The sequence below is a fragment of the Megasphaera sueciensis genome (assembly GCF_050219315.1).
Lineage (GTDB): Bacteria > Bacillota > Negativicutes > Veillonellales > Megasphaeraceae > Megasphaera_A > Megasphaera_A sueciensis.
The window spans coordinates 2191514-2305861 of the sequence record NZ_CP116939.1 but is presented as its reverse complement, the minus strand read 5'-3'; the positions used below and the strand labels follow the sequence as shown (position 1 = coordinate 2305861).

Annotated in this window: 131 protein-coding genes, 2 tRNA genes, 3 pseudogenes and 1 other annotated feature (2 of these 137 only partly in view); of the genes and pseudogenes, 36 read left to right on the top strand and 100 right to left on the bottom strand. The window is 40.0% G+C overall.

The window, feature by feature from the left end; translation table 11 throughout:
• The 4 genes from gltB to NXG62_RS11100 all read left to right on the top strand — a co-directional run.
• Positions 1-516: the end of a glutamate synthase large subunit gene (gltB, locus tag NXG62_RS11115; protein ID WP_427112478.1), read on the top strand. The gene continues 4053 nt to the left of window position 1, outside the view; the window shows 516 of its 4569 coding nt (coding positions 4054-4569); its start codon lies off the left edge, out of view; it ends in the stop codon at positions 514-516.
• Between the two features lie 103 nt (positions 517-619).
• A complete protein-coding gene (locus NXG62_RS11110) occupies positions 620-1507 on the top strand; it encodes a radical SAM protein (RefSeq protein WP_427112477.1) in 888 nt (295 codons plus the stop codon).
• Positions 1508-1678: 171 nt separating this feature from the next.
• Complete coding sequence (locus NXG62_RS11105; RefSeq protein ID WP_427112476.1) at positions 1679-2233, top strand: hypothetical protein; 555 nt, start codon at positions 1679-1681, stop codon at positions 2231-2233.
• Positions 2234-3312: 1079 nt separating this feature from the next.
• Positions 3313-3540, top strand: a binding site (T-box leader).
• A gap of 105 nt (positions 3541-3645) precedes the next feature.
• Positions 3646-4956: an MFS transporter gene (locus NXG62_RS11100; protein ID WP_427112474.1), complete on the top strand. Its 1311-nt coding sequence runs from the start codon at positions 3646-3648 to the stop codon at positions 4954-4956.
• Between the two features lie 633 nt (positions 4957-5589).
• Here NXG62_RS11100 and NXG62_RS11095 read toward each other — a convergent pair.
• The gene (locus tag NXG62_RS11095; RefSeq protein WP_427112473.1) at positions 5590-5811 is read right to left on the bottom strand and encodes a hypothetical protein; all 222 of its coding nucleotides are present in this window, start codon (positions 5809-5811) and stop codon (positions 5590-5592) included.
• An 876-nt stretch (positions 5812-6687) separates the two neighbouring features.
• On the opposite strand from NXG62_RS11095, the gene NXG62_RS11090 reads away from it, so the two are divergent.
• The 7 genes from NXG62_RS11090 (at position 6688) to NXG62_RS11060 (ending at position 14167) form a co-directional block, all read left to right on the top strand.
• On the top strand, positions 6688-6876 hold the full coding sequence (locus tag NXG62_RS11090) for a hypothetical protein (RefSeq protein WP_427112472.1): 189 nt from the start codon (positions 6688-6690) through the stop codon (positions 6874-6876).
• A gap of 389 nt (positions 6877-7265) precedes the next feature.
• The gene (locus tag NXG62_RS11085; RefSeq protein WP_427112471.1) at positions 7266-8900 is read left to right on the top strand and encodes a tryptophanase; all 1635 of its coding nucleotides are present in this window, start codon (positions 7266-7268) and stop codon (positions 8898-8900) included.
• Positions 8901-9040: 140 nt separating this feature from the next.
• Positions 9041-10429 (top strand): amino acid permease, encoded by a 1389-nt coding sequence (locus NXG62_RS11080; RefSeq protein ID WP_427112470.1) that lies wholly within the window; start codon positions 9041-9043, stop codon positions 10427-10429.
• Positions 10430-10454: 25 nt separating this feature from the next.
• The gene (locus tag NXG62_RS11075; protein WP_427112469.1) at positions 10455-11513 is read left to right on the top strand and encodes a hypothetical protein; all 1059 of its coding nucleotides are present in this window, start codon (positions 10455-10457) and stop codon (positions 11511-11513) included.
• Between the two features lie 157 nt (positions 11514-11670).
• A complete protein-coding gene (locus tag NXG62_RS11070) occupies positions 11671-12585 on the top strand; it encodes a LysR family transcriptional regulator (RefSeq protein ID WP_427112468.1) in 915 nt (304 codons plus the stop codon).
• A 44-nt stretch (positions 12586-12629) separates the two neighbouring features.
• Positions 12630-12770 carry a hypothetical protein gene (locus NXG62_RS11065; protein ID WP_427112467.1) on the top strand — a complete coding sequence of 47 codons (141 nt, stop codon included), beginning with the start codon at positions 12630-12632 and terminating at the stop codon, positions 12768-12770.
• A 158-nt stretch (positions 12771-12928) separates the two neighbouring features.
• Complete coding sequence (locus NXG62_RS11060; RefSeq protein WP_427112192.1) at positions 12929-14167, top strand: IS256 family transposase; 1239 nt, start codon at positions 12929-12931, stop codon at positions 14165-14167.
• 298 nt (positions 14168-14465) lie between these two features.
• Here NXG62_RS11060 and NXG62_RS11055 read toward each other — a convergent pair.
• Positions 14466-14594: pseudogene (locus tag NXG62_RS11055) on the bottom strand (hypothetical protein); the annotation flags it as partial.
• A 150-nt stretch (positions 14595-14744) separates the two neighbouring features.
• On the opposite strand from NXG62_RS11055, the pseudogene NXG62_RS11050 reads away from it, so the two are divergent.
• Positions 14745-14987: pseudogene (locus NXG62_RS11050) on the top strand (integrase core domain-containing protein); the annotation flags it as partial.
• Between the two features lie 31 nt (positions 14988-15018).
• Here the strand turns inward: NXG62_RS11050 and NXG62_RS11045 are convergent.
• The 68 genes and pseudogenes from NXG62_RS11045 to NXG62_RS10710 form a co-directional block, all read right to left on the bottom strand.
• Positions 15019-15204, bottom strand: a pseudogene (locus NXG62_RS11045) (transposase); the annotation flags it as partial.
• Positions 15205-15385: 181 nt separating this feature from the next.
• Entirely contained in the window at positions 15386-16762 is a 1377-nt protein-coding gene (locus tag NXG62_RS11040; RefSeq protein ID WP_427112466.1) for a tripartite tricarboxylate transporter permease, read from the bottom strand.
• Positions 16762-17205, bottom strand: a complete 444-nt coding sequence (locus NXG62_RS11035) for a hypothetical protein (RefSeq protein ID WP_427112465.1) — start codon at positions 17203-17205, stop codon at positions 16762-16764. Before NXG62_RS11035 ends, NXG62_RS11040 begins: the two co-directional genes overlap by 1 nt.
• Positions 17206-17219: 14 nt before the next feature.
• A complete protein-coding gene (locus NXG62_RS11030) occupies positions 17220-18506 on the bottom strand; it encodes a hydroxymethylglutaryl-CoA reductase, degradative (protein ID WP_427112464.1) in 1287 nt (428 codons plus the stop codon).
• A 33-nt stretch (positions 18507-18539) separates the two neighbouring features.
• Positions 18540-18857 carry an AtuA-related protein gene (locus NXG62_RS11025; protein ID WP_218118688.1) on the bottom strand — a complete coding sequence of 106 codons (318 nt, stop codon included), beginning with the start codon at positions 18855-18857 and terminating at the stop codon, positions 18540-18542.
• Between the two features lie 4 nt (positions 18858-18861).
• Positions 18862-20220 carry an acyclic terpene utilization AtuA family protein gene (locus NXG62_RS11020; RefSeq protein WP_427112463.1) on the bottom strand — a complete coding sequence of 453 codons (1359 nt, stop codon included), beginning with the start codon at positions 20218-20220 and terminating at the stop codon, positions 18862-18864.
• Positions 20221-20653: 433 nt separating this feature from the next.
• On the bottom strand, positions 20654-21181 hold the full coding sequence (locus NXG62_RS11015) for a hypothetical protein (protein ID WP_427112462.1): 528 nt from the start codon (positions 21179-21181) through the stop codon (positions 20654-20656).
• Between the two features lie 16 nt (positions 21182-21197).
• On the bottom strand, positions 21198-21557 hold the full coding sequence (locus NXG62_RS11010) for a hypothetical protein (protein ID WP_427112461.1): 360 nt from the start codon (positions 21555-21557) through the stop codon (positions 21198-21200).
• Positions 21558-21562: 5 nt separating this feature from the next.
• A complete protein-coding gene (locus NXG62_RS11005) occupies positions 21563-22144 on the bottom strand; it encodes a GH25 family lysozyme (protein ID WP_427112460.1) in 582 nt (193 codons plus the stop codon).
• A complete protein-coding gene (locus NXG62_RS11000; protein WP_427112459.1) occupies positions 22128-22400 on the bottom strand; it encodes a hypothetical protein in 273 nt (90 codons plus the stop codon). Before NXG62_RS11000 ends, NXG62_RS11005 begins: the two co-directional genes overlap by 17 nt.
• Positions 22401-22414: 14 nt before the next feature.
• Positions 22415-22723: a hypothetical protein gene (locus NXG62_RS10995; protein WP_427112458.1), complete on the bottom strand. Its 309-nt coding sequence runs from the start codon at positions 22721-22723 to the stop codon at positions 22415-22417.
• Positions 22724-22735: 12 nt separating this feature from the next.
• The gene (locus tag NXG62_RS10990) at positions 22736-23401 is read right to left on the bottom strand and encodes a hypothetical protein (protein WP_427112457.1); all 666 of its coding nucleotides are present in this window, start codon (positions 23399-23401) and stop codon (positions 22736-22738) included.
• A gap of 2 nt (positions 23402-23403) precedes the next feature.
• The gene (locus NXG62_RS10985) at positions 23404-24456 is read right to left on the bottom strand and encodes a hypothetical protein (RefSeq protein ID WP_427112455.1); all 1053 of its coding nucleotides are present in this window, start codon (positions 24454-24456) and stop codon (positions 23404-23406) included.
• Positions 24449-24709 (bottom strand): hypothetical protein, encoded by a 261-nt coding sequence (locus tag NXG62_RS10980; protein ID WP_427112454.1) that lies wholly within the window; start codon positions 24707-24709, stop codon positions 24449-24451. Before NXG62_RS10980 ends, NXG62_RS10985 begins: the two co-directional genes overlap by 8 nt.
• Positions 24709-25035 carry a hypothetical protein gene (locus NXG62_RS10975; RefSeq protein WP_427112453.1) on the bottom strand — a complete coding sequence of 109 codons (327 nt, stop codon included), beginning with the start codon at positions 25033-25035 and terminating at the stop codon, positions 24709-24711. Before NXG62_RS10975 ends, NXG62_RS10980 begins: the two co-directional genes overlap by 1 nt.
• Positions 25028-25537, bottom strand: coding sequence for a hypothetical protein (locus NXG62_RS10970; protein ID WP_427112452.1), 510 nt, complete (start codon positions 25535-25537; stop codon positions 25028-25030). Before NXG62_RS10970 ends, NXG62_RS10975 begins: the two co-directional genes overlap by 8 nt.
• Positions 25534-26385 (bottom strand): hypothetical protein, encoded by an 852-nt coding sequence (locus NXG62_RS10965; RefSeq protein WP_427112451.1) that lies wholly within the window; start codon positions 26383-26385, stop codon positions 25534-25536. Before NXG62_RS10965 ends, NXG62_RS10970 begins: the two co-directional genes overlap by 4 nt.
• Positions 26382-26711 (bottom strand): hypothetical protein, encoded by a 330-nt coding sequence (locus tag NXG62_RS10960; RefSeq protein ID WP_427112450.1) that lies wholly within the window; start codon positions 26709-26711, stop codon positions 26382-26384. Before NXG62_RS10960 ends, NXG62_RS10965 begins: the two co-directional genes overlap by 4 nt.
• Before the next feature lie 12 nt (positions 26712-26723).
• Complete coding sequence (locus NXG62_RS10955) at positions 26724-27653, bottom strand: phage baseplate protein (protein ID WP_427112449.1); 930 nt, start codon at positions 27651-27653, stop codon at positions 26724-26726.
• Positions 27654-27669: 16 nt separating this feature from the next.
• A complete protein-coding gene (locus tag NXG62_RS10950; RefSeq protein ID WP_427112448.1) occupies positions 27670-28317 on the bottom strand; it encodes a DUF2612 domain-containing protein in 648 nt (215 codons plus the stop codon).
• The gene (locus NXG62_RS10945; RefSeq protein ID WP_427112447.1) at positions 28314-29486 is read right to left on the bottom strand and encodes a baseplate J/gp47 family protein; all 1173 of its coding nucleotides are present in this window, start codon (positions 29484-29486) and stop codon (positions 28314-28316) included. The genes NXG62_RS10950 and NXG62_RS10945 overlap by 4 nt, the downstream gene beginning before the upstream one ends.
• A 12-nt stretch (positions 29487-29498) precedes the next feature.
• Complete coding sequence (locus NXG62_RS10940) at positions 29499-29849, bottom strand: hypothetical protein (protein ID WP_427112446.1); 351 nt, start codon at positions 29847-29849, stop codon at positions 29499-29501.
• Entirely contained in the window at positions 29846-30442 is a 597-nt protein-coding gene (locus NXG62_RS10935; RefSeq protein ID WP_427112445.1) for a Gp138 family membrane-puncturing spike protein, read from the bottom strand. The genes NXG62_RS10940 and NXG62_RS10935 overlap by 4 nt, the downstream gene beginning before the upstream one ends.
• A 6-nt stretch (positions 30443-30448) precedes the next feature.
• A complete protein-coding gene (locus NXG62_RS10930) occupies positions 30449-31552 on the bottom strand; it encodes a baseplate hub protein (RefSeq protein ID WP_427112444.1) in 1104 nt (367 codons plus the stop codon).
• On the bottom strand, positions 31552-31887 hold the full coding sequence (locus NXG62_RS10925; RefSeq protein ID WP_427112443.1) for a phage baseplate plug family protein: 336 nt from the start codon (positions 31885-31887) through the stop codon (positions 31552-31554). The genes NXG62_RS10930 and NXG62_RS10925 overlap by 1 nt, the downstream gene beginning before the upstream one ends.
• Positions 31888-31900: 13 nt before the next feature.
• Complete coding sequence (locus NXG62_RS10920; protein WP_427112442.1) at positions 31901-32707, bottom strand: phage baseplate protein; 807 nt, start codon at positions 32705-32707, stop codon at positions 31901-31903.
• 13 nt (positions 32708-32720) lie between these two features.
• Positions 32721-35741 carry a transglycosylase SLT domain-containing protein gene (locus NXG62_RS10915; protein WP_427112441.1) on the bottom strand — a complete coding sequence of 1007 codons (3021 nt, stop codon included), beginning with the start codon at positions 35739-35741 and terminating at the stop codon, positions 32721-32723.
• Complete coding sequence (locus tag NXG62_RS10910; protein WP_427112440.1) at positions 35738-35875, bottom strand: DUF6889 family protein; 138 nt, start codon at positions 35873-35875, stop codon at positions 35738-35740. The genes NXG62_RS10915 and NXG62_RS10910 overlap by 4 nt, the downstream gene beginning before the upstream one ends.
• A gap of 8 nt (positions 35876-35883) precedes the next feature.
• Complete coding sequence (locus NXG62_RS10905; protein ID WP_427112439.1) at positions 35884-36351, bottom strand: phage tail assembly chaperone; 468 nt, start codon at positions 36349-36351, stop codon at positions 35884-35886.
• Between the two features lie 16 nt (positions 36352-36367).
• On the bottom strand, positions 36368-36805 hold the full coding sequence (locus tag NXG62_RS10900) for a phage protein (RefSeq protein ID WP_427112438.1): 438 nt from the start codon (positions 36803-36805) through the stop codon (positions 36368-36370).
• 15 nt (positions 36806-36820) lie between these two features.
• On the bottom strand, positions 36821-38266 hold the full coding sequence (locus tag NXG62_RS10895) for a DUF3383 family protein (RefSeq protein ID WP_427112437.1): 1446 nt from the start codon (positions 38264-38266) through the stop codon (positions 36821-36823).
• A complete protein-coding gene (locus NXG62_RS10890; RefSeq protein WP_427112436.1) occupies positions 38266-38799 on the bottom strand; it encodes a phage neck terminator protein in 534 nt (177 codons plus the stop codon). The genes NXG62_RS10895 and NXG62_RS10890 overlap by 1 nt, the downstream gene beginning before the upstream one ends.
• Positions 38796-39155 (bottom strand): hypothetical protein, encoded by a 360-nt coding sequence (locus tag NXG62_RS10885; protein ID WP_427112435.1) that lies wholly within the window; start codon positions 39153-39155, stop codon positions 38796-38798. Before NXG62_RS10885 ends, NXG62_RS10890 begins: the two co-directional genes overlap by 4 nt.
• A gap of 2 nt (positions 39156-39157) precedes the next feature.
• Positions 39158-39739 (bottom strand): hypothetical protein, encoded by a 582-nt coding sequence (locus NXG62_RS10880; protein ID WP_427112434.1) that lies wholly within the window; start codon positions 39737-39739, stop codon positions 39158-39160.
• Positions 39740-40210 carry a DUF4054 domain-containing protein gene (locus NXG62_RS10875; protein ID WP_427112433.1) on the bottom strand — a complete coding sequence of 157 codons (471 nt, stop codon included), beginning with the start codon at positions 40208-40210 and terminating at the stop codon, positions 39740-39742.
• A gap of 2 nt (positions 40211-40212) precedes the next feature.
• A complete protein-coding gene (locus NXG62_RS10870; protein WP_427112432.1) occupies positions 40213-40548 on the bottom strand; it encodes a hypothetical protein in 336 nt (111 codons plus the stop codon).
• Positions 40549-40556: 8 nt separating this feature from the next.
• Positions 40557-41573, bottom strand: a complete 1017-nt coding sequence (locus NXG62_RS10865) for a DUF2184 domain-containing protein (protein WP_427112431.1) — start codon at positions 41571-41573, stop codon at positions 40557-40559.
• Between the two features lie 17 nt (positions 41574-41590).
• The gene (locus NXG62_RS10860; RefSeq protein WP_427112430.1) at positions 41591-42109 is read right to left on the bottom strand and encodes a structural cement protein Gp24; all 519 of its coding nucleotides are present in this window, start codon (positions 42107-42109) and stop codon (positions 41591-41593) included.
• 1 nt (position 42110) lies between these two features.
• On the bottom strand, positions 42111-43319 hold the full coding sequence (locus NXG62_RS10855; RefSeq protein ID WP_427112429.1) for a DUF2213 domain-containing protein: 1209 nt from the start codon (positions 43317-43319) through the stop codon (positions 42111-42113).
• A gap of 1 nt (position 43320) precedes the next feature.
• A complete protein-coding gene (locus NXG62_RS10850) occupies positions 43321-44163 on the bottom strand; it encodes a minor capsid protein (RefSeq protein ID WP_427112428.1) in 843 nt (280 codons plus the stop codon).
• On the bottom strand, positions 44120-45544 hold the full coding sequence (locus NXG62_RS10845) for a DUF1073 domain-containing protein (RefSeq protein WP_427112427.1): 1425 nt from the start codon (positions 45542-45544) through the stop codon (positions 44120-44122). Before NXG62_RS10845 ends, NXG62_RS10850 begins: the two co-directional genes overlap by 44 nt.
• Complete coding sequence (locus NXG62_RS10840; protein ID WP_427112426.1) at positions 45541-46806, bottom strand: PBSX family phage terminase large subunit; 1266 nt, start codon at positions 46804-46806, stop codon at positions 45541-45543. The genes NXG62_RS10845 and NXG62_RS10840 overlap by 4 nt, the downstream gene beginning before the upstream one ends.
• The gene (locus NXG62_RS10835) at positions 46787-47587 is read right to left on the bottom strand and encodes a terminase small subunit (RefSeq protein WP_427112425.1); all 801 of its coding nucleotides are present in this window, start codon (positions 47585-47587) and stop codon (positions 46787-46789) included. The genes NXG62_RS10840 and NXG62_RS10835 overlap by 20 nt, the downstream gene beginning before the upstream one ends.
• A gap of 281 nt (positions 47588-47868) precedes the next feature.
• Positions 47869-47944: transfer RNA gene (locus NXG62_RS10830), tRNA-Asn, on the bottom strand.
• A gap of 495 nt (positions 47945-48439) precedes the next feature.
• Positions 48440-48700 (bottom strand): hypothetical protein, encoded by a 261-nt coding sequence (locus NXG62_RS10825; RefSeq protein WP_427112424.1) that lies wholly within the window; start codon positions 48698-48700, stop codon positions 48440-48442.
• Positions 48697-48945: a Lar family restriction alleviation protein gene (locus tag NXG62_RS10820; protein WP_427112423.1), complete on the bottom strand. Its 249-nt coding sequence runs from the start codon at positions 48943-48945 to the stop codon at positions 48697-48699. The genes NXG62_RS10825 and NXG62_RS10820 overlap by 4 nt, the downstream gene beginning before the upstream one ends.
• 58 nt (positions 48946-49003) lie before the next feature.
• On the bottom strand, positions 49004-49330 hold the full coding sequence (locus NXG62_RS10815; protein WP_427112422.1) for a hypothetical protein: 327 nt from the start codon (positions 49328-49330) through the stop codon (positions 49004-49006).
• 11 nt (positions 49331-49341) lie between these two features.
• A complete protein-coding gene (locus NXG62_RS10810) occupies positions 49342-49839 on the bottom strand; it encodes an RNA polymerase subunit sigma-70 (RefSeq protein ID WP_427112421.1) in 498 nt (165 codons plus the stop codon).
• 206 nt (positions 49840-50045) lie between these two features.
• Positions 50046-51092, bottom strand: a complete 1047-nt coding sequence (locus NXG62_RS10805; RefSeq protein WP_427112420.1) for a DNA-methyltransferase — start codon at positions 51090-51092, stop codon at positions 50046-50048.
• A 1-nt stretch (position 51093) separates the two neighbouring features.
• A complete protein-coding gene (locus NXG62_RS10800; protein WP_427112419.1) occupies positions 51094-51879 on the bottom strand; it encodes a hypothetical protein in 786 nt (261 codons plus the stop codon).
• A complete protein-coding gene (locus NXG62_RS10795) occupies positions 51854-52393 on the bottom strand; it encodes a DNA cytosine methyltransferase (RefSeq protein WP_427112418.1) in 540 nt (179 codons plus the stop codon). Before NXG62_RS10795 ends, NXG62_RS10800 begins: the two co-directional genes overlap by 26 nt.
• Before the next feature lie 8 nt (positions 52394-52401).
• On the bottom strand, positions 52402-52878 hold the full coding sequence (locus NXG62_RS10790) for a RusA family crossover junction endodeoxyribonuclease (RefSeq protein WP_427112417.1): 477 nt from the start codon (positions 52876-52878) through the stop codon (positions 52402-52404).
• A complete protein-coding gene (locus NXG62_RS10785) occupies positions 52875-53252 on the bottom strand; it encodes a hypothetical protein (protein ID WP_427112416.1) in 378 nt (125 codons plus the stop codon). The genes NXG62_RS10790 and NXG62_RS10785 overlap by 4 nt, the downstream gene beginning before the upstream one ends.
• A 2-nt stretch (positions 53253-53254) precedes the next feature.
• Positions 53255-53830 carry a hypothetical protein gene (locus NXG62_RS10780; RefSeq protein WP_427112415.1) on the bottom strand — a complete coding sequence of 192 codons (576 nt, stop codon included), beginning with the start codon at positions 53828-53830 and terminating at the stop codon, positions 53255-53257.
• Positions 53781-54701 (bottom strand): Lin1244/Lin1753 domain-containing protein, encoded by a 921-nt coding sequence (locus NXG62_RS10775; RefSeq protein ID WP_427112414.1) that lies wholly within the window; start codon positions 54699-54701, stop codon positions 53781-53783. Before NXG62_RS10775 ends, NXG62_RS10780 begins: the two co-directional genes overlap by 50 nt.
• Before the next feature lie 12 nt (positions 54702-54713).
• Positions 54714-55301, bottom strand: coding sequence for a hypothetical protein (locus NXG62_RS10770; RefSeq protein ID WP_427112413.1), 588 nt, complete (start codon positions 55299-55301; stop codon positions 54714-54716).
• 16 nt (positions 55302-55317) lie between these two features.
• Positions 55318-56004, bottom strand: coding sequence for an MBL fold metallo-hydrolase (locus NXG62_RS10765; protein WP_427112412.1), 687 nt, complete (start codon positions 56002-56004; stop codon positions 55318-55320).
• Positions 56005-57144 carry a recombinase RecT gene (locus NXG62_RS10760; RefSeq protein ID WP_427112411.1) on the bottom strand — a complete coding sequence of 380 codons (1140 nt, stop codon included), beginning with the start codon at positions 57142-57144 and terminating at the stop codon, positions 56005-56007.
• A gap of 12 nt (positions 57145-57156) precedes the next feature.
• The gene (locus NXG62_RS10755) at positions 57157-57369 is read right to left on the bottom strand and encodes a hypothetical protein (protein WP_427112410.1); all 213 of its coding nucleotides are present in this window, start codon (positions 57367-57369) and stop codon (positions 57157-57159) included.
• The gene (locus tag NXG62_RS10750; RefSeq protein ID WP_427112409.1) at positions 57370-57633 is read right to left on the bottom strand and encodes a hypothetical protein; all 264 of its coding nucleotides are present in this window, start codon (positions 57631-57633) and stop codon (positions 57370-57372) included.
• A gap of 9 nt (positions 57634-57642) precedes the next feature.
• Positions 57643-59595, bottom strand: coding sequence for an AAA family ATPase (locus tag NXG62_RS10745; protein ID WP_427112408.1), 1953 nt, complete (start codon positions 59593-59595; stop codon positions 57643-57645).
• 277 nt (positions 59596-59872) lie between these two features.
• Entirely contained in the window at positions 59873-60058 is a 186-nt protein-coding gene (locus NXG62_RS10740; RefSeq protein ID WP_427112407.1) for a hypothetical protein, read from the bottom strand.
• Between the two features lie 14 nt (positions 60059-60072).
• Complete coding sequence (locus NXG62_RS10735) at positions 60073-60696, bottom strand: hypothetical protein (RefSeq protein WP_427112405.1); 624 nt, start codon at positions 60694-60696, stop codon at positions 60073-60075.
• Complete coding sequence (locus NXG62_RS10730; RefSeq protein WP_427112403.1) at positions 60693-60854, bottom strand: hypothetical protein; 162 nt, start codon at positions 60852-60854, stop codon at positions 60693-60695. The genes NXG62_RS10735 and NXG62_RS10730 overlap by 4 nt, the downstream gene beginning before the upstream one ends.
• A 4-nt stretch (positions 60855-60858) precedes the next feature.
• Positions 60859-61134, bottom strand: a complete 276-nt coding sequence (locus tag NXG62_RS10725) for a hypothetical protein (RefSeq protein ID WP_427112402.1) — start codon at positions 61132-61134, stop codon at positions 60859-60861.
• Positions 61134-61589 (bottom strand): YopX family protein, encoded by a 456-nt coding sequence (locus tag NXG62_RS10720; protein WP_427112401.1) that lies wholly within the window; start codon positions 61587-61589, stop codon positions 61134-61136. Before NXG62_RS10720 ends, NXG62_RS10725 begins: the two co-directional genes overlap by 1 nt.
• A 1-nt stretch (position 61590) precedes the next feature.
• Positions 61591-61878, bottom strand: coding sequence for a hypothetical protein (locus NXG62_RS10715; RefSeq protein WP_427112400.1), 288 nt, complete (start codon positions 61876-61878; stop codon positions 61591-61593).
• Positions 61879-62046: 168 nt separating this feature from the next.
• Complete coding sequence (locus NXG62_RS10710; RefSeq protein WP_427112399.1) at positions 62047-62373, bottom strand: hypothetical protein; 327 nt, start codon at positions 62371-62373, stop codon at positions 62047-62049.
• 48 nt (positions 62374-62421) lie between these two features.
• Between NXG62_RS10710 and NXG62_RS10705 the strand changes: the two genes are divergently transcribed.
• A complete protein-coding gene (locus tag NXG62_RS10705) occupies positions 62422-62739 on the top strand; it encodes a hypothetical protein (RefSeq protein ID WP_427112398.1) in 318 nt (105 codons plus the stop codon).
• Here NXG62_RS10705 and NXG62_RS10700 read toward each other — a convergent pair.
• Together NXG62_RS10700 and NXG62_RS10695 are read right to left on the bottom strand one after the other, a co-directional pair.
• Positions 62728-62871, bottom strand: coding sequence for a hypothetical protein (locus tag NXG62_RS10700; protein WP_427112396.1), 144 nt, complete (start codon positions 62869-62871; stop codon positions 62728-62730). The genes NXG62_RS10705 and NXG62_RS10700 overlap by 12 nt on opposite strands.
• Before the next feature lie 9 nt (positions 62872-62880).
• Positions 62881-63096 (bottom strand): hypothetical protein, encoded by a 216-nt coding sequence (locus NXG62_RS10695; RefSeq protein WP_427112395.1) that lies wholly within the window; start codon positions 63094-63096, stop codon positions 62881-62883.
• A gap of 157 nt (positions 63097-63253) precedes the next feature.
• Between NXG62_RS10695 and NXG62_RS10690 the strand changes: the two genes are divergently transcribed.
• From NXG62_RS10690 to NXG62_RS10680, 3 genes are read left to right on the top strand one after another with little or no spacing between them, the layout of a single operon-like run.
• Positions 63254-63616 carry a helix-turn-helix domain-containing protein gene (locus tag NXG62_RS10690; RefSeq protein ID WP_427112394.1) on the top strand — a complete coding sequence of 121 codons (363 nt, stop codon included), beginning with the start codon at positions 63254-63256 and terminating at the stop codon, positions 63614-63616.
• A gap of 31 nt (positions 63617-63647) precedes the next feature.
• Positions 63648-64010: an NINE protein gene (locus tag NXG62_RS10685; protein WP_427112392.1), complete on the top strand. Its 363-nt coding sequence runs from the start codon at positions 63648-63650 to the stop codon at positions 64008-64010.
• A gap of 11 nt (positions 64011-64021) precedes the next feature.
• Positions 64022-65113, top strand: coding sequence for a tyrosine-type recombinase/integrase (locus NXG62_RS10680; protein WP_427112391.1), 1092 nt, complete (start codon positions 64022-64024; stop codon positions 65111-65113).
• 54 nt (positions 65114-65167) lie between these two features.
• On the opposite strand, the gene NXG62_RS10675 is transcribed toward NXG62_RS10680, so the two are convergent.
• The 4 genes from NXG62_RS10675 to NXG62_RS10660 are packed head-to-tail and all read right to left on the bottom strand — an operon-like array spanning position 65168 to position 72278.
• Positions 65168-66601 carry a sigma-54 interaction domain-containing protein gene (locus NXG62_RS10675; RefSeq protein WP_427112390.1) on the bottom strand — a complete coding sequence of 478 codons (1434 nt, stop codon included), beginning with the start codon at positions 66599-66601 and terminating at the stop codon, positions 65168-65170.
• Positions 66602-66622: 21 nt separating this feature from the next.
• Positions 66623-69613, bottom strand: a complete 2991-nt coding sequence (locus tag NXG62_RS10670) for an AAA family ATPase (RefSeq protein ID WP_427112389.1) — start codon at positions 69611-69613, stop codon at positions 66623-66625.
• Between the two features lie 5 nt (positions 69614-69618).
• Entirely contained in the window at positions 69619-70884 is a 1266-nt protein-coding gene (locus tag NXG62_RS10665) for a metallophosphoesterase family protein (RefSeq protein WP_427112388.1), read from the bottom strand.
• Complete coding sequence (locus NXG62_RS10660) at positions 70884-72278, bottom strand: PLP-dependent aminotransferase family protein (RefSeq protein ID WP_427112387.1); 1395 nt, start codon at positions 72276-72278, stop codon at positions 70884-70886. Before NXG62_RS10660 ends, NXG62_RS10665 begins: the two co-directional genes overlap by 1 nt.
• Before the next feature lie 209 nt (positions 72279-72487).
• Between NXG62_RS10660 and bioB the strand changes: the two genes are divergently transcribed.
• Complete coding sequence (gene bioB / locus NXG62_RS10655; RefSeq protein WP_427112386.1) at positions 72488-73468, top strand: biotin synthase BioB; 981 nt, start codon at positions 72488-72490, stop codon at positions 73466-73468.
• Here bioB and NXG62_RS10650 read toward each other — a convergent pair.
• Entirely contained in the window at positions 73463-74731 is a 1269-nt protein-coding gene (locus NXG62_RS10650) for a hexokinase (protein ID WP_427112385.1), read from the bottom strand. The two genes, bioB and NXG62_RS10650, sit on opposite strands and share 6 nt — an antisense overlap.
• Positions 74732-74932: 201 nt before the next feature.
• Between NXG62_RS10650 and thiS the strand changes: the two genes are divergently transcribed.
• The 7 genes from thiS to NXG62_RS10615 all read left to right on the top strand — a co-directional run bounded on the left by thiS (position 74933) and on the right by NXG62_RS10615 (position 80111).
• Complete coding sequence (gene thiS / locus NXG62_RS10645) at positions 74933-75127, top strand: sulfur carrier protein ThiS (protein WP_322351593.1); 195 nt, start codon at positions 74933-74935, stop codon at positions 75125-75127.
• 51 nt (positions 75128-75178) lie between these two features.
• Complete coding sequence (locus NXG62_RS10640) at positions 75179-75949, top strand: thiazole synthase (RefSeq protein ID WP_427112384.1); 771 nt, start codon at positions 75179-75181, stop codon at positions 75947-75949.
• An 11-nt stretch (positions 75950-75960) separates the two neighbouring features.
• Positions 75961-77121 (top strand): 2-iminoacetate synthase ThiH, encoded by a 1161-nt coding sequence (gene thiH, locus NXG62_RS10635; protein WP_427112383.1) that lies wholly within the window; start codon positions 75961-75963, stop codon positions 77119-77121.
• A gap of 12 nt (positions 77122-77133) precedes the next feature.
• On the top strand, positions 77134-77952 hold the full coding sequence (gene thiF / locus NXG62_RS10630) for a sulfur carrier protein ThiS adenylyltransferase ThiF (RefSeq protein WP_427112382.1): 819 nt from the start codon (positions 77134-77136) through the stop codon (positions 77950-77952).
• 78 nt (positions 77953-78030) lie between these two features.
• Positions 78031-78624: a thiamine phosphate synthase gene (locus NXG62_RS10625; protein WP_322351632.1), complete on the top strand. Its 594-nt coding sequence runs from the start codon at positions 78031-78033 to the stop codon at positions 78622-78624.
• Between the two features lie 35 nt (positions 78625-78659).
• Positions 78660-79184, top strand: coding sequence for a cysteine hydrolase family protein (locus NXG62_RS10620; RefSeq protein WP_427112381.1), 525 nt, complete (start codon positions 78660-78662; stop codon positions 79182-79184).
• A gap of 291 nt (positions 79185-79475) precedes the next feature.
• Positions 79476-80111: an outer membrane beta-barrel protein gene (locus tag NXG62_RS10615; protein WP_322351633.1), complete on the top strand. Its 636-nt coding sequence runs from the start codon at positions 79476-79478 to the stop codon at positions 80109-80111.
• A 145-nt stretch (positions 80112-80256) separates the two neighbouring features.
• Here the strand turns inward: NXG62_RS10615 and NXG62_RS10610 are convergent, their stop codons facing one another.
• Entirely contained in the window at positions 80257-80454 is a 198-nt protein-coding gene (locus NXG62_RS10610; protein WP_427112380.1) for a winged helix-turn-helix transcriptional regulator, read from the bottom strand.
• Between the two features lie 1044 nt (positions 80455-81498).
• Positions 81499-81575: transfer RNA gene (locus tag NXG62_RS10605), tRNA-Val, on the bottom strand.
• A 174-nt stretch (positions 81576-81749) separates the two neighbouring features.
• Between NXG62_RS10605 and NXG62_RS10600 the strand changes: the two genes are divergently transcribed.
• Genes NXG62_RS10600 through NXG62_RS10590 form a run of 3 tightly spaced genes read left to right on the top strand, consistent with a single transcriptional unit; the run spans position 81750 to position 83349 of the window.
• A complete protein-coding gene (locus tag NXG62_RS10600; protein WP_427112379.1) occupies positions 81750-82100 on the top strand; it encodes a DUF134 domain-containing protein in 351 nt (116 codons plus the stop codon).
• Between the two features lie 16 nt (positions 82101-82116).
• Positions 82117-82947: a P-loop NTPase gene (locus tag NXG62_RS10595; protein ID WP_427112378.1), complete on the top strand. Its 831-nt coding sequence runs from the start codon at positions 82117-82119 to the stop codon at positions 82945-82947.
• Positions 82948-82965: 18 nt separating this feature from the next.
• Positions 82966-83349, top strand: a complete 384-nt coding sequence (locus tag NXG62_RS10590) for a NifB/NifX family molybdenum-iron cluster-binding protein (protein WP_427112377.1) — start codon at positions 82966-82968, stop codon at positions 83347-83349.
• A gap of 54 nt (positions 83350-83403) precedes the next feature.
• On the opposite strand, the gene NXG62_RS10585 is transcribed toward NXG62_RS10590, so the two are convergent.
• From NXG62_RS10585 to NXG62_RS10570, 4 genes are all read right to left on the bottom strand, one after another.
• A complete protein-coding gene (locus tag NXG62_RS10585; protein ID WP_427112376.1) occupies positions 83404-84639 on the bottom strand; it encodes an HD-GYP domain-containing protein in 1236 nt (411 codons plus the stop codon).
• Between the two features lie 62 nt (positions 84640-84701).
• A complete protein-coding gene (locus NXG62_RS10580; protein WP_427112375.1) occupies positions 84702-85472 on the bottom strand; it encodes a hypothetical protein in 771 nt (256 codons plus the stop codon).
• A gap of 44 nt (positions 85473-85516) precedes the next feature.
• Positions 85517-86650 carry a glycoside hydrolase family 3 protein gene (locus NXG62_RS10575; RefSeq protein ID WP_427112374.1) on the bottom strand — a complete coding sequence of 378 codons (1134 nt, stop codon included), beginning with the start codon at positions 86648-86650 and terminating at the stop codon, positions 85517-85519.
• A gap of 111 nt (positions 86651-86761) precedes the next feature.
• Positions 86762-87718, bottom strand: coding sequence for an NAD(P)-dependent oxidoreductase (locus NXG62_RS10570; protein WP_427112373.1), 957 nt, complete (start codon positions 87716-87718; stop codon positions 86762-86764).
• A gap of 397 nt (positions 87719-88115) precedes the next feature.
• On the opposite strand from NXG62_RS10570, the gene NXG62_RS10565 reads away from it, so the two are divergent.
• The gene (locus NXG62_RS10565) at positions 88116-88769 is read left to right on the top strand and encodes a Crp/Fnr family transcriptional regulator (RefSeq protein WP_427112372.1); all 654 of its coding nucleotides are present in this window, start codon (positions 88116-88118) and stop codon (positions 88767-88769) included.
• Between the two features lie 132 nt (positions 88770-88901).
• Here the strand turns inward: NXG62_RS10565 and nagA are convergent, their stop codons facing one another.
• The gene (gene nagA, locus NXG62_RS10560; protein ID WP_427112371.1) at positions 88902-90047 is read right to left on the bottom strand and encodes an N-acetylglucosamine-6-phosphate deacetylase; all 1146 of its coding nucleotides are present in this window, start codon (positions 90045-90047) and stop codon (positions 88902-88904) included.
• A gap of 169 nt (positions 90048-90216) precedes the next feature.
• On the opposite strand from nagA, the gene murQ reads away from it, so the two are divergent.
• Genes murQ through NXG62_RS10545 form a run of 3 tightly spaced genes read left to right on the top strand, consistent with a single transcriptional unit; the run spans position 90217 to position 93595 of the window.
• Positions 90217-91134, top strand: a complete 918-nt coding sequence (gene murQ, locus NXG62_RS10555) for an N-acetylmuramic acid 6-phosphate etherase (RefSeq protein ID WP_322351571.1) — start codon at positions 90217-90219, stop codon at positions 91132-91134.
• Positions 91127-92506 (top strand): PTS transporter subunit EIIC, encoded by a 1380-nt coding sequence (locus NXG62_RS10550; protein WP_427112370.1) that lies wholly within the window; start codon positions 91127-91129, stop codon positions 92504-92506. The genes murQ and NXG62_RS10550 overlap by 8 nt, the downstream gene beginning before the upstream one ends.
• Before the next feature lie 9 nt (positions 92507-92515).
• Positions 92516-93595, top strand: coding sequence for a DUF871 domain-containing protein (locus tag NXG62_RS10545; RefSeq protein WP_427112369.1), 1080 nt, complete (start codon positions 92516-92518; stop codon positions 93593-93595).
• Between the two features lie 50 nt (positions 93596-93645).
• Here the strand turns inward: NXG62_RS10545 and NXG62_RS10540 are convergent, their stop codons facing one another.
• The 5 genes from NXG62_RS10540 to NXG62_RS10520 all read right to left on the bottom strand — a co-directional run bounded on the left by NXG62_RS10540 (position 93646) and on the right by NXG62_RS10520 (position 98379).
• Positions 93646-94770, bottom strand: a complete 1125-nt coding sequence (locus NXG62_RS10540; protein ID WP_427112368.1) for an ABC transporter permease — start codon at positions 94768-94770, stop codon at positions 93646-93648.
• Positions 94767-95672, bottom strand: coding sequence for an ABC transporter ATP-binding protein (locus NXG62_RS10535; protein ID WP_427112367.1), 906 nt, complete (start codon positions 95670-95672; stop codon positions 94767-94769). The genes NXG62_RS10540 and NXG62_RS10535 overlap by 4 nt, the downstream gene beginning before the upstream one ends.
• 18 nt (positions 95673-95690) lie before the next feature.
• On the bottom strand, positions 95691-96674 hold the full coding sequence (locus tag NXG62_RS10530) for an HlyD family secretion protein (RefSeq protein ID WP_427112366.1): 984 nt from the start codon (positions 96672-96674) through the stop codon (positions 95691-95693).
• Positions 96655-97269: a TetR/AcrR family transcriptional regulator gene (locus NXG62_RS10525; protein ID WP_427112365.1), complete on the bottom strand. Its 615-nt coding sequence runs from the start codon at positions 97267-97269 to the stop codon at positions 96655-96657. Before NXG62_RS10525 ends, NXG62_RS10530 begins: the two co-directional genes overlap by 20 nt.
• A gap of 150 nt (positions 97270-97419) precedes the next feature.
• Entirely contained in the window at positions 97420-98379 is a 960-nt protein-coding gene (locus NXG62_RS10520) for an L-lactate dehydrogenase (protein ID WP_427112364.1), read from the bottom strand.
• Positions 98380-98752: 373 nt separating this feature from the next.
• On the opposite strand from NXG62_RS10520, the gene NXG62_RS10515 reads away from it, so the two are divergent.
• Complete coding sequence (locus NXG62_RS10515; protein ID WP_427112363.1) at positions 98753-100084, top strand: MFS transporter; 1332 nt, start codon at positions 98753-98755, stop codon at positions 100082-100084.
• A gap of 144 nt (positions 100085-100228) precedes the next feature.
• On the opposite strand, the gene NXG62_RS10510 is transcribed toward NXG62_RS10515, so the two are convergent.
• The 10 genes from NXG62_RS10510 to NXG62_RS10465 form a co-directional block, all read right to left on the bottom strand.
• The gene (locus tag NXG62_RS10510) at positions 100229-101194 is read right to left on the bottom strand and encodes an ATP-dependent 6-phosphofructokinase (RefSeq protein WP_427112362.1); all 966 of its coding nucleotides are present in this window, start codon (positions 101192-101194) and stop codon (positions 100229-100231) included.
• 20 nt (positions 101195-101214) lie between these two features.
• The gene (gene fba / locus NXG62_RS10505; protein ID WP_427112361.1) at positions 101215-102147 is read right to left on the bottom strand and encodes a class II fructose-1,6-bisphosphate aldolase; all 933 of its coding nucleotides are present in this window, start codon (positions 102145-102147) and stop codon (positions 101215-101217) included.
• Between the two features lie 42 nt (positions 102148-102189).
• A complete protein-coding gene (locus NXG62_RS10500; RefSeq protein ID WP_427112360.1) occupies positions 102190-103218 on the bottom strand; it encodes a zinc-dependent alcohol dehydrogenase in 1029 nt (342 codons plus the stop codon).
• Positions 103219-103335: 117 nt separating this feature from the next.
• Positions 103336-104094 (bottom strand): SDR family NAD(P)-dependent oxidoreductase, encoded by a 759-nt coding sequence (locus NXG62_RS10495; RefSeq protein WP_427112359.1) that lies wholly within the window; start codon positions 104092-104094, stop codon positions 103336-103338.
• Positions 104095-104168: 74 nt separating this feature from the next.
• Entirely contained in the window at positions 104169-105506 is a 1338-nt protein-coding gene (locus NXG62_RS10490; RefSeq protein ID WP_427112358.1) for an MFS transporter, read from the bottom strand.
• Positions 105507-105534: 28 nt separating this feature from the next.
• Positions 105535-106467, bottom strand: a complete 933-nt coding sequence (locus tag NXG62_RS10485; protein ID WP_427112357.1) for a transketolase family protein — start codon at positions 106465-106467, stop codon at positions 105535-105537.
• Positions 106467-107300 carry a transketolase gene (locus NXG62_RS10480; protein ID WP_427112356.1) on the bottom strand — a complete coding sequence of 278 codons (834 nt, stop codon included), beginning with the start codon at positions 107298-107300 and terminating at the stop codon, positions 106467-106469. Before NXG62_RS10480 ends, NXG62_RS10485 begins: the two co-directional genes overlap by 1 nt.
• 229 nt (positions 107301-107529) lie before the next feature.
• Positions 107530-108255 (bottom strand): FadR/GntR family transcriptional regulator, encoded by a 726-nt coding sequence (locus tag NXG62_RS10475; RefSeq protein WP_427112355.1) that lies wholly within the window; start codon positions 108253-108255, stop codon positions 107530-107532.
• Between the two features lie 103 nt (positions 108256-108358).
• Positions 108359-108862 (bottom strand): flavin reductase family protein, encoded by a 504-nt coding sequence (locus NXG62_RS10470; RefSeq protein ID WP_427112354.1) that lies wholly within the window; start codon positions 108860-108862, stop codon positions 108359-108361.
• Positions 108863-109076: 214 nt separating this feature from the next.
• Positions 109077-109835, bottom strand: a complete 759-nt coding sequence (locus NXG62_RS10465; RefSeq protein ID WP_427112353.1) for a sulfite exporter TauE/SafE family protein — start codon at positions 109833-109835, stop codon at positions 109077-109079.
• A gap of 310 nt (positions 109836-110145) precedes the next feature.
• On the opposite strand from NXG62_RS10465, the gene NXG62_RS10460 reads away from it, so the two are divergent.
• The 3 genes from NXG62_RS10460 to NXG62_RS10450 all read left to right on the top strand — a co-directional run bounded on the left by NXG62_RS10460 (position 110146) and on the right by NXG62_RS10450 (position 113173).
• On the top strand, positions 110146-111012 hold the full coding sequence (locus NXG62_RS10460; protein ID WP_427112352.1) for a LysR family transcriptional regulator: 867 nt from the start codon (positions 110146-110148) through the stop codon (positions 111010-111012).
• Positions 111013-111115: 103 nt separating this feature from the next.
• Complete coding sequence (locus NXG62_RS10455; RefSeq protein WP_427112351.1) at positions 111116-111985, top strand: NYN domain-containing protein; 870 nt, start codon at positions 111116-111118, stop codon at positions 111983-111985.
• Positions 111986-112093: 108 nt separating this feature from the next.
• Positions 112094-113173 (top strand): hypothetical protein, encoded by a 1080-nt coding sequence (locus tag NXG62_RS10450; RefSeq protein WP_427112350.1) that lies wholly within the window; start codon positions 112094-112096, stop codon positions 113171-113173.
• Positions 113174-113227: 54 nt separating this feature from the next.
• Here the strand turns inward: NXG62_RS10450 and NXG62_RS10445 are convergent, their stop codons facing one another.
• On the bottom strand, positions 113228-114202 hold the full coding sequence (locus tag NXG62_RS10445; RefSeq protein ID WP_427112349.1) for a DUF2156 domain-containing protein: 975 nt from the start codon (positions 114200-114202) through the stop codon (positions 113228-113230).
• 121 nt (positions 114203-114323) lie between these two features.
• On the opposite strand from NXG62_RS10445, the gene NXG62_RS10440 reads away from it, so the two are divergent.
• A protein-coding gene (locus NXG62_RS10440) for a winged helix-turn-helix transcriptional regulator (protein ID WP_427112348.1) crosses the window boundary here: on the top strand, positions 114324-114348 show its 5' end (the start). The gene runs 314 nt beyond the window's last position; the window shows 25 of its 339 coding nt (coding positions 1-25); the start codon lies at positions 114324-114326; its stop codon lies beyond the right edge, outside the window.

Below are 114348 nucleotides of genomic sequence, written 5' to 3'. Positions count from 1 at the left end.
AATATCATCATCGGCAATGTAGCTTTCTATGGTGCAACAAATGGAGAGGCATACATCAACGGTATTGCCGGAGAACGGTTCTGCGTCCGCAATAGTGGCATTTCTGCTGTTGTCGAAGGTATTGGAAATCACGGCTGTGAATACATGACAGGAGGCTGCGTACTTATTCTCGGCAAAACCGGTCAAAATTTTGCGGCAGGAATGTCCGGCGGCATTGCTTATGTCCTGGACTTGGAACCATCCCTATGTAACCACGACTTAGTACTGCTCAAAGATTTAACCGATGAAACAGAGCAGCATCTGGTTCACCATATGCTGGAAAACCATGTAACTTATACAGGAAGTGATCTTGGCGGACGCCTCTTAGATAATTGGACAGAAACAGTAGGACGTATCACAAAAGTCATTCCCGCAGCCTATGAAGAAATATTAGGACTTATTGTCCAAGCCGAAGCGGATGGTCATACCTCAGAAGAAGCCCAGATGATTGCCTTTACTCAAAAACATGCAAGATAAATATTTCACAACAGACCCGCTGAAAAATATATTTTGTTCAGCGGGTCTGCTTTGTAGTTATGATATAATAGAATCATATCATAAAATTAGAAAGGATGATTGTATGCTTATCGATGACGCAGAGGGCTTGGTATTTCGTCCTCCCAGTGAAGCTAAAAGCTTTATTTTAAGAGTAACTATCGGTTGTTCTCATAATACATGCACTTTTTGCCCTATGTATAAAAACTCCCGTTTCCGTATACGAACAATGCAGGAAATTGATGAAGTTATTACAAGGGGAGCCGCTGCCTACCCTTGTATACGCCGGCTTTTTCTTGCCGATGGAGATGCCCTCATTCTGCCAACTGATCAATTATTGCAAATTATTAAAAAATGTTACACTGCTTTTCCTTCACTTACACGCATTGGCGCCTATGCCACGCCGTCTGACCTGGATCGCAAAACCCCACTGGAGTTGCAGCGTCTGCATGAAGCAGGGCTACACATTCTGTATATGGGCATAGAGAGCGGTGATGACGAAGTGTTGCAGCAAGTATGTAAAGGAACAACTGCCGCAATAACAATTCGTGCCGGCCGAAAGGCTATGGATGCAGGTATGAAACTTTCCACCATGATTCTATTGGGCCTTGGCGGACAAGCCTGGACAGAGCAGCATGCTCTCCATACAGCAAACGTAGTGTCTGCTATAAACCCCACTATGCTCAGCGCTTTATCACTGATTATCCCACCACAAGTTTCTTTATATCAGGAAGTAATACGCGGTACTTTTACTCCTTTGACCGAACACGGATTTCTTCAAGAATTATATACTATCCTAGCTAACACCCACATGAAAAATCCTTGCATTTTCAGAAGCAATCATGTTTCTAACCTGTATCCCGTAGGCGGCACATTGCCAATGGATAAAGAAAAAATGCTGCTTCAAATAAAACCACTACTCACTCAAGCCGATGATACTATTCCACTGCTAAATGATACCGGAAATTTTTAATTAGGTATTATTTATAACAACTATATTATGGGATTCCCCCGAAAATGCATGAAGCAGTAAAATAATTCATAATTTACCGCTGTTTTATAATTAATATTTATGCAGATATACGAAACATTTTTCCAATCAATAGAAGATGCTATATGTAAATTTTATCTGAAGGTGAAAATCATGAAAAAACTTATACTTTGCATTCTGTGCCTCTTCCTATGGACCGGTTCTGCATTGGCTCAGGAGAGCAGTCCTCCCATGTTTGATTCTATGCGTACTGTTATACTTGTCCAAACGTCACCTCAAGAAGATGTTTCCCGATACATGATCCTACGCCTCAAAGAACTCTTCCGGCTGCCTTATTACGAACAGTTGGAAACGAATGTGATCTTACCGCCTGAAAATATCTCCACCACAAGTTTGCGCCAGCTGACCCAAAAATACAATGCCGACCTCCTTTTGGTTCCCATAGTGAAACATTGGTCCTGGCAACAATATTATCTGTTTGCACAAGATGAAATGATTGCGGAATATAATTATCATTTAGCAATATACGCTTACGATCGCCAAAAAGATACGCTCACCATATATAGTACCAGAAACTTTAGCCGTGATGAAGCATCTGTCCTTAACCAACCTCCGACAATCCTCCGCAATGCCATGGACCAGCTGCTTAAAGAACTTCCTTACAAGCGTATCCCCACGGATATAAAACACGCGGCAACCGCTTTGTAATACCCGCATGAGTCGGTATATATGCCAGTCAGCAGCATAATAGTAGAATGAGGCTGATACCCCGGATACTATCAATCGGAGCATCAGCCTCATTATTATATGATTAACTAATTGCTGTACTGGGAAGGAAGCAACAGTTAATGATATACAATTAAGAAATATTGAAGCTTATTATAATTTTTTTAATAAAACTTGTCAAGAAACTTTTTAAAGTTAAACGTGTAACTTAACTTAATATTTTCTCATACTGATCATATATACAAAAATAAAAACATCCACTTTTGCGTATGTCACTTATATGAACTACCCCCAAACACCTTTCCGCAACTCTCCTGCAGCACAAGGAAACGAAATTCCAATTGTCTTAAAATTTACTGTAACTGCAAAAATATTCAACAAAAACGTACCGGACAATCATCCGCCGCTTAAATTATCTAAATACAAAAATACGCTTTATCTCTCTAGTAAGAGACAAAGCATACGCACTCTGCGACCACTCTTGTTGCCGAAAATCCAGCCATCTTATTGACATCATCCCAAAATACAACTTTGTTTAATGCCTGCCAGGATAACGACTGTCACTCGGCCATATCTACTAACCTTGGTATTCAGCTGGCAGCTTCCGGGAGATTTCCACGGCATGTTCCATTTTATCTCACACCATGTAACAAGTTCTCTGTAATTTTCACATTTCCCTTACCTTTCCCAATCCACGCTGTATAGCATTAGTGATAATTATACCATGACTTTTTCATCTGTCAAGAACCGCATATATTATTTTTATTTGAGAATATTTATTATTTTATTATTTTATCTAAAAAGAAAATATTACGTTTATCGTTTTACCCAAAAATAATACTACCTGCAATAAAATTTATTTTTTTATTTTTTGAAAAAGTAAAAATATCTGATAAATACGCGGTTCATCATAAAACGTTAAACGTTTTTCGTTTAACGTTTAAGTTAAAATAAAATTAAAATTTTATAATATTTCTCTTGACAAAAGCTTTATATCCGTGGATAATGTACTCAATATTTTCCAACAAATTCGCATATATTCTCATTTCAAATATGCGCTATAGTTAGCCATGAAAGAGTAAAAAATAATTTTTTCTTCCTTACCAGAGAGCCGATATCTGCTGAAATTCGGCAGGAATAAAATTATTTGACTTCGCTCCGGAGCTTTTGCACCGACTTGTTATTCTAGAAAAACATGAGGTGTAAACGTGATTCAGCGTTAATGAAAGCCGATACGGCATCGAGTATAATGTCAGGGTGGTACCGCGAATAGTTATTTCGCCCCTGTTGTCTTCTCTCATCAGGAAGACAACAGGGGCATTCTTATACTTTACGGACCATTGCGGAAAGTATCGTTATTATTGTTCTGTAAGTATATCAAGGGGGATTTTATCATGGAAAACATCATGGAAAATATCACGTCAAAAACATCGACGATGACAAACTTCCGCTGGAAAATAGCATTTCTTATTTTTCTGATCAGTTTTGTCGCTTATATGGACCGCGTTAATTTATCTGTTGCCACTCCTGTTATTATGCAGGAATTTGGCTTTACAAAAATTAATATGGGATTTATCCAAACATGTTTCTTTGCCGGATATGCACTTATGCAGGTCCCGGGAGGCATACTTGCCGAAAAACTCGGGTTTCGCCGCACAGGTGCGTTGGCAATTTTATGGTGGTCTGTTTTTACCGTGCTAACAGCACTTTCCAAAGGTAAATTCAGTTTCGCAGTTATCCGTTTCATGTTTGGAATTGGCGAGGGTCCGGTATTTCCGTCACTGGGTTCAGCAACCTTCAAGTGGTTTAATTCCAAAGAAAAAGGTTCCGCTAGTTCTTCTATTTTATTAGGTACATTCTTTGGTCCTGTTGTTGGTCCGGCTGTAACGGTTACTCTCATGGCAGCCTTCGGCTGGCATATTGTCTTTGTCCTTTTTGGCTTAGTAGGAGCTCTTCTTGCTTGGATTTGGTTTCATTTTGCAAAAGACAATCCTGCCGACAGTCCTTTTGTTAACAAGGAAGAAGCAATTTATATCAATGACGGCTGCCTTTCTAATACAGATAACAAAAAAACAATGGCTCCATGGGGAAAATTTCTACGGTCTTCTCAATTTTGGGCTGTAGGCCTCCAATTTTGTGTCATCGATTATATTATGTATGTATTTTTGGCCTGGCTTCCTTTATATCTCACAGAAACACAAGGTTTCTCTTTAGCAAAAATGGGGATTTGGGCATCTTTTCCTTGGATTGCATTAATGGCTGTTGTTTTTCTGGCCGGTTATATTTCCGACAAGTTTGCAAAAAGCGCAAACAGCAGCCGTCAATATACCATGCGTACTATTACTGCTATTATCGGTGTAGTAATTTGCTCATTCGGTCTATATATCGCATCTCATACGGCAAATCCTATCATGAATATTATTTGGATGTCTGTTTCTCTCGGATCCTTAGGTTTAACTTTTAGTGCCGGTTGGTCTACTGTTATATCCCTTGGCGGCAAATATACAGGTTCGGTTTCAGGCTGGATGAACTTTTGGGGTAATATAGGCGGTGTTCTAGCACCCATCGTTACGGCGTTTTTAGTTACCAACTATGGATGGAACCAAGCATTTGCTGCAACTTCTTTATTTGGAATTATAGCTATTGTAGCTTGGATTTTTGTCAAACCAGGAAATCCGCTAGTCAGTGAAGACGTTGCTGAATAAGCACAGTGTTCTCTACGGCATTCTTCATCACAAAACATCCGACGCTGTATTTTAAATACTGTCGATACAGCGTCTCTGCTTAAGATGATCTTGTCTTGTTCAAAATAAATACGGTGATGGTCAGATTACTTTTGAATGTGTTTCCGATCATTCCCCTGCCCCATATTATCCTGTCGGACAATATGATATTTGTCGCAGATAATAGCCGTATGGAGGAATATCTGATGTACTACGGAACGAAATAAGGTGGAGACCATCCATGACCACATAATTCACTTTTTTGCACATCGCATAAGGACAGGTAGCAGCGTATGGGATCAGTTTCTGTGTATCGCGTTGAGTAAAAATATCGAATACTTTCTTTTAGGCAGGATCTGCGACAGAGATCCTGTCTGCCCCTATATGTTTCCTTCGAATTCATCCAGCGATAGGATAAGTAGGAAATATGGTCGAACTAGCGAATGACGGTGGTAACAGAAAGATGAAATCGGTTTGTGATGTCAGTAAAACTTTCTTTGCGAGGGCACATTCTTGGATGATAGCTAATTGTTGATACTGACGATAACGTTAGCAGGGGTGAACCAACCGTGTAAGGGCATAGAAAGAATGTCCGCATACCGGGTATAGATAACGTCATTTACGAAGAAATGCATAGATAGGAGCATCATAGAACCAATGATAACAAGATTTCCTTCTGGCGGTAATTCTTAATTTGGTCTGTGTGGGAATGGCAACGGGGACAGATACATCTTTGACGAGAGAACGCAACGTAAAAGCTTTGTTTCCAAGGCATTCATCGTATTTAATGCAATCCTCTTCTAATTTAAACACTTTTTCTATATAATAATGGGACATAATTCATTATCCTTTCTATTCCTGGTCTAACCAGTTCTTTTAACTACAAAGGGGCTGTAACAAAATGAAGAAAAAAACTTCATTCTGTTACAGCCCCTTTTACTGGAGCCACTTATTGGATTTAAACCAACGCCCTTTCATTACGAAAACTCAAGACAATTGGCTTACCCATGCCATCTATATTGACTTATAAAAACGATTGTACCAAATAATTGCCATAAATATATTAAAAAATGGTACCATCGGAAGCTCTTATCATTGTATTTTATATAGCGAATTGTCAAGTAAAGTGCTACAGTTCGTGTAAAAAGACTTCAATAGCAAATTTCTAGCCTAAATATTTTCATGGCCTTAAATTAATCAGAAATAAATTGTGTATGACTTCCTTTTCGTCTACTAGAAAAAGATGGGTCTTCCTGGGGTAAAATTGTCTGAGTAATCCATTGGAATTTTCATTGCTTCCCCGCTACCAAAAGCAATACGGTCTGTAAAATACATGTCAATTCCTAAATTGTTCAACTATGCCCCTTTTCATTAGACTTTTTGTCTAATGAAAGGGGCATCTTTACTGAAAGAGCGGTTACATTTCACAGAACCAACCTTACAGGACGAGATACGCAAAGTACTAGTACCGATAGGAACCGCTGCAGGTATTACTGAATACGGCGGAATCACAAGGGGAAACGCCAGGGGATATCGTGCATGTACAGAAACTACGGTAGTATGTGGCGCGGAACTGGATTTCGTTCGCACCGCTGAAATTACAAACGATCCCTGTGTCTGCAAGTGGCATCGGTTCCTGTGAGAGTAACCATCGGATATACAGTTACCGGATGAAGAAACAAGGGAATTACGGCCATACGAAATCAGACGTTTATGGGATGGGCAAGAGGTTTTACTGCTCCGGTGAGCCGGACCTTCCGTGGAACGATGAGACGAGTCATGCGGAAGATTCTCTTTCAGACGCATGTAGGGGTTCATCACGGACGCATTCGCAATACTGGCCCGTCCAGCAGTGCTATAGGAAAGTTAGCTAAAAGTTTCTCAACGCCTGCATTTTTGTAAAAAAGCGAAATCGATGAGACTAGCTATTATCTAGGTCAATACTTACCGAGAACTTCTTGACACATACCAGTATGGTACTTAACTTGACAATTCGTCGTTTTAACCTTTTCTTTTTATTATAGGGTTTAAGATTAACTAAAAAGGACAAAACATTATTCACTTTTTCAGTTCATTGTTTTCAAAAAAGCAAATATAATATGCAAAAAAGTTATAACTATATCATAATTTTTTTCACTTAGCCGACATTATGTCAAGGTGATATAATTGAATCGTAAACAAACATGTTGATATCAAAAGGCAAAGAAAACTGCTTATAACGCTGTCCGCTAGTCGTATGTGGATGACCGGGGTGTTATATAATAAATTATTTTTTAATGGAGGTAATAACTATGAAATATCCGCTCAAAACAAAAACCCCGAAGTCGATGTGTTATGTCAAACGTAACCTTCCTAATGTAACGATGGAACAGCGTGAGCGCGCATTAAAGTCCACCCATTACAACGAATTTGCATTTCCTGCAGGTATGTTGACCGTTGATATGTTGTCTGACTCCGGCACAACATCCATGACCGACTTACAATGGAGTGCTATGTTCCTTGGCGATGAATCTTATGGCCGCAACAAAGGCTATTATGTCCTGCTCGATGCAATGCGTGATGTTTTCGAACGAGGCGATAATCAAAAACGAATTGTCGATCTAATACGAACCGGCTGTGAAAATGTTGAAAAAATGATGGACGAAATGTACCTTTGCGAATATGAAGGCACCCTTTTCAACGGAGGTGCTGCCCAAATGGAACGTCCGAATACCTTTCTCGTTCCACAAGGCCGTTGCGCTGAATCCTTACTTTTCAGCGTTATCAGTAAAATTTTAAATAAACGTTATCCAGGTAAAAATTTTACGATTCCTTCCAATGGTCATTTTGACACCACGGAAGGCAATATCAAACAAATGGGGTCTACACCACGGAACTGCTTTGACAGAGACCTCTTATGGGAAGTACCTGATGACGGTAAATATACAAAGAACCCCTTTAAAGGCAACATGGATACGGAAAAACTCCAGAAGCTGATTGAAGACATCGGTCCGGAAAATGTTCCCATGGTGTATACAACCATTACAAACAACACCGTATGCGGGCAACCGGTTTCCATGGATAACCTCCGCACTTCCAGTTCCATTGCTCACAAATACAAAATTCCATTCATGCTTGATGCAGCACGCTGGGCTGAAAACTGTTATTTTATTAAGATGAATGAAACAGGCTATGCCGATAAATCCATCTTTGAAATCGCAAAGGAAATGTTCTCCTATTGCGATGGCTTTACAGCAAGCTTAAAAAAAGATGGTCACGCGAACATGGGTGGCGTACTCGCTTTCCGTGATAAAGGCTACTTCTGGAAAAAATTCAGTGACTTTGATGAAAGTGGTAACATCAAAACTGATATTGGTATTCTCCTTAAGGTAAAACAGATTTCCTCGTATGGCAATGATTCGTATGGCGGTATGAGCGGCCGTGATATTATGGCCTTGACAACAGGGTTATATGAAGCTGGTCGTTTCGATTATCTAAGTGAACGTGTGTCCCAGTGCGAATACTTAGCACAGGGCTTCTACAAAGCCGGTCTTCCTGTTGTTCTTCCCGCCGGCGGCCATGGTGTTTATCTGAATATGGATAAGTTCTTCGACTACAAGCGCGGCCATGAAACTTTCGCCGGTGAAGGCTTCAGCCTGGAATTGATCCGTCGTTATGGCATCCGCGTTTCTGAATTAGGTGATTACAGCATGGAATACGATCTGAAAACACCGGAACAGCAAAAAGAAATGATCAACGTTGTACGCTTTGCGATTAACCGTGACCAACTGAACCAGGAACATTTGGACTATGTCATCGAAGCGGTAAGCGAACTCTACAAGGATCGCGAAACCATCCCAAACATGCGTATCACTATGGGCCATACTCTGCCGATGCGTCACTTTCATGCTTTTCTTGAACCGTATAAAAACGTTAATAAAAAATAATATAAATACTGCGTATTAAAACATCCAAAGGGAACTAGGGGAAAAAAGTATTTTTTACTATATTTCCTGTAGTTCCCTATTTTTAGGATGAATAGCTGTTATTATCCCATTAATAAAATCATATGAAAAAAGGTGAAAATATGGAAGAGCATAATTTGAAACGAGGATTAAAAGATCGTCATATTCAGATGATTGCATTAGGCTGTGCTATCGGTACAGGATTATTTTATGGTTCCGCCAGTACGATCCAGTTGGCAGGTCCGGCTGTTATCTTTTCTTATATAATTGGTGGTATTTTTATTTATTTAGTAGTTCGTGCATTAGGTGAAATGTCGGTGTATAATCCCGTCGCAGGATCATTCAGCACATATGCCTATGATTATTGGGGTGAATTCCCCGGATTTTTATCAGGATGGAATTACTGGTTTAACTATATTGCGATTTCCATGGCTGAAATATCTGTCGTAGGGATTTATGTAAATTTTTGGCTTCCAGATTTACCGGTGTGGATTCCCGGGCTTATCCTGTTTTTATTAGTCAATGCAATTAACTTATCCAATGTTAAGGCCTTTGGTGAAATAGAATTTTGGGGAGCATTGGTTAAGGTCATGGCAATTATAGCAATGATTGTTTTTGGTATGGTTATTATCTTTACCGGCATTGGCGTTGGCGGCCAACCGATTGGTCTTGGCAACTTGTTTAATTATGGCGGCTTCTTCCCTAATGGAATTTACGGTGTCATACTTTCCTTTGTTGTTGTCACATTTGCTTTTGGGGGAACTGAACTTATCGGTATTACTGCAGGCGAAGCAGAAAATCCATCGAAAACGATACCTAAGGCAATCAACCTCATTATTGGACGAATTCTTATCTTTTATGTCGGTTCTATGTTTGTATTGGTTACTTTATACCCCTGGAATCAAGTAGGGATGGCCGGCAGTCCATTTGTTGAAATTTTTATGAAACTTGGGATTGCCAGTGCTGCGTCAGTACTGAACGTAATTGTACTTACGGCTGTTTTCTCAACATATAACAGTTGTTTGTATAGTAATGCCAGAATGCTTTACGCGTTGGCATTACAAGGAAACGCTCCCTCATTTTTGAAGAAAGTTTCCAAACAGGGCGTCCCATATGCCGGCGTATTATGTTCTTCTCTTATTGTGGGCATAGTCGTAATCATGAATATGTTAATTCCACAAAAATTATTTATTTACATAATGTCTGTAGCTACTATTGCTGCATTAATCAACTGGGTCATGATTCTCATTACGCAGATAAAATTCAGGAAAAAAATAGGTACAGAAAAAGTTGCAGCACTAGGTTATAAGATGCTGTTTTATCCCTATGCCAATTATATTGCAATTGCCTATTTTCTGATGATCGCCGTTGCTATGTGCACCATGCCGGATTATCGGATAGCCATTATGATCGCACCTATTTGGCTGCTTATGATTTTTATAGGCTATCACATTAAGAAAAAGAACAGTACTTTGATAGAAAATGCTGTAGCAAATGATAACAAAAACTAGACCTGATGAATAGGAGCGATATTTCATGAAGAAAAAGCTATTGATAGCACTGGTTACTAATTTGATGGTTTTTAGTATGGGAAGTGTATTGGCGGAAACAACAACGACAAATAATGATCCCATAACTTTTGACGGTAATATTACGTTCCATTACCGCGACCAGCATGATGGAAATTATGTTAACGGCCGGCCCTCCCAGACAAGAACCGCTTTTAAATCCACGTTACAATTGAACACAAATATTCGCATTACCAGTAATTTATCTGCATATGCAAGATTCAGTTATCAGCATATAAACAAAGAAGATGCCGCGTTTGCCAGAGACTATTTTGACAAATCCATTTCCGACTTAAATGATGCTGCCATTGATTCGTTTGGTTTGAAATATACCAATAAAAACTACAATGTAGTCCTTGGATCACAGGCACTGACATTGGGTGGTAGACTTTTATATGATAACGGGTTCATGGGCAGGTATATTTTACCATATGCGGTTAATGTTACAAAAAAAATGGGTTCAGGCAATATCACTGCGATTGCAGCGCAGACTAATTATCAATCAGGTAAAAATAATGATAAATTCTTCGTCTTGCAAGGCAACTATCATCTCAATCCTAAAACCGATTTGGGAACAATGGTAGCTCATGTTAATTATGGCGGTACCACAAAAGCCGATTTCAATATTCCAGATAGCAGTGTAACCTTCTTCAGCGTATATGGTTCAAAAAAATTGACTAACACATTGAATCTTTCCGCTGAATATTTGATTGGCAGCACATCTTCAGACAATCAAGCCTTCCAAACTAATCTCGGCTATCAAGTAGATAAGAAAAATAGACTAATGGCGGGTTATTATTACGTAGAAGATCAAGCTAACATTTTTGATGACAACGGTGGAGACATGACGGGAGCCGCCAATAATAATACCAAAGGACTGGTGTTTGCATGGATTCATAAATTTGACGATAAAACAAGCCTTACAATCGGAGACTTAAACTATAAGAAAATTAACTCGAATAGTTTTAGCCAATGTGTATCAGATGATCGTAACAGATTCTTCACTAACCTTTCTATTCACTTCTAGCATCTCATTAATAAAAGCATAAACTCCTATATATGATTTTATGGTATAAATAAGTACGAAATCATATGTGGGAGTTTTGTAATTTAAAACAATGCCACTATAAGAAATCATAACATCGGCTATAATTGACTTGTGGGGAAGAAAAGGCAGGCATATCATGGAATTACAAAATCTGAAATACTTTGTAACGATCGCATCAGAAGGCAGTTTTAACAGAGCGGCCGGAGTACTGTTTTTATCACAGCCAAGTCTAAGCAAGGCCATTGCTAATTTGGAGAAAGAATTAAAGGTCCAGTTGTTTGAACGCAATCGCAAAGGTGTTGTATTAACCGAAAACGGCAAAAAATTATATGAATATGCCACTACCGTTATGGCACAACTGGAATTAATAGAAGGTTTGTCAACACAAGAAGTGCCCAAAACTCTCAGAATTGCAGCCTACCCATTGCCAGCTGTTTCAACTGTGGTTGCTAAATTTTATAATGAACATATTGAGGATCATATTGCCTTAAATTACTATGTGGGCAGATTGGGAAAAGTATTAGAATATGTTAAAGAAGGAAAAAGTGATATTGGAATCATTGCCGTTAATGCAATGCAAAACAATAAATTAAAAAATATATTGCGAAATTCCAACCTTGAATCAATTCATTTGGGAACGGATACTTGTTATGTTGTTGTAGGGCCTAAAAGTCCACTATATAACAAAAAAATAGTCAATATGCGCGAATTAATTAAATTCCCTGTAGTTCGTTTCCGAGATGATTATTTTTCAAATTTAACTTATTTCTTAGAAATTGATGGGATAAAATTAATCAAAATAAAATACGAAGCATTTGTTGATGACAATTTAGATATCCAGAATTTTCTTTTGCAAACAAATGCATTTTGTTTCCAATTAGGAATCAACGCAAGTTATTATACAGAAAAGAATCTCCATGTAATCCCTATTTATAACATTGATTTAAAAATCAATGTGGCCTGGATTAAACAAAGGAAAGTTAAGTTATCCAGTGAAGCAGAGGCATTCATAAAAGCATTAGAGCAGTTATATCCTCCGCATGCTCACTGATGGCCATTTTATCTATCAGTAACAAATTATTCTGAGGTAATGGCATGAATTTCACAGTCCGGAAAGCACTGCAGATGCATAATATAAAAGAAGTCAAGCTGATTGGCAAGACCGGCGACATCGACAGGAGCATCAGCTGTGTCGATATATCGGACACCAGATTCCTACGAATGGTTACGGCCTAATGAATTTCCAATCACACAACTGGCATATAAAGTTTTTCTGTAAACAAGGGTTAATAAGGTCTTCTACGGTAAAATAAAATCATAGGGGGACAATCCCAAATTTTGTGTAAACCTTCGTGTGGTGTAAAATAAAATTACATCATACGGAGGTTTTTATTATGGTAAAAAGAAAACGCAGTCTAGAAGAAAGGGAACGTCGTGCCAAAATTCGTGAATTGTTGCAAATGAGCAACATCACCAGCATGGATGATATCCAAAATTTATTCAAAGATACGATTGCTGAATTTATGGAAAACGGATTGGATGCTGAACTGGATGATGAATTAGGGTACAGCAAATATGACTACAAGAACAAGGATACAAGCAACAGTCGCAATGGGCATAGTCCTAAGACACTGCGTACCAGTTTCGGGAATGTGGACATTGCGGTTCCTCGAGACCGCAACGGAGATTTTGATCCGGTGATCCTGAAAAAGAATCAAACCAGTATCAGCCACGACGTAGAAGAAAAGATTATATCGATGTATGCTAAGGGCATGACGACTCGTGATATGGAAACACCTATTCAGAATATTTATGGATTAGAGGTATCGGATACCACCATCAGCCGTATTACGGATAAAATACTTCCCGTTGCCAAAGAATGGCAACAACGGCCATTGGAACCGCTGTATGCCGTTGTATTTTTGGATGCGATTCATTACCCTGTCCGCAGTGAAGGACAAATCATCAAGAAAGCAGTGTATATTGCCATTGGCATCAATCTAGAAGGCCGAAAAGAGGTACTTGGCATGTGGGTGGGTGAAAATGAGAGTGCCAAATTCTGGGCGACCATTCTCAATGGCATCAAACATCGTGGGGTAGACGATATTTTGATTGCGTGTACCGACAACCTGACGGGATTTTCCCAAGCCATCGAAGCCGTTTATCCACAAACAGAAATCCAGAATTGTATTATCCATCAAATTCGGAATTCGACAAAATATGTATCGTACAAAGACATCAAAGCGTTGATGCACGATTTAAAAGCCATTTATGCCGCAGTGGATGAACCGGCAGCGTTAGAAGCGCTGGAGCATTTTTCCGAAACTTGGGATGCTAAATATCCATCCATTACGTTATCTTGGAGGTCAAACTGGGCAAATTTAAGTCCTTATTTTAAGTATCCAGAAGAATTACGCCGACTGATTTATACTACCAATGCCATCGAAGGATTTAACCGGCAGCTGCGAAAAGTAACAAAAGCAAAGTCTGTATTCCCAACAGATGACAGTTTGCTCAAAAGGCTGTATTTAGCCATGATGGATATTACTAAAAAATGGACAGGCCGACGGCCTGATTGGAGCAAGATTCATGCACAACTCGCGGTGTATTTTGCAGATCGGATGCCGAATTGATTGACAGGGGCATGCCCTTGTTGTTATATTGAAAACGAGCCAACGATATAACCGCTGACTCGTACGTTCTTATTATTTTGCACCACTATATGGAGTTTACACAGAATTTGGCGCGCTCTCATCATAGGAGACCTATAGGCTCTATGTCAAATGTTGGGGTGGCTCAATCGTAACACATGTACGAGAGGAACATTCAATGGGATATTCCTCTTTTCGCTGTGTGGCAGACCATGAACAATATGCGGTTTCGAAAACGATGGAAATTACGAATGCCCAAGCAAACCCGTTTTAATACTTTTATCTTGTTGTGTCCTTCCATGAATCTATGAGAGTAGCAAAACCAGATGGCATTAATAATGCCGTCAAACCAATCCGCGAACGAGTGCAGCAGGGACTTGAATTCTGCTAATCCAACATTCTGCACCATGTCCAGCTAAGACTGTAGGAACTGCTTCGCAAACAGTTTCGTGGGCATCATTAATACTTTATAGAAACATTCTATAATTGTAACGTGAGTGGCTAATAGGATATAATCATTTTATTAAAGAAAGAGGAAAATATTATGCCACAAAGCTACGAAGCAGGAATCACGAAGAGCAGGTTCAAAGCCGGCTATCCTTATGATAATGTTCACATGGAAAGATATTATAACACGCTTAAAAACGAATTGATTTACCTATATTATTATCATGATGATAAGAAACTGATTTCTGCGATAGAAGAGTTCGCCTATGTAACCTATAATCATATCCGTCCGCATTCTTATAACGTATATAAGACACCGTTTGAGGCACGGTATACAGCGGTAAAACAAATTTGATTTTATTAGCCACAAATGTTACAAAAAAAGCTTGACCACTACATTTTAAGGCATACACTTTACGCAGGTTGTCGGACTGTGCCAGTATTTTCTGTACCCCAACGAGTTCGTCGTCTGTCAGGTTACATCCGGGCTTGGTCAATATCTTTTTGTTGCGCTTGAAATAGAGATGGCGATAATCCCATTGATGCTGAATCCGTTTCCGTACGTTTCCCATGGTCCAGACTACCGGGCACTATGATACTTGTCGCAAATGATTACGGCTATTCATTCCTTATTTCTCCTTCAAAATATTTTATATCAAACTAAGTCTTTTATATTTATCAAAACTTATTACTTTAAAAGGGACTATAACAAAATTCCGAAAATGGTCATATTGTTACAATCCCTTAAATAAATCAATGGATACCTAACAATGTTGCCATAAGCCAAGGTGAAGCATAATATACCATATACTGTACCCCAGTATGTACTCCAAAATATCGATTTAAAATGCCTCCAAAAACAGCGATTGTAACAGCAATTGCAATTCCAACAGGTCCTGCTTCAAAATAAGAAATTACCACAATCAGTCCCGAAAACATACTGATAATTGCTTCTTGACTAACATTTCTAAGTACCCATGCACTAGCTTTACGTGCATAATTCATAGAAAAAGGATATGCTACAAGAAATGCTACAAAAAGGCCTATATAACCATAAATCAAATAATCCATTGGAGATAAAAAATTATGTAAATTGTGTACTACCGGCTGTGCCGTAAATACTGGTGGCGCATTAAATAATGGTGCTGCCGGCCCTAATCCAACAGGGCTTAAAGGAATACCAAAAGCCAAAAGAGGAATAACGGTTTCTGCAATATAGGTGGCTTCTGTTGTTCCATTCATAACCGCTAAAGTAGTTGTCATACGTTGATATAAACTTTTAATGCGTGCACCTACAAATTCTCCCATCATAACAGTCATACCTACTGGGCTAAATGTGAAAGTCAATGCCGATACGCCTGCAGTCAAAGCATTATACATAATCTGGTGCTTTGATAATATTTTAATTGGATTAGGAAAATAACCTTTCCACATTTTTAATTCTGGGGCTAACCAAAATTCTCTCGTTTTTTCTCTTATTAAACGATTTCTTGATATTGGTGACAATAATGTAATTAAATCCGCAAACATAGGTCCAATTGCAATACCTAAAAACATGCTGATAAAAACCCCATGTCCAATACTAGCAATTGCCATTTTATTTAACCCTTGTACAAAAAAAGCAAAAGGAATTAAAGTGAAAAGGCTTGCCCATTTTCCTCCAGATGTAAATGCTATAATAATAGCGGCTAAAGTAAATACCACTGGTGCCCATTCTTTTACAATATCCGCAAATGGTGCCAAAAGAGAAGCAAAACCCACACTAATTGGCAAAGCTATAAAAGCTGCAATAATTCCACCAGAAATCATTTTACGTAAAGCCATATGTGGTACACCTAATTTTCGCAGTACTGAAGCATCTTCCATCATAGGAACAGCCATTGTATCTCCTGGAACACCCATTAATGCAGTTGGAATAGCATGAATCATATGTTTAGAAATTGCAGCTGCCATAAACCATGAAAAAACTGCAACCGGTGGTGTTCCTAATAATACAATTAGCAAAGTAAGTGGTGCAATCGTAGATGTTTCATCTGTTCCAGATATTAATCCTATTCCTGCAAAAATAATCCCACCAGCCAAAGCCAAACCTACCGCCCACGCCAAGTCATGAATAAAGATTGCATCCATTATATGTCACCTGCCTTTTTACCTATTTTGGGCTCAGCGGTATCTGTTCCTGCAAATAAATCATACAATTTTAAATCCTTCATTTCTTGTTCAACTTTAGGATCTAAATACTTTAACTCTTCTTTTTCTCGTTCAATATCTATTTTCAGTTCTTTAATAACACTATCACGATCATTTTCTGAGAATTCTTCTTCATTCAATACTCGTTTAGGTTTAAATAATCTAGCTGAAATGACAGCAGAAAGTACACAACCACCTATTCCAAACAATAAAGAATATGCTGATAATAAATTATCTGGCAAATCAGGATTCTGCACTTTAATAAGCATACTTGCAGCTAAATAACAAGATATGCTAATAACCATTCCAATAACCATTCCAATCCCCAAGTCACGCAAATTAACAGTATCTCCCCAAACATCTGCCAATAATGCTTGTTTCATGATAGGCTCCTCCTTCATTTCAATTTGGAAATTATTTCTTTAGCATAGTCAACAGAAATATTTTTTTCTGCCACCATTTTCGCTACAACTTCATCTAAAATTTTCCCATCAGCACCTGCAACAGTAGCAATATTGCGAGCATGTAGTTTCATATGTCCTTTTTGAATTCCGTCAGTTGCTAATGCTCTCATCGCCGCAAAATTTTGAGCAAGACCGACTGCCGCAATAATTTGTGCTAATTCAGCAGCTGTTTTAACACCAAGTATTTTGACGCCTATCTGCGCTGCTGGAAGTATTTTTGTCCCACCGCCAACTAATCCGCATAAAGCAGGAATTTCTATAGACCCAGTTAAATTACCGTCCAAATCTTTTTCCCACCGAGTCATAGATGTATATTTCCCTTTGTACGAACAATATGCATGACAAGCAGATTCTATACCACGCCAATCATTTCCCGTCGCTACGATAAGTGGATCAATCCCATTCATAATTCCCTTATTGCTTGTAGCCGCTCGAAAAGGGTCTGCTTCTGCAAAAGCATATGCAGCAATAATTCCATCTACGACATCTTCTCCGCCAATAGCTTCTTTTGTAAATTTTGCAGTTGCACGAGCCAACCTATACGCCGCTAAATTAGAAAGTATTCTTAATTTTACTATACCGCCTGTAATTTTTTCAATAAAAGGAGCTACAGCTTCTGCCATAGTATTGACTGCATTAGCACCCATGGCATCTCCTGTGTCAACAAGAAGATGTGTAACAACCATAGGTCCTATAATAGAATCCACGATTCTTACTTCAACATCTTTAGCTCCACCTGTTATTTTAACCAGAATCGGATCTTTCTCATTAGCAATATCCAGAATATCTTTTTTATGATGAAGAATCATTTGACAAGCAAAATATGGATTAGGAATATTAATAGTTTGTATTTGAGCAATCATTATATTCCCGGTATAACTAGTAGTAAAACCACCTCCTGCCCGAGCCATTTTTGCAGCATTTGAAGCTGCCGCTACAATTGAGGCTTCTTCAACAACCATTGGTATCAAGACTTCTTTTCCATTAACTACAAAATTCATAGCAACGCCCATTGGCAATTGATATGTTCCAATTACATTTTCAATAACATTATTAGCTATATCATTAGTAAGTGCTCCTGGATTTATAATGCAGTCTATTTCTTTCTTTGTTAAGTTTGCAAATTCTGCAACTTCTGCTGCACGTTGTTCTAACGAAAGTTTGTGAAATCCTGAATAATTATTTGTTTTCATAATATTAAATCTCCCTTCGCAACGCAAATACTTAAATAAAATTAGCGTATTATAAACATGTTATTCATCTACTTCAATTTCCATACGCAGCAATGCTGCTTCCATACATTTTCCTAATGTATCTAATCGCAGCGAACGAGTTGCTCCCCCATCGAGTGCATGATGCATAACAAAATTAAATCCATCGAGCTGAGGCAGTTCATACCGGATAACGTCACCGAAAACAAGTCCTTCAAAATGGCGGCGTACTGCAGCCGCTGTCAGCTGTTTTTCCATAGCAGCATAATATTCGGGCTTTCTTGCATAGATACAAATATTGGATGTATCACTTTTATCTCCACAACGACCATGTGCAATATCTTTTAATTGGACTTTCATTATTTTAGACCTCCTCAACATAGCTTGTTAATTTAACGGCATCTCTCGGAATCAATGTAGGCCAGAGAGCAAATACTTCACTTGGTTTCGTGCGGCCGCCGAAGAAACAACCTTGAGCCGGACCATTCAAATTGCTGACAGGTGCAATTTCCGGGGTCAGTTTCAACGCTTCCGCTTTGGTTTCCGTCATAATAGCATAGCGAAGAACCACTTCATTTAAATCAGCTTCTATTGCCGGCGCAAGCGGTCCATGCAACGCATTCAGTCCTAAATAATCAACATGTGTACGAATAGCCTTAAGCCCTTTCATCGCCATGCGTTTATCAAGAATTTCAGCTGCCATTTTAGCTTTTTCCAACGCATTCGGCCAGCTATAGGGAAGATATGCAATATTCCGATACCCTTCAAGGTATCCTACACAAAGTTTCAATGTATCTGGTGCAGGGTGACCGGTAACACCATTAACGGCAACATGATCACGTTCAATTTCATCTACAGTAATGTTACTAAAATCAGCTACTACATCAGGTGTAATATATTTTGATGGATCGTGGATTTCATACATAAGCTGTTCTTTAACAGACTGTGGTGTAACTAAACCACCGGTATTACGTGTCTTAGTCAGAACCAATTTTCCCGGTTCACTGATTTCAGCAATCGGATACCCGAGAAATTCCGGCCGTGGCACATTGCGCCAATCATAATCATAGTTGCCGCCAGTTGCCTGGGCTCCGCATTCACATAAGTGACCTGCCAAAATTCCTGTTGCTTTAGCTGTCCAATCATCTTTTTTCCAGCCAAATTCATGAATAAGGGGAGCTTCAAACATAGCGGTATCCGTGGACCGTCCCAAAATAATAATATCTGCGCCGCCTTCCAAGCATTCCAGAATAGGTTCCACTCCATAGTATACATTGGCATTTACCATATTGGGAAGAATTCGATCAATATGTTCGTCCGTATCCATATGAGCCATGGAAATTCCCTGTGCCCGCAGTTTAGGAATGATATCCTTGACATCATCGCCAAGAACATAACCCACTTTCATGTGCAGACCACTTTCTTTAATGGCTTCTTTTACTTTTTCTACACATGACTTTACATTCATACCACCGGCATTCGTAATAACTTTTGTTCCTTTTTCTTTTAAATCAGGAAGCATGCTTTTTAACGCTGTAATAAAATCACGCGCATATCCTGCTTCCGGACGTCTTTCCTGCTGTCGGCGCATAATGGATAATGTAAGTTCCGCCAAATAATCACAGGCAATATAATCGACATTGTCCTGTTTTGCCATGGTAATCGGCGCATCGTTCAAATCGCCCCAGAACCCTTGACCGCCACCAATTCTGATTGTTTTCATGCTGATAACCTCTTTTCTCAAATTAAGTCTACATCATTTTTATATGAAATTATCATGCCAATTATATACATGAATTAATGTAATATTTTATAGACTTAGTATTCATCTTATTTTTACTTAAAAAATGGCAAAAAATATCCCTTGACCGCTTGTTTACACTGTGTATACGGCCAAGAGATATGTATACTTATTATACATAATATTGTTTACTTTGTATATATTTCATTGTCAAATTCCACTATTTTAGAATATTTAAGAAAAATAGGTATAAATAGCATAGAATACACAATATTTTAAACGTTTTTATTTTCATGTATAGATAAAATGATAGTAAAAAAGAAGAGAAATTCTGACGGATTTTTGACGAAAAGATTATTTTTACGCAAAAAAAATAAGCCCCCGCTGTTAAGCAAGGGCTTTTAATATGTGTATATTATATTTTTTCATGAACAATATAACCGGTCAATCCAATAGCAACTACAGCCCACATGTCCCGTTGTCGCTGTAGGACGCTAGCGTGATGCTCCATTTGTTTTATTTCCGCTGTTAACTGATTCAATAATATTTCGTTCTGCTGTAACGTTTGCTTTTGATTGTTTAATACTTGCATCGAGTTCGTCAAGGAGCTTTGCGCTGTCGTCAATTGTGTCTGCACTGTTACCAACTGACTCTTGCAGGCTGTCAACTGATTGTCGAGCGTTGTCAATGTCTGTACTTGCTCCGTTGAGTTCTGACTGAGCAGATTCAATTTGGATCTGAGCTGCGCTGATATCTCCTCCTGCTGTGCTATTATCGTCCATTGCTGATTGATTTGACTGTTTAAGCTGTTCCACTGTGTCAATGGCACGCTGACCGTCTGCGGTTCCTGCGCTGTTGTAGTGTCGGTACAGAAGCCAGCCGCTGGCAGCGACAAGAATAACAAGCAGCAAAGCAATAATCCAAGTTTTTTTATCTTCCACATTCAATGCATCTCCTTTTTAAAAGAAAAACAGCCGATAAATGATAGCTCCTATCCCCACAATTTCAATTCCATTGACAATAACATTCCCGTATTTCTGCCGGAATGTTTCTTCAACGGTCACGACTTCGGTTTCCACTTTTTTTGCTTCGGCTTCTGCCTCGGCGATCAACGCATCTCGTTTATCTTCTAAAACTTTAATGGTGTCGGCGAAAACTTCGGAGCCGTCCGCTTCCAGCTTCGCAATTTCGGCATCCAGTTTTTCAATGTCGGTCTGTGGTGCGGGTGTTGCCGTTGCATCCGTGGCAACTGTTGTGTCCTGCACTGGGGCTACTGGTGTTGCCGTGTCTGTTGTTACTACTGCTGTATCTTCTGCCATAATAATTACTCCCCTTCCTCGTACATAACATCTAAGTCTAATTGTCCATCAGAATCTGAATATTGCCATAATATTACTTGTTTTTCCGGGTGTTCCTCTTTGAACGCGCAGGAAGGCCCATAATTTGCCGGGAAAAACTTAACGTAATCTGCAAACTGCGAAACGTCCATTTGATTCAGCATGTTATATGATGCGTAGATCCCGCAGTCGTAGCCGTTCCGATTCATCACCGTAATAAACGAAGATACTAAATCCGTAAGCTGCTGTACGGATAATTTCTGATCGTAATAACATTCTTCGATGTCTAACCATACTCCGCATTTTAGCTCTGCTGAAATGTTTTGTTTGATTGAATCTGCAAAGAATTGAGCTTCTGCTTCTATATCGTTTGGAGTAAGTCCTCTGGCCACAAAATAAACCCCTACATCCATACCCGCATCAATAGCTCCGTTCAGGTGCTGGGGAAATAAATCATCCATATAATTGTGTTCCCCGATTCGTACAATACAAAACTTTTTTTCTTGATTGACTGCTTCATTAAAATCAAAATTTTTCTGACAATAACTTACGTCAATTCCTTGCTTCATGTAGATCATCTCCCATTTTTTTATCTTCATACGGATTTACGCCATTGTCACTGTTTTTCCAGCTGTCCATAATGTATCTCACGACAGCTAAAATACCGGCGCCACTCAGTGTAGTAAATCCGTCCCAGCACGACTTGATTTCAAATTTCATGTCGTACAACGCATCTGCAAAATAGCCAATCATCCAACATAAAAACAGGAGCAAAAATGCCCCTGCTATAATGTCTAGCATATGTTTATGAATTTTTTGTAACAATGTATCACCGTCTTTCAATCTTCTTTTACCGGCAAATTATTTAGCATCGGCATCATATTTTTTACGGTACCGTTGCCGCCTAGACCGGCGTATGCTTCATACATATGGGTTAAATCTTCTTTATCTGTAAAAGAAATACACTTCTCAGACATAGCAGATTTGCTGATATTTAAAATATCATGACGCAGCAGAGCTTGTACTCCTATCTCTGTCGCTTTTTTGTCCTTATAATAACCTTTGATTGCGCTGGCTCCTACGCCAGCGAGGAAGGCCAACAGGCCCCATATGGATTTAGTTACTATCGCTATTATTATTTCGCTCATATCGCGCCTTTCTTAATATTTTATCTGCGGTATTAAAACGATTGCAGGCGGCTGTACCGTTGTTGACGCTCCGTATATTGCGTTAGATTGTGAGGCGTCGAATCCAATTTTTGCCCCTCCCCAGGTATTACCAGAAATCAGACTACTTACACCAGCGTCTATGGATAAACTCATTGCCCCGAAAGACCCCTGCCCCCAACCCGTATATGCCACTGACACATAATGCGCCTCACTCGTAATGTTAGGCAATCCGGCATTTTTTAGTCCGGCGTCCGAACCCCCTTGCCACACCCTATCAAGATGATTGGGAAGAACAAAAGTGGCACCATCGCCTGTGCCAAATTGATAATTGCTAGGTGATTCAGTCACTAATCCATTTGCTTGAGCCCACGCCCATAAATCCGCATACGTTGCACGATTTACTGTAGACCCGTCTAATTTAAGATACCCCGGTTCTAGTACATATTGCTGCTGAATATGGCCAACGGGGGCAGTACTTGACTGCCCGATATACGGCAGATTTGCCCACGTGGTTACACCGTCACCTATTTTTATTCGTCCTGCGTCCAATTCTGCCCCTATTTCGCCTTTGGCCAAAACGGGATTGACCGACGTCCACTGCGCCGCCGTTCCGGTTTTATGCTGCACAGTGGATTCGCTAAAAGTACGTTTTGCCATTATTAGCTCACCGTCCCGCAATCAATCACCAGCGAATCACCGCTCATAATCACATTGCCCCCATCGGATAGGCCGCCTACTGTTTTATTAGCAAAGTTCGTATTGAAATTTGCCGTGGCTCGTGCTTCAGTGTAATACAAATTCGTGCCTTCGGCCATATCCGACGTACTTAGCACGACGATACCTGTTTTCCCATTGACAGAAGTAACGACATCCGTAGGTGCTTTTAATTCCGCCCAGTTTGCCAGTATAGACGCACCGGCCGTTTTTAGGATCCATGTACCCGTGCCATCAGTACGAATACAGATATCACCTACATTAGCTGAAAGTGCCAGCATTTCTGCTTGCGTATCACAGGTATAGGTTTCATTAATGGCGATGGCCGGAATCACACTCGAATTGAGTTTTCCCGTGCTATCCAATAGGGGAACATTTCCTGCAGCAACACCGATATTTTTACTGGCGGCTGTTCCGGCATCCGATACTTTAGACAATGTTAAGGTTGGTACGTCTCCGGCAGATAACGTTCCTCCGGCTGTTACTCTTCCTTTGGCATCTACTGTAAGTTTGGTATATGTTCCTGCTGTAACACCGGTGGCCACCAAAGCTAAGGGAAATGTGACAGCGGTAGAACCGTCAAACGTAACCGCCCCACTGATATCTCCGGATGCAGTAATCACGCGTGCCGTAGTAAGCTGGTCTGCTTTGGGTACTTCGGCAACACTCATTGTCCCATCGCTTCCTACTACCACTTTACCGCTTCCGGCAGCTTGCGATTTAACACCGCCCAGCAGAGAAATTGCTGCTGTAGGCAACGTATAAATAACGGTTTCCGTACCGTCAATCAATAGCTGTCCATTACTGGCACTGGCTTTTACAATCGTTCCGGCATATGCTAAATCCGTCCATGCATTTACCCCATCTCCGAATTTAAAATGTGCCGTATCTGATTCCAGTCCTAATTCGCCTTTAGCCAGTACCGGATTAATACTTGCCCAATTTGCTTTCGTCCCATTTTTTAGCTGCAATTTGACATTTGATAATGTTTTACTCATTTGCTGTCCCTCCTGATATCGTGCCTATTTCCTGATAATCCCGTCCTACACAGTAATATTTGCTAGCTGCCTCATCCCATCGATACGTAGCATTCTCGCTTGTATCTATATAAATCTTTCCGGTATCTCCCCGGTTGGGAAATTCATAGATACTAGAAAATTGTAAAATTTTTGTATTATCTACTACAGCAGCACCTATTGCACCGCTCAGGGAACTGCCTCCGCTTATCGCGCCCGTTAAATTTTCACTCATTAACATGTCACCTCTTCCGTGATGCGGAACAGCGTCGGCGGTATAATCGTATCCCGGTATCCACTACCCATTGTCAATTGCACGTCATATACATAATCGCCAAACTCGCGCCCGTCTGTGTCCGACGGGGCAAACGAGAATGCCCCATTAACCAATTGTTTTTGAATCAAATACGTCTTATCCGCTGTTGTTTTTTTCAGTGTCATAACTATGGCATCATCCGGCTGTACAACGTAAGTCACGCCGTCTTTATCTGTCACGCTGAGTGGGAAAGAAGCACTGTCCCCGCGGGTAAGATAGATTCTATTGTTTACTACTTTATACATGGGTTCCTCCGTTCTGTGCAGAAGATACAGTAGCAATCTGAGCTATGTGATACCAGATATTAGACTGAGGTGAACTAACATCAACTCCCGCACTGACACTGCCAGTCGTATCAACTTGCAAGGTAAGCCGTAATATAGTGCAAATAGAGTTTGTAACCATTGCATCTATTGCTTGATAGTACTTATGGCCGGTTATCGCTGTTATATTTTGCACATTTTGAAGTAGTGTAGGGTTCGGCTGTGTCCCATTTCCTGTAAAAGATAAAATCCCAGAAGAAACAATACCAGAACCGTAACTTAAATTCCAACTAGTTACGCCGTTCGAAAAATCACTATTAACAAGTATGTTCGTCATTGCTTGTTCAATTTTTACCCCGTTCGTCCCGAACCGTGCTACGTTTGCCGCTACGGTAGTTCCGTCATCATTCGTCGCCGGACTATTCCGACTGAACGTGGGTGGTAAGTTCATAATGTGCATATTTCCTAATCTACGGTTAATCATGCGTAACTCACCCCGTTTAGTGAACCGTACCATGTGGTACCGTTGTCCGTCGTCATGAATGTCACAATATCAGTTCCCGTGCTGAATGTCGGTGCCAGTCCCCATGGCCACTTCACACTTGATGGCCACGTGACGACATGACTTCCTGCACCAGTGAGTATCAGCGTGAGAGTCTGGTTAGTCGTGGTGCTTGCGTTGGCAGTGAACGCAAATGTCAAATCTGCTCCGATGGTTGCCGATACAACAGAACCGTTGGCACAATTGATTGTAGTATTGCCGGTTAGCGTACCCAATGATTGGAAGTTTTCTACGCCTTTCAATATCTGTGCTTCTGCCGCTGTTGTTGTATTAGATGCACCTACAGCGGTATCTTTCGCCTGTTCTGCCGCAGTAGACGAACCAGCCGCGCTAGAAGCAGAATTTGCCGCCGCTGTTTGAGATGAAGCGGCTGCTTCCATAGATGTATTGGCATTTGTGGCACTCCCTGCCGCTGCTGTCGCACTTCCCTGCGCTGCTTCTGCTGCTGTCGTCGCTGTACCTGCCGCGCTTACCGAAGTATTTTTTGCCGCAATAGAATCATCCCTTGCCGATTCGGATAATCCCTGCGCCATCTCTGCGTTTCCCTGTGCTGTTTGGGCCGCTTGCGCCGCTGTTTGAGCATCTGTTTTGGCGGTCTGCGAATCAGTATTTGCCTGCACCGCCGCTTCTTTTGACGCTTCTGATTCCTGTGCCGCCGCCTGTGCGTCTGCTTTGGCTTGGAGTGCCGCTTCTTTGGCTTGTGATGCCATGACACCGTCGGCCATGATATTAACTTTTATATTTCCGGTTTGAGTTAATTCACTATTCATCGCGATACCTCTTTTATTATTCGAATACCGATTGTGACAATACTGTCGGACATTCCTTGGCTGTCTGTATATCTAATGTCTGTAAAACACCCAGATAATGGCCATCCGGCTGAACTATTAACCGCGAGTAATAAATACAGCCCCGGTGTAGATGTTTCTGTTATAGTTGTTTCACTAATGATATTGTCGAAAGAATCCCGTATTTGTGATTTTAATTTTCCTGCAATCCCTGTAATGGGATTCCCTGCTGAATCTGCCATCGAAAAAGGATACCCGAAGGTATCCCCTTGTTTTATCGTAATCATCGGCATACATGTATAGTCCATACTATCACCTCATCACGCCGTCCGTACCCAACAATACATAACCGTATATGGTGGCATATTATTATGCGCTTGCCCGCCGCCGAATTCTGTACCCGTGAATGTAGATATTACGGTGACGGAATCAGCATTTCTTGTAGCATCACCGCTGCCTATGGCTGTACCATTATCACCGATGATATCAGAACCGCCCCATTGCGGCCGGCTATCTTTATACGTTGCACTTGCGGTATTAGAAATGGTGCCATGGGGCGTTATCTTCGGCAACTCCGCTTCGGTTAGAATGTGTTCCGCTTCCCCGGCAGTCGCTCCCGCTGTATATGTATCTCCTGCAGCAAGAACAAATTTGTCTTTAATCTGTGCCCACGTGCCACCGAATATAGTCCCGGGGTCTGTATTAACAGCACTCCAATACAAACTTCCTATAGGATGCTGTGATAATAAATCATTAGATAATACAATACTTACTATTTTCCATGTAACACTTCCGTCTTCTACGGTAGAGTCTTCTGATCCCCATGTGGGTTCTGTTGCTCCTGTAGTACCTGCGGTAATAACCGTTGCTACACAACCAGGAGGAATATTTGCACTAAATATCAACTTTCTAGCAGGAACTACGGTATTTTTTTGCCAGCTCATGGAATTAATAATACTGGTTATACTGCTGTTAGATATTTGATTATTTATTGCACTCGCTAAATTTGTCGGAATAGCAGACGGCGCACTATCTAAGCAATCGTATCCCTGACTAGAGATATATTGCGCTAATGCATATGCCATTACAGACCATTGCAAAAACATTTTATTGTGCTGTTCTGTTATGGCCATTCCCCCGGAAAGACCGCTAAGACGCTGCGTTGCATCAAGGTACTGCGCATCTGAATATGTATTTGTTGCGCTTTGCGCTTCATTAAATATTTTTATATTCGTATTTCCTGCACTCATGTGTATATCTCCTTTTCTATGTCCAATATCCTTCTCCGTAACCGTGAATATGTTCCGTATCGTCTTCTACTCCATAGCCAAAACTATCTTTTAATGTTGGCCGTTCCCATAGACCTTCTCCATATCCTTTCATGTTGTCGTTTTCAACTCCGTATGCAAATACGGCAGAATCAGAAAAATGAAAGTTTATTCCCACCCCCATTGGTTTAGGAATGATATATCCTTTCTGAATCATATTGCCAATAATTTGTGAAGATAATCCAATGGCGCATATATCTAATGTCATGTCTTGATTATCTTGCACAATCAGTGCTGAGCCAAACGCTTCATTCCAAGTCTGCAATAGCTCATCAATACCGCCATTCCACATATTTTTTACAATTTTAGATTGTAATAATTTCCGATATGGTTCATCTTCCAGTACTGGTGATATTCCCCGATCCGGTTGAAAGTTAAGCGTTCTATCAATACCGACAATATCGCCAAGTATATCTTCTTGTTTTCCTATCGCGTTATCTATATCAAAATAGCTGTCCAGATAGACGGCTAAATTATACACATCATCGCTATAAGACAGTAAGGAAGAAAGCATAGCATTAAATTTCGGCTTGTTGGCATGTTCACTTGTAACTAACCGTAAATAATAACTTGACATGCCACTCATGATGATACCTCCGTTATTGCAACCGAAGACAACTGTGCCACTTGATTATAAGCAATAGAAATATCGGAGGATGCTAAAGCCCCGCCAGATGCAGATAGCTGAACAGACTGCAAAGAAAAAGACGGGGAATACGTATCAGACAATGCCTGCAATACAGTTGCAATGATTCCGGTAACAGAGATATCGTCGCCGATTCCCAAAACTTCCATATAAGACGTTATATACGACTTGATATTATCTCCCACGGCGGATGTATACGTAGCATTGGGCTTTATATTTATATTTATTGCAATCGGTATATACGTAGGGCGTGAGAATTTTACTATGTTTTGCGTTCCATCGCTTTGCGTATATGATTTACTGGATGAACCAAAGGTTCCGCAGCCGGGGCCTTTTCTCGAAAACAGTTGGGCTGCTATTGCATCATCCGTTCCCCCTTCTACAACGGCGGCTATAGAATGAGAGGGAATGCCGTTACTATCTACCGAACCGCTATCATTGTTATATACTCGATACCGCGTGACACCGGATATTCCTACAATTCCTGCAATAATACTATCCACCATATTTTGTGAGGGAGCGGCTACGCTGTTAGACTGCCGTAATCGTAATTGTGCATTGGTTTCTACCGGCTGTCCCGTAATGGCCGCAGATGGATTTGTAACAGCCGTCCATCCTTTTTGCGGTGTTGATATTGTCGTAATAGTCCCTATGGGGGCTTGTATTGCTCCGATGGTTTCGCACGTCACCGTTGTCTGTATTGTGGTGCCAGTGAGCGTTAATTCCGTTGGTAAATCCCATTTATAACCGGCTTGATCCGTTACTACTCCGGCAGGAATAACAGTACCCGAAGTTCCCGTAAGTTCTACTTCACATGTGCTATATCCAGCGGCGTTTCTTCTAATACCGTTTAGCTTAACAATGCCGTCTAGTCCACTTCCTACGGCGGTTTTAGGAGAACGATTATTGTAGACAATAAGTAACATGTTTTGCGTATCATGTTCTTTTGCCGCAAAAATAGAAAGCATTTGATAATCCTGTGAATCTTCCTCTAAATAAATATCATCACCATAAATTTGTTTCATTTGCGCGATCATATCTTGTAAAATATCATCATATGTCGGGATATGAATACCCGTTTCGTCAATATATGGGGCAGTATACGCCATCGTAACCCCTCCTTACATCGTATATGAAAAAGAGGTATTGCCGTATTCTGTATCGACAATAGCCTCTATGGTAATAGTTCTGGTATCCGCATCATAGGAAAAATCGCTGGTAACAATAGACGTTACCCCGGTTGTCCCTAAAATTCGGTCTATTATTTGTTTTTTAGCACTTTCCTGTGAATTGTATCCCAGTATCTTATCGAATAGCGGAAGGCCTCCTTCCAGATCCTCCCACCATTCGTTTTTTAATAACCGTAAACGTGTTCGTATTGCCTGCGCTACAGCAATTGTGCCGGATAGAAAATCATTGGCATTGCCGCCGAACACGTAATCGCCGTTACTGTCTAATCTACGATACATCATATGACAACGCCTCCCGTATTGCTTCCTCCGGATTCAACTCCACTATGCATGTGACCTTTAAAACTAACGCCGTCTATCGTAGTATTACTGCTCATTATATTTATTCCACTATCTGAAATCTCTATATACGAGCTGCCGGATTCTGTGCGAATCTGCGCAGTGTTTCCCGAATAATTAGATAACTTTTTTTGTTGACTTCGGAACCCCACAATGGCAAACCCATCTGATAAATCATGACGTCTCCGTTCTACTTGATTCTGCACACCACCATTTTGCCACCATCCATCGATGCATTCGTCACCAAACACGACAAGGCATTCATCATTTTCTGATACTGGTAGTGTCAAGCAATAGCCGCCACCAGAATAAACAAAGAAGGGAACGTCTACTAATAAAGGCAATGTATCATGGACAATATTTCCTTCTTGATTCAGCATTTCCCGAATAGCCGGTTGTACGGTGCAAGTCTGTTTTTCGTAATCTACGGACTGTATAATTCCCGGCATCGCTACCCGCATCCCTATACCTAAGCTTTCCAGCGCACGTCTTTTATTCTCTATTCCATCTAATGTTCTTTCGTTTCCATGTTCCATATATATTTACCTCGTTGTAGACTGAATGCTTGTCATGGGTACCAATAAGCCGGTTCGTCCGTGTCTACTTATACCCACCACTTTTGTATACCACTCATTACCGTAGGTATCCCCTTCATGCTGCACAGAAAACACCTGGTATTCGCCGTCTTCATCGAATTGCGTTTTCTGGGACAGCTGATTTTGTCCCATTCCCGTTGTAGCGTTGATACTAATCAACTGTTCTTGGATAATGCTATTATCTATTTTTATCATCGTTCCTAACTTTACGCGGGCGTCCATAAGCATGCTTATTTGAATGCCGTTATCGGAATACGAAGGGGTACCGACTAATCCCGTTGCCGGAGTTAATACCAATTCTTTGCTTTGCGGTATCTCATCCGAATTTTTATAGAATAACAATTGATTGTTGTCGTCCATATAATATACCGCATCATGCATAACCGCGATATCACGATAATATTTCCCTACCGTCCCATATATTACTTTTCCCCGTGGCAACGGTGTATCAGGAATAGAACTATTGATTTTATTTATTTCAATGGGGTTGGTTGCTGTCTTAGCGATCTGTGTGATAATATCCCGCGGCGTAGCTCCTGCCGCTATCGTAGCCCGAACATAATTTGTATCAAAGTTTAAAGTTCCTTTAAGAAATAATATTTCAAGACGGTAATCAATGCCGTTTTCTCGATTGCGGATGACTTGAACAATGTCACCCGTGATGATTTCCCCGTATTGTCCGGTCTGATATCCTGCCTGAATGATAACTTGGAATCCTTCCCGTATTACGTCCCCTTCGGTAGATGCGTTCATATTATAGACAACCAGTGTACCGATCGTAACCGCCGTCCCTGTTGTCTGCTGCGTCTTGAATACACATCGAAGATGGGAAACATCTAATGCGTGGTCGTGCTGTTTATCACGAACCGTATAATTTCCGTTGGCATCTTTTGTATATGCCGGTTTGATGATTAATATCTGCCATTTCCGTAGATATTGTGCAGGGGCCGTAAATCCTGATGTATTACTTAATGTCTGTGTTTTATTTGAATCGATATTGTTTTTATCCTGTCCTGATACATCAACAATCCCTTCCGGAGTATCCGCCATTATACATCATCTCCGTTCGTGTCTCCCCATACAAGGAACCAATCGGAAGTAAGCGTAGTGTAGGATGGCCATTCTTCTTTTACGGTCTGCTTGGGTACAAGATACATGGAACCAATTCCTAAATACGCGTATTGTTCTAATATATTTTGTGCCGGGATAAGAGGGATGGCGCTTAAAATAGAACTTCCTTCGGAATCTGCAATATCCATCATCCAACATTCTTCCAATTCGTTATAACTAAGCGTAAGCTGTAGAATGATATTGGAATTATCTACATATCCCGTCACGTAAAATGTTTTGTTTGGTACCGCCTGCAGCGGAATGATAGATAACATAGCAGTCTCCTTTTTACGATGTTCCTATATTATTCTGCGCATTAATAGCAGCCATTGCATTCGCATTGCTTGCCGCAGAAGTTGCCTGCGAGGTTCCTCCTGTAGAAGCTGCCGTAGTAGTAGCTGCTCTTGCGCTTGTCTGTGTTTCCGCTACACCAGACATGATGATTTCTTTTAGATGCAGCGTGCATTTTAACGCATGATACGTTTTATTGTCATCTGGGGCCGACATTTCCTCAATAATCATGTTCTTATACGTCTGTAGTCTCGTTTCTACCGTAATAGGAACCCGTGATTGCTGCATCGCCTTTAATGTAGTCCATACCAGTGCAGAACGGCCGTCCCCCGTTGGAATGACGTTGTTTGGTTTTTGTTCTACGATATTGCTGTACATATTGACCAATTTCAACGCTTCGTATATTATTTCCGTGTTCGTATCTCCGGAGAAATAGGCTGAATTGGTACAATCTGTCATCATAATTTCTACCGTTACTTCAGCAGGCATAATCACGGCATGGTCTGTCATGACAACGCCCGTCTGTACAGGATATTGTGTAGCCCGTATACGGCTTGCGTGTTCCGTACGCATGATTCCGTCAAAATATACCCCACCAATAGGCCATTTAGGGGTTTTAAACAACATCTTATACCAACTGCTATAGCCGACGGTTAAATCGGCCAATTTATAATTTCCCGTTAGTTTTCCGAGCGTAGTAGAAAAATCAAGCCACGAGGGAAGTGATCCCGTGGCTTCATAATTCTTTGTCCATTCCGATAAGTTGTTAATACTGCTAATGGTAAGGCCTGATATAACGCCCATCGTATCACTTCCTTTACTTTAATTCCGGAGAACCGCTTAATGTGCGACTTTCCAGAAAGTATCTTGCCCGTTCTTCCATAGTACCTAACACGGCTTCTTTTACATCATCTGCCGAGGCATTAGATTTCGTGACATATATATCCCCGACTTGTATTGTAATAGACGAACCGCCATAAGAATTGGTATTTCCGGCCATCACACTGCTTAATACAGTTGGATCTACTTGCGCGCATAATTCCTGTAAAACGCCCATAGCGGCTTGCGTTAATACTCCTAACCCTTTTCTACCGGAATTTACCATTTGTCCCATAGAGGGCATTCCAACGCCAGTATCACCACCGCCATTTCCTATTCCTCCCGGTGAAACGTCATCCGGATCGCCAGAAGCTAACTGCGTATGGAAATGATAGCCGCTTCCTGCATCATGATACGTTAGAGATAGCCCACGAGCAGCGGCGGCAGCCACAATATCATCCGGATTGTAATTACCGTTAATTACAAAATCAATGGCCCGTCCCTGCGTGTGTGGATCATCTGCATACCCGCCAATAGCTAAGCTGTGTTCAGGAGAACGGTACCCACTGGATACCACTGCATCATATCCTTCGGCTCGTAAATCAGAAATAAAAGAATCGGTATATTGTAATAATTTAGGATTAACATCTGCTAAATCAACGCCGCCTTGTTGTGGGATATCAGATGAGCTTGTACGAGATATGCCAATCTGCTGCGCCCATCCGATACGATCAGACATAACACGGTCTACATATGCCATGTCTGCGCCACCCGGATTACCAGGTCCTGCATTGTACATCTGTATGGCTAATGTTTCGTCGCCCCCTGCAGCATCTAACATCTTCCGTAGATACATGGCACCGCCACGGATATTATCATCTGCATCGTAGGGATTTACTCCCAATTCGGAGGCAGTACCCGGCATTAATTGGCTTAATCCGATGGCTCCGGCAGGAGATATGACTGATTGATCGAAATTGCTTTCGTTCTTAATGACAGCACGTAATAAGTTAGGATCAACGCCCTGCTCTTTGGAGTACTTTTGAATAGCCCCTTCGTATTGCTGCGCTTCCATGGGAAGTCCGGAAGGTGTGCCATCTGTAGAAAAAGCAGCTTTGGCAAGATTATAAGCCTTTATATAGTTTTTATTAAGGAGTTCTTTAATGGCTTGCGCTAGCAATCCAATACGGTGTAATACTTGACCGGTTATGCCAAATATATCTCCCATTATTTTTCCTACTTCTTTCCAAAATTCAACAAATTTATGGTTTTTTGATACCGTATCAAATAATTCTGTTAATTTTTTGATTAAAAATGTAATTGCCTTTGTGATATATGTTAGTATATTCGCGATTCCTCGTAATGCATAGGTAAATGAATTGGTCGGCTTTCTGTTATTCAGCCCTTTGAATAGAGAAGGAAATGCAATAGATATTAGGCGCATGATAGATACAAATAAATCCATTACAGCGCGTGCCAGTTCTCCTACGGATCGCATAAATTCTATTACTTCTGGAGAACGTGATAATTCATCAAGCCACCCTGCCACCATATTGATAACATAAGAAATAGCATGTCCTAATTGAATAAATATCTTCCAAAGGCTGTGAAGCATATTGCGGAATGATATACCATCACCCGTATTTTTCATCCCATCCATAAAGTTTTTTATTCCATTTGAAACGTAGGAAATTACTCCGGATGCCAAATGTTTAAAAGCAAACCAAAGACTATCTACTAATATCATGAAATCTTTAAACTCTTCAGACTGTTTTATGGTGCTGATTAATGATTCTACGTAACGAATTACATCTGATATGGATTGAGATAATTTACTTAATCCAGATGTTATATCCGGCATTACTCCATCCACAAATTCCATAAATTTATCGACAAGCCATATAACCGCAGAACCTAATTTTTCTATGATGGGAAGAAGTGCAAAGAATAACTGAATCACCTTTTCTGCTCCCCACGTTAGCACATTGACAAATGCGGTAATATAGGGTTCTACTACATGAACCATATCAACAACGGTATTCTTTATGCCATTGATAGTACCCTTTAAATCATCCATACTGCCACCATTGGCGGCATGGAACAATAACCCGAATAACGCTACCATTTTCTCAATCGGGGAGGCCCTGAAAACAATCCATAGCGATCCTAATGCCTCTATGGCCATTTTCACGCCGGAAGGAAATGATTCCCAAAAATCCCACAAGGTAGCCTTCACCTGTTTAACCATAGACCAGAATTCTTCTACAACATGTACGACGTAAATAATAGCGTTGGCTATTCTCTGTGCTATCTGCTGCATGTTGGAAATGATGTAATCATTGAATCCTTTAGCTTTTATTTTTGCCGCATCTAACGGCCCTACCAATCCTTTGATGATATAGTATGCTGTCCACTGCATACCAAAACTTACTTCTTGACGAAAACGCGTCACTTCAAACGTTAAATCACGAAATCCTTTCATGGCCGTCTCAAAGTCCCCACTTGGCATCATTTTATGAGAATCATCTACTAATGCCTTGTACCGTTCCATTAATTCCGGATTGATGATAATATCGCCAACAGAAGCACCTAACGCATCTGTCGCCTTCTTCATCTGCCACGCCGCTTCTTTTGTCATCATCATACGATTAGCAAACGTTTGCATTTGCAAATCTTGATCCGTAATGGACTTCATCATCTTAGCGGATGCCATAGATACGCTTGCAAAAATGGTACCCAGCGTTACGGAAGCTTTCATGAACATGCTTACCACATCTTCCGTAACGTGTACCATTGTCATACCTACATCTTTCGTGGTGGTGATGACTTCTTTTCCGGTTTTGGCAGTCGTCTTTACGATTGCCGCGCCGGACTTTTCAAAGCTGTTGGACATAGACCCAGTCGTAGAAGCAACTTTTTTATCCGTGTCATTTAATTGTCTGTCTAAATTATTGAATTGCTGCTTGTCGATATCTGCGCCTAACTTAACCAGATATTCTTGAATGACCTCGGATATCATTGTAATTCCTCCATTCTGCGTCTATAGTCTTCTGCCCTACGTTTGTTTTCATTCTTGACCATAATCATTTCATGAGCGTCGAGAAGGTCGCTAAGCGTATATGTACCATCCCATACCTCATGCTGCTTCCACATGCCTTCTGTTACTGGGGCGTAGAGGAATGATGAAACATTGGAAGACTGGACAGCAAGGAACCCTGAAATGTTTCTTTCAATTCCTTGAGGCCATCTTCGGAGAAAAAATCAATCACATTAAACATCAGTGACTGAACCGTAAGGATCATGACTAAGAATGTGTCATGCTCTGTTTCTGCGACACGCCACGAACCATTATCATTGAACAGCGGAAACGTACCGGAAGGTAATATTTCACTTACCGCGGAAAGGCAGTCCCGTTGAATAGACATAAATTCTTTTTTTGTCATCATCTGGCGGTTAGAGGGAAGTTTGGACGTTATTTCTTCTCCTAGCTGTGCTTCCATGCCGGACGGCATGAATTTTTCTAAAATAAAAAACAAAAGATAGCTTCCGGTGAATGCATCCAGTTTGGATATAACAAATTTCCGTCCCTTGACGGTGATTATTTTTGTATTTTCAGATTGTTTACTCATATATAAAACTCCTTACTTATGCGGCAATATTTTGGATATCTGCAAACGGGAGAGCCCAAGATACTTTTTGACCTTGCGTTTGATATGGATTATCTGATTCCTTTTGGAACGCACCATAAGAACAATAATGCGTCTTACCCATATTTGTTGATTTTACTGTCATGCTGATTTGCGCCCATTCGCTGCTATCTGCATTCACAAGATAATTAAACATTCCTTGAAGGAACTTATGAAGGCCGCTTGTCTGCTGTGCTTGAATCGTGACTATTCCATTATTTCCTTCCACCTTGCTAATCATAACAGAGCCATCCGCGGCGATATCCGTTGCGGTACGTTCTGTAGATTTAGCGATCAATATTTCTCCCACGCCTTCTCCTTGAATAGAATACGATCCGTAGGAGGGATGGGAAATGGTTGCTACAACATCTTTAAAACTATACGTCGATACTGACATTTATTTTTCCTCCTTTTATCGATTCGGATTGATATTAATAACGGCATGATGGATAGCTCCGGCGAGTTTAATACAAGCATAAATATTCGGAGCAATACGATTGTCCCTATCTGTCTGCGATTGTCCTGCTATGGTTTCACGCTGAATTAAGTATCCACTGGGAAGGGTATCGCCATTAGACAGATTCAATAAATTTCCCCCATCCCATTCACCAGGGGCCACAAATCCAATTTTTACATAATCATCAAGAACGACTTTGATAGCATCTTCCAGCTGATTCATGCCATTTTCCGTCTGCGCTACTTTTGGATTGTTAACAAATACATCCATGATAGCCATTTGTACATCGTTTTGCATTTTGTCAAGGAATATCACTTCGTCAAACCAATGGCCGTATGCCATCTTTCCTTCTTCAAAGACGTTATAGTTATTACCACGGTTGATATAAACATTCCCGTTATATCCTTTGATTTTGCTTACGTTAGATTCGGTGAATATGGCGTTCGCATTTTCTGTATTTACGCCTACTTCTGATTTATAGGCCAATGAATATGCGCTATTGATGGTATCCGACATAGCGCCCATGGCGTATCCTGCGATTGCGGCAATAGCGTTTGGATGCTGCGTAGAATACTGTCCCATAACGCGCTTATATTCCAGACCTTTAAGAACATTAAATATCCCTAAATCGGTAAGCACGGACGCTTCGGACGTAGTATAAAGGAACTGGCATGTTGGCGTAGCTGTCTGTACATATGCAGAACATGCGGAAATATCGCTGTCTGTGATGGAATCACAATAAATAGCAAGATACCATTCCCAGTCCTGCTGACGTAAAGACTGTACTGTTTCTACGGGATATTCTGTACGAATAACGGAAGTCGTTGCCGTTTCAGATGTAATTACAATCGTTCCTGTTTTCGTTGCGGATGCAGGGGTATTTCCTCCACCTGCTGTAATTTCAGTAACGGTAATCGTATTTCCTGATGCTACGGCATGATATTTTACGTTGAATGTAGAATTTGTATTCAATGCCGTAGCAATATTGGTCGCCGTAGTGGGTATGTCCGTTCCTACAGCAAATCCGGTTCCTGCGGTAAGTGTTGCGCCGCCAATCGTGACCGTATCCCCTGTTGCCGCATTTGTAGTAATGGTATGCACGATACTTCCTGCAACAGATACCGTGGTTACATTCCCAATCGCTACTTCTTTCGGTACTTTTTCTTGGCCAAAAATAAGAACTGCTGCTTTATACAGGGCATCCGTTGTTTTAAATCCAGCAGCCAACATATCATCCGTACCGGAATAACGAACGATACGAGAATTTTCAAAATCTGTTACTGCTTCCGGTATGGCACCAATCAATAATGCTAAATTAAACGCTTTTCTGGTCGCCGAGGTAGGAGAAAGGTTGATGACTACATCTGCGACTGCATCAAGCGTTAAAGTTGTTACTGCCATTATTTTGTCCTCCTTTGTCCATCAAATCTGATGTGTATTTGATCGATATGTCCCACATCTTCTGTGGTTACATATTCTTCGTTAAAACTTAGTGTTAAATCCCACCGCTGCCACCATCTTCCGGCCCACATTTCGTTTGCTTGAATGCAGTTAGGCCAGTTCGGTATAAGAAATACGCCGGATGGTGTCATTTTTCGTGTGATTGCTTCGGATATAAAACCATCCCGCAAGGCATTACTCATGTCATACGAATCAGGGCCATAAGACGTGAATAATACTTTCCATACCCGCGTCCGTACCCGTTCTGCTATTACCGTGTCATCTTGATTAACGTATCGTGTGAACGGTAACCTTGCATATTCGTCTGAAAGCTCTTGCGAATTGATAAAAACAATATTATCCGTGATGTTCCAATCCGGTGCGCCTTCCGTTGGATACTCATACCGAATGAATTTATCCGGATCCGTAATAAAGCTTGTTAAAATCGATTTTGCGCATTGTTGAAACAGCGTTTGCAGTTCTTTGTATATCATGGGGAAACATCTCCCTGCAGCGTGCCGATAGCTTTAAAAAATCCATTGTCCGACCAGTCAAACAGGTATACAATTTTATATTGCAGTCCATGATACAAACATATGTCAGATGTGGTAATGGTATTGCTCACCGCCAATGGAAGATCCGCAAAGAAGGTACGCATTCCGGAACGCCTATCCCCTTCGGGAACCATTTTAATGTCTTCGGAAGAGGAAGGAACGGTAATACCCTGTACGCAGAATTTTTGTTCTTGTATATCCTGTATGCCGTCTTTCCATCCATTGTCTATCAGATGAATAACAGCGTAATGTGTAGAAAGGTCATCATCATACAGTAATTCCGACATGTCTATCATTCTTATCCCTCCCGTATGACATAGGTAATGGCTTTACGCAATGTTCCTGTGTCGATAAGTGGTTTAGTTGATCCTTTTTGCTTTATTGTGCTTGGCGCATTCGGAGGCCATCCATTTTGTGGATCTTCAAACCACGCCTTAGCACAATTTACAGCAAGCATTCCAGCTTTATTTAGATTCGCTTCATATGCTTGTGGATTTCCATCTAACGCACTTTTATACGCTCCGCCTATAAGTTTACCTATCTTGTCTTTGTTGGCTTCTATGGAAGGTTCCAGAACAGGCCTTGGCGGTATCCGCATTAAAAGAGACCCATGTTCCCGAATGTACAGGGCATGGGCCTCTTTATACGAAAATCCTTTTTTCATTGTTTCATCCATCGATGCAATCACTTCCGGTGCGCGTGCGCCATTTTCTTGAATGAACAGCAATTCTGCATTGTTTATTTCGTCCTCTTTGTCGTTTCGTTCATTTTGGTCGGATGGTATTCCTACATACACGCTATTTTGAGTAATGTGAGATAATGCTTCTTGAAGATTACCGGACATTTTTACTTTTTTTACTGTTACCGTTCCTTTAAGCATTTACCTCACCCCAAATACCGGAATAAACGACATTTTCATTAGCGTCACTAATTGCTGTCCATAAGTAGTAAGCGCATAGGTTCCCCATCCCTCAAAGTTGTTTGACAAAAAGCTAAAATCATATTCTGCTGCTAATCCATCTGCACTTTTCGACGAAAGTAATCCTTTAGCAAGTCCCTTCTGCACAATCTTTTTTGTGGGATCGTCCGGAGCAGCCGAGGACTGCAAATACAATGTAAGATAATGCGCTACAAATAATCCCATTACCATTGTCCATGTATCTTCATATCGGCCATATTGAAGTGTGGCGTCTGCAATCTTTATCCACGCATCAATCATTACATCGGGTGCTTTTTCAAATTGTGGATACATGGATAAGAAATCAGATTTGGCATACGGCGGATTATCTTCATAACGGCCTAAATTAGAGGCTCCTGCAATAACTCCCAGTATATCCACACATTCATCCATACTTACTTACCCGTTGTCTTGCTGTCGGTTTTGGTATCTTTTGTATCGGCGGCAGCATCCGCGCTTTTTGCATCCGCAGTAGTATCTTTGCTGTCGGCTTTAGCATCCGTTGTCTTGCTGTCGGCTTTCGTGTCCGGCGTACTTACATCAGCAGCCGGAGCTTGTACCGTGTTAGATGGAATAATATCACCATCTGATACACCCCATCCATACAATGGATCTTTTGTAATCCAATCCGGAGCCGATAAAAAAACGTTCGGCGTAGTGCGGAACGTTTCATTTCTATCAGATGGATTATGAAATTCAAAGCTCTTTTTTGCAATAAAGTTAACCATCATGTTCCTCCTTAGATTCCGTCATAATAGCGAACCGGTTCATAGTAATGCACTTTGACTTGTCCAATATTACCCATGTAAAGGCTGTCATATGATCCCGACATAACATTTGGCTGTGTCATAATACGGCTAAGAGGAACCGGCAAATCCATGCCGAGGAACCGGCGGTCATTTACATACCCAATCATACGGTCTGTTCCACCGGCACCGGCCCCGATTAAGAAACGGCATTCACCGATGAATAAGTCAACTCCCTTATTCTTGGCAATGTTGTTGTTTAGCAGATAATTTAAGATACTAATGCCGCCATTTACGCCGGTCACAGACAAAATTGCTTGGTTGATATAGGAATATTGGGCCGGAGGAATCAAAATATGGTTGATGATAGCTGCATTATCATATTGCGCTGCCGCCCATCCAGTCACAATCATAGTATTGACATCGTTCAATATTTCCTGCGCTGTTTTATTTTTCCACAAGGTACTTGAAGCTGCACCGGTTGCAACGGATGCGGCTACCACAGTTGCATCATTGACAATGCCTGTCGTACCGTATTTCGTTTGTCCTAAATACGTGTTGATATCCAAATACTTGTTGTAATCTAAACGAATCCCGTCTTCATATACTTGTTCAATCGAACGACCTGTCACGGCACCGCGGAGCTGATCCTGAATCTTTACAGACATTGCCGCTTCATACGGAAGTACTTTGTACAAGTCTTTGCTGAAATCAGCTTGTATTCTACGGATATTGTTCTGTACACCGCCGACTGCATCTGCTTCTCCGCCGGTCATCGAAATATCAACGTTCATAGCGGACGTAGCTTCTACCCAACCGCCGCCGCTTTCTACGACAATATCACGGGGATAATTGAATGCTGTCAATGGTTCACGGAGTAACGGGTCTTTCTTTTCCAGTTCTGATTCCAAAAAAGCAAGACCGCTGGAAACAGCGGCCGCATCATAAGTCATTATTCCACCGCCTCCGAAATTAGGAGATACGGCGATGTTGTATGATTTTTTTACCATAGTTTTTTAATTCCTCCTTATACGCCCTGACGATTCAGTATTGTAAGTTCTGCTACGTTTCTTGCGTCGATATCACTAGACCATTTTGCATTCGTAAGCGCAATGCAGTTTCCTGATTCATTGCTGGCTCCGAAATCACCAATTGCCGCGCCGCTCGGACTGGTTCCATTTACAACAGCGGTTCTAATATATACCGTAGAACCAACGGAAGGAGTTCCCCAAGCACATTTTACTGAAACGCCGCCACGAAGTAAGATATCGCAAGGTTCATTCGCAGAATAATAACCATAATTTTGATAAGGGTATACTTTAGCAGACTTTACTTTCCGCATTGCAACCCCTGCAAAATCTGATGCTACATTGGTGGCACCAAAAGCAGTAACAGTTCCCGTACTATTTTGTATTACGGGGCCGCCAAACATAATATTTCCACTGGCAGCATCAACAGGGCGTGTACGGGATATTTCATCACCGTGACGTGATATTTGTCCAGGGTAACCATAAGGTAATGTAATTCCAATCACTGATCCGGGCATATTATTTTCCTCCTTTGTAATGCGGATTCTGTTTGAGACAGTTCTGTCCAAACGCTCCGTTATCTTGTGCTTTAGCATCTTGTGTAGCCTTACGTTTCAGCAGCTTTTCATATACGTTGTCTTTGTCTTGCGTCTGCTGTTTCTTACCCATTGCATCACGCATCGCCTTAGATAGCGCATCAGATGCCGCTTTACGTGATTCCTTCGGAAGTCCTGCAACAATCGGTTTTAACGCACGGACAATATGAAGCGCGCTGTCAGCCGCCGCCGCAGGTTCTGCAGCCGGTCTGTTTTCATCTTTCTTTTCTTCATCCGGTTTTTCGTCCTTGGCCATTTCATCTGCCGGAACGGTTACGGATTCTTCTTCTTCTTGATCGTCATCTTTTGTAAGCTCTTTTTCGAGGGCGTCTAACGATTCTGTATCGCTCTTTTCTTCGGCTTCTTTCTGTTCTGCCGCCGCCAAAGCGTCTACCTTTTTCGTAAGTTCTGCAATCTGTGCGGCCATTTCTTTCATCGGATCGTTGGGTTCCTCGTCTTTGGTGGAATGTTTCCCCCCGTCGCAATCGTTGATAGCCTGTGCCGCTTTTAAGGCTTCTTCCGGTTCAGCATCTTTGACAAACGCACTGAACATTTTGTGGAAAATACTTACATCTTTCATGTTTTTCTCCTTTCGTGGTGGTGGATTAGGTTTTTCATCTTTTATTGTTACACTGTGACCGGCTCGACCTTGGGGAACAATAGCTACATGATTACCAATGATGTTTTTTTGGTCGTAAGTTCCGTCTTCGTTCGGTATGTAGTCACAGTTATAACCGCATGATATTTCTCGTTTTCCGGCATCAATTTCAGCAATAAGATTAGGATCATATACAATCAAATCACCGAGCAATTTATCTGATTCCTCGCCACTTCCACGCCGGACGTTCTGCGCAATTCCTTTCATATAAGCCGCAATACTGGATGTATCAAGGTTTGTTGGCGGGTGATTATCTGTTACCGGCTTTCCTTCAAAGCTTGCAATGGCGGACGGCTTAAATATATCTTCTGGCCGTCTATACACGTGTACAATATTGCTTCCCGTGCCGCCTATTTCGTTTTCCATATAGTCTTGCACGCCCGTTCTAGCGATAGGAACGTTATGACAAATCAAGTACCCTTCCGGCGTGCGTGTCATATTCGGGCTGAATCTATCGCCATAATATGCTTTCAATTTACATCATCCTTTCAAAATTTTTTTTATTTACTCGTTTTATACTGCCGTTGTGATAGATTCGTGATGGGAACTCGACCATGTCTAAATCAATGACAGGTTCCGCATAGCAGCGACAATTTGGAGCGCATCCGGCATGATACTTTCCTAATGTGCTTTTAATACCAACTAACGCTTCGGGTGATGGTTTATCATTCCAGTTGACTAATACGCCTGCCATGTGGCGATGACTAAGCCGTGTTCTTCCATCTCCTCTTGCACCGCCAACGGGACGCCATACATACCAATTGATACCGTATTCTTTCGCTCGTTCTTCCACTACGGCGGATTGCGTCTTGGAAACTTCGGTACGTGCGATCAGTCTTGCCCGTGCCTTCGTATGTTCCGGAAACATTTCTTCTATTTCTTTCTGTATTGCCTCTGGACGCCTTCCTTTTAATGTTTCCCTTGCAACGTATGCCGTTACGTTTTTTGCTATTTCTAGCGGAAGTGTGCGTATATAATATGCATTTTCCATGATTTGGTTCTGAACACGCATACCAATACGATTGTCTAAATTATTATGCAGTGATCGGTACAGATTTGGATTTGCTGACCGTGCCGCTTGTCTCCATGTTTTAGCATTTTCGCTATATACGCGAATGGCCATGCGGTATGCAATCTGATTCGACCAGTCGATAAACGTCTTTGTTTCGGCTATTTCTTTTAGCACATGCAGTATTTCTGATACCGTCGTATTTTCATGTATCTTATTCAGTATCGTATGTGTTACTTGCTGCAGACTTTTTTCGTATGCGTCATCAATCCGTTTCTTTATCTCCCATGGAGTCGCCGGTTGTATCATCTGGTTCACCACCTAACGGTAAGTTGATTCCTTCAGACGCATCATGAGCCGTATCATCCGCATTCTCGATATCTTCATCGGTTATATTGCTCCATAATCCAGTAAGATCAGATTGCTGCTTAAGTTCTTTAAGCATAATTCGTTGACTAATACATCCTGCAGTAAACGCGCTGACAATAGATTCTGTGTTCTTACTGCCAAGATCCGCCATTTTGTCATCCGTCATCCGGCGAACCGGATTGAACTGATAGTCAAAGTCATCTGGAATAGCACCCCAACAGCTCATCATCATAATTGGGATTAGCTTGTCATATACAGGGCGTAGATACGATTCCTGCTTTTCTTCTATCGTGTCATAGTAGTTCTGCATGTCGCTTTCACCAGTAGCATTCATTCCTGCAGGAGAACGACCAAATAATTTAGTCACCGGCATTTCAGCAGCACCGGCAACGTCCATCATGAACCGGTCATACATTTCTCCAAGTCCACTGAATGTATAAGGATGTGTCTCGAAGCTGTCTTTCGTTCCCAGTACTTGCAACGAATTGTTATTCATCATGATATTGAGAGCTTCTACTACATTTTCCATTCTTTCTCTTGACTTAAGATTAGAACCTCCTAGAATACCGTCCAACCCGTCTATCTTCATACATCGTAGATTAGCCATGAACGTAAGCATTGCCATATTATACGAGACGTTATCCCGTTTTCTAAGTTCAGTGAAAGTATGCTCTATTTCACTGGCTCCCCAATAGTTTTCTGCTAACTTTTCAAGGTACGGAAGTTCACGACCAATAAACCGAATGATACGGCTGTGATGTACCTCAATTCCTCTTTCCACGCCTTCCGCCGTAAACATATATGACATAGGCTCTCCAAAGTCAGGATCAGACGGGTCTGATACGATATCTGCATTGGGACTAATTCCTGTCCATCTATCGGCAATCAATAGACCCTTGAAGCTATCCGGCATAATTAAGTCATAATCAATAGGTTCATTCAGTCTGTCTTCATCCCCGTCGATCATAATCAATCCGCCTGCGCCACCATACAATCTTCCCCATCGAAGCCCTTCAAGGATTGATTTATACAATCGTGTTTGCCGCTCTGCTTTATTAATTAATGCTATTTGTCCGGGCGGTACTTGTGTGATGATTTTATATCCGTTTTTCAGCATGTCCGCCGGTATGACATCAATAATTCTGCGAACTACCCAATGACTGCGATATAGCGCGTTGATGATCTGCCAATTGCGTGTAAGACGGGTAAGAGGGTAGTCTGTCATTTCAATTGGGTTCATCTGCCCCCATCCAGACCGAGTAAGGATATTTTGGAATTCATCTTTTGTTTTGATATTTTTTCTTCGTGGTCTTGTTGTCATGCGTCGTTAATCCTCCAATCCTTTACCATTGTCTTGACATAATAGCGTAATGCATCGCAGGCATGGTCGTTTACTTTTAACGGCTTTTCTTCTCCGTGCTGTGAGGCTTTTTCATCCCATACATACGTCCGTAACTCACGGATGGTATTAACACATCGTGAATTAATATGAAGCTTCTTACGGGTCATCATCGTCGAAACCATGCGAATACCGTCATTGACGCTGTTGTCTGCTTCAAGTACCCGATGTCCACTGCCTTGCAGTAACACACGGAACGAAGCAGCCGATGGGTCTAAAATGACGGCGTCCGGTTCTTCCTCGCCAATGAATTCTTCGTAGTCCTTTTCATACTGCGGATCAGATTTCTGTTTCATCTTTTCTTTGCTGTCCCAGTAGTATTCCTTTTGAATGTAGATATCTTCTTCGTTATCGTAGATATCCAGAAATACCATCGGGTTCGTCGTGCCGTAATCCATTGCCACATACCGCCTGCATGTGGACTTTAACGTGTTATTCCAATCATCGTCGGTATATATCAGCCCGTCGTGAAACATGTCGTAGATGATGCCTTCGGCCAATACCCACAGTCCAAGGATCATACGTTGATACCACAATCCTTCATAACTGCGGCGGTACCTGTCTTTGGTTTCTTGCGATAAGGTGAGATTGTCGTCTAATAAAAAATGAAGAGAAAACACATGCTTCTCTTCGGCTTTGTCGATATAATCTTTTTTTAAAAAATGGTACGGAGATTCTGGATTGCAGTTAAACCACAACTTAGAACCTTCCACGCTGCAGCGGCCAATGACTTGTTTAATGAAGCTTTCTGGAAACAGTGCCGCTTCATCGCAGAACGCCCCTGCGGCAGTAAGTCCTTGTACTACGTCTTGGCTGGATTCATTGCTGGCACCGAACAAATAATACACATTGTCGCCGATAAGGATATATCCTTCCGATCGGTTGTAATAATATTCAAATCCTTTGGATGCGAGTATCTGCTGCATGGGCCGTATGACATTACGTTTCAAGGCCCCCATACTGCGCCCTGCTATAATAAATGCTTCTCCGCTGAACTTTGACAGTGACCACGTGATGAAGCTGTCTATCATAGATACAGTCTTACCAGACCGGATAGAACCATCTGCAATAATCATATCGTCGTGCTGATGCGGTGATCCATCCATCCACCAAGTAAGAACTTGCAGTTGCTTTTTAGAGAATGGCTGCCATTTAAAAGACGCGTTACTTTTCTGGTTCATCATTATTCCACGCTTCTTTCATGACGCCGCTTAATGCGTTTAGATACGGAGTAAGGTCTGGCTTCTTACTGTTTTCTACAACAGCAATAGATTTTGTTTCTGCCTGCATCTTTGCAATGCGTGCCTGCTGTTCTTCTTTGCTTGTCGGGGATTGCCAATCAAGATACTTGGCTAGCTGTTCCCACGCCCACTTCTTATCTGCAAGCTTGATTGATATCCCTGATTTACCCTGCTTTATCTCTTCAATGAGTGTCGTGTCGCATTCAGAACTGTTTTGTAATTTTGCTTTTCCTCTCGATACTTTGATGTAATCGCCAATATCAGCACCAATTACTTTTAAGCAGTATTTCAGTAAGTCCGGCAGTTCAATATCTATTTCAGCACGTAATATTATACGCAGGTGTTTTACTTCATCCTTTACGTAAGTGTTTCTAAGTAGAGCAGGACCGTTGTTCATCGCGGTTGTCTTGTCGCAATGGTATACCTTCAAATAAGACTGAAACGCATTATGAGATGTGACATAATGCAAACAAAAAAGCCGCCTTTTTTCAGTTAGATTCTCATTTCCTTCCACCGAATCAAGCAGCTTGTCTTTTATCTTTTTCTTTTTTGTTGCATCTTTTTTTATAGTCGGTTGCAATTTTTTCTTTTTTGTTGCAACGTTCCAGTACCGTGAAGCCCATGAACGGACTGTATTCGCAGAGATATGATACTTGTCTGCAATTTCGATATATTTTAAACCGTTGCAAAAATCTTGATACGCCTGATCTCTGATATTGTTCACATACTCACCACCCACCTTTTATTGAAAATACTATTTAAAAGTTTTGTTTCGGGATGAATGTTTCACAGGCGTATGATTGATAGATGTTTCCTTCGTTTTCTTTTGTCGATGCATTTTTAATTCATAGGAAATGCAACTCCCATTCCGAATAGATAATTTCATATTCGTGCATCTTTCTCTGTAGTTAAACCGGCATCTGACATTGTCGCAATCAATCATATGTATCACCTTGTTTCTTGTAATATAAAAGCACCCACGTATTTGTGAGTGCTTTACTTTTATGGCAGGAATAACAGGCTTCGAACCTGTGACATATTGGTTAACAGCCAATCGCTCTACCAACTGAGCTATATTCCTATGGCCCCCGTGATTACCACATGTATTCTTGGAAGGGTTACGAGGGATGCCCTTAAATGTTGCAGGCCCATAAATATTGTCCTACGCCAAGCGCAAGGCAAATACTATAAGTCCGCTATGGGTGCGGTCTAACCACCTACCGCACGAGGGGTGTTTAAATTTTTACGTTTTTAGTATATCACGAAATATCCGTCACATGTTGTTCAAAAAAAATCGTTTTTAATCAAAATTGTACACATTGAAATACATTATCCACAATTTAATAACATTTCATTAATTAATACTAATATCAATAATAACAATATTAGAAAGAGAGATAAAAACAGCATAGGAAATTCTAAATATTTAATTTTCTTAATTTCTTTGTGTACTTTAACACAAAATAATATAGAATCTATAAAAAAATAGATACAAGCTATGCTTCCTAATATGTTAATTATTAAAAGTATGATCTCAATACCATTTATCATCTTGTTTACTCCTTTTTAATAATTATCATTTCACTTTACTTTTTGCATTGGCTATTTGTTTAAGCTTATCACTTAGTTTTGTTTTTTCTTCATACAATGGACAATACATTTCATATGCAGGATGTGCATTACATTTATTATTCTTACCAAAAATAAATCTTTTTACTTTTCCCCATAATGAATTATCTAATTTTATTTTACTGGGATGTGTACAAAAACATTTTTTATTTCCATACATGTCATTTTTTTGATTGTAATATTTACAAAATCTAGCATATATAATCATTTTTTAATCAGCTCCTTAGTTGATCTGCTGTTCCATAATTTTATAGCTTTTTCCGTATCCTCCGAAAGTACAGATGCCGTACATTCCATGCAACCTACTAATGTAATCGGCTGCAACGTTCTTGTACTTTTCCCCGGCCATTCAATAAACGCTTTACCACCGCAGAAGGGACACGGAAGTAAATATACATTTCCATATTTTTTCTTTAGTTCATCTTCTCGTTGCTGTTCTTCGACTAATTTCATTTTAATCACCTTCTCGCAATGGTACTATAGGTGTCCAATTGGAAATACTTCCGTAGATTTATTTTTTTAATCCATGTTTTTTCTCCAAAGCAAGGATGGCGGCATAATAAATATCATCTTCCGTAAATCCACATTCATTCATTAATTGATAAGTCCTCGATACAAGAGAGTTAAATAAAACATCAGTTCTATATTTATCATGCATTTCTTCTATCGACTTATTAGATCGTAAACCAATAAACGTAAGAGCTTGTATAGACAGATTTTCCTGTTGTTCAAGAGAAACTATAGCCTTATTTCTTTCTTTTGCTAAATTATCAATAATTTTTCGTAATTCTCGTTTTTCATTTTCTAATTCTGTAATTTTTTTGTCATAATCAAACATGTTATCTCTCCTCACTTCTTGTCAATAAATACAAATCGCGTCTGCACAGGGATGACCTCCGGCCCAAACATCATTCCCGCCAATCGTTCTACAATCTTCCGCAATTTACGATGGCAGGAAGATTCCGACGTGTTGATTTTATCGGCAACCCGTGTCCATGATTCGTTGTTTATTAATCGCATTGTTATGACCATCCGTTCCATTTCGTCCAAAGCATCTAATGACCGGTTTAATCGGTTCATTGTTGGCTCGATCTGGCTTAGATCCTCTTCGAGCTTTTCTATTTTCTTCGATATAGCTTCTTTTTCAAAGAAAATACGTTCCTGTTGGCTCGTCCCATCACTCCCGCCAGGGGCAGGAGAAAGTGATGGAATTTTCGGTGCTGCTTCCAGCGGTAACTTCGCTTTTAAATCTTCGATATCGGCCTTAATGTTTTCAATGTACTGCATAAATTCTCGATATCGGATGAGATATTGTCTGACTACAATAACATAATCATTGTGATGCATGGTTCATCTCCCCCTCCTTTAAATTATTTTTCATGGCTCTTTTATACGACTGCTCTGCAGTTCGGCTTCGCCTGTGGTGGCATTTTCGTTCGTTGGTACATTTCCGCACGAGTTGGCCAAATTCATCACGGATCCAGTGGTATTTATCTTGTGACACTTCATATCCGCAATAAGCGCAGCGACTTTTCGGGTATGTTTTTATATGATTATTTTTTCTCATCGCGTCTACCTATGTAGTCATCCAATTTTTGCATAGCAACATAATCAATACGGTGTTCTGCCATATTCACATATTCTGGATTAAGTTCAATTCCGACGTAGTACCGATTGTGCTTAAATGCTACCGCACCCGTGGTACCACTGCCAAAAAACGGGTCTAATACAATACCACCTTCCGGACAACCGGCTAAGATGCATGGTGTAATTAATTCTTCTGGAAATGTCGCAAAATGTGCTCCTTTGAAACCTTTTGTCGACACGTCCCATACATCCCTCTTGTTTCGCAGTCCAGTGATGTTGGGAGTATTCCCGTGGGAATCTCGTTCCTGCAGTACTGAATTGTCAAAACTTTTGTTTTCGGTGTACACGCCGCCGCGGAACGTTTTCGCATTGCCTTTTAATCTACGCCGTGATTGCTGTGGGCCAAAAGCGCCTTCACTTCCTGCAGGTAGCTCTTGGTTTATTCCTGCACAAGGTTCTTTGATAGCGTCATTGTCAAAATAATACTTCGGCTGTTTGGTCATGAGAAAAATATATTCATGACTTTTTGTACATCTATCCCGTACACTTTCCGGCATAGGGTTTGTTTTATGCCATATAATATCCTGTCGTAAGTACCATCCGTTTTGTTGTAGTGCAAATGCCACTTTCCACGGGATGCCAAGTAATTCTTTTTGCTTTAATCCTTGTATTTTATATGCTCCGTGAGACATAAATGCTAAAGTTCCTTTATTACTAAATTGTTTTTCAGTAGCTGTCTTAGTGCTTCCACCACGCCAATTCTGTCCATATGTATCTCCCAGATTCAGCCACAGCGTACCATTATTTTTAAGAACGCGCTTAACTTCGGATAATACAGCTTCCAGATTGTTGACGTACAGATTGTAATTAATTTCTAATCCTATCTGTCCGTCCATTCCATAATCACGTAACCCGTAATATGGCGGGGACGTGACACAGCAGTTTACAGATTCATCCGGAAACGTTTTTAATACTTCAAGCGCGTCACCGCAATATATTTTATTTTTCTCCATATCACATCTTCCCTTCTATCTCCATAATCGCTCGAAATATCGGATATACTTGCTGTGGTACGCATCCATTCCCTAATGCTTTTAGTCTCTTTACTCGATTTTTACTGACCGTTGTTACTCGTGATGGTTCGTAATCATATTGATTGCTTTTAATATCTTTTTTAATTGCCTCCTCTGGAGATAAAACCCTATTCATATTTCCATCGCCATATAAAAAATTATCACTACGTACTGCATGACTTGCGGTATGCGTCCCCCACATACCACCATTTAATGGTGCTGGATATCCTTCCCATGGTGTGGGTGTATTGCAATCCATATCTGTCCACCCAATCGGCAATCCCATTAAAATTTCTACCCAATCAGGATTTAATTGACCTTTACTTGCGCTTAATTTGTTAGTTCTGGCTAACGCTTCTAAACATTTACCGCTTTGATGGTCGGTATTATAACTCCATTTTTCTACATCACTTTTTGTGGGTGTAGGATACATTTTTATTGCTGAATCCAAATAGGGTGTATGCCTATTTTGTTCTGATGGACAATCTCCGTTTTGTTTTGCTTTCGGTGTTGGCCATTTTACCGCACCTGGTAATCCGTTCCGTGGATCATTCGAAACATTTCCACGTTTTAGAGAATCTCCGGCTCTGGGTGTTGGCCATTTTTTTATATTCTTCACCTGATCTATTAAATGAATTGCTATTCTATTAGTTTTTTTACATTCTTCATATAATTCTTTTGATTTTGGACCTCTATTTCCTTCATTGGCATCTGGTGTGCGCCACAACGAATACCCTTTCCCGCTTATGTGGTGCGCCGACATCTGAAGCTCCGTAACAACTCCATGCCGCATCATACCCCATTTCGGCCAAGTCTCGCAGAATAATTCCAAATCCTCCCCCTCGTCGTCCCATAGCTTCGATTGACAGTAATCCCCGTACATTTTCAGCCACAATCCATTTTGGCTTAATTTCGCCAATAAGCCGTGCGTACTCAGTCCACAATCCCGATCGAGTGCAATTTCCTTCTTCATCTTTGAACCCTTTTCGTTTTCCGGCTGTACTAACATCCTGACAAGGGAATCCACCGCATATGATATCAATGGAAGGTACGCTGTCTTGTCGTAATTTTGCTGCTGTAAGTTTTATGACGTCATCGTATATCGGCACCCCCTTAAATCGTTTTTGTAATATTTCTTGTGGGTATTCTTCTATCTCGCAAAATGCTACGGTATTAATTCCACACCACGACGCTGCTAGATCGATCATTCCCACACCGCTAAATAGCGATAACATGTTCATGTAATCACCTATCCTATCGGTTTCAACCATGCTTCTATCCGCGGTTTGTCATCATATAGTTTCACTGCCTGGATAGAAACAATACGGCTGTCGTCCGTAAATAATAATTTAGATTTTTGCCAGCCCATACCATCCAAAACAATCTTGACATAATTATCGGTGTCCGGTTTGGTATCGGCATATAATTTATGTTCCCGTGCATCTCTCTGTTTTGACTTAGAAAATGATTTTGGAATACTTCGGTAAACATATAAGCAAAACTGTAACGGGCAGTCATACGGAAGATTATAGCCGCATTTTTTTGCTATTCTCATGAGCTGTACCGTCTCTGCGCAAATCTTATTTTTATATTCCTTCGATTTTTTCGGATCGTAAGCGTGGACTTGACCACTGAATACAGAAAAACGAGGTCGTTCCTGCGCAACCGGTTCGCCGAATACAGTAATGCACATAGAACCTGTTTCTTCGTTGATGTAAACGCTCATGGTTTGTCTTCCATTCCAACTGTTTCAAACCAGCATTTTTTGCAATCCGCAGTCTTGCCGCGATAAGGACAATTTACATTTTCTACTACGGAAGATATACAAATATTAGAGTAAAAATCACTATCATCCGGCAATAGCTTAAATATCTCTTTGAAGTGATCTTTTATTTTATCGTTTTTGGTAATAACTTTGGCTTCACCCTTTAGTAGCTTGATTAATAATCTATCTTCTCTACCGTTAGGATAATTAGCATCCACATTATATAAATTATCATCATTAGGAATTGAATAAATACCTTTATTTTCTTTTATCCTGAATATTTCATTATTTTTAATTTTTTCGTCATTCATCCATTCTTTAACATAGTTTTTCATGATTATTCCTCTTTTCCGAATTTATCAAAACTACTTTTAGATTTTCGTATATTCCATGGAATAACAACTCTTGTGTCAATGCATCCTGTTTTCTTATTCATCCACATTGTCGTTGGATATCCGTTTTCCATACAATCAGTTTCCATATTAGCAATCAATTCACAATAATTTTTAGCAATCAACGTATCAGTAATGTCATGGAAATGAGCCTTTGCAAAATTCCGTAGTTCTGGAGTAATAACCGGTGAATATGTTTTTTCTTTGCTAAATACCTGTGATCTTGCTTTTTCCACCTGACGCATATCTACTTTTTGTCTTGTGAACGGCAATTCTTGATAATAGGGAACTCGGTTTGCTCGCCTAGCATTATCTGCATATTTTTTAATAGTGGCAACGCTTGGTAGCTCCTGAACGTTATCTATTACCTTTTCGACTGCGTTTAATATTTCTTCATCTGTATATTTTGCAAAAGAACGTCCCAGCATATCTCCAAAATCATCACCATTATGACTATCCAATTTCCAAGAATCATTCGGGTATGCGCTTTGGATCCATTCGATTACATTCTCCACTCCCATGGCTGTCAATTTCCATCGCCCTCGCTCTCCTGCGCTCTCTATCCGCTTTTCGTCTATCTGCAGCGGTCTGTTTTTTGTCCGTTTTATTTTCTTCATCATATCCATTCTGCTGCCAGTTATTTAGAATAGCTGTAACATATCCGATATTACGTTTTCCCCTGGACACAGAACGTTCAATTGCTTTAGTTATAATTTCCAGTCCAAAATCGTCTAATAAAGAAGAAAGCTTATCACGCTCTATCGGGCTACTGATAGGATGGATATTATTCTGATATATCTTTACTAATTTTTGGAAGTCGGAGAGTGTATCTTCTTCTCCTTCTACTTTACTTTCCTCTACTTTACTTTCCTCTACTTTACTTTGTTTTGAAATGTCTACGTTTTTTTGAAAAATGTCTACATTTTTATCTAAAATGTTATCATCATGTTTACATTTTCCTTTTAAATGCATACTCAAAGAAGACATGCTTACTTTTAAATTTTTAAAATCTGTCGGATCGACCAACAACATACATTGATCGATCTCAACAAATTTCCTTCTCTCACATGCTTTGAGGAAGCGTTCTTGTATGCCGCGTGATGTTAAAATGCGGAGCGAGTTAAAAAGGGATTCATCAAAGAACCCGCGTTTAACCAAGTCATACACTATACTATTCGCTAAAGAAGGGGTAATTTCTTGACCCGCGCTTTTCGAAAATAGAAATGCTGCATCTTCATCCCACTTTATAAAGTACCCATTGTGATAAATTCGGGTAAGCAATCTAATAGTAAGTATTTCACCTTTTACGCCAAATCTGGCAGAAACAAGCTGAATCTTTTCATCTTCAAAGAAGTCTACATCTAAAGGGAAATAATCAATTCCCTTTTTCATAAGTAAATCCTCCTACGCGTGTGGAGACATATTATCAATCGTTTCTTGCCAGTCTATAGGCGGGTGTGTCGGCGTCTGTGGTGGATTGTCTCGAAAGGGATCTTCATCTTTTTTTGATTCGTTACCGTCCTGTTCAAACAAAGACATCTGCGCCCGCTTTCCTTTTAAATAATTTTCCGTCTGATGTAGTAAATTTTTCAATTTATCGATGGTTTCTTGGTCAAAACAAGATGTTTTATTTTCATCTTCCTGCGATTCGCCGCAGGATCGGATAGGTGTATTGATAGCAATCTGCGTTTCATCGATATCTAATTTGCTGGATATAATAGCCATCATATCCCCGTCTTTTTTGTGCTTATATGTCACTCCGTAGGGATGAATCCGTTCTTTAAATTCCTTCGGATTAAACTCCAATATTTTTAATACCGGATCAAGAAGCGAAGATAACGCGTTGTAAAACTCTGGTTCAGCCGGTTCGTCAAATACACCGGAATATTCGGCAATGTGTCCATCTGCCGTCTTAGAAAATTCAATGCTTATTTTACCGGCATTTTCGCTGTACTTCACTTTATTGATTTGAATACTGCTGTTTTGTTCCATGATTATCTCCTCCTGTTTAACAAACATGTACAATAGCACCTGTTTCTTTTTGCACCATCCGTTTAAATTCTGCCGCGTTACTATTGCCGTTACTTAAGTGCAACAGATAAATTTCTTTTACATTTCGCAAATCGTTGGCTTTCAAGAAATTCAGTAACGTATCAATACTCATATGCGTTTGTAATACTCTGTCACCGACAAAATATGGTATATTTCCATATTTTGCATTGCCTGCCATGATGCCGATATCATAATTTGCCTCGGCCATAATGTAATTGATATTCGAGAATTTATATTTGATGTACGCGGTATCGGTAAAATATAGTAACCGTTCTCCTGTGATTTGTGATTCTATCAAGTATCCGTAACATTCCACATCATGTTGACACTCGAACGCTCGGAAAGAAAATGTACCAATATGATATAAAACTCCTATTTTCGCCGTTACGACGTTTTTAAATGTTTCGGCTACATCTTTATTAGAATATGTCACAAAACCTCTCTTGATTAATTCTGACAAAGATTTTGTGTGGTCATTGTGACGATGTGTAATGAGACAACCGGCAATAGACGATGTATTGAAATTACAACCTTCTTGAATCTTTTTGAATGGGATTCCTGCGTCCAGCAATAGTGTTGTTTTCCCGTCCGATATCAGATAACAGTTTCCACTACTGCCGGAAGCAAGAATTTTGATGTTCATTTAAAACGTAGGGCCGGCAGCCGTGCCGGAACCCTCGAACATAGCATCACCCAGTTGATCTATTTCATCTTCAACAGGCTGCTCTTGTTTTTCAACTTGTGGATTGGTTGTTTTTTTATTCTTCTGACGATTATTTGATACAGTTTCTTTCGGTTCTGATTCAGGCACACTTTGTTTTGGAACGGGTTCAGTTAACTGCTGTGGTTCTGCTTGGGCTTCTTCTTCAAACGGAATACTATTTGCTTCCACGTCGATTGCTTGCTGAACATCTTCCGTAATAGCCTGCATACGTAATTCCTGCTGCTTCATATATTGATACGAATCATCAACTTTTTTCGGATCACGAGGTATATGTTTAGGGGAATATACTTCGCGAATCAATGTTTTAGTACACATTTCTTCCAGCCAACCATCTTTTTGTACGGTTTCTTTTTTCTTATTTTTCCATTCTGTTGTTTGTCCGCCCCAAAATTCAACGCTAGCATATTGTGGTTTGCGTTTTAATATGTCTTTCATGGACATCATAATCAATTCATTTTTCCGTTCGTCGTCATATTCAATATAGCCAAAGCCACCGATTATCTCGCCCCGGTCAAAGGGATCTGTAATATCAAATTCATAAGTTTCTATATCATTGCCACGGCTTTTTTTGATGGGTTTAAAGTGATCATTTTTATGCACCAATTCAATTCGTACATCTTTCGGTTTTACTAATGCGTAATTATTGGCAATATACTTAATCCCGTTATATCCCGGCATTAAAGTAATATCATATTTACCTGTACTTTTATTCTTAAAAGGAATGGGGAAAAGGTGATTTGGTTCCATCATGTCTAATCCCAGCCGTGCATAATGAACCACATCTAACGCCAATTCGTTTAGGTTTACATTATTCCATGTCATGGGTAATGTATTATCATATTTATGGTCATCGTTATATGCATTCTTATGCAGCCTTTTTTCTTCGCCCATTTTAAGCGACTTATCAATCACAATAAAATATCCCTGAACCAGCTGTTGCTGATAATCACTAATACGAAGTTCTCCGGAAATATTACCGCCGAATTCATTAAACACTTTATTCATGAATCGTTCACTCATATTTAATTCGCTTGTCGTTGCTACCTGTTTTTCTTCCATTGTTCATTCCTCCTAATTTTCTACACAAAATAAATTACTTCTAAATTCCTTCACCGCATCATCAAAGCACTCTTTCGGAAGATATATTTTAACTTTTATTTCTTCTCCCTGCGCACCTACTCCAAGAATTTTGATGGTCTTAAATTCTGCGTTATGATTCACGCAAAACTCTTTGATTTTGCTTCGAATGCCGTATGTATATATTGAAATTCGTGGACTTCTCATTTACTCACCATCCTTTCTAGGCATTTCGAATTGAGCAGTATCTCCTAGTGTCCTTATAGATTCTTGCAATTTTTCAAATACCAATTCGGCTTCTGCTAATTCATATGTTCCTAATGTAATTCCAGTCGATTGATGCATTAGTGAATCATAGCTATTAATTGCATAAATACTCCATTCTGGAGAACTACCAATATGTTCAAGAGAAAAGAAAATAGGCTTTTTACTATCTGTAAAAAATCTTTTGTCTTGCGATAATATCCACATATAATCACCTCAATTCTCGATACGTAACGTTTTATCTGCGTCCGACACAATTAATCGGATAAGCTGTATTCCATCATGATTGATATGTGTTACGCTTTCCGCACGGTCAATGAATACCGGCAAGTGTATGTTGTAAAAATCGGACAATACGCTAATGATGTCCATTCCTGCGTTTACCTGTGATGCCGTGTTGGCACTGCGGTAATCAACCCACATTCCTTGCGCATTCTGTACAGTGGGTTCACAGCATTCTTTTAGACCGCCGTTAATTAATTCATCAAATAGTTTGAACCGGACAAAATTAAATTTGCTGTTGATGTTGTTGGTTATCATATCGGCTTTAGTTCTCGTGAACTGGTCACATAGATACAGCCCTTTTTCGATATGCTCTAAATCGGCGGCTGATTTACGTTGATCCTGCTGTAATTCAGTGATGCGAGCTTTGGCACGTTCAGCAGCCGCAATATCTGCCAATGCTGAATTCTCGGATTGGATCAAATGTTGGATAGATTCTTTTTCCTTGTTCTTTGCTAGAATTAATTCATCCTGATCAGAACCGCTTTCCACAGCTGAATTTTTGAGCTGTGCAATTTGATCCGAAATTCGTTTATACTGCGATGTTTCTTCGAAAATAGGTTTGTTCGCAATAACCTTTTCTAAATCTTCGATATTTTTAGATGCTTCATCATGTTTGGTTTTGACATCGTGCAAACTGTCTTCTAAATACACCAGTTTCTCTTGTATGCCACTTATGACGGATTGACTGCATTCTTGCCCTCGGTTATTAATATCCTCCTTCTTACGGGATTTTGTGAGATTGAAGTCTTCCCGTAAAGATTGTACTTTGTTGGGTGGCAACGATTGTCCACACGTCGGGCAGGTTTCTTTTCCTTTATCCCACTGCTGCCGCTGAACGCTTTCAAATTCGGCTAGCAGCTGTTCTCGTTTCTGGGTTAAAACATCAATCCTGTTTTTACCTGTGCTGATTTGATCTTCGATGGTGCGCTGTGAATTTGAAAGTTCTCTGCACTCCGCTTTCATCTGATTGAGATTGTTATACTTTGCGTCGTAATCTTCGCTGATCGTTTTGTTGAATGCTAACCGTTCTTCTTCCAACTCATTTTGCTTTTTTATAATTTCTTTCTTTAGTGCAATCCCGTTTGTGTCTCCGTCTTTAATATCTCGGATCGCATCCTCGACAGCGGCCATTTGTTGACTCAGATCGGCTATTCTGGATTTAACAGCCGATTCATCCGGCAGAGATTCGGGAACGGACTTTGTCACTTCATCGATTCTGGCAGGTAACATCTTTAATTCTTCGTTTATTTTCTTCCTTCGTTCCGTCGCAATCTTACGGTATTCGTCAGTGCTGTATTTCTGATCGACAGTACCAGGTATCGTAAGATATGCGTCTAGGTCTTTCAATGCCGGATTACTACTAATTACGTCTTCATCCGTTTTATCGCCGCAGACATCAAATAACATCTTCCGGCGGTCATCTGCACTCATGACTTCGGGAAAATAATCATACATCGTAAGTACCTTGGCGGCTTCTAATGTGCCACCACATAGCGACTGGATTGTTTTGTTGTATGCGCTTTCTTTATGTGGAATTTCGTCAATCCAATAATCTGTTGTGTTTCCGGAAAACGTTTTTTCTGGAGAACCTTTCTTCTTGCTCCAGACTTCGTAGAAATCCTTTTTCAATGAGATGATAGCTCCGTTATCTTTCTGGAATACCGCCTGTGCTGTATGGTGCAGTCCGTGCGCCCCTGTTGTCTTCGGGTCGAAATCCTTTTCTCCCGTTGCGGCTTTGCCGAATAATAACCATGATACGGCGTTTGCAATTGTCGTCTTTCCGGTTCCGTTGGCACCGTATATGTCGGTGTCTTTGCCGTCGAAATTAATCGTCAGTTCCTTTATTCCTCGAAAATTCTCTAAATTTAGCGTTAGTATTTTCATTATTTGTCATTTCCTCCCGTATCGTGGTATAATAACCACGTAATATATAGTTAATAGCTTCACCTTACCGCCTTTGCCGAGGCGGTTTTTTAGTTGTCTGAAATGCTTATAGCACGTTCACAACGTTTTAAAATTAAATCAGGTTGGTCATCATCACAATCATCAAATAGTGAACATCTATATGGACAACTATTTTTTTCCTTACATTCATAGCAACAAACAGCATCTTTAACTATTTGACATGTAGCGTATCCACATTTAATCATTTACTCATCCCCTATTCATCCTTAATCCCCAACTCAGCCATTCCTTGTGGAGACAAATTAGTCCAGTACCTTCGTTCTCCGCTCTTCAGTGTAAACGCCCAATACCAATTGCCGTGATCGTACATTTTGCTATACGATTTGATGCCGATTTCTTTGATATGTGTTACGAATATTTCTTCCTGCTGTGCCTTTTTCATTTACTCGCCGCCATTCATTTTTCTGATTTTCCGGCCCATTGTTCTGCCATAGCTTTAGCAATACCCGTAAATGTTTTAGCCCTATTCTTTGCGTCATCTCCTCGTTTAGCTAATCCATATTTTTTCCTATTTTTCCGGCTAGTTCCAGCAGGAACATAAGGCGCTATAGGATCAACAACATTAGTAGAGACTAATTTAGGTAAACCTTTAAGCCATAGACGTGTTTTTTTAGTGCATGGATGGCCAAACATGTACGGCTGTATTTCCTGCGTATATTCAGGCATATTGAATATTTTGCTAGAGACTGGGTTTTCTATTGCAATTTTTTGGCAATCCGCATTATAAAACTGCATAAAAAATTGTTTTGCTTTTAATCCTTTCTTATAGCGGTCTATATTTAATTTTCCTTTTTGTGGATATAATCGGCATGCTCCTGCATTACTAAGATAGGTGCAGGGCGGGAAAGCAATAATCATATCCCACTTTTGCTGTAGTAATGGAATTACATCTTGTTGCAAATGCCATTCAGGATGACCTCCGCTGCACGGTTCTATGTCACAGCTATATGCTTCATGTCCAAGTTTGCGCAATTCAATCGTGACCGCTTGGCTTTCTTCACATGCTACTAGTATTTTCATTTACTCACCGCCCTTCCGACAATTCTTTTTACATACTGCTCTGTAACGCGATAATTAAAAGCTAAATCAGTAATACTCACGCCAAATTTGAATTCGCGGATAATCGCATCTTCTTTCTTTCTCCTTGCCTCACTTCTTTGCTTTAACCATTTAAACATTTAGTCACCACACCCCCAACAGCCACGACATATACACGCACGCTGCCAACAATAGCATGTTAATAACGATAAACATGTTCCGGTCTTGCCGTGCATTCTTTAAATCGTCGGACACTTCAAAATACAGTTCCATCTTTATTACCGGCACTGGGTTTTCCTGTTTCTTTATATCCTGTTCTGCCGGCTTTTTCGGTGCGTTCACCCATTCCGGCGGTTCAATTCCGCACCCACGGGATAATCCGACTTTTGCGCATTCCTTTATCATCGTGTCGTCGCTCATTATGTTTCACATCCTTTTAATAATTCTGAATTTTCGTAAATATTACCAATAATTTCTGCACTTTTAGACGTTTCTTTAGTGAAATAAAAAGTTCTTGTATTATTTTCTAATTTAAAGGACGCTCCTTTGTAAACAATTGAAAAATAATCAATATCATTAAAATTTGCATTGCCTATTTCTTTTCCAAACATTTTTGTGCGTATAATGTCCCCCTCGTATACATCCTTCCCGTTTTTATCTTTTAAGCCCGTGTATTGCATAACTCGTACAGTATCGCATCCATCATCGCTGCCAAAAAGAGCACATTCATCTATTATTTTCCCTGTTTGCTTATTTTTATATCGATAATATATTTGCGGATATACATAGTCACTAGGATATTTAATACAATTCGCCATTGCCATTAATTTGAGATTTTTATCCCAAACCCTAAATTTTATTTTACGGTTATCCATCTCACTCATCTCCTTTTATAATTTCTTCCGGAACACAATGCCAACTCTTGATAATTTTCTGCCTGATTTTAGGAACGATGTTAATAATTCGTGGTATATGACACCGTACTTTCGGGTGCTGGTGATGTTCCACCCACCAGTCATACGGATCGCCGATGGCTTGTTTAGGATCATCAGCAAACATCCCAAAAGCATCTACGATAAGTTCTTGAAACTTTTCATAAAATGTCTTACCGATTTCATTAACCATAGAAGATATTTCATCTCCATTGAGTTCCTCTATTTCCATACTTTCACCACCTTAAATGAACTCTCCATGCCCACACCCCGATAACTGCGGAATACAGCAATATCACACAGCCAACGGATACCCAGAACTCGAAGTTCTTTCTCTGGTCTTCCGTTAGCTCCTGTTCCATGGCTTCATGTGCGTTGAGTGCTAACCGCTCTATCAGCTTCATGCTTCTACCTTCCTTTCTGCTTCATCTGCCATCTCCCCGTTAATAATGACGGCGAGCCGAGCCATTTTACACCGCAGTTCTTTTACTTTCTCTTCGGCGTTTTCAGCCCGAATAACGGCTTGATGATACTCAAATGGGCTGATGACACGGCGGTCTTTTTCGTCAAGGCCTTCCAGCTCATATACTTCTTTCATGCGATACATAACATTCGGTAGACCGCGGCACCGTTTCAGCAATCCCATATGTTCCCGTTCTTCTACCGCTTTTGTCGAACAGCCCCAACGAGAAGCAAGGTCTTTTTTTGAGATTACTGTTTTGTCCATATTCTCACTTCCTTTTTATGCTATAATCACCCTTGAAAGGAGGTGATTATGATGAGTGTTAAAATTGAATCTAATCTTGATGGTTTTAAAAAGCTTAAAGAAAAGATAAAATCATTGCCGGAAAAAGAAAATGTCAAGCTAGGCGATCTTTTCAATGATGACTTTATGCAACGGTATACAAGCGTATCTTCTTTTGATAAATTATTTGAAGCTGGCGGCTTTGATATAAATTCCAAAGAAGATTTTGATGCAATTCCAGATGATGATTTTGATTCTTGCATTCGACAGCATACGTCATTCAGCTCATGGGAAGAAATGAAACAAAAAGCACTTAACGAATACATCAAGAAAAAATTAGAGTTTTAAAATTACATTTGCTGAAAGTCTGCCGGTACTAATAATGTCTATTGTTGGCTCATTAGTATCGGCCTTTTCTATTTTGTAATTGACTTCAAGCATGAGCTGTTTCAATTCTTCTGGCGTGCATTTGATTTCCATGGTTCCTCCTTATGCCGGACGATTGTCCGGATGAGTTTCAAATAAAACTTCTAAGGGCATATCCACTTTTAGCATCCCTTTTATTTTTAATGCCAAGGAAAGACTTATATCACTCTTTCCTGTTAATTTTTCGGATACTGTGGATATAGATAATCCCAAATCATTTGCAAGATCAACGCGCCGTATTTTTTGTCTGCGAAGCTCTGCTTCTAGGTTGTTATACATGATTTCACCTCCTAATCATTAACGCAATTGCGTTAATTTTGATTTCATTATACACGAAATTTCGGTAATGTCAATACGTTTTAACGAATTTTCAAAAATAAATATTGATTTTTCGTTAAAAAAGAATTATAATCATCAATAAAAGGAGATTGCATAAATGACCATTGAAGAAAAGCTAAAAAATCTTATATTATCTAAATATAAAAGTATTAGAGAATTTTGCATTAGCGTAGATATGCCATATTCTACAATTGATAGCATTTTACGCAGAGGAATATCTAAAGCCAGCATTGCCAATATAATTAAAATATGCAGACATTTTAATATTAGTGCAGATGCATTAGCAGACGAAGAAATAGTATTTAACGGATTGTCAATAACAAGTTCTTATTCTTCGGAAGAACAAAATATCATAAAAAAATATCGCGTTCTAAATGAACACGATAAAATGGTTGTCGATACAATTGTAGATCAGTTATATGACGCTGCTAAACCCAAAGAAGAAGACGGGGTATGCTGATAAAGTTTAATTTCAAAAGGGGCTGATTAATATGCAATGTAAGAGATGCGGAAAACAAATATCGATCAATACAAATTTCTGTCCAAGCTGCGGATATCCAACGGAATTATATACGGAAAGTGATCTTCCACTGGAAAGTACAAACGTTATGTCAACGGCGCAGACACAATATGTATCCATGACGTCAAACAAAAGCAAAAAGACCGCAACGATTTTATGCTTGCTTGGCTTTTTATGCGTCGGAGGAATACATCGTATATATGTTGGGAAAATTATTAGCGGAATTATCTATCTACTTACCTGCGGTATGTTTTTCATCGGAACCATCATTGATTTAATTCAACTTCTTACCGGACAATTTACAGATAATGTCGGGCAACCATTGCGTAGATAGAAGGGATTTCAATGCAATTAGAATATAGATTTTCGTTTCGCGAAAAGGACAAAGGGCTTCAAGTAATCCTCGCATACAAAGACGCTTACGGAAAATGGCGTCAAAAGTCTAAGCAAGGATTTAAAGGGAAAAACAGACGAACTATGGCAAAGCTTGCCGGAGATAGATTGCTGGAAGAATTAAAAGAAACGGTAAATCTGGAATCAAGTACCTGCGGCATGGAACATATCACGCTGCTGCAGCTAAAAGAATTGTTCTTACGTGACCAAAAGAATAATCTCGAGTATAATACACGGCGTACATACGATCAGGCAATTGACGCATTTAATGACATTGCAAGTATGGCTGTTACAGACATCACCTTTTCCGACATCATGAACAATCTGAATAAATTATCGTGCAGAGCCAGTACGAAGCAGATATACATGTCTAAGATAAAAAGGTTATTTAAATACGCTATATCGCCGTACAAGCTAATCAAGAGCAATCCTGCGGCAGAAGTGAGCGTGCCGAAAGACAAAGAACGCAAAAAAATACACGCATTGTCGAAAGAAGAATTAAAAACTCTTCTAAGTTCCATGCGTGATAACGATTATATATTCTTTGTGATAGCTGCTATTGCTGGATACGCCGGACTGCGGTATGGAGAAATTATCGGACTAACATGGGACAATGTAAATTTAAAAGAAGGAAGCATTACCGTCTGCCAGCAGTGGGGCGCGACTGACAAAAATGAATACGGCCCCAAATCGACAAAAAGTATAAACGGAAATAGAATCATTCCCATTCCGGAAGCATTGATAGAAATTTTGCAGGAGTATCAAGAAAGCCCTGTAAAGTCAATAGACAAAAGATTGTTCATGAAAAACGATTCGCATACTATTAGTATAAATTATGCGATCCGAAAAGTGAATAAAGAGATAAGTATTCACGATCTGCGTCATACCTACGCCACACAGCTTTTAGCAAATGGTGTTGATATCCGAACCGTAGCCGCCCTTGTCGGGGATACGGTAGAAACCGTCATTCATACGTATGTACATTATACGGATGAGATGCGAAAGAAAGCAAAAGAAGATATCAACAAAATTTTTTCTGCGTAATTTCTGACGTATTTCTGACGAATTTATCAGAAACCACATAACAGTAGGCACCCTTCAAGTATTGTTTATTTCATTGTCAAATCCATATAACTTCCATTTTTTATAAAAAGTGCGCCGACTGATTCCCAACACGTTCATCGCTTTAGTTTTATTACCGCCTGTTTCCAAAAGTGCCTGCCGCATTCGTTCCCGTTCCATATTTTGTATATCATTCTTTAACCCTTGGACAGGTCGCAAGGGTATAGATATCTGAGATACTTTCGATAAAGTTTCTGTTGCTTCAGAAATTCCATTTTGTATATCTTCCGGTAAATCTTGTATCTGCAATTGCCGTGTTTTGCAAACAATAACAGCATATTCAATACAACTTTCCAATTGACGTACATTACCAAACCAAGGAACTTTCTGCAAATGACCGGCTGCTTCTTTTCCTAAATACACTTGTTTCCCATATTTATCATTAAATTTACGAATAAAATATTCTGCCAGAAGTAAAATATCACCGCGTCTTTCCCGCAACGGAGGTATCACAATTTTAAAGGTATTAAGGCGGAAATATAAGTCTTCTCGAAATTTTCCTTCTTGTACCATTTGTTTTAAATCACGGTTGGTCGCAGCTATCACTCTTACGTCTACAACGTCCGCATAATCCGAACCAATTTTTTGAATTTCACCCGATTGCAATACTCGTAAAAGTTTAGACTGCATAAACAAAGGCATTTCTCCTATTTCATCGAGAAAAATCGTTCCCTTATGGGCAAGTTCAAATTTACCGATTTTGCCGTTTTTTGACGCTCCTGTAAATGATCCTGAAGTATACCCAAATAATTCACTCTCAAAAAGACTTTCAGGAATCGCCGAACAATTCAAATTCACAAAAGGCTGACGGCGGGAACCACTAATACTTAATATTGCATTAACAATAACTTCTTTACCTGTACCGCTTTCTCCTTCAATCAGTACTGTCGCATCTGTAGGCGCTACTGTTTTAGCTAATTGCAGACAATGAAGAAATTTTTCATCCCGTCCAATGACATGTGAAAATTCCGGCGGTATCGTCATATTTTCCACAGATACGGCATTAAATATGGACTTGCTGAGGCGCTGCGCCTTTTTCAATTCACGACTGATCATATATACCTCGGTCATATCTTTGAAAACAGAAATAGCACCAATAAGTATAGTATCACTAATAATAGGCGTAATATTAGCAAGTATCCGCTTACTGCGGGATTTTACCTGCACAAGTGCATTAACGCGCGGTTTTTTATCCCGCAGCGAGTCCAATATAATCGCATCCGGTTCAATTTCGCTCATCAACTTATTCATGGCTTTTTCCCGCCGGACCTGTAAAATTCTCAAATAGGCATCATTCAAATATATAATTCGTGAACTGCTGTCAACGATAACGACTCCATCGCGAACACTGTCTAATGCCTCTAACATCAGCTGCTGTGTAATACTATTCAGTCCTTGACTTCTCATCATTTTTTTCACCCATCTTTATTGTCAAACCGGATTAATGATTCCTTGTTCGATTTCAAAGAGATGAACCGTATCTGTTTCTCCCGATAGCTCCTGTTGCACTTGCTGCGCAATTTCGCGTGTTTCATTTGAACAAGTAAACAAAAATATTTGTTCCTTTTTTCCCAAATCCGCAAGAAAACGCATTGCTTCTTTTTGCCGTTGTTCATCAAATCGAACAAGAATATCATCCAAAATCAACGGCATCGGCTCTATTTGCTGTGCAAACGCCATAGCCAAACCAATGCGAATAGCTAAATAAATTTGATCACCTAAACCACTACTCCATTGTTTTTCCGGAATGCGCCGTTGATTTTCATCAATAGCAAAAAGCTGTCTTCCGTCAAAAGTAGCTTGCAATGTATACCGCCCTTGCGTCATAAGACGGAGGTATTCACCCGCATTGCGAATAACCAATGGCTGGCGAACTTTTTCATAATACGTTTGTGCCTCTCCTAAGATATACTGTGCATACATCATTGTCAGCCAAACATCAATTTTCCCATCCAGAAGTGTTTTCCTGTTTTCTTTTTCCTGGAGCATTTTGCTGTAAGTATCGCTTTTGGCCATTTGGCTAAGTCGTTCAACAATACTTCCGCGCCGTTCGGCAATAGCTGCCAGCTGCTTTTCAGCTTCGGCAATCGAGCCTTCACATTGAGATATCTGCTGTTTCCAGTATTTCATATCATGCACCTTAAGTTCTCGCCGTAAATCACTGAGATTCTTATCATTCTTGGCAATAAGGCGGATATGTGCTTCAGATTGTTCATACACTTCTTTATATTGATGAAATTGTCGAAACTTTAATATCTTGCTGCGAAAATCTCCCTCCGAACGGGCTCCGGCAGCCTGCATTAATTCCCGCTGTTGATGAACCCGTACTTCCTTATCTTTTATCCAACGGGCAATCTGGTCTTCCCTATCCCGCTGTTGCTTATCTTGTTCTTTAGCAACTTCTGCCTGAATCCGAATATCCTGCCAGCGGCGATACATGGTCTCTATACTTTGCGGTGTAACTGGTTCAGACACATGGATTTCTCGGAATATCTGTTCAGCATCATCCACTAATTGAGAGATTATTTTTTTCCAATTTTCCTGCTGTCCCATCCAATCCTGATACTCTTTAGTGATAGTAAGCCATTTTTCCCAACAGTCCTTTGCAACGGGGACCTGGGATGCCTCCAAATTTATTAAACCGCTTATTTGCTGCCATTTAGACCAGCGTTGTTCACTATCTGCCAAATTGCTTCGGCATATTTTCCCCTCATCCTGCCATTTTTTTACCATCGAATCATATATCACTTGCTGTTGTTTTTCCCATTCTCCTTTTGTTTCCCGTGTTTTCCAATCCATATACTGCTTGCGAACTTTATCCAAGCGAGTATCCCATATAATGTTATCACTATCTTCCGGAACAGTAATTCCGGCTTTTTCCGCCAGTGCTGAAATATGTCCATGCAAATATTCCAACCTGCCTCGTAATTCTCCTATCTTTTCAGGAGCCCTGTTTGTACGCATATTTTGTTTCCAGAAGGCCCCAGCAGCCAGTACACCACAAATACCGGAACCGATGTATCCCGCAGTTTGATCTAATCCGTATAAAATAACACCAGCAGCTAAAGCAGCCGCAGCTAATACCAATAAAATTCCAAACCATAAAAAAGCTCTTGACGTTTCTACCGGCTCCTCCTGCAGCCATGTTAATTGTTCCTTAAGCTTGTCTTGTTCTATCAAATCCTGCTGAATATGATTCACTGTCGAACCAATTTCCTGCCACTCTTCTTTTGTCCGTTCAGAACTACTTTTATCATCCGCAGGCAAATCCACACCCACATTTTTAGGCTTGGCAGCTTCCCATTTCTCCTGTTCTTGACGATACAGAGCCACATCCGTAGCCAATGCCTTTCCCGTTTCCCAATCAATGCCACGAAAAATATCATTGCCTCCAGTCCAGCCATCCATAGACATTTTCAGTTGTTTTATTTCTGACTTCCAAGTAGCTTCTTTTTGTTGAGAATTGGTAATTTCTTCTTCTCCTTGTTTCCATTGCGGAATTTGACGAAAAAGATTCTCCAGCTGATCTCCACAAGCAATCCACCGATTCCATTCTTCTTTATACGCAGAATTTTTCTGCGAAGTGTCTTCAAGCTGTTTTATTTGACCATCAATTTCACTAATTTTAGTTTCCAATTCTTTCCAACGCTGCGCTCCGTTTTCCGGAAACTGCGAAACTTCTGCTAACGACTGCATATGCACCAATGCATCTTGCCCCTGTTTATAAACCTCCCACGCTGCAATCGGCATAGAAATCTTTTCTATTTGATGTTTTGTTTCAGTAATACTGATACGTATACGATTTTCTTCTTCATGTGTTTCCTGTTCCTTCGCTTGTAAATCGGCAAATTCTGTTTCTTCATAAGCTAAAGAATAAATATGCTGATCATACTCTTTCTGTTCATTCAGAAGAACATTGACAGGTTTTTTCCCCTGCGGTGATGCCACAAAAATATCTCCCATAAGACGAATCAAATCGCGCCGAGTCACCCCCATGCGTACGCCGCCTTCAACACTGAAAAAATGGCTTCGAACTTCATCATTAGATAATATTTTAAATCCCTGCAAATCTTCCAATCCCATCGCAAATATTTTGTCATAGGTCTGACGGTCCAAACCATGCCACCATAAATTAGAAGGTTCTTCATGCATGGTATCATCACCAGTAGAAATATACGACTCTTTTTCATTACGATAAATTCGATATTCCCGTCCATTCATACGGCGTATGTCCATATGACCGTATAGGCCCTGCCAATCGCCGCGCAAATATCCAAAAAACATAGACCGTACATATTTCATAAGAGTCGTCTTACCACTTTCATTCTGTCCATGCATAACAATAAGTCCGTTTTCCGGTGGATTCCAAGTAATATTATGATAAATTCCAAAATCTTCCAAATCCATTTGTATAATTTTCATGTATATTATCCTCTTCTATCTTCCAATAACCGCTGCATTCCCAGCCATTTTGCTTTTTCAAAGGCCTCCAAGAGACGACCGTCTGAAATATGCCGGCCATACGTACCAAGGCGTTCAAATTCCGGACGTTTTTCGAGTATTTCGCGCAACATTTGCAACTTTTCTTCTTGCGGCAGTCCATCTATTTTGTCAGATACATTTAAATAATCACCAACCATGTCTGGTAATTTGCTGCGTTCTTCCTGATTAATTTTAGGACGAGCCATATTACGAACCCGTTCTACCATGACAAATGCATACTTTCCCTGCTCTTCTTCTCGCCAGCTATCAATCCAATATTGAACTGCTTCATCATTATTTATAACTTTGTACATACTGCCTGCGCCGATAAAATTAACCGTCAGAAAAGTTGGTCTGCCAATTTCCTTTCGTATCTTTTCTTTAGCTAGACGCACGTTTTCTCTAATTTCAGATACAGACTCAATCGTATCGATTGGTACATTGATACTCTCCCAGCGAACAATGCTGGTATCTATAAACTGCAGTGACGTTGTTCCATAGGGGCCTACTTCAACATAGTAGCAACCGTGGACACCTGTTTCTGTGCAATCCAACCCCTGTGGACTGCCGCAGTATACAATCCATGGTTTTTCCTGCAAGACCTGTGGGGTATGAACATGCCCAAGCGCCCAATAATCCATCCCGCTGTCTTTCAAACTATTCAACGTACAAGGCGCATATGTTGAGTTTTCTCCGCCTACCTGCGTATGCATGAGTCCAATAGCATATTGATCATCCTCGTGGCGGATATACTCTCCGGCAAAGTTGTTTCTTTCTTCACTATGCGCATAGCTGCGGCCATAAATTTCTGCCCGTTCTTCGCCATCTATAATTAGAGGGATTCGTTCAACTTGTTCAGTGCTAAATACATGTACATTCGGCGGCAGCGGAATTTTAGCTTTCCAAGCATCCAGCGGATCATGATTTCCATGAACAGCAAATACTTCTATGCCGTGCTGTCCCAACTTGTGCAGCAAGCGAACATAATCCAGCTGCGCCGTCAAATTATGTGTTGCGCTGGTATATACATCCCCCGCAATAAGTACAGCATGCACTTGCTTATCAATAGCGGCCTGAACAATCTTTTGAAATGCTCGAACCGGAGCTTTTCCAATAATACGTTTCCATCTTTCATCGGTAATCATTATATTTTCAAAAGGACTTCCCAAATGTAGATCACCGCAATGAATAAACCGTAAACTTGTCGACATTAGTCTCCCTCTTTCTTTGCCCACGCATCATGAAGTACCGTAATGGCCTGTTTTAACTTATGACTAGGTATCTTTGAAAAGGAAAGAAGAAATTCTTTGCGTTCCTCTTGTTCCTTCGTTTCATAAAAAGCTTGAATCGGCAAAACCCGGCAACCTTTTTTTTCAGCTCTGTACTGCAATTCTGCCGCAGTATAAGCACTGTTCAAAGTGACTCGGCAATACACCCCTGATACAAGACTGCTGACCTCTATGTCTTTACCAAACGCACTAAGCAAAAGTGCCTTCATCAAATTGCCTTTTTCTTGATAATCTTTACGTAATCTTCGTACTTGGCGAGCCATTTCTCCACTGCGAATGTAAGCCGCCAGCACACATTGTTCCGGAACAGATGCCCCTTGACGGAATAACCCGCGCTTTTCGTTATAAAATGCTAATAATCGCGGCGGCAACACCATATAACTAAGTCGTACAAAAGACGGAAGTACCTTAGATAAAGAGCCCATATATATGACTCTTCCATGGGTATCTAACCCCTGCAAAGCCGGAACAGGTCTACCATAATAACGGAGTTCACTATCATAATCATCTTCTATGATTAACCCATCCATCTTTTCCGCCCACTGCAATAAACGATGCCGCATTCCCGCCGGCATAATGGTACCTGTAGGAAATTGATGAGACGGGCTGACATAAACTAATCGAATCCCATTCGTTTCCAACATATCCATATCCATCATACCGTTTTGTACGGAAAAAGGGAATATGTCATAACCACTATTGCGAAATATTTCACGCCCCAGTTTAAACCCAGGGTTTTCTACTCCAATACAGGAATAGGAACGAAGTATGTTTGTTAAAATTCCGAGCAAAGACGGTGTGCCTGCTCCAATAATGATACTTTCCGCACTTGCATACACACCGCGGGCTTGATAAACGTACTGACTTAAAATTTCTCGTAATTCCGGAACCCCCTGCTCATCGTTGCATTGCATCAAATATTCCGGCCGAGAAAGAACATGATTCATGTAGCGGCGCCAGACTTCCAAGGGGAATCGTTCCATATCCATATCGCCACTACCAAAATCATACTGAAAAAAGGAACGCTGCGCGGCATCCGGATGGTAAATCGGTTTTTTCTGCCCATCTTCTTTTTCGCTGCCTAAAAAAGCCACCTCATACCGAGCCTTATTGCGCCTCATAATATACCCTTCACTAGCCAGCTGATAATAGGCTTTTTCAATGGTCATTTTACTGACATCCACCGCCTGTGCTAATTCCCGCACAGAAGGAAGCCGATTTCCTGCTTGCATCCGCCGTGATTCGATCTCATCCCGATAATATTCATATATCTGTACATAATATGGTTTTTTAATTGTTTTTTCTATCTGCAGCATATCATATCTCCAATTTCCACATACTATCACTTTTCTTTATATTGATATATTATATATTGTACTCAAAAACTGGCATAGTGAAAAGAGGTAAAACACAAAAAATCTGTACCATTTAATTGTAAACAAAATATATTATTAAAAAGTTGACTAATATTTTTTTTTGCCGTATACTTATCTACAATCTACAAAAAAAGGGGATGGTCACACTTATGATTATCGAATATGCAAAAAAAGTAATGTCCGGGCAGGATATCACACCCCAAGAAGGGAATGAACTTATCTCTGTTACTGATGAGGACACTCCGTTGTTGCTGGCTATGGCCGACAAAATCCGCCAACATTTTGCAAATAATGAAGTAGACTGTTGTGCCATCATTAATGGACGTTCGGGAAAATGTTCTGAGAATTGCCGTTTTTGTGCTCAATCCATTCATTACGATACGGGTGCCGCAACCCACAAATTACTTGATTCCGATATAATTATCAACGCTGCAAGAAAAGCAAAAGACTTGGGAGCTGCCCGCTTCTCTATAGTTACCAGCGGACGTTCTATTTCAGAAGGAGAAGAATTCAACCAAATTCTCACAACACTGCAGCATATCAAAAACAATGTAAAAATAGAAACCTGCTGCTCTCTAGGTCTTATCAATCTTACACAAGCCAAAGCACTAAAAACAGTCGGCATTTCCCGATACCATGCCAATATTGAAACCGCACCTTCATATTTTCCCCAAATTTGTACCACTCACACCTTTACAGATAAAGTATCCGTCATTCATATTGCACAAAAGGCAGGGCTTCGACTTTGTTCAGGAGGAATATTCGGATTAGGTGAAACACGCAGTCAGCGTATAGAAATGGCTTTTACGTTGAAGTCCCTCGGCATTGATTCTATACCTTTAAATATTCTGAACCCTATCATAGGAACCCCTTTTGAAAACAATAAACATCTTGATCCCTGGGAAATTCTCCGAGCTTTTGCTGTATTCCGATTCATTCTGCCTTATGCCCTCATCCGCACCGCCGGCGGACGCGAAATAAACCTCCGATCCATGCAGGCTTATGCCTTAACCGGGGGTTTAAACGGGTTGATGATTGGCGATTATCTGACAACAAAGGGACGCACTATTAGTGAAGACCAACAAATGCTGCGTGATTTAAACCGCCGTACTGCGGCCCCGCATTTATGAAGAAACACACATAGCCGCAGCAACCGCCGCTCCAATAACAGGTCCATCTTTAACAATAAGAGGCTTAACCGGTATCGGACGAGTCCAGCCTGAATCATCGACAGCTAAGCAGGCACGCATTGCATCTTGGACCATTATAATACTACCCGTGACATTTGCTATTACACTGCCTTCAATAGCAAGCGTCTGTTCTGGAATCTCCCCACTCGGATAAAGATATCGCAAAACACCGCTGCATGCAGCGCCCGTTAACTGAGCTGAGCGAATAAAAATACTAACAGCCATCTCCTTCAGCCGTTCTATATCCCGCTGAATAATAATGCGATGCCATAACCGCCCCATCATAAACCGCAGCTGCTGTACATCCGCGACGTGCAGCAACGCATTCATTTCCTCTGTCGTACATGCCGGAATGTCCGCGATGTCAAAATAAGTCATCACTGTCCGTCGAAAAACTTCACAAAGATAGCGTCCCGCTACCATTTTTTCCAAGCAATGATCTCCCGGTTTTTCCGATGCTTTGTCTACTTCCTTATCCCATTTTAATTGTCTTCCGCCATTATAATTCCCTGCTTCTATATTATAAATATGGGTTGCTGCCGCATCATAAAAACAAATATTAAAACCAGTTCCACAGATAGCCGCTACCTTGGATGCTCCGCCGCGATAAGAAGATGCCAAAAGAGCCGCCGTCGTATCATTAATCAAAGCTGCCGGAATGATATCCGTCAATCCTTTCCGCACCAATGCCTGCTGCAATAACTTATTAATATAGCGGCCTTTCATATGAGGTACTTTGATCTCTTTAGACCATGCCAGAAGCCGGGCATCTCGGATGTGATCCTGGCAAACGGCAAAAGAAAAACTATGCCCCAGCACATATGTACAATTTGGCAGAGCCACCGTCGCTACACAATCAGCAATAAAATCAAATAAGGTCTCCCTATCTGTATCAGGACTGGTAAAATCATATTGTCCTATACTCTTCAAAGGCCGTGCTACTTGCTTTTCTATAATATAACACCGTTTTCCTATTAATCGCACACGAGAAGCTCGAATATTTGTGCCGCCCCAATCCAACGCCAAGTAGACTCCCTTTTCATATCCCGACGGTAAGCCGATGCACGCATCCAATTTGGAAAGAGAAGAAGGTCGTCCATTCATCGCATCCTGCAGAGAATGACAAAATTGATCCGAAAATATTTTCAATTGTTCATCATGCCAATAAAATTGTTTTGAAATATGCGTGTATTCTTCACTCATAACGGATACCTCCAATATGTATATTGTACCATATTCATAAAACGTACGAAATAAATTTTTCCACTATTACTAGTTGACTTTTCAGCAAAAAAGGCTATACTTTTTTTAGAGTGCTAACTATAAAAGCCGCACGAAGGGGTACACCACCTAGGGTGTAATTCTTCGTGCGGCTTTTATTTTTTTAGAAAGGAGGTCCATATTATGCTTACCATCAATGGGAAAAAAGTTGCTGCTGACGGTATCACGTTAAACAACTATCTAACACAAGAGGGCTATCGAAAGGAACGAGTCGCAGTTGAACTTAACGGTTCCATCATACCGCGCAGTGCCTATGCTCAAACGCGCCTCATCGATAACGACAAAATAGAAATCGTGCAATTTGTTGGCGGCGGCTGACCCATCATCTAAAAGACAGTTGTACCTTATAAAAAACAAGGAGTGGTTATAATGGAAACAAACGATACATTCGTATTAGGCGGTCATGAATTTTCATCTCGTTTTATTTTAGGTTCAGGTAAGTATAATGTAGATTTAATTAAAGCGGCTGTCGAACAAGCTGGTGCAGAAATCATTACGATGGCCTTGCGGCGTGTCGAAGCCGGTCAAAAAGATAACATTCTCGATTACATTCCTAAAAAAATAACACTGCTGCCAAATACGTCTAGTGCCCGTACTGCCGAAGAATCAATTCGCATTGCCCATCTTTCCCGAGAACTTGGTTGCGGAGATTTTATCAAAATCGAGGTTATGCGTGACACAAAATACCTGCTCCCCGACAATGCCGAAACCATCAAGGCAACAGAGCAGCTTGCCAAAGAAGGATTCATCGTATTGCCTTACATGTACCCGGATTTATATGCGGCTCGTTCTCTCCGTGATGCCGGTGCTGCCGCAATTATGCCCCTTGCTTCGCCGATTGGCACAAATAAGGGACTTTCTACTCGTGATTTCATTCAAATTCTCATTGATGAAATAGATTTGCCAATCATTATCGATGCAGGTATCGGCCGTCCTTCCCAAGCCTGCGAAGCCATGGAAATGGGCGCTTCGGCAATTATGGCCAACACCGCGCTTGCCACAGCTGGTAATATACCGCTTATGGCAAAAGCATTCCGCCAGGCTATCGAAGCAGGCCGAGCAGCTTATCTATCTGGACTTGGCAGGGTTCGTGAAACGGCATCTGCATCAGATCCGCTTACAGGCTTTTTAGGAGATTAAGGGGTGTTATAATGGAAGAAAAACGTATCGATCACATGAAATATTTACCGGATATGGAAATTATCGACTCTACTATGCTGGAAGATGTACTGCAATATCACGATGCATTTCGCAATGAAGACTTTACCTCGAAAAATGTAAAAAAAGCTCTTGCCAAAACCCATTTGGAACCTCAGGATTTTATGGCCCTTCTTTCTACGGCAGCTTTGCCTTTTCTGGAGGAAATAGCTCAAAAGGCACACACCGTAACGCGTCGTCATTTTGGTAACTCCATTAACTTATTTACACCTATCTATTTTGCGAATTATTGTGAAAATTACTGTATTTACTGCGGTTTCAATTCTCATAACAAAATTCAGCGTGCTAAGTTATCTGATGTTGAACTTCGTCAAGAATGCACAAATATTGCTAAAACCGGATTGGAAGAAGTGCTTATGTTAACCGGTGAAAGCCGTCATATGTCCGATGTAGCGTATATCGGTAATGCCATTAAAATTGCCAGGGAATATTTCCGTATTGTAGGTGTGGAAATTTATCCGGTAAATGTAGATGAATACAAATATTTACACGAATGCGGCGCAGACTATGTCACAGTATTTCAAGAAACGTATAATTCTGACAAATACGAAACACTTCATCTCGCCGGTCACAAACGTATTTTTCCTTATCGTTTTTATTCTCAGGAAAGAGCTATTTTAGGCGGCATGAGAGGGGTTGGTTTCGCAGCACTCTTAGGACTTGATGATTATCAAAAAGATGCCGTTGCTACCGGTATGCATGCCTGGCTTATACAAAAAAAATATCCTCATGCAGAAATCTCGTTGTCATGTCCGCGCCTTCGCCCTATTATTAATAATGATAAAATAAATCCAAAAGACGTACATGAAAAGCAGTTGGTCCAGATAATTTGTGCCTATCGTTTATTTATGCCATACGCCAGCATCGTTGTTTCCAGCAGAGAAAGTCCTTATTTCCGCAACAATATTATCAAAATCGCTGCTACAAAAATATCTGCCGGAGTATGTACTGGTATAGGCGGCCATATAATAGAAGATGAACAAAAAGGCGATGAACAGTTTGAAATCAGCGACACCCGCTCTTTCGACGAAATTTATGCTGCTGTTAAATCAGAACATCTCCAGCCTGTGACCAGTGAATACATTTATTTATAAGCAGGGTATGTCATGACAAAAAAAATAAATATAAACGGACAGACACAAACAACAGAATTTCTGTTTCTCCAAGACTTGCACCATCATTGCTTTCCTTCGGCAGATCTATCAATTTTAAACGGGTATGCCACTACTGAAAACTTACCGTTGCAAACAGGTGATGACATTTATTTTATCGAAAAAAACAAATTGCCATCCCGTGCATCATTAGAAGCAATGATGTGTTCCCGTCATACTCCTCATGTTCACGAGAAAGTAAAGCAAGGAAAAGTTGCCATTGCCGGACTTGGCGGTCTCGGTTCTCATGCTGCTATTTTTTTAGCACGTACCGGGGTAGGCTCACTGCATCTTGTAGACTTTGATACTGTCGATGTCAGCAATTTAAATCGACAAGCTTATCGGATCAACGATTTAGGTAAACAAAAAACGGCTGCCCTAGCTGCGCAGATTGCAGAAATAAACCCATTTATTCATGTACATACAAACTGTGTCAAAGTGACCAGCGAAAATGCCGCTTCTCTTTTTGCAGATGATTGCATCATCTGTGAAGCCTTTGATAATCCTGCTGCCAAAGCGATGCTTATTAATACAATAGTAACACAGTGTCCCAAAAAATATATTGTATCTGCCTCTGGTATGGCAGGTTACGGAAACAGTAACGATATTCAAACACGAAAAATCACAGACCACTTTTATCTTTGTGGTGACGGCACCCAAGGTGCCATACCCGGGCGGGGTCTTATGGCCCCCCGGGTCGCTATTTGTTCCGCCCACGAAGCTAACCTGATTGTAAAACTTCTGGTAGATATTTTACCAGATGCCGCACGTTAGTCTATACATTGACTCACCTATGATATTAAGGTATAGTATTATATATAAAATAAACTTGCAATGAACAGGTGATATAACGTGCAAAATATACTTGCTATAACAAACCGCACATTAGCTCCCAACAACTATTGGGAACAATTAGAAAAAATAGCCGCATCGGATGTAAACACCTTGATTCTGAGAGAAAAAACACTAAGTGAAGAGGATTACATGACATATGCCCGGCAAGCATTGCAAATCTGCAATGCTCACGGAAAGACGTGCATTCTCCATCACTTTGGGAAAACAGCTATTCAGCTTCATGTTCCACGATTTCAATGTTCCTTGTCCTATCTACGGATTCATTCTTCTATTTGTTATTTTATGACTACCTTAGGCGTTTCTGTGCATACGGCAAAAGAAGCAAGAGAAGCAGAAGAACTGGGGGCTACCTACATCATGGCCAGCCACATATTTGAGACAAATTGCAAGCCTGATTCCCCTGCCATCGGAGTCAGCGAACTAAAAAATATTTGTAATGCTGTTTCCATTCCGGTATATGCCTTAGGCGGGATTACTGAAAAAAATATTGCTGCACTGAACGCTCTTCCTATTTCAGGTATAGCGCTTATGTCCAGCTTAATGACTTGCTCCGATATACCGGCATATTTAAAACAGCTGGACAATAACTAACTACTTGTATAGCCATTCTAAAAAGGAGCCTTCGTATGAAGCAAGCTTATATTATAATAGACATGCAGAATGATTTTATTACAGGTACGCTGGGATCGACCTCGGCACAACGTATTGTTCCCCGCATCGAAGAGGAAATTATCAAAGTAAAGAAAAATGCAGCCGATACGACAGAACTCATTTTCACACAAGATACACACGATGAACGGTATTTGGACACACAAGAAGGAAAAAATCTCCCCATACAACACTGTCAAAAGGATAGTCATGGTTGGAATATTTGCCGCGATCTTCTACCTTATACACTGGATGCTGTTGTTTTAGAAAAATCCACATTTGGATGCACTGCACTCATAGAAGCGGCAGCGCCTTATGATACACTGGTCCTTATGGGGCTTTGTACAGATATTTGCATCATTTCCAATGCACTGCTGCTTAAAGCTTTTTATCCCGAAAAAAACATTATAGTGTACAGCAGCTGCTGTGCCGGAAGTACGGAAGAAGCACATCAAACGGCGCTAACTGCCATGCAGGCCTGTCAAATCCACATAATACGATAAATAAATCACTCTGTACAAACATAAAAACCCAGAATAGGTTGTACCCCCATATGCTATTTTTTTGATTAACTATATAGGGGTACTTCAATATTACTGGCTTTTTAGTACTGTATAATAAAAAATCCACAAGCATAAACCAAACCAACATTACGTCAACGCTATGTCCATCTTCTATGCATATAACTCATATTATCATATCATTTTGTGAAATAATATTGTATTTTATTTCACAAAATGATATGATAACTTATGTTTATAAAAGTTCTTATACCGAGAAAGGGATGTAAAAACATGAAAAATAAATCTTTAGTATTAACGGCTATGCTAGCAACATGTATTACTTCTTTTGCCTTTGCAGCCCCACAGACACAATGGGACAAAGGAGAAACTCAAATTGATTTAGGTGTTTGGAATGCGAAAGCTGAATCCGGCGGTTCTACGGGCAGTAAGTGGAATGTAAACGGCGGTGCAACCTACGGCTTAACCAACCAATGGGCCGTACAATATGAATACACCGGTTTAAAAACAAAGCATGACAGTACTACCGGAAATTCGCAGGAAATAAATGCCGTATATTCTCTTAACAAAAATGTTGCCGTGTATGGCGGTTGGAACCGCATTAAAAATTCGTTTAATAATACCGGAATTAATGAAGGTGTCAGCAATTATAACTGCACAAATAACGTACTGCAATTAGGTGTTATTGCAAAAAAATCTATTGGAAATAATTTTGATGTGTACGCTAAAGGCGCTTTGGGAACAAAAAAGACTTCCTTGTGGGAAGCCGGCATCAATTATGCTGTATCTAAAAATCTGGACGTCAACGCGGGATATCGGTATGTCAATACGGAAATTAATGACGATATCAATCTTACCTATAAAGGTGCTATCATCGGTGCCTCCTATCGCTTAGGGAGCGGCAAATAAAGTTTAATAGTAATACGAATACGATTCTTATGCGTTACAAAAGGACAATGTCTAAATTGTCTTTTTGTAACGCGTTTTTTATAATAAATTAACTTAAAAAACGATTTTTATCCAATAAAAATAAAGATAATTTGTATCTATTACGCTATTTTTTTGTTTTATTTAAATACAAAATATATTCATCTCCCCATATTTTAAGGACCGACAAAACACTTTTAAATTTCTCTCCTACTTCACTTAACCGATATTCTACTCGGGGAGGTTCTGTCCGAATAATTAATCCTTCTTTTTCCAGTGTTTTTAATTGACGTGACAACGTTGTGTGTGTTATTTCTTCAAGCATTCGTCTTTGAAGTTCATTAAAACGAATCGCTCCCTCCTGATAGAAGATATAAAATATACATAGACCACTTTCCAGTTAATACCTTTTGCGCAGTTACATAAGGGCAACGCCCAAACAATTCCTTCTTTTCCACACGCGTTTCTTTCCGATACCGGTATCAATAAATATCGTACTTGTGATATTTATTCTGTGCGTTATAATTATACTTGTTAAATAACAACAAATACAACGGTATCTATGGAAGGAGATTTTAAAATGAATGGAATAATGGAATATCTAAAATCTTGTGGAACATTTTATCTTGCAACCAGTGATGCCGGACAAGCTCATGTTAGACCATTTGGAGCGGTATGTACAAAAGAACATGGATTCGAGTCGAAGGCAATGTCAAAGAAGACTTACGCCGAGAAGCTAGAGCCGCTATGATGAATGCCAACAAGGCAGTATTAAGCAGTATGTAAACCGTTGATGATAATTTAATGACTGTGTTTTATTTTGAACAGGGCATAGCTGCTATTTATTCTTGCACAACAAATCCTAAAATAATTGAATTCTAATGTATGATTGCAAATAAAGAAACCCACCGCATATGCAATGCCCTCATAAAGTTAACCCTTCAACTGATTTCTTAGAACTTGATAAACTCTTATAAGATACTGTCACGAAATGATAGACAGTCAATATTACATCTAAAATAGAGTGATGCCCATGAACGATACAACAAATATAACCTTTTTATATTTAATCGTACTTGTAACACTTTTGCAACAAAAAAAGTAAACCGCCCACCCTAGGCAAATAAACGGTTTGCTTAAAATTTGACTTATTGGGAACTGACCGTTTATCGGGCAGTCCCTTTTGCACCTTGTACAGAAATTGCAATCAGCTATTATCACAACCGCGGAATCAAAGAGTTGAGGAGATAGTAATTGTTGCATACCAGGAAGAAAATCGATAAAAGTTATACTGGTTAAATGAAGACAAAAAAAGAAACCTTACCATAAGTGGTGGCAAAGTTTCAAAATAAAAGTAAAAACAATCCTTTGGTGGGATTAGGGAGACTCGAACTCTCGACCTCCACGATGTGAGCGTGGCGCTCTAACCGGCTGAGCTATAATCCCAAGTGTACTTCTCCATTATAACAAGCTGAAAAAAAATTGCAAGCTTCATTTGGTAACGTATGCCAAATGATTTTAAATAACAGTATATATACTTTATTTATATAGTTTTAATTATTGACATATGTCATAAATAATCATATAATAATGCCATACCTTAGAAGGGAGGTTTTTCCTATGCCACGTCCTCAACGTTGCCGCCGTGTTTGTTCTATGCCAAGATCAGGAGAATTTGCTCCTGCTGGAATAGATTGTCCAAATACTGTAGATACCGTAATCATGAGTATTGATGAATATGAGGTAATCCGTTTGATTGACTTGGTCGGATTAACGCAAGAACAATGTGCTTTGCAAATTAATGTTGCACGAACAACTGTTACCGGTATCTATGACGTTGCCCGCCGTAAAATTGCCGATGCCCTCGTCCATGGAAAACGCCTGCTTATCGAAGGCGGTAATATTGAACTATGTAAACAAGCCGGCAAATGCTGCAATTCCTGCCATTGCCGTTCTACACAACACATATAAAAAGGAGATTGATAAAATGAGTGAAGAATGTAATCATGAATGTTCCAGCTGCGGCAGCTCTTGTGACAGTCGTACAAAACCAGAAAGCTTGCAAGTCGCTCCACATATGGGTACTCACGTAAAACACGTTATTGGTATTGTTAGTGGTAAAGGCGGTGTTGGTAAATCTCTGGTCACCGCCCTATTAGCTGTACAAATGCAACGCAAAGGCTATAAAACAGCGATTTTAGATGCTGATATTACAGGCCCGTCGATACCTAAAATTTTCGGTATGACCGAAAAAGCTACCGGCGATGAACACGGAATCTTCCCAGTAAATACAAAAAAGGGCATTGAAGTCATGTCCATCAACCTTTTATTAGAAGATACTTCTTCGCCCGTTGTATGGCGTGGTCCTGTCATTGCCGGCGCCGTAAAACAATTTTGGACAGATATTGTTTGGGGCGACATCGACTACATGTTTGTAGACATGCCGCCGGGAACGGGTGATGTTCCATTGACCGTTTTCCAATCACTTCCTGTCGATGGTATCTTTGTGGTTACCTCTCCCCAGGAACTTGTTTCCATGATAGTAGAAAAAGCCCTCAAAATGTCAGAAATGATGCATATTCCCGTATTAGGTCTTATTGAAAACATGAGTTATTTTGAATGTCCCGATTGTCATACACAGCATGAAATTTTTGGTGCCAGTCATGTTGCAGAAACTGCCGAAAAGTATCAAATTCCTCATTTCATGAAATTACCAATCGATCCGGAATTTGCAGCTCATTGCGACGCTGGTGACATAGAAAGTTTTAACAAAAATTATTTAGAAGGAACGGCTACATATTTAGAATCTGTTTTTTGATAGTATAGGAGGTATTATATGAAAATAGCTGTTACTTATGAAAATGGCTCTGTATTCCAACATTTCGGTCATACGGAACAATTTAAGATTTATACGATAGAAAATAATGTTATTACTGCCAGCCAAATACTGGGAACCGATGGTGCCGGTCATGAATCATTAGCTGCCTGGTTAAAACAAACCGGTGTAACCACGCTTATTTGCGGCGGTATTGGCGGCGGTGCTCAACAAGCTCTCACAGCTGCTGGCATTATTTGGTATGGCGGCGTTACGGGTTCTGCCGACGACGCAGTAAACGCACTGTTAAAAGGTTCGTTATCGTATGATCCGAATGCTCGCTGCAGTCATCACAATCACGACAAACAGGATAACCACCCTCATCACTGCGGTCATCATCAATAGAAGCACATAAAGAAAGCTATATCCCAAATTGGGTATAGCTTTCTTTATATGCTTCTATTTTTTTTGTACCGCAAAAACATGATCAATCAAATAATTAATTTTTTCAGGATCATGGAATAACACCGCCACCAACGAGCCATCAATTTTACCATGCTGCGCCATTCCCTGCATTATTTGTCGTACCGCATCCTGCTCCATCGTGGCATGATATGGACGTTTCTCCGTAAGTGCCGTAAAAATGTCCGCCACCGCAACAATACGGGATCCTAAAGACAATGACTCTCCCTTGATTCGGAACGGATAGCCTTTTCCATCTAATGTTTCATGATGATACGCCGCCCACACTGCAACATCTTGAAGGCCTTCAATGTTATGAAGAATATGATACGTATAATAGGGGTGCTGCTTAACAATATAAAACTCTGAACTAGTCAATCTATCGGGCTTTTCCAAAATAGTGCGGGAAACCGCTAATTTTCCTATATCATGGAGCAATCCCGCAATGCGCATCAACTTTACTTCATCCGCGCAAAACCCTTTTTGACTTGCCAAGTATTCAGAAATAACCGCAACCCTGCGGGAATGACTGCCGGTAAACGGATCATTCCAATCAACAACAGTTGCCAATATTTCCGCTATATCCATGACATCCTTTAGTGAATAACAAATATCTCCATATCGGCCAACCCGCTTAAAAAATTCAGGAAACGCATAGGCGTTGACCAAATCAAGCCAAAATCCTTCTGGTTGAGCTATCTGAAGAAATACATCAACCAACTCCGGTTGAAAGTATGTCCCGCTTTCTTCACGTATACTTTCCAGAATATCCGGGACCTGATCAAAAATAAATCGTTGCGAATCAATCTGTATAGCCACATTATCAGAAAGACAAACAATCCGGCTTAGTAGCGGAATTTGTTCTCCTGCCAATCCAGATACATTATTCCCATCCCAACGATCATGATGATATCGAACATACGGAGCCATATCATGAAATGCTGCAGAGTTTTTCAGCAGCTTATATCCCGCATACGCATGCGTATATAAATCCGCGCTTTTTACAACTTGAAGTCCTGCTACTTTTTTCCAGCTGGCAGCCGCTCCAATATCATGAATAAGGGAAACATGTACCAGCATTTGTCTCTCTTCACGTGTTAACTCCATTTTATCTGCCATATGATCCGCTATCATGGCAACTCTCCATTGGTGACTGGATAATCCGCCTGCTGATAATTCTAAGGCTAATGATATACTTTGCAGTAATTGAATAGGGCTAATAAAGAAATCCATAATAACCTCCTTTATGAACCAGTGATGCTTATTTTCTATATCAAGGACACCGACATATTATTTTATATAATGATAGTCTGCATTTTTTCTGTAAGTGCCTGCAGCCTCCACGAGCGGGAAACGGGAGAAGTCAATTCTCGCCGCACCAGTTTCCGCATACCGCTTTTGTCTGATTCTTCATACGGCACATGATATATAACCACATTTGGCACATGAAGATAGGACAGCCATTGTTTTCCACGGGCGTCCATGTAAGATAGTGGATTGATAAACGCAGCTTTTAACGTTGTATCTTTTAACAATTGTACCACATTTTTTACCGAATATGTCCAATCCGTATCTGCCATAAAAAGATAACTATACCCTGATGATATAATAATAACTCCATAATGCCGCGCATTATACTGCGGTCCTCCCATATGGATTGTTTTAAAAAATATAATCCAGCTGTCTTCAGAAAGCCTATCATAGTATATTTCTTCATCACGTTCTCCTATAGAAAAAATTCTGGCCCCCGATCTGCCGGGTACTACAACACCTACATCTTCATATTGATTGGGTGGTTCCGTTACCTTAGGAATATATACATTTTGCACAGTATTATGCATAAGATAAGTATTAACATAAGCAGCATTAAAATGATCTTCATGCCGATGAGTAAATACCAATGTTCGAATATGCCGGAACATAGATGCAGTTCCCTCCGCCGCTGCATCCATCTCATGCAGCGGCTCACTGAAAAATTCATTTTTCCCGTATAACCCGTCAATTACTATAGATAATCCCGTATCCCTCAGCCATACCCCGGCATTGCCTATAAGTGTAACTTTCATTATTTTTCCCGCCTTTTATTATTATATATATAATTGATATTAATTTATTTGTCATTATACGCTAATTTCATTTCTACAATCCGCAGTACCTTTTTATCTATCTTATCCCGAGACAATTCTCCGCTGCGATAGGCTTTCAGCAGTCCTTTATAGACTTCTTGTTCATGCTCATAATCATGACAAACTAAAATAATATCTGCACCAGCTTTAATTGCCATAACTCCCATTTGAGAAAAAGTATAGTGCTTAGACATCGCCCCCATTTCCATATCATCCGTTAAAATAAGTCCTTTATATTTATACTGATTACGTAATATATCAGTCATGATTTTTTCTGATACACATGCCGGATATTGCATATCCAATGCCGGAAAAGTCATATTAGAAACCATGACAAACATATTTTTATTATCCATATGCTGTATCAAATCTCTGAAGGGTTTTAAATCCTCCTGCTCTAATTGTTCCCGTTCAGCATCTACACTGCCCCCGTCCATATGAGGATCTATTTCTGCCTTGCCGATACCGGGAAAATGTTTAAGAACGCATAAAATACCTGTTTCTTTGTACCCCGTACAAGCTTGTTCTGCATAAGTCAAGACCACGTCCGGATTCTCACTATAAGATCGCCCATGAGATAATCCTAAATCCACAACAGGAGAAAAATTGACATTTATACCCAATTGTTTTAATTCTTTACCCGTGGTCTCTGCCCATACTTTCGTCTCTAAAAGTTTTCTTTGACCTAATTCTTGTTCACTAGGAACCTCCGGAAAATGGCTGCGCATCCGCAGTACAGCCCCACCTTCTTGATCAAGAGCAATAAATGGAAAAATCCCACTATTTATACCGATTTTTTCTTGTAAATCTGCTGTAAGTTTTTTTACCTGATTTTGATTTTGCATATTTCGGTCAAATAAAATAACATTACCAAATTTATATTTAGCCAATGCATGGTCTGTTTTTATATCTACCACCGGACCAGTAATACCGATCATCATAAGCTGCCCTATTTTTTGAGTATCACTCATATGTGACACTATCTGCGCTGCTTGTTCATTTATCGTATGATGCTGCACTGATGACTGCGCTTCATTTTGTACTTCCTGTTTACAGCCGCTGAAACAGACCGTCATGCTTATCAACACTATACTTGCAATAACTTTATTTATTTTCATATATACATCCCCTCCCGCCAGATACGATTATATACTTTACATTATACTAAATTTTTTCTTTTCGGCAAAAAAGGGCCGCGCAGAAATGCGACCCTTTACGGGGAAACATATTTATTTATTTTCTTTGCCTACTTTAACATTCATTTTTTCTTCAAAATACTTGACCATCGCTGCCTGGTCTTCATTGATATGTCCATTATCATTCATCCAGTCCATCACCATAAGCACAACATCCGTCATTGGTAAATCAATATCCAGATGATGAGCATAATGCTTTGCATTAATGATATCTTTGCGATGAACTGCAATCCGCGCGCCTGGTTCATAATCACGGGCAAGCATTTTAGGAACTTTATTTTCATAGGCTGGTCCGCCGGCAAATCCATACCTTGTTGCTTCAAACGTTGTCTGCAAATCAATACCCGCTTTAGCAGCAAATGCATAGCCTTCAGCAACAGCAACCATATAGGCTCCGGCAATCGTATTATTGACCAGTTTCGTAACATCTCCGCTGCCTGTTCCTCCCGTATACACAGGAATTCCCATACATTGTAAAAGAGGTTCTACCCGATCATAAATATCTTTATCTCCTCCTGTCATAATTGCCAGCGTACCATCAATCGCCTTCGGATTTCCCCCGCTTACAGGAGAATCCAACAGTGACATTCCCGCAGCTTTAACCTTTTGGTACATATCAATAATAATATTCGGTGCTGTCGAAGATAAATCAATGATAATGTTGCCCGGTTTGCCATATGCAATCGCTTTTTCAATAGAATTGATAATAATAGGATGTGTTGGCAGCATCTGCATGATTACATCACAATTTTTGTAAATCTCTGTCTGATCACTGATAGCATGTCCGCCCGCTGCTTCTAATTCATCCAGTCTTTCTTGGACAACATCAAATCCATACAATTCACAACCTGATTTTTTAATCACATTTTTTGCCATGGGAAGACCCATGACACCTAATCCTAAAAAACCAATTTTCATTTTGAACAACTCCTTTTTCCTCTTATAATAATATAAATAAAAAACTATGATCTTATGTGCTTTCCCTGCCACATCAGTGGCTTATACCATTGAATGAACTTTTGATGTATTGGCACAACACCTGCACAATGAACAAATTTTCCCGTTATAACAGACATACGCGCTCGAGTTTATCCAGCATATTTCTCATATGAAAACTGTACTCTTAAATTATAGTTCCAATCACAGGAACTCCCTTTCGATCATCTCTAAAAATCTAACGGTTGTAAATCACCCCTTCTTCAACACTATTTACAATCAATTACTTTCCATAAATAATTTATCGGCAATTATTATGATAAATTTTCATCTCTATTATACTATTTTGTAAAAAATACTTCTGTATAATCTATTACAATGTCATTATTTTATGTTATAATTTCATCAAGAACATCCGTGTAATATTATCCATGGAAGGGAAGGTACCAACATGTCTACCAATGATTTATTCCAGCCAAATCTGCTGTGTATTCCCGAAATATTCAAAGAATACGGTCAAAAAAAGACTTTTCAATCTGGAGAAATTTTATTTATGAAAAATGATCCTGCTGATTATTTATATTATATTATTGACGGCCGCCTGCGCGCATTCCTTCCTTATCCAGATGGCAGTGAACGTACATTATGCTATTTCTCCAATAATAACTTAGCCGGCGAAGAAATATTTGCAACGCCGTCTATCCGTATCGTTTGTGCAGGTGCTATGACAAAACTAAATACCTATCGGTTAGATGCCAAGATATTGCTTCGGGCATGTATGAATGATGATGAAAGCATGCACGAATTATTATCTTTTTTTATGAAAAAAATAACATTGCTGCATAGTTGGATTTTCTATGCTCAATTTATAAAAAATGAAGAAAAAATAGCATGTCTCTTGTATTCTATAACCGATGAAAATGATGATAAAGTAAATTTAACACATGAACAAATTGCTGCTGTGACCGGCATGAGCAGAGTAACAACAACCCGGGTCATGAACAATTTAGTGGAAAAAGATATGCTCATTCAAGAATATAAGCATATTCGAATATTGGACCGCCAAAAATTACGGGAAATATTTGAAGGAAAAGAGTTTTACTAACCTTCCTAGATTATCATTGAATTTTTAATGACAACTTCTTTTTTAGATATAACGAACGCCTCCAAATAAAATGGGAGGCGTTCGTTATATCTTGTACTCTTATACGGTATATAGAAGACTATATCTCAGCTACTACATCTCGCTAAATACCGTCTTTCCGTTAATAACAGTATATTGTATGTTACCATTTTCATCAAAAATTGTAACATCAGCATTCTTACCTGCTTCCAGCGATCCCATATGATCATAGACCCCTAGATCTTTAGCCGGATTAATGGTGACCATGGCAATCGTATCTGGTAAAGAAGCACCTGTATTACTTAAAAAATTCATCACAGCTTTATCCATAGTCAACACACTGCCAGCCAATGCTCCATCTGCCAAACGTGCCTGTCCCTTTTCAACAAATACATCCTGTCCCCCGAGCTCCGACTTCCCATCACCTAAAAGACAAGCTCTCATGGAATCTGTAATAAGAATAATTCCATCACGTCCCTTCACTTTGTATACAAGTTTCTGCATTGCCGGGTGTACATGGAGATTATCGCAAATGAGTTCACAACGAATTTTATCTTCTGTAAAGGCCGCTCCGATAATTCCAGGCGCACGGTGATGCATTGCCGGCATAGCATTGAATAGATGCGTTATATGACAAGCAGCAGTATGTCTCATAACAGACAGAACGTCCTCATAAGAAGCGGCACTGTGCCCGATAGATACCAAGATATTATTTTTTTCACATTTGTCTAAAAATTGATGATTGGAACACATTTCCGGTGCCAAGGTAATAATTTTAATACATTCTCTATACCCTTCCAGCCATGAAAAATCAGGCGCTGCGATATTTTTTCCATCCTGCGCACCTTTATACTCAGCATTAATAAACGGCCCTTCCATATGCGCTCCTAAAATATGTGCTCCTTGGATTTTCCCCTGTGAATGTTTAATACGCGTTAAAATCCGTTCGACCCGCGGCCGATCATAGGTCATTGTAGTAGGAACAAATGCCGTAACACCTGTCCGCGGTAATAATTCGCTTATCGTTTCCAAGGCTTCATCTGTATCATCCATTACATCATAACCGCCGCAGCCATGCACATGTTCATTGATAAATCCTGCCGATACAAATCCTCCCTGTGCATTTATAATATCTGTACAATGACCGGCATGCCATTCATTCCTCGGTATGATTCCTTTTATTTTTTCATCATACAAGAGTACCTGACCTGTTGCCAGTTCATGCGGCAAAATAATAATTCCATTAATAATCGCCTTCATATTCTTTCATCTCCACTGCTATGTATATTTCTTTTAGTATATCATAGAATATCAATATTTTTCCTTGGATGCAGTCTCCTTATAAAATTTATCACTATTTATATTTTGCTTTCCCCGTAGTTTTAGCATTATAATAAAGTATATTATAGTATTCAGAAAGGGTCTTCGTATGATCGAATTAGAAAAACTCCATACAGAAAAATCAAACCCTGCTAGTGAACAAATTGATACTGTCTCAACACTAGAAATGACACGTATCATAAATAATGAAGATAAAAAAGTTGCTCAGGCAATTGAATGCATTCTTCCTCAGATAGCCGCGGCTATTGATCTTACCGCTCCTGCACTTCGCGCAGGAGGCCGTCTGTTCTACATAGGCGCCGGGACTTCCGGACGCTTGGGGATCTTGGATGCCGTAGAATGCCCGCCTACTTATGGAACAGACCCACAAACAATACAAGGTTTGATCGCCGGCGGATACAATGCCATGTTTCGAGCGAAAGAAGGTTCCGAAGATGCAAAAGAGTTGGGCGAATCTGATTTAAAAGCCAAAAATCTAACGAACCGCGATGTTGTCATCGGCCTATCCGCCTCCGGCAGAACCCCGTATGTATTAGGGGGATTAGCCTATGCCTCTTCTATCGGCGCTGTGACAATTTCTATTGATTGTTCCCCGGACTCAAGTATCTCTCATTATGCACAAATTGATTTATGCGCACTCGTCGGACCTGAAGTAATAACTGGATCCACCCGCATGAAGGCCGGCACGGCGCAAAAAATGATCCTCAATATGCTTTCAACCGGAATCATGATCAAATTAGGAAAGGTATATGGCAACCTGATGGTAGATGTCAAATCTTCTAATGAAAAATTAAAAGAACGAGCCCTGCGTATTGTCATGAAAGCTGCCGGCTGCAACCGTGAAACAGCGATTGCAGCACTATCGAAAACCAACAATAATACGAAGGAAGCAATTATTGCGGCCGCGCTGGATATCTCTAAACAAGAGGCTTCCTCCTTATTAACAGCTTGCAACGGGTATGTTTATCTGGCTTTACAAAAGAAAAAGAGGTTGCATCATGACTAATAAAGAATTAGCACAAGCCATTTTTTCTATTACCGGCCCTGCAAATAATATTATCCGTGTTCAAAACTGTATGACACGGCTGCGGTTACATGTACAAGAAGAACATTTTGTCAAAGAAGATTTTCTTAATCTCCCCGGCGTTATCGGCGTCAACAAAATAAATGATGAATGGCAAATCATTTTAGGTCCGGGAAAAGCCACGAATGTTACCACCGAATTCAAAAATTTATTAGAACCAGTCGATACCACAGGAGAGCAAGAAAACACACTTTTCCAGCTGGCACAAAATGCCCAAGTCGGCGACGGTAAAGCTCTCCATGATACAATTCGACAGAAAAATGCAACTCCCGGAAAGTTAATACTAAAAAAAATATCTAATATTTTTATTCCTATTATTCCCGCTTTTATCGCTTGCGGCTTAATTACAGGACTGTTAAATATCTGTATAAAATTAAATCCTTTATTAGCTGCACTGCCAATAATACAAATTTTAGAAATTGCCGGCAATGCCGCCTTTTGGGGCCTAAACTTGTTCGTCGGCATTAGTGCTGCCAAAGAATTTGGCGGTTCTCCCATGCTAGGCGGTGTTATGGCCGCCATTATCACCCATCCAAGTTTAACCCATATCAGTGTGTTCGGCAGCTTTCTTGTGCCGGGAAGAGGCGGTATTATCGCCGTCTTACTCGTCGTACTTTTTGCTTCTGTTTTAGAAAAACACCTTCATAAAATTATCCCCGAAATGTTCGACCTCTTTCTAACCCCCCTTATCGTCGTACTTATTTCCACTTTCATCGCCTTATTTATCTGTCAGCCTATCGGGGGGTATCTTTCAGAAATAATTGGCTTTGCCGCTACAGAATCCATCGGCAGAGGGGGTGCCCTAACTGGTTTTATTTTAGGCGGAACTTTTTTACCAATGGTTATGCTTGGTATTCATCAAGGATTAACTCCTATTCATGCAGAATTGTTATCTCGCTATGGGGTAACGATTCTCTTGCCCATCTTGGCCATGTCTGGCGGCGGTCAGGTAGGTGCCGCTATTGCCGTATATATCAAAACAAAAAATCATCGTTTAAAAAAGACGATTATTTCTTCCCTTCCAGTGGGTCTCATGGGTATTGGTGAACCGCTCATTTATGGAGTAACACTACCTTTAGGAAAACCTTTTATTGGTGCTTGTATCGGCGGTGCTTGCGGCGGAGCTATTCAGGCTGCCTATATGGTAGGTTCGGCAACATTGGGAATTTCCGGCTTACCCCTAGCTGCTGCTGCAGATAATATCCCTATCTATTTATTAGGCTTAGTCACAGCGTATATTACCGGTTTCATCGCCACATGGATCATTGGCTTTGATGATCTTCAAAATAGATAGGAGGTTCGTATGCAAACAGGCATTTCATTATATCCGGGGTTAGACAACACACTGGAACAAAATATGGAGTTATTAAAAAAAGCAAAAAACTATGGAATCAGTCGTATCTTTACATCATTGCACATTCCTGAAACAAATCAAACATTGTTCAAAAAAGAATTGCGGAACCTATTACTGCAAGCTCACATACTTCAATTAGATGTGGTATGTGATGTTTCCCCCCAGGCTTGTACGCTTCTCGGCCTGAAAAAATTAGACCCCATTGAATTACAAAAAATAGGTATTACGACTATTCGCTGTGATTACGGCTTTAGTATTGATAAAATTGCGTTATTCAGTACTATCATGCAGGTTCAGCTTAATGCTTCTACACTTACTCATGATACTCTTACCGCTCTTCAAGCCGCGAACGCTGATTTTTCCCATATGGATGCCCTGCATAATTTTTATCCCAGGCCCTATACAGGACTAAGTGAACGCTATTTCTGCAGTCAAAACAACTATCTCCGGGAAAAAGGAATTTCTGTAGGTGCTTTTATTCCCAGCTGCAGCAGCAGCGGACGCCGTGGTCCTCTTTATGAAGGGCTGCCCACACTGGAGGCACATCGGAACATAAGCGTCAGCTTAGCAGCTCGTCATTTAACCGCATTAGACACAGACTCTATTTTTATTGGTGATTCTCATCCTACGGACGAAGAACTATCTGCTCTTACACAAACACAAAAAAATGTAGTGGTTCTAAAAGCCCGTTTATTAAGTCATGATCCCTTTGTTCGTGATTTTCTCTCCCACTCCTTTACCGCTCGCCAAGATCCCTCTCGCGACGCTGTACGTGCACAAGAAAGCCGTAATTTATTACATGGTCATAGTATCCAGCCAGATGCTACAACCATTCTCGACAAACGTTTGGGAGACATTACCATAGACAATAAAGACTATAAGCGCTATATGGGAGAAGTACAAATTATTACAACGGAACAACCTTCCAATGAACGAACCAATATTGCCGCCCGAATCATACCGAATGAACTCTTTCTCATCAAATACATCACACCGGGACGACAATTCCGTTTCGAATTTATACGATAACCAAATATGTAAATATAAATTCACCGGAACCTGTCATTGGCATAGCTCATTTATGTAATTTTTTTAGAAAATTTTACAAGACTTATCGTAAATACCCCAATAATAAATACTCCCAGCGCGGCTGCCTGTGTCCATAAATATTGTATGCCTATTCCTTTAAGAATAATGCCCCGCATGATTTCCATATAAAAAGTAGCGGGCAGTATATCCCCTAAATAATAAAAGAGAGTCGGCATCGCTTCACGCGGAAACATAAATCCTGATAAAAGCACGCTGGGCAGTAAAACAAAGAAGGACATTTGCATCGCTTGCATTTGTGTTTTAGCTATTGTTGATATCAAAATTCCTAAGGCCAAAGAGGCTACTATAAAAGGCGTTGTTAATAAAAACAATAAGCTTAAGCTTCCCCGCACCGGTAAATCGAAGACGAGGATACCGGCGGATAGTGCCACCGCAGCTTGAATATATCCAACAAAAATATATGGAATAATTTTCCCCAGCATAAGTTCATATGACTTCATCGGTGTTACCAAAAGCTGTTCCAACGTTCCCGTTTCCCGTTCCCGTACAATTGCCATAGATGTTATCATAACCATTGTCATGGTTAGGACAATTCCTAAAATACCGGGAACCATATAATATGCAGTTACAAAATCCGAATTATACCAAGGTCTGATACGTATGTCATACGGTGTAATATATTTTTCTCCCGTTAATTGCCGATATTTTTTTCCCACAAGTTCCTGCGACTTTAGCTGACCAATAATTTGTGCCGCATTAATGGCCGAAGAGGCAGTCATAGAGTCCGATGCATCTACAATAACCTGCACTGCAGCGCTCCGTCCATGCTTTATATTACTGGCAAAGTCAGGGGGAATAATGATACCGACTTTTTCTCGTCCGGAATCAACTGCGTCATCCACTTCTTTAAAATTACCCGCAATATCTTTGATATCAAAATAGCCGCTGGCAGTAAAAGAATCCAGTAGGTCACGGCTATCCTGCTGCAAACATTGATCATACACAATGGTTGGTAAATGCTTAACATCGGTATTAATAGCAAATCCAAACAACAGCAGTTGTACCACTGGCAAAAAAAGCATCATGGCAATAACTGCTTTATCGCGTTTCATTTGCAAAAATTCTTTGACCAGCAATGCTTTTAAGCGAATCATCCGGATACCTCCCCACGAAATTTCCGTAGATAATATACAAATACATCTTCCAATGTTGGACGGATAATTTGTGGAGAAAAAACGGTAAATTCTTCTAATTGATTTCTATCTGCTAGTATATGCAATGCTACTCCGAACGGGTACATATCTATATATGGCTTTCTATCTTTTTCTATGATTTTTTTCAATTTCAAGGGTTCATCTGATTTTATTTCCAACAGGATTCCTGGCAATGTACTTTTTAAATTTGCAATCGTATCATCCACGATTAATTTACCATCAAAAAGAAATCCTACTTTATCACAGCGTTCTGCTTCATCCATCAAGTGTGTCGTTACCATGATAGTTGTATCGGCAGCCGCCAATTCACAAACAATATCCCAAAATAGACGCCGAGCCATGGGATCCACACCGCCTGTAGGTTCATCTAGAAAAAGAACCTTGGGGCGATGAAGAATCGCACACCCTAATGCCAGTCTTTGACGCCATCCGCCTGACAGATTCCCTGCTAATTCCCGCTTTCGCTTAGATAGGTCCGCCATATCCAGCATAGCTTCTATCCGCTCCCTTTTTTCATTTCCTTTTAAGCTGTACATTCCCGCATAAAAAGATAAATTTTCATACACAGTTAAATCCGGGTACAGGCTGAATTTTTGTGACATATATCCCATTTGAGCTCTTATTTTATCTTGTTCCATCACAATATCGTGACCCAAGATAGATCCTTTCCCTTCATCAGGAGTTAAAACCCCGCATAACATACGTATCATTGTTGATTTTCCTGAACCGTTAGAACCAAGAAATCCATAGATAGTACCTGGTTTTATTGCAAGATCAACATGATCAACAGCTGTTAGTGATCCAAAACGCCGTGTCAATCCGACCGCCTCTACAGCATACATTTTATCATCTCCCCCGATTCACCCAATAACAACATCCGCAGGCATTCCCGGTTTAAAAATGTTTTCTGAATTATCCAACTTTACTTTAACCGCAAACACCATATTTGCCCGTTCCCGCTGCGTAATGCTTTGGCGGGGTGTATATTCTGCATTTTGACTGATTTCTTTAATTTTTCCTTGAAAAACACGGTTGGGAAATGAATCGACACGAACAGCAACAACTTGTCCGGTCTTAATACGTCCCAGCTGTTCTGAAGCTACATATATCTTTACCCAGCAATCTCCCATTTCCCCAATAGTGGCAATCGGAGAGCCCACTCCGACATATTCTCCATTTTCAAAATTTTTTGTTAGTACCAACCCATCTGCCGGACAATATATAGTTGTATCCGCCTCCTGCGTCCGGGTTGCTTCAAGAATTGCGCCCGTTCTTTCTACTTCGCGCCGTTGTGCCGCTATTACTTCTGTTCGATTTCCCTCTTGCAGCAGGCTTAGCTTAGCCTGTGCGGATTGCAGTGTGCGATACGCAACATCAGCCGCTGATTTAGAAGCATCCAGCTGCTGCACGGAAATAGCCTCCTGTTGATATAAAACCATATATCTCTGATAATCATTTTGCGTTTTTTCATATACAGCTTGTGCGGATTGAACGTTAGCGGACGCATCTGCCAATTCCTGCGGACGAGGACCATTTTCCAAATCCTGTAATTGTGCTTTAGCTTTATCCCATGCCGCCTCATCTCTCAACAATTGTGCTTTTATATCTGGCCGATCAATCTGCACTACAACTTGACCTTGTTTCAAAGAACTGCCTACATCAAAAGATATTCCGCTGATATACCCGCTGACTTTTGGCATAATATCAGCCTTCGTAACCTCAATTGTTCCCGTAGCTGTAATTTCCTGTCGTGAAGGATTATACAACTTGTACATGGCTGTCCCAATCAATACTAATACAAGAAAGATTCCGATAACTATTTTTTTAGGTATGTTTTTTTTCATCACAATCCCTCCTGATTCCATTTAAAAAAATAGAAATAGCTTGCTGTACATACTCTTTTTCATTATCATCATAATTTTTTAATACAATTTTTCTAACAGGTGTCATAAAGAAATAAAAATTAATAATTCCTGCTAATGACATAACTGCATGTTCAATATTTATATCTTTCTTAAAAATGCCGGCTGAAATACCTTTAGATATCGCTATATGTATCGTGTTAAAAGCTTTGCGAATATGTTTTTGAATAATTTGTTCCAAATAGGGAGACGGATGGCTTAATTCCTGATATAAATAAAGCATAATATAAGGATTATGCATATGAATATTTAACACCATCATTGCAAAGTGCCGAATAAATTCCTGCGGCTTCTCCTGTAAAACATCAATCGTGTGAATAGCATCGTCGATTTGTGAAAACAAAACATCTAATACTGCCTCATAAAGCCCTTCTTTCCCACCAAAGTAATATGAAATAGCGGCGCTATTTACATGCGCAGCCTCCGCAATTTCCCGTATAGATACACCAGCATAGCCTTTCGCCGGAAATAAAGGCATAGCTGCTTCAATAAGACGATTTTTTGCATCTTTATCCATTATTTAACTTCCTCCATTGCTTTTTATTTTAAATCAATCGTTTGATTTTATTGTAATATGTTTTCAAATGTTTGTCAATAAAACACAAAAATCCACCTATATTGAACAGCTTTCGTTCCATTTGGGTGGATTCTGTATTATATGCTATTGTTATTTTTTTAAATTTTCCGCTCGTTCCAAAAAACCACGTAAAATATCACAAGAAGTATTAAAGTTTTGTTGTTCCTGTTCGTTAATTGGTATCTCTAATATCTCTTCAATACCATTTTTACCAATAACGCAAGGAATACCCGCCGCCACATTCTGTTGTCCATATTCACCATGCAAAACAGTCGAACAAGGCCATACTAGTTTTTGATCATGAAAAATAGCGGTTATAATCATATGCGCTGCATTGGCAATACCAAATTCTGTACATCCTTTGCCATCAATTTCAATATCACCCGCTCGTTTAACCTGCACCTGTAAATCATCCAAGCAAATATGCGCCAACTCTTTTTTTTCTTTAAGCAAATCCAAAAAACATTTACCGTTAATAAAAATTCGGGACCACACAATAAAACTGGAATTGCCATGTTCTCCCATGCAGAATCCCTGAATAGAACGACGACTGTATCCTGTAGCATGAGAAATTACCCGCAATAAACGGTATGTTTCCAAACTCGTTCCCGTACAAAAACAACGATGACTTTCCCATTTCATTTGACGACGAATATATTCACAGATAATATCGGCCGGATTGGAAATGCTGACCATAATACCTTTAAAATCAACGTGTTTAAGATGTGAAATAACTTCATCTGCCATTTTAATAGAATCATCAAACATATCCAACCGAGTTTCACCCGGCCGACGGCTGCGGCCAAACGCCATTACCAAAATATCGGCATCATTGAGTTCTTCGTATTCTCCCGCACGAACATCCGCATATTTACCACATAACGCACCACTAATTCCATCATCAAGATCTAGAGCCTGCGCTGCTGCTTTTTGCTTATCAATATCAATCAAAACAATATCATCTGCTTCTCCCGACTGGATTAAAGCCAATGCGACATGAGATCCGACATGCCCTGCCCCAACAATAACAACCTTACGCGTCTGTAACATGGAAAATTCCTCCTCTGATATACACACTAGTTCATTTACACTTATTACTATACCTGTCACGTAAAAAAATAGCAAGAAACAAAACAATATCCGGCACCTGTCACACATTCTTTCTTAAAATACTAGTATTTCCAGCTTATTTGCAATTCACATGTCATTATGATACAGTAACATATTGTCTTGTATAACTTGTATATTTTATTTTCAATCAATAATAAAAATGTTATCAATGCTGTTCAAAAAATAATATTGTTGAAAATAATTGTATAGGGTACAATGAAATAGTAATCATGTTTCGTTGTTTCAATATGTGAATTATTGAACATAATATGTATATCCCAGCGAAACGGCATATATCAGAGGAGGAATTAACATGGGATCAGTAAATCAAAGTCCTATATCCAACACGCAAAAGCGGACTAAAAAACGATGGTTTATGCTGATGCTTTTGTTTATTCTTACAGCTATCAACTATCTGGATCGGACAAACATGGCCGTCGCCGCACCAAGCATGAGTACCGAGCTAGGCTTTAGTGCTGCCACAATGGGCTTATTATTTTCAGCATTTTCCTGGGCATATGGATTTATGCAAATTCCCGGAGGATTATTTATAGAGCGTTTCGGCTCCCATATCGCTTATACGATATCACTTTTTTTATGGTCATTATTTACTGTAACTATGGGCTTTGGCCGCAGCTTCGCCTCCTTGTTCGGAATTCGTCTGGCAATTGGGGCCGCTGAGGCTCCCGCCTTTCCAACAAATAGCCGTGTTGTTGCCAGTTGGTTTCCCAATCAGGAACGCGCTATGGCAACTGCAATATATACAGCAGGAGAATTTATTGGACTGGCATTTTTAACACCGGTGCTATTTTGGATTTTAAATACGTATACCTGGCATTACATTTTTTATGTTACCGGTATTATCGGTATGATCGCCAGTGTCTTCTGGTATCTATTATATCGCGAACCCAAGGAATGCACTGATGTAAATGAAGCTGAATTAACGTATATTCGTGAAGGCGGCGGTTTGGCAGACGCTGCACCAAAAACATCAAAAATCACGTGGGCACAGCTCATTGATTTATTTAAGCATCGCCAGCTTCTCGGCGTATATTTAGGACAGTTTGCTAATACTAGTACTATGTATTTCTTCTTAACATGGTTTCCGACTTATTTGGTTGTCGCGAAACAAATGCCTATGTTAAAAGCTGGTTTTTATGCTGTCATCCCTTATATAGGTGCTCTTTTCGGAGTGCTTCTTGGCGGCTTTTGGTCAGATTTCATGCTCAAACACGGAGCGAGTCTTTCTAAGGCACGAAAAACGCCTATTATCTGCGGTCTTATTTGTTCTATGACTATTATGGCGGCCAATTACGCAGATTCCTTGGATGCCGTTATTGTTATTATGGCTGTTGCCTTTTTTGGACAGGGCATGGCCGCTATTGTATGGAGTACTGTCGGTGATATTGCTTCTGCTGATTCGGTAGGGGTTGCAGGCGGCGTCTTTAACTTTATCGGCAATATGGCCGGTATCATTACCCCTATTGTTATCGGCATTATCGTTCAATCAACCGGATCCTTTGTAGGTGCTATGATTTTTATCAGCTGTGTTGCTGCTATCGGCGTATTTTCTTTTATTTTTATTGTAGGAGATATTCACCGCATCAAATCAATAGCCATTATATCTGAAAAAGAGACGGATTAAACTATCAATTATTTGAAAAATAATATACTTTTATGCAGTTTGCTGCAAATAGTAACGGCACTATCCTCCTCATTAGAAAAGATAGTGCCGTATTCGTATTGTAATATAAAAAAATATTTTACATACAAGAAATCAATAGCAAATTTATTGTCCTAACGCATGTACCAGATTATACATATCATTATTAATAGCGAATTTATATTGCTGGGCTGTTTCATAAGGCGTAGCGACTACTTCACAATGCACAAGTCCAATAATAGCGTTTTCGACTCCCTGAATAAGCGAGTTTACTGCCTTTTCTGAAAAAACACTTGCCATCATCACATCGCGCGCTGTCGGTGCTCCTCCGCGCTGAATATATCCTAGTACCGTAAGATTGGGATTCATATTCACAGTACTGTCTTTAATGTATTGGTACACTTTCTCTCCCGTCATAGCCCCCTCGGCTACAATAATAATACTACTTGTTTTTCCTTGCTGATGCGATGCGACTAATCGCTTCCTTATTTCCGGCAAGGTAATATTTTTTTCAGGAACAAGTACAATTTCAGCCCCACAGGCAATCCCCGCGTACAATGCAATAAATCCAGCTTGGCGTCCCATTACTTCAATAATAGCTACCCGATCATGGGAAAATGCTGTATCCCGAATACGATTAACTGCATCAAGAACAGTATTCACGGCTGTATCAAACCCAATCGTATATTCGGTCCCAGCCATATCATTATCAATTGTCCCCGGAACGGTAATGGTAGGCATTCCCAGCTTCCCCAAGCATTCGGCTCCTTTCATAGAGCCATCTCCACCGATAACGACTAATCCATCTACCCCTTTAGAACGCAAATATTGTATTCCCCGATGCTGTGCGCTAACCTGTTTAAATTCTTCTGAGCGTGCTGTTTTTAGCATAGTCCCGCCGCGATGAATAATTTCACCTACAGAACGTCTGTCCAACGGTATACTTTCTTCACGCAGCAGTCCTTCATACCCACGCAATATACCTTCTACCGCAATACCTTTGTAGAGTGCATATCGAGTAACTCCGCGAATCGCCGCATTCATGCCGGGAGAATCACCACCGCTGGTCAATACCCCGATTTTATGTATCATAACATATAACTTCCTTTCGTCTATATCCTATGTGAACAGTTCAGCATATTGCTCATTTTATGTGCTACCATAGTTCGTATTGCATCACGCCCCGCTCCCAGATAACTGCGCGGATCAAAAGCAGCGGGATCGTTGGCCAATGTTTCTCGAATAGAGGCGGTCATGGCTAACCGTAAATCTGTATCAACGTTAATTTTACACACTCCCATTTTACCTGCTTTTAACAGCATTTGCTCCGGTACGCCCTGTGCCCCGGGAATTTTTCCTCCATATAGATTACATTTTTCTACAAATTCAGGAATAACCGTCGATGCTCCGTGAAGAACAAGCGGAAATCCTGACAAAAGCTGCGATATTTTTTCCAACCGCTGAAAATCAAGTTGCGGCGTGCCTTTAAATTTATAAGCTCCATGACTGGTTCCTATGGCAATAGCTAATGAATCTACCCCCGTACGTTCCACAAATTCCACTGCCTGCGCCGGATCGGTAAAAGACGCATATTCAGCCGCTACATGGACATCATCCTCTATCCCAGCCAGCGTCCCTAGTTCTGCTTCAACAACTGCTCCCTTCGCATGAGCATATGCTGCAACTTTTTGAGTTAATGCAATATTTTCTTCAAAAGTATATTGGGAACCATCAATCATAACAGATGTAAATCCTCCGTCTACACACGCCTTACAAAGTTCAAAGCTATCCCCATGATCCAAGTGCAAAGCAATGGGTACATCTGGTGCATCGGCAACAGCCCCTTCCACCAATTTAGTAAGATAAATATGTTTGGCATAGTTACGGGCTCCGGCAGATACCTGTAAAATAACCGGAGCTTCCTCTTCCCGAGCTGCCTCAATAATACCTTGTATTATTTCCATATTATTAACGTTAAAAGCACCTACCGCATATTTACCTTCATACGCTTTCGTGAACATTTCCGTTGTCGTGACTAATGGCATATTGTATTCCTCCTATAGGATACTATCTTTTACCCATTTATTTTAAAATTCCAATATAACTTTGACCTGGGGTTCCAGTCTTTTATCTGCATACTCCATCGCTTCCTTCATTTTCTCAATAGGAAAACGCTTAGAGACAAAGCCATCCAGTTTAATCTTGCCATTGGAAATACCATTGATAACCGCTTTAAAATCTTTTCGAGTGTACATATTGGAACCGGCAACATGCAGTTCTTTTACTTGAATAAGGCCAAAAGGTGCCGGCACTTCATTATCCATAACTGCAATTTCAGAAATAATCCCGCCATTTTTTGTTATTTCAGCTGCCTGTCTCATACAAGCTTTATTGCCGAAAGCAAGGAATGTAATATCAACGCCTTTTCCTTTTGTTAATTTCATTACTTTTTCAGTTACAGCATCATGCATACTGTTAAGTGTTATATCCGCACCCATTTCCTTCGCTTTTTCAAGATTAAATTCAACTACATCGATACCTATAATTTTTTCAGGAGCATAACACCCTGCGCTTAAAATGACCCCCAAGCCAATCGTACCGCAGCCAATGACCGCAATGGTACTATCTCTTCCGACCGCATGAGTTCGTACTGCATGCATTCCTACGGCTAACGGTTCTATCAGGGCCCCTTGTTCAAAACTCACATTAGAAGCCAGCGGTATAACACACTGTTCCGGAACAACAACATATTCGCCAAAAGATCCGCTCCAATACGTAGCTCCGAGAATTTTTTTATCTGCACATAAATTATAATTTCCCGATTCGCACAAATCACAATGACCACAACCATATTGCGGTTCTGCCGTCACTCGATCCCCTACTTTATATGTCGTTACATCATTCCCTACCTCACAAATAATACCGGCAAATTCATGACCTGACACAAGAGGCAGTACTCGCCAGGCATGTCGGCCATGGTATGCATGGACTTCCGATCCACAAATTCCCGTTGCTTTTACTTGAATCTTTACCATATTTCCTGCGGTAAGCTGAGGTTCCGGCATATCGTTTCTAAACATTGCGGTTAACGGTTTTTCTATATATCCTGCTCGCATACTGTATCCCTCGTTTTCTAATAAAATTTCCATAAAAAAACTGTCATCAGGAACTGCCCAAGAGCAAATTCCTTAAGAGCAATTTCTGATAACAGCTTACACTACACCTTGCAGTAGTTAATCCATATGCTGCCCACCGTTAATATCAATTTCTTCACCGGTGATATAGGAAGCTTCTTGGGACGCTAAAAATACAATTGTATCGGCAACTTCCTGTGTTTCCCCAGGACGGCCTACGGGGATGCCATCAATAATCTTCTGCGCTTGTTCTTGTGGCAGAGATTTCCAAATCTCAGTATTAATGAGACCGGGGCAAACACTATTTATAGTAACTCCATGTTGGCAAATTTCACGGGACAGATTTTTAGAGAAAGCCAACACGGCAGCTTTAGATGCTGAATAGTGTGCTCCGCCAAAAATGCCGCCGCCGCGCTTGGCCGAAACAGAAGAAAGATTTACGATACGTCCATATCCTGCTTTGACCATTGGCTTCATACAAGCCTGTGTGCATAAGAAAAGACCAAACATATTAACATTGAAAACACGTTGAATGTCATCCAGCGTCATATCCTCCACTGTAACCTTTTGAGATATGCCGGCATTATTAATAAGTACATCTAACCGTCCATATGTATCTACAACATGCTTAACCATATTATCTACCGATTCTTTGTTCGTTACATCCAACAAAATTCCTTCTGCTTTTCCACCTTCGTCCCTAATAATTTGAACGGTTTCATCAACACCTGCTTTATTAATGTCGGCAATAATCACCATGCCTCCTTGTTTAGCAAATGTCTTAGCGATAACGCGTCCAATTCCCTTGGGCGAACCTGCACCTGTAACAATAATAACCTGATCATCAAAATCCAACATTGTAAAGACCTCCTAATACTATATATAATCAGCTAAATTTATTCACCTTACATGCTTTTCCATTAACTAATTTTTTAATGAGAAACCGTTGACGTTTGCTGCCCATTTTTTATTTCGTCATGACTCAAGGCTTTACCAGTCTGTTTTACACAAACCGTAACAATAAAAGCACTTGCTACCATACAGGCTGCTAAAAATAAGATACCAGCATTAAAAGAACCTGTAGCCGTACTAATATATCCCATTACATACGGGCCTACAAACCCGCCCAAATTGCCCACACTGTTAATAAGCGCTATTCCCGCAGCCGCTGCTGTTCCTGACAAATATGCCGGTGGAATTGCCCAGAAAGGGGAATACGCTCCATAGGCACCCGCTAAAGCAATCGCATACACGATCAATCCTAAAACGACATCAGACTGTGCTGCATATACACTTCCCACCATGCCAATCGCTGAAACTATCAAGCAGACAGCAACATGATACCGACGTTCATTTGTTTTATCTGAATGCAATCCATTAAGATACATAACAATCGCTGCGAGTAAGTACATCGCCCCAATGATCCAGCCAATCGCAGTCGTACTCAAGGAACCGGACATTCCCTTAACCAAGGTCGGCAAAAACATGACAATACCATAATATCCACAAATCCAGGCAAAATATCCGCCCGCTAAAATTAATACATCTCGTTCTTTCAAAGCAGACAAAAAAGATACATGTTTCCTGGCAGCCTTTACTTTTTGTTCTTCCATGACAACATTCAAGAGCCATTCTTTTTCATCTGGATCGAGCCAATGTGCTTCTTCAATCGTATCTGTCAAATAGAAGTACACAATAATACCTAAAATCAAGGAAGGAATTGCTTCTAAAATAAACAAAGACTGCCAGCCGTGAAGTCCAAATAAGTTCATTTGCAGTAAATATGTGGAAATAGGAGATCCAAAAGCACTCGCGCAAGGAATCGCAATCATGAAACCCGCAATTGCCTTGGCATGATGTTTAGTCTGATACCAATTGCTTAAATACCACGCCATACAGGGAAAGAAACTAGCTTCACAAACCCCCAAAGCAAAACGGACACAATAGAATTGAATATCGGTGGTGACAAACGCCGTCAAGCAAGATACAATTCCCCAAGAAATCATAATGCGGGAAATCCAGCGCCGCGCTCCAAATTTTGTCATAAGAGCTCCGCCTGGCACTTCCAACAGAAAATATCCAAAGAAAAAGATACCGGCCCCAAATCCAAAAACAGCACTGGAAAAACCTAAATCCGAATTCATCTGTAATGCCGCAAAACCAATATTCACACGGTCAAGAATAGAAATAGCAAAACATAAAAACAGAAAAGGAATGAGTCGTTTTGTTACTTTTTGTACGGTACGGTTTTCGATAGCAGTAGTATCCATAATTTTCTCCTTTTAAAATCAAGACAGATTATAATTTTTTGGCAGTCGCCACAATGTCTTCAACCGTTATTCCATTTTTAGCCAAAAGCCGTTCATACGGTGCAGATTCTCCAAATTGATCACGAATACCGATTCTTTTCACCTTTCCTTTACCCACTTCGGCCGCAACTTCACAAACTGCACTACCTAATCCATTCAAAATATTATGATCTTCCACAGTAATAATTTTACCGATATGTTCGATGCAATCTTTTACAGCATCCACATCAAGAGGTTTTATCGTATGCATATCAAGGACTTTAGCCGTTATGCCTTCTTTTGCAAGTTCTTCTGCTGCAGTAATTGCCAATCGTACCGTATCCCCATTTGCAATAATTGCCACATCTTGTCCGTCTTTGACTAAATGGGCCTTGCCGATTTCAAATACGGTATCTTCTTCATAAATAACCGGAATCGCATCACGGGTAAAGCGAATATAACATGGACCATACTTTTCAGCAACTGCTGCCGTTAATTTTTTAGCTGAAATATAATCAGCAGGCATAACAATCGTCATATTAGGAATCGTCCGCAGCACGCCCATATCTTCGATGGCCTGATGGCTGGCTCCGTCATTTGCCGGTGTCACACCGCCATGCGAACAAGCAATTTTAACATTTAAGTTCGGATAACAGATTTCCTGCCGTATCATTTCACACATTCGTAAAGAACCGAATACAGCATATGTTACAACAAACGGAATTTTACCCGTCGTTGCAAGTCCGGCAGCGATACCCGCCGCATTCTGTTCCGCTATTCCAACGTTAACGTGCTGTTTGGGGTACGCATTGCCAAATGCCGTGGATTTGCAAGATTTTGCAATATCTACGTCTACGATATAAATGTCTTTATTTTTTTCACCCAAAGCAACTATTTCTTCTCCAAAACCTTCCCTAGTTGCTTTTTTTATTATATCCACCATTACTGCACGCCTCCTTCTAATTCTGCTATTGCTTGTTTGTATTCTTTATCATTCGGTGCTACTCCATGCCAGCTGCAGCTGTTTTCCATGTATGAAACACCTTTTCCTTTAACGGTATGAGCAAATATGCAATGCGGTTTTTTATTTTTGCGCATGCGAATCATGTCCAGTGTATGCACGATTTGTTCCATATCGTTGCCATCGATTTCATATACATCAAAGCCAAACGCTCCAAATTTTTTGCCAAGATCAATATTAGGCATAACTTCATCCGTTGTTCCATCGATCTGAAGATTATTATTATCAACAAACACAATCAAATTATCTAATTCATATTTATGTGCCGTTTGGCAAGCTTCCCAAATTTCACCTTCCTGGCATTCTCCATCCCCTACTGCCACAAAAACCCGATAGTCCTTGTCTTCATTTTTGGCAGCAATGGCCATTCCTACGGCACAAGCCAAGCCTTGTCCCAAAGACCCTGTAGAAATATCGATGCCGGGACATTTTTTCATATCCGGATGCCCTTGCAGTTTAGAACCTTCCTGCCGAAGAGTATGCAAATCTGCTTCCGGGAAATATCCCAGCGTACCTAATGCAGCATACTGAATAGGACAGACATGTCCTTTGGACAAGACGAAACGATCACGATCCACCCATTGCGGATTTTTAGGATCAATGTTCATTTCCCTAAAATAACAAGCTGCAACATAATCGGCTACAGATAATGAGCCGCCAGGATGGCCTGACTGTGCTTCATAAATCATCGTAACAGCTTTTTTGCGTAACTCGTTAGCAATCTGCTGCAACTTTTTGACACTTGTGTTTTTCATGAATAATCACCTCATATTAAATTAATTGCCGATAAAAACATTCTCTATATGTTCAATGCTCAACGTAGGATGTTTTATACACTGCAATCATATCATCCAAAAAAGCGCCTGTCAATGAGTTTTTATAAATTCATTTATGATAAATAAGCATCTATATTGACTGCTTATTTGCAAAAAAAAAAAGTGCGAAAAAACTTCCGCACTTTAGTAACCATGCTCTTTAGATAGCTTATCCGTCTAATGCCCCTTCGTCATAGAAATAACTCTGTCTGATAATATGTTCCGCATTCTGAATATCCTTGTTCTTAATGACGTTAAGTACTTCAACATGCGTTTTATATAATTCTTCTGCACTTTTCTCAGAACGCAGCATATGTGTAATCGTTTTATACCGTAATGAGGTTGTTAATAATCTGGTTATATGACATATTTTTCCGAACAAGGAGTTATGCGTAATAAGAGCTAATGTTTCATGAAATTCATCATCTGCTGAAAATATACCTTCAAAATTATTGTCTTCAAATTGTTTTTTTAAATTTACTAAACATTTTTCCAATAATTCAATATCCGAAGGTGTCGCTTTATCTATGGCTAATCGCAGCATACCAAAATCATTCCATTCACGCAATTCCATTAAAGAATCCATAGACCCTACATCATCCAGAATAATTCCATATAATAATGGATTAATCATCGCATCCGTAAATCCGTTCGTCACAAAAGTTCCCTCTGGTCTGCGAATTTCCAGCACACCAAAGGAGACGAGAATTTTAATCGCTTCCCGTACAGAATTTCTGGCTGCACCAAAAGTTGCGGCTAATTCCTGCTCTGTCGGGATCTTATCTCCTGGTCGTAATTCTTTATTGATTAATGCCTGCGTTAAACGATCAACCACCTGCTGTACGACCGATTTAGTTTTTATAGGCTTTAAATATTTCTGTGTTAGTTCCCCCATAATGATAATCTCCTTAGGTAATGCCGCTTTAATTTTACAGTGTATTGTATACATAAAAACAATACCATATGATACACTTTTCGCTTGCTATATGTACCTGATATTATTTCATATATAATTCCAGAACTTCTCCAATATACATACGATGCCAGCCTTCTGCTGCATATGATTTAAAAACTCGTCCATCTATGACAGATTCAGGTTTTAAATCTTGAGCATATAATTTTTTGCAAACAATTCCCCATTCTGCTTCAGCAATAAATGGTGCATTTTCGACTCCATATTGAAGTGTTAATCCACATTGTTGAAACTTATCCACGTCGCGTCCGCTATGAATACCACAGTACGTCACCTTATCATGCAGTTCTCTGGGTAATACACTGACTGTAAAATACTTATATTTTTCCATAAAGTTAAAAGTATAACGAGACTGTCGCACATAAACATTGCATGATGGCAAGTTCCACATGCGTCCTAATCCGCACCAGCCAATGGTCATCGTATTGCTGTTACTCTTATCCCCTGCCGTAAGAAGTGCATTTTGTGTACCAAATACAGAAAATAATTCTGGTGTAAGCATATTCAAATCCACTTTTCGTAAGGCCATGAAAAATCCCTCCTTCCTATGTCTCTTCAATTATTCATTTATATTATTATACTATATTTTTCCCCGTTTAGACAATGTGTGAATTTTCACAAATTAAAAAGGGGATGTGACAAAATGAGAAATCATTTTGTCCACATCTCCTTTTCAATACGACAAAAATATTATACAAATTATAGTAATAATTTTGTATAATATTGTCAAACCCGCTTATATCTTAACCAAATATCAACATAGTACCCCCCAATATAGGAACTGTGACCATCGCTATTTTAAGCAGCATAGGATTGGCCCGTCTGGTAAACTTTGCTCCAATATAGGTGCCAGCCATAAGACCGACTACTACTTTAACAAATAAATCAAAATCCAATAGTCCAGAAGTCATATATCCAAATCCTCCCATGACCGCAATAGGCAAAATAACCAACATAGTTGTTCCCACCGCTTCAATCATAGATAGTCCAAAGAAAATCATCAATGTCAATTGAATAAAAGGGGTTGCTCCAATACCAAATGTTCCTGACAAAACACCGTTAAAAATCCCGGCAATACCTGCCATCAGCCAAAATTTTTTCCCCCGGATCAGTGTATGCGGACAAATAAGGGAAAAAATACCACGATGGGGATAGAATACTTTTAAATATACTAACACAGCAGTAATGTATAATATTGTTCCTGTCAGCAAATGCATCTGTGCCCCTGGAATTGCCGCTGATATTTTAGATCCGGCAAAAGCACCAAATGCTCCAAAAAAGCCGACGGCTATTCCACTTTTTAATACAACATTGCCTTCTCTGTAATGACTATAGGCACCAGACAACGTAGTAAATGCCATGGCACTGAGAGAGGTGCCTAAAGACACATGAATAGGTATGCCAAAAACTACAGTAAGAATCGCAATAACTACTCCGGCACCTCCGGCGCCGACAAATCCCAAAAAACATCCCATAATAAATAAGATCAATACTATTTCCATGACAAAACTTCCTTTCATACAGCAATGGTAAAACATCAGCCAAGCATCCACGTGTTTCCTTCTGCTGCCATCTGCCTCTGTAAATTACACAGAATTCCATACGTATCTCGAATTAATAAACAAAGTTACACGAAGATCTTCCCTTTAAAATCCTTCCTTTCTTTTATTATAAACTTCTTGCTTATCATTGAAAAACTGAATTTTTTTATTTTTAGCCATAGAGGGATACCTATATGCTTTAAATTTAAGTTTTAGAACTATTTATATGCTATAATAAGTATAATTATCTCGCACAGAAGGGTATTATTTTATGAACGAAAAAGATTGGGAATTACTCAACATGCTTCACAAAGAACGAAGCATTACAAAAACAGCCAAACGATTATTTTTTACTCAACCTACAATAAGTGCAAAGATTAAACAAATAGAAAAAGAAATGGGCTGTAACATTGTCATTCGAAGCGTACGCGGCATTAGTTTTACACCGGAAGGAGAGCTTTTGTGCCAATTTTCCAGGCGCTATTTACAGGACTTTCGTCAAATAAAACATGCTATGCAGCCAGAAACAACGGGTATTATGGGGACATTAACTATCGGTTGTGCTAGTATTTATGCAAAGTATAAACTAGGTAATATACTAAACGATTTTTGTCACGATTACCCTGTTGTCAATGTCCGTCTGCATACCGATCTAAGCCAAAATATTTATGATAAACTTTGCAACGGTACCATTCAAATGGGAATTATCCGCGGAGACTACCCTTGGTCTGGGCCTAAATTTTTATTGCGCAGAGATCCCTACTGTATCATGAATGCCACTCCTATTGATTTGAAAAGACTACCGCAAATTTCTATGATTTATCGCCAGGCAGACCGGCCTCTACAATCGTCGCTTCATGATTGGTGGACCAGCAACTTTACCCAATTACCCCATACTCGTATCGAGGTCAATAGCCTTGATTTATGTATGCAAATGGTCTGCAGCGGATTAGGCTATACCCTTCTGGCCCCTTCTGGAGCCATCCCAACGCTTTGGAGCAAAAATTTATATGATAGAAATAACCAGCCGCTCATACGGTATACTTGGTTGTATCTCAATGAACAATGTAAAGATAACAACGTTGTAAAAACATTTTGCAATTATCTGCTTGATAGAGAAAAAAAAGAAAACATATAACTGTTTTCTTTATATTTTTATATATTTGATTACGTATAATCAGCATTTTTTGCTTTATCCTATAGGTAATGATAAAATAAAGATATTCGGGAGGATTTTTAATATGGATAATGAAATGAAACTAGCCGTACTAATTGATGCAGAAAACATATCTGGAGCTTACATTGATATAATTTTATCAGAAGCTAACGGTATTGGCGACGTAATTTACAAACGAATCTACGGCAATTGGACAACATCACAGATGGCTTCATGGAAAAATACAATTCTGGATAACGCTATTCAACCCATACAGCAATACAGTAATACGACAAAGAAGAATTCTTCCGATTCGGCACTCATTATTGATGCCATGGATTTATTGTATCAAAACAATTTGGATGGATTTTGCATTGTTTCCTCAGACAGTGATTTTACCCGTTTAGCATCTCGTCTGAGAGAATCGCAAAAATATGTAATCGGCATGGGAGAAAGTAAAACTCCTCGCTCCTTTATTTCTGCCTGCAATAAATTTCTTTATTTGGATGTGTTACTCACACAAGTACAAGAAACTACGGAGGAAGAAGAACACATCACAGCAACTCCAAAAACAGGTATGTCACATATGGATAAATCTTCACTGTCTCATACGGATGATATCATAAATGAAGCTTCCCCAGACACGACTTCTGGCAAAGATATCAAAACCATAAAACAAGCATTAATAAAATTGACAGAAGAGAATTCTGATGATAATGGCTGGATTTTTTCCGGTACTTTAGGAAATTTGCTCAATAAGCAGTTTTCTGATTTTGATGTTCGTAATTTCGGGTATAAAAAATTCGTTCCTTTTATCGAGTCGTTAAAAATGTTTGAAGTCAACACAATTACCGATACAAAAAATGAAACGGTCAAACATAATTATTTTAAACTCAAACCACTGACGCGGCAACGTCCACACACAACCCACCGTCGCAGCAGTCGAAATAAATAACATTATAGTTGCCTGCCGGATAGAATTTTCTCTATCCGGTTTTGCATATCCGTCATTCTTATTGTAAAATATAATTAAATCTTAGTCTCACGAAAGGAATATACCATTATGGTTAGTAATGCGGTCAGAGAAACGTTAGACACCCTGAATAATTTAAAACCCAATACAACTATTGCTTTGTCGGTTGACTTAGCCAACGAAAATCTCAACAGCATTTGCTGTATCGCTGCCGCCTGGATCAGCGGCGGTAATGTCCGCGGCATTTATTACTATGCCAAACCGCCCACAGACAATTTCAGTGCTTCCCGTAAAGTAACTGCAGCAATGGTTCAAGACAGTGATACCTTTGATGTAGTATGGGATCGTGATATTCGTCCTTTACTTAGAAATCCTACGTTATCAGCATACAAAGCAGAACCTTTATTTATGACTATAAAAGCCAGTTATGAACATTCGGGAAAGTCTTTTGCCGATTGTGATTTTTTTATTCGCGATTTATCTATTTTATCACGTACCTATTTGCCAAATCTGGGAAATGATTCTTTATTATCAATTACTCATAAAATGGATATTAACGTGGATTTGGACAGCTGTCTGAGTCGTGCTATGGCCTGTGTTTGTGCAGTTGACTGGATTCAGTCAGCATATCCAGTCAATGATTACGGTATACCATTAGCAATGATAATGGGTTTGACATTAGATGCAAATACTAAGAAAACACATCGTGGCTTTTATTTAGAAAAAAATCCATCTCAAGCGACCCGAAATCCGTATATTTTCCGAAACCCCTATATAGGTCTTGGCGTTTTCCTGATTGTTTCTGCTATCAGTATGGGATATTATATGTTCATGCAAAATGAATTAATCAATACGACGCCATCAAGTATCGTTGAACAAGCTTCTCCCCCTGTATATGACACCAACAAAACATACTATATGGAAAGCGGAACATATATCATTCTTGATGAAAAAGACTTAAATAGTATACATAGCACATCTAAAGAAAAAGTACAAGATATATTGCGCACGATGGTAAAAGAGGGAAAAGTTATCATCTTTTCGGCCCGCACTGCCGTTAAAGTTACCGGAAAACCATTAGACAACGGATTTGTTCCTGTTACCATTGCCGATGGGAGCAGTACAAGAGCCAGTGGCTATGCCCCATTCCAAATGATTGAAACAAAATAAATGAGTATTAAAATAAGAGGAGGTATCATGTCCCCCTCTTATTTTAATACTCATTTATTCTTTCCAATATACATCATATTTCTTAAGCAGCAATATCGGTTTATACGAAAGTTTTGCTTTACGCAAATTTTCCAGTCCCAAATCTTCTTCTCTGTTGATATACACCAAATCTTTGTATTTTTCTAACAAAAATCGCACAAATTCCCGGTTAATCATCGTGTAGCTGCCATCATATACTGTTTCTGCTTTTTCAAAACGCACATCAAATCCCTGTCGTCCTACTTTTTCGCCCATGGTAAAAGCTACCGGCTGATTCCCAACAAATAAAATACCTCCGTCCAGATGTAATTCATCATAAGCTGCAAACGATTTCTTAATAGCTTCCGGTTCAGCAGTCTGTTCGCTCGTCGTTACTGTCTGACGAGTTGTTTCCCACTGTTCTAGCAAGGATAAACAATCCTGAACATGGTCGGCCGTCAATATTTCAAATCTCCAATCCGGATATCGCTTCATAAATTGATTACAATGATTGCGTTTACCGTGAAGTTTATTACCTGCTAATTGAGCCAACGCTTGTGCTTCATAAATATAATCTGCTGTATCTCTTGTCTCGGAAATAGAAAACCGGTCGGGAAATATCTGCTTCAATTGTTCAACTTGTTGTTCTGTAACCCCCCGCATGACAAAAGAAATTCCTGTTCTTTTTGCAGATTGCCACATCGCTAAAATGGCTCCCTGCAAATTGCCGCTTCCCATCGGATAGCCAAATGTAATTTCCTTTTCTGACGTATATCTGGAAATGAGACGACTGCCCATTTTAGCAATTTCTAATCCATAAAAATTCCCCCATAAATACAACGTTCCAAAACAACCAACAGAGCTCAGACTGTCTTCTGCCTTTAATAAAGTATCTATCCATTCTTTATCAAATAATTGAAGTTTACGAAAATGCAATTGCAATTTCGGATCACACGTAAACGCTGTATCGTAGTCTGCCGTACGCTGCTGACGCAAAGCATTTGAAAACATAATAACTCCTCCTATCAATCTCTTGACTTTCCTTATTTTGTACATTATTATTGTATCTAGAATAATAAATAATTCAAGTACGCACATTTAAGTATGATACTTACCAGGAGGAAAGTGTAAAATGAATAAAAATTGCATATCCCAAG

What these genes read in the sequence shown, in the direction of transcription:
- NXG62_RS11110 (WP_427112477.1), top strand. Translation starts at nt 620, where the DNA reads ATGCTTATCGATGACGCAGAGGGCTTGGTATTTCGTCCTCCCAGTGAA.
- NXG62_RS11105 (WP_427112476.1), top strand. Translation starts at nt 1,679, where the DNA reads ATGAAAAAACTTATACTTTGCATTCTGTGCCTCTTCCTATGGACCGGT.
- NXG62_RS11100 (WP_427112474.1), top strand. Translation starts at nt 3,646, where the DNA reads ATGGAAAACATCATGGAAAATATCACGTCAAAAACATCGACGATGACA.
- NXG62_RS11095 (WP_427112473.1), bottom strand. Translation starts at nt 5,811, where the DNA reads ATGTCCCATTATTATATAGAAAAAGTGTTTAAATTAGAAGAGGATTGC.
- NXG62_RS11090 (WP_427112472.1), top strand. Translation starts at nt 6,688, where the DNA reads ATGGGATGGGCAAGAGGTTTTACTGCTCCGGTGAGCCGGACCTTCCGT.
- NXG62_RS11085 (WP_427112471.1), top strand. Translation starts at nt 7,266, where the DNA reads ATGAAATATCCGCTCAAAACAAAAACCCCGAAGTCGATGTGTTATGTC.
- NXG62_RS11080 (WP_427112470.1), top strand. Translation starts at nt 9,041, where the DNA reads ATGGAAGAGCATAATTTGAAACGAGGATTAAAAGATCGTCATATTCAG.
- NXG62_RS11075 (WP_427112469.1), top strand. Translation starts at nt 10,455, where the DNA reads ATGAAGAAAAAGCTATTGATAGCACTGGTTACTAATTTGATGGTTTTT.
- NXG62_RS11070 (WP_427112468.1), top strand. Translation starts at nt 11,671, where the DNA reads ATGGAATTACAAAATCTGAAATACTTTGTAACGATCGCATCAGAAGGC.
- NXG62_RS11065 (WP_427112467.1), top strand. Translation starts at nt 12,630, where the DNA reads ATGAATTTCACAGTCCGGAAAGCACTGCAGATGCATAATATAAAAGAA.
- NXG62_RS11060 (WP_427112192.1), top strand. Translation starts at nt 12,929, where the DNA reads ATGGTAAAAAGAAAACGCAGTCTAGAAGAAAGGGAACGTCGTGCCAAA.
- NXG62_RS11040 (WP_427112466.1), bottom strand. Translation starts at nt 16,762, where the DNA reads ATGGATGCAATCTTTATTCATGACTTGGCGTGGGCGGTAGGTTTGGCT.
- NXG62_RS11035 (WP_427112465.1), bottom strand. Translation starts at nt 17,205, where the DNA reads ATGAAACAAGCATTATTGGCAGATGTTTGGGGAGATACTGTTAATTTG.
- NXG62_RS11025 (WP_218118688.1), bottom strand. Translation starts at nt 18,857, where the DNA reads ATGAAAGTCCAATTAAAAGATATTGCACATGGTCGTTGTGGAGATAAA.
- NXG62_RS11020 (WP_427112463.1), bottom strand. Translation starts at nt 20,220, where the DNA reads ATGAAAACAATCAGAATTGGTGGCGGTCAAGGGTTCTGGGGCGATTTG.
- NXG62_RS11015 (WP_427112462.1), bottom strand. Translation starts at nt 21,181, where the DNA reads ATGTGGAAGATAAAAAAACTTGGATTATTGCTTTGCTGCTTGTTATTC.
- NXG62_RS11010 (WP_427112461.1), bottom strand. Translation starts at nt 21,557, where the DNA reads ATGGCAGAAGATACAGCAGTAGTAACAACAGACACGGCAACACCAGTA.
- NXG62_RS11005 (WP_427112460.1), bottom strand. Translation starts at nt 22,144, where the DNA reads ATGAAGCAAGGAATTGACGTAAGTTATTGTCAGAAAAATTTTGATTTT.
- NXG62_RS10995 (WP_427112458.1), bottom strand. Translation starts at nt 22,723, where the DNA reads ATGAGCGAAATAATAATAGCGATAGTAACTAAATCCATATGGGGCCTG.
- NXG62_RS10990 (WP_427112457.1), bottom strand. Translation starts at nt 23,401, where the DNA reads ATGGCAAAACGTACTTTTAGCGAATCCACTGTGCAGCATAAAACCGGA.
- NXG62_RS10985 (WP_427112455.1), bottom strand. Translation starts at nt 24,456, where the DNA reads ATGAGTAAAACATTATCAAATGTCAAATTGCAGCTAAAAAATGGGACG.
- NXG62_RS10980 (WP_427112454.1), bottom strand. Translation starts at nt 24,709, where the DNA reads ATGAGTGAAAATTTAACGGGCGCGATAAGCGGAGGCAGTTCCCTGAGC.
- NXG62_RS10975 (WP_427112453.1), bottom strand. Translation starts at nt 25,035, where the DNA reads ATGTATAAAGTAGTAAACAATAGAATCTATCTTACCCGCGGGGACAGT.
- NXG62_RS10970 (WP_427112452.1), bottom strand. Translation starts at nt 25,537, where the DNA reads ATGATTAACCGTAGATTAGGAAATATGCACATTATGAACTTACCACCC.
- NXG62_RS10965 (WP_427112451.1), bottom strand. Translation starts at nt 26,385, where the DNA reads ATGAATAGTGAATTAACTCAAACCGGAAATATAAAAGTTAATATCATG.
- NXG62_RS10960 (WP_427112450.1), bottom strand. Translation starts at nt 26,711, where the DNA reads ATGGACTATACATGTATGCCGATGATTACGATAAAACAAGGGGATACC.
- NXG62_RS10955 (WP_427112449.1), bottom strand. Translation starts at nt 27,653, where the DNA reads ATGAGTGCAGGAAATACGAATATAAAAATATTTAATGAAGCGCAAAGC.
- NXG62_RS10950 (WP_427112448.1), bottom strand. Translation starts at nt 28,317, where the DNA reads ATGAGTGGCATGTCAAGTTATTATTTACGGTTAGTTACAAGTGAACAT.
- NXG62_RS10945 (WP_427112447.1), bottom strand. Translation starts at nt 29,486, where the DNA reads ATGGCGTATACTGCCCCATATATTGACGAAACGGGTATTCATATCCCG.
- NXG62_RS10940 (WP_427112446.1), bottom strand. Translation starts at nt 29,849, where the DNA reads ATGATGTATCGTAGATTAGACAGTAACGGCGATTACGTGTTCGGCGGC.
- NXG62_RS10935 (WP_427112445.1), bottom strand. Translation starts at nt 30,442, where the DNA reads ATGGAACATGGAAACGAAAGAACATTAGATGGAATAGAGAATAAAAGA.
- NXG62_RS10930 (WP_427112444.1), bottom strand. Translation starts at nt 31,552, where the DNA reads ATGGCGGATACTCCGGAAGGGATTGTTGATGTATCAGGACAGGATAAA.
- NXG62_RS10925 (WP_427112443.1), bottom strand. Translation starts at nt 31,887, where the DNA reads ATGTTATCTATCATTCCGCTGCAGGCGGTACCAAACAAAACATTTTAC.
- NXG62_RS10920 (WP_427112442.1), bottom strand. Translation starts at nt 32,707, where the DNA reads ATGGGCGTTATATCAGGCCTTACCATTAGCAGTATTAACAACTTATCG.
- NXG62_RS10915 (WP_427112441.1), bottom strand. Translation starts at nt 35,741, where the DNA reads ATGATATCCGAGGTCATTCAAGAATATCTGGTTAAGTTAGGCGCAGAT.
- NXG62_RS10910 (WP_427112440.1), bottom strand. Translation starts at nt 35,875, where the DNA reads ATGTGGAAGCAGCATGAGGTATGGGATGGTACATATACGCTTAGCGAC.
- NXG62_RS10905 (WP_427112439.1), bottom strand. Translation starts at nt 36,351, where the DNA reads ATGAGTAAACAATCTGAAAATACAAAAATAATCACCGTCAAGGGACGG.
- NXG62_RS10900 (WP_427112438.1), bottom strand. Translation starts at nt 36,805, where the DNA reads ATGTCAGTATCGACGTATAGTTTTAAAGATGTTGTAGCAACCATTTCC.
- NXG62_RS10895 (WP_427112437.1), bottom strand. Translation starts at nt 38,266, where the DNA reads ATGGCAGTAACAACTTTAACGCTTGATGCAGTCGCAGATGTAGTCATC.
- NXG62_RS10890 (WP_427112436.1), bottom strand. Translation starts at nt 38,799, where the DNA reads ATGATATACAAAGAACTGCAAACGCTGTTTCAACAATGCGCAAAATCG.
- NXG62_RS10885 (WP_427112435.1), bottom strand. Translation starts at nt 39,155, where the DNA reads ATGATAGACATGTCGGAATTACTGTATGATGATGACCTTTCTACACAT.
- NXG62_RS10880 (WP_427112434.1), bottom strand. Translation starts at nt 39,739, where the DNA reads ATGCTTAAAGGAACGGTAACAGTAAAAAAAGTAAAAATGTCCGGTAAT.
- NXG62_RS10875 (WP_427112433.1), bottom strand. Translation starts at nt 40,210, where the DNA reads ATGGATGAATGTGTGGATATACTGGGAGTTATTGCAGGAGCCTCTAAT.
- NXG62_RS10870 (WP_427112432.1), bottom strand. Translation starts at nt 40,548, where the DNA reads ATGATGGTTAACTTTATTGCAAAAAAGAGCTTTGAATTTCATAATCCA.
- NXG62_RS10865 (WP_427112431.1), bottom strand. Translation starts at nt 41,573, where the DNA reads ATGGTAAAAAAATCATACAACATCGCCGTATCTCCTAATTTCGGAGGC.
- NXG62_RS10860 (WP_427112430.1), bottom strand. Translation starts at nt 42,109, where the DNA reads ATGCCCGGATCAGTGATTGGAATTACATTACCTTATGGTTACCCTGGA.
- NXG62_RS10850 (WP_427112428.1), bottom strand. Translation starts at nt 44,163, where the DNA reads ATGATACAACCGGCGACTCCATGGGAGATAAAGAAACGGATTGATGAC.
- NXG62_RS10845 (WP_427112427.1), bottom strand. Translation starts at nt 45,544, where the DNA reads ATGACAACAAGACCACGAAGAAAAAATATCAAAACAAAAGATGAATTC.
- NXG62_RS10840 (WP_427112426.1), bottom strand. Translation starts at nt 46,806, where the DNA reads ATGATGAACCAGAAAAGTAACGCGTCTTTTAAATGGCAGCCATTCTCT.
- NXG62_RS10825 (WP_427112424.1), bottom strand. Translation starts at nt 48,700, where the DNA reads ATGATTATATATGCTAGATTTTGTAAATATTACAATCAAAAAAATGAC.
- NXG62_RS10820 (WP_427112423.1), bottom strand. Translation starts at nt 48,945, where the DNA reads ATGAAATTAGTCGAAGAACAGCAACGAGAAGATGAACTAAAGAAAAAA.
- NXG62_RS10815 (WP_427112422.1), bottom strand. Translation starts at nt 49,330, where the DNA reads ATGTTTGATTATGACAAAAAAATTACAGAATTAGAAAATGAAAAACGA.
- NXG62_RS10810 (WP_427112421.1), bottom strand. Translation starts at nt 49,839, where the DNA reads ATGCATCACAATGATTATGTTATTGTAGTCAGACAATATCTCATCCGA.
- NXG62_RS10805 (WP_427112420.1), bottom strand. Translation starts at nt 51,092, where the DNA reads ATGGAGAAAAATAAAATATATTGCGGTGACGCGCTTGAAGTATTAAAA.
- NXG62_RS10795 (WP_427112418.1), bottom strand. Translation starts at nt 52,393, where the DNA reads ATGAACATGTTATCGCTATTTAGCGGTGTGGGAATGATCGATCTAGCA.
- NXG62_RS10790 (WP_427112417.1), bottom strand. Translation starts at nt 52,878, where the DNA reads ATGAGCGTTTACATCAACGAAGAAACAGGTTCTATGTGCATTACTGTA.
- NXG62_RS10785 (WP_427112416.1), bottom strand. Translation starts at nt 53,252, where the DNA reads ATGAAAAACTATGTTAAAGAATGGATGAATGACGAAAAAATTAAAAAT.
- NXG62_RS10780 (WP_427112415.1), bottom strand. Translation starts at nt 53,830, where the DNA reads ATGGGAGTGGAGAATGTAATCGAATGGATCCAAAGCGCATACCCGAAT.
- NXG62_RS10775 (WP_427112414.1), bottom strand. Translation starts at nt 54,701, where the DNA reads ATGAAAAAGGGAATTGATTATTTCCCTTTAGATGTAGACTTCTTTGAA.
- NXG62_RS10770 (WP_427112413.1), bottom strand. Translation starts at nt 55,301, where the DNA reads ATGGAACAAAACAGCAGTATTCAAATCAATAAAGTGAAGTACAGCGAA.
- NXG62_RS10765 (WP_427112412.1), bottom strand. Translation starts at nt 56,004, where the DNA reads ATGAACATCAAAATTCTTGCTTCCGGCAGTAGTGGAAACTGTTATCTG.
- NXG62_RS10760 (WP_427112411.1), bottom strand. Translation starts at nt 57,144, where the DNA reads ATGGAAGAAAAACAGGTAGCAACGACAAGCGAATTAAATATGAGTGAA.
- NXG62_RS10755 (WP_427112410.1), bottom strand. Translation starts at nt 57,369, where the DNA reads ATGAGAAGTCCACGAATTTCAATATATACATACGGCATTCGAAGCAAA.
- NXG62_RS10750 (WP_427112409.1), bottom strand. Translation starts at nt 57,633, where the DNA reads ATGTGGATATTATCGCAAGACAAAAGATTTTTTACAGATAGTAAAAAG.
- NXG62_RS10745 (WP_427112408.1), bottom strand. Translation starts at nt 59,595, where the DNA reads ATGAAAATACTAACGCTAAATTTAGAGAATTTTCGAGGAATAAAGGAA.
- NXG62_RS10740 (WP_427112407.1), bottom strand. Translation starts at nt 60,058, where the DNA reads ATGAAAAAGGCACAGCAGGAAGAAATATTCGTAACACATATCAAAGAA.
- NXG62_RS10735 (WP_427112405.1), bottom strand. Translation starts at nt 60,696, where the DNA reads ATGAAAATACTAGTAGCATGTGAAGAAAGCCAAGCGGTCACGATTGAA.
- NXG62_RS10730 (WP_427112403.1), bottom strand. Translation starts at nt 60,854, where the DNA reads ATGTTTAAATGGTTAAAGCAAAGAAGTGAGGCAAGGAGAAAGAAAGAA.
- NXG62_RS10725 (WP_427112402.1), bottom strand. Translation starts at nt 61,134, where the DNA reads ATGAGCGACGACACGATGATAAAGGAATGCGCAAAAGTCGGATTATCC.
- NXG62_RS10720 (WP_427112401.1), bottom strand. Translation starts at nt 61,589, where the DNA reads ATGGATAACCGTAAAATAAAATTTAGGGTTTGGGATAAAAATCTCAAA.
- NXG62_RS10715 (WP_427112400.1), bottom strand. Translation starts at nt 61,878, where the DNA reads ATGGAAATAGAGGAACTCAATGGAGATGAAATATCTTCTATGGTTAAT.
- NXG62_RS10710 (WP_427112399.1), bottom strand. Translation starts at nt 62,373, where the DNA reads ATGGACAAAACAGTAATCTCAAAAAAAGACCTTGCTTCTCGTTGGGGC.
- NXG62_RS10705 (WP_427112398.1), top strand. Translation starts at nt 62,422, where the DNA reads ATGATGAGTGTTAAAATTGAATCTAATCTTGATGGTTTTAAAAAGCTT.
- NXG62_RS10700 (WP_427112396.1), bottom strand. Translation starts at nt 62,871, where the DNA reads ATGGAAATCAAATGCACGCCAGAAGAATTGAAACAGCTCATGCTTGAA.
- NXG62_RS10695 (WP_427112395.1), bottom strand. Translation starts at nt 63,096, where the DNA reads ATGTATAACAACCTAGAAGCAGAGCTTCGCAGACAAAAAATACGGCGC.
- NXG62_RS10690 (WP_427112394.1), top strand. Translation starts at nt 63,254, where the DNA reads ATGACCATTGAAGAAAAGCTAAAAAATCTTATATTATCTAAATATAAA.
- NXG62_RS10685 (WP_427112392.1), top strand. Translation starts at nt 63,648, where the DNA reads ATGCAATGTAAGAGATGCGGAAAACAAATATCGATCAATACAAATTTC.
- NXG62_RS10680 (WP_427112391.1), top strand. Translation starts at nt 64,022, where the DNA reads ATGCAATTAGAATATAGATTTTCGTTTCGCGAAAAGGACAAAGGGCTT.
- NXG62_RS10675 (WP_427112390.1), bottom strand. Translation starts at nt 66,601, where the DNA reads ATGATGAGAAGTCAAGGACTGAATAGTATTACACAGCAGCTGATGTTA.
- NXG62_RS10670 (WP_427112389.1), bottom strand. Translation starts at nt 69,613, where the DNA reads ATGAAAATTATACAAATGGATTTGGAAGATTTTGGAATTTATCATAAT.
- NXG62_RS10665 (WP_427112388.1), bottom strand. Translation starts at nt 70,884, where the DNA reads ATGTCGACAAGTTTACGGTTTATTCATTGCGGTGATCTACATTTGGGA.
- NXG62_RS10660 (WP_427112387.1), bottom strand. Translation starts at nt 72,278, where the DNA reads ATGCTGCAGATAGAAAAAACAATTAAAAAACCATATTATGTACAGATA.
- bioB (WP_427112386.1), top strand. Translation starts at nt 72,488, where the DNA reads ATGATTATCGAATATGCAAAAAAAGTAATGTCCGGGCAGGATATCACA.
- NXG62_RS10650 (WP_427112385.1), bottom strand. Translation starts at nt 74,731, where the DNA reads ATGAGTGAAGAATACACGCATATTTCAAAACAATTTTATTGGCATGAT.
- thiS (WP_322351593.1), top strand. Translation starts at nt 74,933, where the DNA reads ATGCTTACCATCAATGGGAAAAAAGTTGCTGCTGACGGTATCACGTTA.
- NXG62_RS10640 (WP_427112384.1), top strand. Translation starts at nt 75,179, where the DNA reads ATGGAAACAAACGATACATTCGTATTAGGCGGTCATGAATTTTCATCT.
- thiH (WP_427112383.1), top strand. Translation starts at nt 75,961, where the DNA reads ATGGAAGAAAAACGTATCGATCACATGAAATATTTACCGGATATGGAA.
- thiF (WP_427112382.1), top strand. Translation starts at nt 77,134, where the DNA reads ATGACAAAAAAAATAAATATAAACGGACAGACACAAACAACAGAATTT.
- NXG62_RS10620 (WP_427112381.1), top strand. Translation starts at nt 78,660, where the DNA reads ATGAAGCAAGCTTATATTATAATAGACATGCAGAATGATTTTATTACA.
- NXG62_RS10615 (WP_322351633.1), top strand. Translation starts at nt 79,476, where the DNA reads ATGAAAAATAAATCTTTAGTATTAACGGCTATGCTAGCAACATGTATT.
- NXG62_RS10610 (WP_427112380.1), bottom strand. Translation starts at nt 80,454, where the DNA reads ATGCTTGAAGAAATAACACACACAACGTTGTCACGTCAATTAAAAACA.
- NXG62_RS10600 (WP_427112379.1), top strand. Translation starts at nt 81,750, where the DNA reads ATGCCACGTCCTCAACGTTGCCGCCGTGTTTGTTCTATGCCAAGATCA.
- NXG62_RS10595 (WP_427112378.1), top strand. Translation starts at nt 82,117, where the DNA reads ATGAGTGAAGAATGTAATCATGAATGTTCCAGCTGCGGCAGCTCTTGT.
- NXG62_RS10590 (WP_427112377.1), top strand. Translation starts at nt 82,966, where the DNA reads ATGAAAATAGCTGTTACTTATGAAAATGGCTCTGTATTCCAACATTTC.
- NXG62_RS10585 (WP_427112376.1), bottom strand. Translation starts at nt 84,639, where the DNA reads ATGGATTTCTTTATTAGCCCTATTCAATTACTGCAAAGTATATCATTA.
- NXG62_RS10580 (WP_427112375.1), bottom strand. Translation starts at nt 85,472, where the DNA reads ATGAAAGTTACACTTATAGGCAATGCCGGGGTATGGCTGAGGGATACG.
- NXG62_RS10575 (WP_427112374.1), bottom strand. Translation starts at nt 86,650, where the DNA reads ATGAAAATAAATAAAGTTATTGCAAGTATAGTGTTGATAAGCATGACG.
- NXG62_RS10565 (WP_427112372.1), top strand. Translation starts at nt 88,116, where the DNA reads ATGTCTACCAATGATTTATTCCAGCCAAATCTGCTGTGTATTCCCGAA.
- nagA (WP_427112371.1), bottom strand. Translation starts at nt 90,047, where the DNA reads ATGAAGGCGATTATTAATGGAATTATTATTTTGCCGCATGAACTGGCA.
- murQ (WP_322351571.1), top strand. Translation starts at nt 90,217, where the DNA reads ATGATCGAATTAGAAAAACTCCATACAGAAAAATCAAACCCTGCTAGT.
- NXG62_RS10550 (WP_427112370.1), top strand. Translation starts at nt 91,127, where the DNA reads ATGACTAATAAAGAATTAGCACAAGCCATTTTTTCTATTACCGGCCCT.
- NXG62_RS10545 (WP_427112369.1), top strand. Translation starts at nt 92,516, where the DNA reads ATGCAAACAGGCATTTCATTATATCCGGGGTTAGACAACACACTGGAA.
- NXG62_RS10540 (WP_427112368.1), bottom strand. Translation starts at nt 94,770, where the DNA reads ATGATTCGCTTAAAAGCATTGCTGGTCAAAGAATTTTTGCAAATGAAA.
- NXG62_RS10535 (WP_427112367.1), bottom strand. Translation starts at nt 95,672, where the DNA reads ATGTATGCTGTAGAGGCGGTCGGATTGACACGGCGTTTTGGATCACTA.
- NXG62_RS10530 (WP_427112366.1), bottom strand. Translation starts at nt 96,674, where the DNA reads ATGAAAAAAAACATACCTAAAAAAATAGTTATCGGAATCTTTCTTGTA.
- NXG62_RS10525 (WP_427112365.1), bottom strand. Translation starts at nt 97,269, where the DNA reads ATGGATAAAGATGCAAAAAATCGTCTTATTGAAGCAGCTATGCCTTTA.
- NXG62_RS10520 (WP_427112364.1), bottom strand. Translation starts at nt 98,379, where the DNA reads ATGTTACAGACGCGTAAGGTTGTTATTGTTGGGGCAGGGCATGTCGGA.
- NXG62_RS10515 (WP_427112363.1), top strand. Translation starts at nt 98,753, where the DNA reads ATGGGATCAGTAAATCAAAGTCCTATATCCAACACGCAAAAGCGGACT.
- NXG62_RS10510 (WP_427112362.1), bottom strand. Translation starts at nt 101,194, where the DNA reads ATGATACATAAAATCGGGGTATTGACCAGCGGTGGTGATTCTCCCGGC.
- fba (WP_427112361.1), bottom strand. Translation starts at nt 102,147, where the DNA reads ATGCCATTAGTCACGACAACGGAAATGTTCACGAAAGCGTATGAAGGT.
- NXG62_RS10500 (WP_427112360.1), bottom strand. Translation starts at nt 103,218, where the DNA reads ATGCGAGCAGGATATATAGAAAAACCGTTAACCGCAATGTTTAGAAAC.
- NXG62_RS10495 (WP_427112359.1), bottom strand. Translation starts at nt 104,094, where the DNA reads ATGTTGGATTTTGATGATCAGGTTATTATTGTTACAGGTGCAGGTTCG.
- NXG62_RS10490 (WP_427112358.1), bottom strand. Translation starts at nt 105,506, where the DNA reads ATGGATACTACTGCTATCGAAAACCGTACCGTACAAAAAGTAACAAAA.
- NXG62_RS10485 (WP_427112357.1), bottom strand. Translation starts at nt 106,467, where the DNA reads ATGGTGGATATAATAAAAAAAGCAACTAGGGAAGGTTTTGGAGAAGAA.
- NXG62_RS10480 (WP_427112356.1), bottom strand. Translation starts at nt 107,300, where the DNA reads ATGAAAAACACAAGTGTCAAAAAGTTGCAGCAGATTGCTAACGAGTTA.
- NXG62_RS10475 (WP_427112355.1), bottom strand. Translation starts at nt 108,255, where the DNA reads ATGGGGGAACTAACACAGAAATATTTAAAGCCTATAAAAACTAAATCG.
- NXG62_RS10470 (WP_427112354.1), bottom strand. Translation starts at nt 108,862, where the DNA reads ATGGCCTTACGAAAAGTGGATTTGAATATGCTTACACCAGAATTATTT.
- NXG62_RS10465 (WP_427112353.1), bottom strand. Translation starts at nt 109,835, where the DNA reads ATGGAAATAGTATTGATCTTATTTATTATGGGATGTTTTTTGGGATTT.
- NXG62_RS10460 (WP_427112352.1), top strand. Translation starts at nt 110,146, where the DNA reads ATGAACGAAAAAGATTGGGAATTACTCAACATGCTTCACAAAGAACGA.
- NXG62_RS10455 (WP_427112351.1), top strand. Translation starts at nt 111,116, where the DNA reads ATGGATAATGAAATGAAACTAGCCGTACTAATTGATGCAGAAAACATA.
- NXG62_RS10450 (WP_427112350.1), top strand. Translation starts at nt 112,094, where the DNA reads ATGGTTAGTAATGCGGTCAGAGAAACGTTAGACACCCTGAATAATTTA.
- NXG62_RS10445 (WP_427112349.1), bottom strand. Translation starts at nt 114,202, where the DNA reads ATGTTTTCAAATGCTTTGCGTCAGCAGCGTACGGCAGACTACGATACA.